This is a genomic window from Flavobacterium rhizophilum (genome assembly GCF_046000485.1).
Lineage (GTDB): Bacteria > Bacteroidota > Bacteroidia > Flavobacteriales > Flavobacteriaceae > Flavobacterium > Flavobacterium rhizophilum.
Genome location: NZ_JBELQB010000004.1, coordinates 1 through 115,343 on the forward strand (window position 1 = coordinate 1; position 115,343 = coordinate 115,343).

Below are 115,343 nucleotides of genomic sequence, written 5' to 3' on the forward strand. Positions count from 1 at the left end.
CCTTTTGGAGAAATGCTGGTTGACGAGCATATCAATTCCTTTAACACGCCGTTTAAGTTTAACGGTAAGGAATATGATGAGGAAACTGGGAATTATTACTATGGAGCCAGATACTATGACCCAAAATGGAGTATGTTTATAGGAGTAGATCCATTGGCGGAGAAGTATTCTGACTGGAGTTCTTATGCTTATTGTGCAAATAATCCAATTAGATATATTGATCCTACTGGAATGGAAGGAGAGGATCCGATAGACCCTAAAAAAGGGAAATTAACTGGTAGCGAAAATTTATTAATTTTTACACTTGATAATAAATCTATTGATTATAAAAAAATGAATGAAGAATCTGGAGAATATGATTGGATTGCTGTTTCAAATCCACAAGAGACCGAAGATATACTAAAAAGCATGTATGGTAATAAAAAAGGTGTTATTAAAATTTAGTATGGAGGTCACATGGAACAACAGGTGAAGCGTTTTTAGATAATACATTTAAAGACAGCACGGTTGACCCTAAAGAAAATAAATCATTACAATATATAAGGGGGTTATTAACAGATGATGCTAATATACTTTTTACAGCTTGTTCAATTGTAGGAGATTCTCTACAGCCTGATAGACCTCTTCATGACGAAGGAAAAAATGCATTGGATAAATTTTCTGATTTTTTTGTTGGGAATTCGAATAGAAATTTATTTTTAAATTATACTCTTTCAAGTTCATGTCCTACACTTGAATATAACAGTTTTATTTTTGATCAAGGCTTACATCGTCAAAAATGGGGTGGGTTTTTATGGATGAATAAGCAGGGAGTAAAAAATTATTTTTATGATGTTACAATTAGTAGTAAGGGAGGTATGATTACACAGAACCTTGGAACAAATGATTATTTTGGAAAGCAAAGAATAGAAGGAACTAAAAAGATAAAATTATGATGAAAATGTTAAGTAGTATTATTACATTATTTGTAATAAGTTGTAATTGTCAGGAAAATGAATGTATGGATAAAGAAATTAAATTGACTACTCTATCAGATATTAACAAACTTATCGATAATGCTTATATATGTGATTCAACATTTAATGATTATTCAAAAGATCGTTTGGAAAGATGTAAAGTAATTTTTTCAGATAGAAATTATAAAGTAGTAACAGATTATAATAAAACAAGAATTTTATTTGACAAAAAGTATAAGCTTATTTTTGCAGTAGTCTCCATTTCACCAGATTTTAAAGCTAGAGATTTTGCACCCTATGCTTTATATGTTTTGGATGATAAAATGATGCCAATTTACTCAATATCCATGTTAGGAGGAAAGGAGTTTCATATTTATAAATACACATATAAAGATAAACAAGTACATATTGAAAAAGCAAAAAAAATAAATGAAATGAATATAAATTTGAATTTAAATAATCTGCGTTATTCAGAACTTTTAACATTAATAGATAACATAAAAAATAAATTTGAATATGAGTATATAAATAAAAGTTTAGATCAATACTTTTATGATGTACCCTATTGGACAGAAGGCATTAGATGATATCTTAGATGATTTATCAGATTAGGTGTTTTGATAAAATTACAATGTAACCATTTGAAAAACAGTGTTAAATTAAAAATTTTGATTAAAAAAGAGACGACTAACAGGTCGTCTCTTTTATTTTTAAGGTTTTAAAGAGCCTTAAAAATGTTTTATAATAACTTAATGTATCAAAATAGGTGGTAAAAATCGAATGTAATTTTTGTAATGGAAAATGTATTAAAAATGGATTTCAAATTAATGGAAGTCAACGCTATAAATGCACTATTTGCAGAAAAGGACAACAAAATAAATACAATTACAATGCTTGTAAACCAAGCACAAATAAAAACATTATCATTTTTACCAAAGAAGGTTTGGGAATAAGAAGTACGGCAAGAATATTGAAAATTTCAACTACAACAGTATTGAAAAGAATTGTTTCAATTGCCAGAAATATTCATCAGCCAGTTATTAGTAGAGGGAAAATTTATGAGGTTGACGAAATGTGTACTTACATCAGGCACAAAAGAAATTTTATATGGTTGGTTTATGCTTTAGATAAGAAGTCTAAAACTGTTGTGAGTTTTAATGTTGGAAAACGAACAAATAAAACGCTGAGTCGTGTCGTGGATACTTTAAAATTATCAGAAGCTAAAAAGGTATTTACTGATAAATTAAAGAACTATAGATATTTGATTGATGGGGATTTACATTCTGTAAAACGGTTTGGTACCAATAATATTGAAAGGAAGAATCTAACTTTAAGAACTCATCTTAAGCGATTAAATCGTCGAACAATTTGTTTTAGTAAAAGCTTGTTGGTGTTAATTTCAGTTTTGAAGATTTACTTTTGGATATGAGAATTAAATTATAGGTTTATACTTTAAAACGTTCTTTGGACAACTTTTCAAATTCTTGTAAGTATAACGGCAAGGAACTGCAAGACGAGCTGAGGCTTAACATGTATGCCTACAGTGCTAGGTATTATGATTCTAAATGGAGTATATACATTGGCAGATAAATAACCTGGCTGGAGTTCTTACGTTTATTGTAAAAATAATCCAATTAAGTATGTTGATCCCGGTGGAAGAGATATATCATTACGATGAAGAGTCAGGAAACTTCATTTTGTATAAAACCACTGGGATAAGACTGATATGATTGGTAAGTTTGATTATAATAAAGAAGCAGGCGAATATATTCTCCAGACAAAAATAATGGTAAATCTAAGGCGCTTGTTGATGGTATTGCAAAAAAATATTTTATCTCATGGTTTTAATTTTATAACGAGGAATGGTTATCTATAAGAAACTGTATAAGTGAGAAAACCAGTAAAAATAAGGTTAATTTGTATGGTAAAAAAGGAGACACTTATTTATAGTCAACCATTATGTTGTAATTTTTACCCTCAAAAACAAGACAGAAATGGAAACATTTGGTTTGGTACAAATCCAGTTGGAGTGTGTCATTACGATGGAAAATCATTCGAATGGATTACAGAAGAAGATGAGACAGAGTTTCGCGATGAAGGAGCAAATGGAGTGCGTTCAATTACTGAAGACAAAAATAGCGACTTTTGGTTCAATACCGAAAAACGTTATAGTGTATACGACAGCACAACTTTAAAAAGCAATAAGTTTTATACAAGACATGAAAGCATAGGTAGTTTAGATGGAAAAAATACAATAGGCCTAAATGAGTATCTTTCAACGGTAAGAGACAACGAGAACAATTTGTGGTTTTTAACTTATCGTGATGGAGTTTGGAAATATGACGGAACTAAAATTACACATTATCCAATTCAAGAAAAGTCCAAACAAATTGCTTTATTCAGCATATACAAAGACAACACAACGGGGAACTTTGGCTGGGCACTCACGAAAATGGCGCATATAAATTTAATGGAACAATATTTGAGAAATATATAAAATGGCGAATAAAAAAAGCTACAGCTAACATTGTATAAACGTTAGCAGCAATTTATGGCTGAAGTTTTCTTAAGAGGAAATTCTAGACAGTCTATCAGGTCTGTATTGCCGGTTCCAGGCTACTTGTTCCCGAAAAAGGCTAGTTGAAGTAGAACGTATGCTTCTTGAACTAGCCCCTACCTTTGCTGTCGGCCATCCACAAACCCAGGGAGTCAAAATAGGTCCGCTCGCCAGTAAAAAGCAATACGATCGTATTCAGAGCTATATTACTATAGGACTGAATGAGGGAGCCAAATTACTTTTTGTCGGTCCCGGAAAACCTGAAGGTCTCCATGAGGGATATTATGTTAAGCCCACAATATTTACAGGGGTTAGCAACCGGATGCGAATCGCTCGCGAGGAAATATTCGGACCTGTATTGAGTGTTATAACATATAGCAGCGAACAGGAAGCCATTGCGATAGCCAATGACTCACCTTACGGGCTAATGGCTTATATTAGTACACAAGATTTGTCACATGCCAGGAAAATTGCAGTGCAATTAAATACGGGGCGTGTACTTATTAATATCTTAAAACACGATCCGCTTGCCCCCTTTGGAGGTTACAAGGATTCTGGAATCGGACGGGAGAACGAAACATACGGCCTTGAGGACTTTTTGGAAGTAAAGACAATTATTCAGCAATAAAATACTTAAAAGGCCGGATTAACCGGCCTTTTTAAATCCTGATAAGGATTAATAACGGATTACTTTTCAGCTAAAATGCAACTCCTTGGTTTACCATGGTAATTCACCTTTCTCGCCAAAGAAGCAATCTGTAGGACCATCATTGTCAAGCATAGCGTAACGAGCCAGTATCAGACAGTTTTCTGCAGGTGTCCTGCCACCACTGAACCATTAAATTCTGTAGCCGTCCACCCGGGGTTACACAGTTAATCTTAAAGTTCAAATCTTTATATTCGTACGCCAGGGCCACCGTATAGGCATTTAGTGCAGTTTTAGATGGCCCGTACGATATTGATTTGGCCTTATAAAGTATCCAGTCGGGATCCTTATGGGATGTCAGTGAGGCCAGGTCGCTGGTGACATTTGCAGTTACAGGTAGCGAGGATTCCCTCAAATACGGTAAAAAAGCTTCGGTAATCATAACCGTCCCAAAGAAGTTGGTTTCAAACACTTCCCGTACGTCATCAATATTGAGCGGTTCATCCTGATTTTGCCTCTTTCCCAGTATACCGGCATTATTTATAAGTATATCTAACTTGTTTCCATTATTGTCAAATAATTCAGCGGCACTCCTAACAGACTCCTGGTTCGAGATATCAATCTCCAGCAGCTCACCGTTATGCAATCCTTCTTTTTGCAGGTCGGATAGTGCCTTCTTTCCCTGTTCAATATTACGGCAACCTAGATACACATAATTGCCTTCTCTCATAAGGTGTCTGGCCAATTCATAGCCCAGGCCTTTATTAGCTCCGGTTATCAGAACGTTTCTCATTTTAATAAAAATTATAGGATTAATTACAAAGCTTTGGTGTATCTAAACCTTACCTACAAAATTACGCTTGTAATAAAACCGAGAGTTGGCTGTACGGCTCAAAATCGCTTTGTTGTACAGCTCGGTAAATGAGTAAAATATAACAGTTAATTTAATGCCGGAAAGAGAATGTCATATAGTTCTCAATGGATTTGTTCTGGTCTTAAATTATTCTTATTAGAGGTGAAAACTGACGAGATTACTAAATTATTTAAACAGCTATTTCTCGTATCATTGTTGCGAGAAAAAAATAATATCAATGCAAGTTTTCTTTCTTAACACATCATAACATTATCTTAAAATATAAATACCATTATGCCGGAAGCCTTGCCAACAGTAGCAAATCTTCTATGAAGGTGTTCGAAAATTGTCCGGGAAAGTCCACAAATGCCTTTTGCTGTTTGCAAAAGGCGATTTTTTGTTATTTATATAACAAAATCGAAGCAAACCTGAATACCATATCTCTCTTCAACATCCCAATAACTCAAAAGTAAACCTAAGCTTTAAAACACAAACTATATTAAATTATGATGCATATCATTAAAAGCGTCAACTACAGTTTTACCATATCCTTTAATTATTTCATATTCTTTGGTATCAATTAAAGAAACAATATATGAATTACTAAGCTTCTCAATTTTTATGAAATGTAATTGATTGATATTTAATTTCATATTTTTTTATTTTTAAGTTGTAATATTACTTCTGGTCCTCAAATTTAATTTTGGCCTCTTCAACCTTTCCTCCTCTCCAAATTTTAAGCACAAATACATTCTGGTCAAAGAAATTTGATTTATCTAGATTATCCTCATCCAGATTTTCAAAAGATTCTCTTGTTAATGGAAAACCATTTACAGAAAGGATAATATCACCTCCGGCAATTAATCGCTCTCCGTTGATATCAATATTTTCAAATCCGCCTTTAATTCCCGCAAAATCTGCCGGTGAAAATCTGACTACAGATTCAACAAGTATTCCTCCATTAATGGGCACATTTAAAATCCATGCTAATTTTTCATCTAAAATGAAACCGCTTATTCCTGTCCATCTTCTATTACCGTCTATTACTAATTTTTTGGCCAAATTAGAGGTAGCTGCAAAACCCAAGCCCTGAAAACCTCCTGATTCTGTAATAATATAGCTTGAAATTCCAATGACTTCACCTTGCAAATTAAACATTGGCCCACCGGAATTTCCTCTATTAATAGAGGCATCTGTTTGAAAATGTTCATTAATGACGAATTCGGAAGTTCTTGTCACTTGTTTGCGCTTACCACTAATATAGCCTACAGAAAGAGAGTGCTCTATACCGTAAGGAGCTCCAAGAATAAGAATTTGTTCTCCTACAGATACCTCATCTGAGTTGCCAATTTTAGCCACTTCATACTCTTTAGGCATCCAATACAGTTCCAATAACGCAATATCCGCAACAGGAGCAGACTTAATAACTTTTGCCCGTATTTCTTCTCCATTCATGAATTTAACAGTAATGTTTTCTGCATTATCCACTACATGAGCAGCAGTTAAAATTTCTCCTTTTTTTGAAATCAGAACACCTGAGCCTATACTCTCATCCTTTACTAATTGTTGATTATCATTAAGGATTCTGGATTCTGTTATTATAGTTACAACAGATTTGTTAACCTGTTTGTAAAGTGCTGTTATTTCCTGAGCATTACTTGCAGTTATTGAGCAAAAAAATGCCATACAAAAGATTAGCCTTTTGATTAGAGTAGCTTGTTTGATTTTATTCATTATATTATAATTTAAAATTTATAGGCTAGAGATAGTCCTAAATTAAATGTCAAAATTTTAGGTTTATAATTTGAAGTTGTAACTGTATTATCATTAGTGGTCTCAACATCAGAAATTTTGACAAAACCACTACTAAAAGTAAAGGTTGGAATTAAACAAAGGTTCTTACCTATATCACGTTTAAATCCGATGCCAAATTCATAACCCAATCCAATTCCCATTTTACTCGAACGATTTACTTCTTTATTGATGTTCCCATTAGTTCCGGTTATTGAGAATTTAGGATTGGAAACGAGCATAGGCCCTAATCCAACGCGTGGATAAAAACTGAATTTTTCACTGATATTTACTTTATATGCTACACCTGTTAAAAGATAATAGGTTTGCCAGGAATCTGAACTACCTGTAAAGCTTGTCCCTTGATTGTTTGTTTCCAAATCTTTAAATAGTGCATCAATATCTGTATCGAAAGTTTGATAACGAAAAGTAAATGTTAAAATCACACTTTCATTTAAAACATTTCCGGCATAGATATCTAACTTCTTACCGTTTTCTGCAAAACCTGCATCTGAATTATGGATGTCATCGTCTTTAAAATTCCCTATCGGAAAACTTTTCCCGTAGGAAATTCCAAAATAGTACTTACTTTCCTGGGCAAGAATAACTTTTGTAGTTATTAAAAAAACAACCAAAAAAATATGTTTTTTCATTTTAGATTAGTTTTGAATACTTCATAAAAACAAATTTAAATCTGTAATCATCATTCAACCCGACTCCACTTCAGATTTGCAGATATTAAACGTGCAGTTATCTCAATAAGCAACTTATCTCCTTTTACCTGACATTGAGCGTCTAATAGCCTTCCTCTCTTTTTAGAATATATTTTACCAACCCATTTACCTTCTTTATACTCCAGGTTAAGTACTTCGATTTGTTGATTTCGCTCTCCTTCTGAGTTTATAGGGTTTCCTATGTATTTTCTATCTTTTTTGTAGATTTCAACCTTTATTTCACCTGTATCCCAAACTGCAACAATTTCATCTTGCTTATTTTGAGCGAAGAGATGTGTTGACATTACTAAAAGAATAATTGTGATTAAATGAATGCTATTTTTCATCATTATATAATTTAATTTCGAGGCAAAACTATTTTCATTACAAATCGACAACAAAAAAAATTTACGAAACTTTCATATAAATGAACTGAATTGATATTGAAGTTAACAAAGACTTTTAATTATCAAAATAGAGCATTCATGCTCTTAAATCTTTATTTCATATATTAGATTATGAATCAATTAAATATGATTTTAATTTTGTGTCATGAGTAAAGCATTATCAAAAACAGAGCAATTTCTCAAAGCCGGACCTTACATCTTTTGGTTTGGGATGCATATAGCTATCAGTTTTGTATTGACCTTTCAGAGAAGTTTTGCAGATACTATATACTATTTGATTACTTATGTTTTTTTTGGTTCACTTACTATATGGCTTTTTGGTTATAAGCTCTTTCCTGAATACTTAGCGAAAGAAGGTAAACTAAACCGAAAATTAGAGCTATTAATTGGTATAAATATCATTCTCTTCGGAATCGGGATTTATTCACATACCTTTATGGCTAAAGCCTTGGGATTAACACAAATCAGTAACCAATATGCACCCAAATCAGTTAGAATAGCATTATGGGTATTAATGGTGATACTTGGAGTATTCTTTATGGCCAGTATCCGTATAGCACGTGTCTATTATCATAATGCTGTTCAAAAAATTGAGCAGAAAGCAGAAAAAGCTGAGGCTGAACTGAAATTATTAAAAAGTCAAATTAGTCCACACTTCCTGTTTAATACTCTGAATAATATTTACGGGCTAGCTTACCTGAGAGATGAAAGAGCTGCCCAAATGATTTCAAAATTGTCAAAGTTATTACGCTATTTGCTATATGATTGTAACCAGCACAAAGTACTACTGACTAAGGAGAAAGAACTGGTAGAACATTATTTGAGTATACAATTACTTAAACACGAAGATTCTCAGAATGTGGATTTTTACCATGCAGGAATTACAAACAGTCATATGATTGCGCCTATGATTCTTATAAACTTTATTGAAAACTGCTTTAAACATTCCGACTTAGAAACTAATACAGAAGGTTGGATAAAAATTAGTCTTGAAGTAGACAATAATGAACTTATTTTTAGAACAGAAAATACCTTTAAAGAAGACCTTGAAGGAATTTCAAAGAATCATATGGGAATCGGACTTACAAATTCACTAAAACTTCTAAAAGCTAATTATCCTGAAAAACATGAAGTTGATATAACCAGGGAAAACCATATTTATCAACTTAATTTAAAGATAAAATTATGAAACTAAAATGTCTTATTGTTGATGATGAACCTATTGCCCGAAAAATCCTTGAGGATTATATTGGTAAAGTACCTGAGCTGGAACTGGTGGCTTCCTGTAATTCTGCTCTGCAGGCGCTCAATCATATTAAGCAATATAATATAGATATTTTATTTCTTGATATTCAAATGCCTGACCTGACAGGTCTTGATTTTCTAAAAATTTTACCTAACAGGCCAGCCACTATTCTTACTACTGCATATTCTGAGTATGCTGTACAGAGCTATGAATTGGATGTTATGGATTACTTATTAAAACCAATAGATTTTGAGCGTTTTTATAAAGCTATTACCAAAGTTATTTCTTTAAAAGATTCTAAAATAAATGATTCCTCTAAAACTTTACCTTCTCAAACTACAGATAAACTTTTTATTAAGGCTGATAGTAAAATCATCAGTATTGCATTTCAAGATATAATTGTAGTAAATGGTCAGGGACCTTATGTGAAAATTATTTCCGTTCAGGGAAAAAAAATTATGTCATTGCAGTCTATGAGCAAATTAGAAGAGTTGCTTCCCTCCAATTTTTATAGAATTCATCGTTCTCACATTGTCAATATTAATCATATAGACAGCATTGAAGGTAATATAATTAAATTAAAAAATCATACAGCCATAATAAGCAAAAATAAACGGGAAGAATTTCTTAAGTTAATTGATCAACTCAATTTGTTAAGCGATTAATATTTAATATTTTCTTAAAAATGTGCAACTTCAATACATCCTAAGATTCTTTAGGCTGATTCAAGCTTTTGAAACCTAAACCATAGAACGACGGAAGTTATACTATGCCCTCCTTAGCACTAATTTTATTATAAAAGAAAAGCATCTAAATCCTTCATGAAAAAGTTCGATAATTGTCCCATCTTCTCCACAAGTTAAAAAATCTTTGTTTAGAATCAGAGTTTTTTTAAAAGCCTTGATCTTTAATCTTTTTTCTGAAATTATTTGCGTAGTTAAATAGCTACATATATATTTGTAGTCAAATAACTACGCAATGAATTTAAGACGTGACGTTTTTCAGGCAATAGCCGACCCTACAAGAAGGTCGATTCTTATGCTGGTGGCTACACAGGCAATGACCGCAGGTACTATAGCCTCAAATTTTGATACCGCAAGACCTACTGTTTCAAAACACTTACAGATACTTACCGAATGCCAGTTGTTAAGGCCTGAGCAAAACGGGAGGGAGATATACTATCACCTAAACCCCGAAAAGATGAAAGAGATTGCTGAGTTTATTGAACCGTTTCGTAAAATGTGGGATGAAAGGTTTAACAGGCTTGAGGATGTAATGAAGAATTATCAATCAAAAAACGAACAATAATGGAATTAAAAACAAAAATTCATGCCGAAGACAACCGGCAGGAGCTTGTAATTACCCGAAAGTTTGATTTACCGGTAGAACTTCTTTTCAAAGCTTATGAAGATGCCGGTTTATTTGCAGAGTGGATGGGAACAAACATAGTAAAGCTGGAAGCTAAAAAACATGGCAGTTACAGGTTTGAAACTACCAGTCCCGAAGGCCATGTGGTATTTAGTGCTAATGGTACCTTTCATGAGTTTGAACCAAATAAAAAGATAGTACGCACCTTCGAAATGGAAAACACTCCTTTTGAGGTGCAGTTGGAGTTTTTGGAGTTTGAAAAACTGACTAATGATACCAGTCAGCTTACTATGCATATCGTGTACAGGTCGGTAGCAATGCGAAACCAAATGCTTCAGCTTCCGTTTGCACAGGGGCTTAATATGGCACATAACCGACTACAGGAAATAACAGAAAAACTAAAATAGGGGAGTTATGACTAAACGTAATCAAATCATTTACTGGATTGCTACCATTTGGCTGGCTTTAGGCATGCTTTCTACAGGGATAGTGCAGCTATTGAAAATAAAAGATGAAGTAGCTAAGATAACCCAGTTAGGCTATCCGGTTTATATTCTCACAATTTTAGGGATATGGAAAATTTTAGGAGTAGTGGTAGTACTCCTTCCTAAAATGCCTGTTGTTAAGGAATGGGCTTATGCGGGGTTCTTTTTTGCCATGACGGGGGCAGTTGTGTCTCATTTTGTATCAGGCAGTCCGGCGGGAGAACTGTTTGGTCCGGTATTATTGATAGTGCTTACCGTGTTATCATGGTATTTCAGGCCTGAATCAAGAAAAACAAACCAACTAAAAACGATAAGTAATGAGCAGTAAAAATCAATTATCACAAGATCAGTCGCAGGAATTATTAAAGGTACTCAAAACCCGTTTTGAGAAAAATATGGCGAGGCATAAGGGTATAAGCTGGGATAAGGTGCAGGAAAAGCTGGAGGCCAATCCTAATAAACTATGGTCGCTAGACGCTATGGAAGAAACTGGAGGCGAGCCTGATGTTGTAGAGTTTGATGCCAAAACAGGCGAGTATGTTTTTTACGATTGTTCTCCCGAAAGCCCAAAACGCAGGAGCCTTTGTTACGACCGTGCCGCACTTGAGTCAAGAAAAGAACATAAGCCTAAAGACAGTGCTCTTGATGTTGCAGCGGCTATGGGCGTAGAGATTTTAACCGAAGAACAGTACAGGGAGTTGCAAACACTGGGTAAGTTTGACACCAAAACATCGAGTTGGGTTAAAACGCCCGATAGTATAAGGCAACTGGGCGGAGCCGTGTTTTGCGACCGTCGTTACGATACGGTTTTTATGTATCATAATGGTGCCGAATCGTATTATGCTGCCAGGGGCTTTAGGGCTTTGTTAAGGGTTTAATAGTTTAGCGTTGGCTTTATACCGTTTTTTTACCGAATTTTGATGCCGGATAATTAACTATTCCGCCAAAAGAAATAATATGCCTACAGATAAAAGCAAACAGCAGAAATCAGAATTACATCCCTGCAATAAAAACAGGGAGCGATATGATTTGGATGCGCTTAAAGTCTGTACCCCTGAACTGGCAGGTTATATTAAACCGAATAAGTTTGGCGATGAATCGGTTGACTTCTCCAATCCAAAAGCGGTAAAGCTATTAAACAAAGCCCTGCTTAACCATTATTATGGTATTGAGTATTGGGACTTTCCTGATGAAAACCTGTGCCCTCCCATACCCGGGAGGGCAGATTATATTCATTATCTGGCCGATTTGCTTGCAGAAGGGAATAACGGTAAAATCCCTGTGGGGGATACTGTTACCTGCCTTGATGTAGGGGTTGGCGCGAGCTGTATTTATCCTATACTTGGGGTAGCCGAATATGGCTGGAAGTTTATAGCCTGTGATGTTAGTGCGGAATCTATAGCATCTTCAAAAAAGATAACCGAATCTAATGATAAACTGAAGGGAAATATAGAGTTTAGGCAACAGCAAAACCCTAAACATATTTTTACAGGTATAATAAACAGCACCGACAGGATAGATGCAACTCTTTGTAACCCTCCTTTTCATGCTTCGGCAGAGGATGCCCAAAAGGGAACCCTAAGGAAACTTAAAAACCTACAGGGAAAAAAAGTAAAGTCAGCGCAACTTAACTTTGCAGGTATAAGCAACGAACTTATTTATGACGGAGGGGAGTATAAGTTTATTGCCACCATGATTGTCGAAAGTAAAAAAGCAGCCAAAAACTGTCGATGGTTTACCACGCTTGTTTCAAAAGAAGCTAATCTAAAAGGGATTTATAAGGCGTTAAGCAATATAGGGGTAACCCAAACCAAAACCATTGCTATGGGTACAGGTAATAAAACTACACGTATTGTAGCCTGGACATTTTTGAGTGAAAGTGAACTGAAAAATTGGTAAAAACTTAACTGGCTTTAGCTTCCTCACTCAAAAACACTTCTTCTTCAGGAGGGAAAATAGATTCGCCTTCAGAGAAGTCTAGTATCTCGGCGGTAATCACATATTTAATAATTTCGTCAATCCCTTTTTGCAGCATTAAAGGGGTAGAATACTTACGGCTGGTAGCCAGTACGAGTCCGCCAATAGAGAGCCTGAAAAAATGTTTGCCCGACGGTGTAGCGTTTTTCCTGAAAGTAAACTTATGGACATCTTCTGTTATGGCTTCTATTATCCTTTGGCAATCAGATTTTTGCTTACAGCCTATGCTGGTAAAAATCGTTTTTCCCTTTCTGGATGTGAAAACAAATTTATAATCTCCGTTGTTTCGTTTACTTATCACGAACATCCCCATATTTCCTGCAATAATTTTTTTCTTAGACTTGTTTTTACGTGGCTCTTAATAGTACAAATCTAACTAAAATAAGGGGTGGTTAAAAGGTGTGTTAACTAATATTTATCAAGAAAATGAGGTGTGAAAACCTAAACAATGGCTAAATATTTTTTAATCAGCAGGGTTATGAAACTAAAAAATCCGCCAATACTATACAGTATAAAGCGGATTTTCCGTTGGACGAAAGTTGTTGTTTTAAAACTATAGTCTTATAATTCCTGTGACGTAAGGAGCTCCTCCGTTAAGAGGTTGGAAAATTTCAACGATAGCTTCCCATACTACCTCTGCAGGTGGCATAGAGGCTGTACATTTAAAACGGTAGTTTGTACCGGCGACAACCTGTGTAGATACGCTTTGTGGAGTGTATTTTACACCTACAAAACCGTGCATTGCTTTGTCAAATACTGCCTGATCTTGTGCAGTTAGCGGATGAAAAGGAGTCCATCCTCCTACTAATGTTGCTTCTACTGAATTTTGAGTTGACATAATTTTAATAATTTTTTAGTTGGTTTTCTTACTCGTTAGGCTTTTCAGAAATAAATACCGCCCGTTTATTTAAGTGGTTATCTGTTCCACGTTTTGTTTTGTAAATCAATTGATTAGCTATGCTAAGTTAGTAAGGTAAAAACATATATATCTGCGTAAAAATTACGGTTTTAAAAAATCCCGTACTTTTACTTAAATATGTTAAAAAGGAAAGGAGTTCTCTAAATCCTTTTTTAACTGCCTAATTTTTAGTATAATTATTAGCCTAAACAGTAATTATGGAAAACTTAACCGCTGTAAGGCACTATTTGCATCAAAATCCTGAAATTTCACAACAGGAATACAATACTCAAAAATACATACTCAGTTTACTGGAGCCCTTAAAGCCCGACAGGCTTGAAAAGATTGCCAATACGGGTATTATTGCCTGTTTTTACGGTACTGCGCCCGGTAAGAATATTTTACTGAGAGCCGATACTGATGCACTGCCCATACTGGAAACCAATACCGATTTATCGTATAACTCCAAAACTGCAGGGGTATCCCACAAATGCGGACACGACGGACATACTACTATAATGTATGGTGTTGCGGGTCATTATGCCAAACAACGCCCTGAGGCAGGCAATGTATACCTGTTATTTCAGCCTGCGGAAGAAAACGGCTGGGGCGCGCGTAATGTAGCCGATGATCCTTTTTTTAAGTCGCTGGATGTTGATATGGTATTTGCCTTACATAACCTTCCGGGGTTCAAAAAGCATAAAATAGTATGTAAAACAGAAAGCTTTACTTCTAGTGTAGTAAGTATTGCAGCCTACTTTAAAGGGTATACCGCACATGCTGCCGAACCGTGGAATGGTAAAAACCCTGCCGCTGCCATGAGTAGCTTTATGCTGCAAACCCTTCAGCTTAATATGGAAAACAAACCCGAATATATAACCATCACTCCGGTATATATGGAAATGGGAGAGAAAGCTTATGGTGTTTCGGCAGGAGAAGGATCTGTACATTTAACCATACGTGCCGATAATAACCAAAGGCTTAACGATACCATTGCCAAAGCCAAAACAATAGCTTCCGGTCTTGCCCGGCAGGAAGGGTTACAGGTAAATTTTGAAATGATTGAGCCGTTTGAATCTAATCAAAACCATCCTGATGCAGTCGCAATAATCCATAAAGCTGCAGATGAGAACCAACTGGAATATGAAAATCTCAATGAAGGTTTCCGTTTTGGTGAAGACTTTGGGGTGTTTACCAACCTGTTTCCGGGGGCAATGTTTGGTGTTGGGTCGGGCGAGAATTGTAAACCACTTCATCATCCCGAATACGATTATCCGGATGAGATAACCCAAACGGGAATTAAAATGTTTATTGAAATACAGAGAAAAGCACAATAATTATGATGAAATCCACCCATGTTAAACTAAGCAAAGATGCTTTAAAGAGTAATTGGGATTTTTTAAGGGAATATTTTAAAGATAAAAAATTAAGTGCCGTTGTAAAGGGTAATGCTTATGGCCACGGAATTGAAGAGTATGTAACTATGGCTGAGCAGTGTGGTGTAAACCATTTTTCGGTATTTAATGCCGAAGAGGCTTTTAGGGTACAACAATCATCAGCTAAAAATACTACCATTATGATAATGGGGGCTATAGAAGATGAAGATCTTGCATGGGCTATTGAGAACGATATACAGTTTTATGTTTTTAATATGGAGCGGCTGCATGCAGCCATAAAAGCAGCGGCTAATACAGATAAAAAGGCTTTGGTACACATTGAGATCGAAACGGGTATGTACCGCACCGGGTTTGAGCAGGCTATGATTCCCGAATTGGCAGATACGTTTAAGAATAATACCGATACACTGGTTTTTCAGGGGCTGTGTATGCATTTTGCAGGAGCTGAGAGTATTACCAACTACTTCCGTGTAAAAAAACAGAAAATCAGTTTCAAAAGAGCTGTAAAGCAGTTTAAAAATTTAGGTCTCGAGCCTAATATGATTCATACCTGTTGCAGTGCTGCGGCCGTTCGCCTGCCCGATATGCATTATGATATGCTACGTATAGGTATTATGCAGTATGGCTTTTGGCCCAGTCCGGAAATTTTAATAGAATACCTTAATAAATATAAAACGGTACAGTCTCCGTTAAGGCGTATTATCAGTTGGGAAAGTAAGATAATGAGTTTAAAGCTCGTGCCTCCGGGAGAGTTTATTGGGTATGGTTCATCTTACTTTGCACATCAGGAAATACATGTGGCTGTGGTACCTGTGGGGTATGCTCATGGTTTTAGCCGAAGCCTCAGCAATACAGGGCATGTACTTATTAATGAAATGAGAGCCCCTGTTGTAGGGACCGTAAACATGAACTGTGTGGTGGTTGATGTAACTAATATCCCCAATGTAAAGATAAACGATAAGGTAACCTTAATAGGTGAACAGGGTGAGCAGGAAATTACAGTAGCCTCGTTTGGGGAATTAAGCAGCCAGTTAAATTATGAGCTGTTAACAAGGCTGCCTATGGATATACCAAGGTTTGTGGTGTAATTTATCTTAGCCAGTTGCTTCCAAAAACAATATAGTAAGCCCATTGTTCATTACCCTTTGCTACGTCTATACCCATACGTAGCTTAAACTTACGGGCAATAAGATAACGAAACCCTGTTCCGTAGCCGTAAGCAAGAGGTTTGTCAAACATCTGGTTATAATTATCAAAGGCACTGCCTAAACCGCCAAAAAGCATAACGCTCCATCGTTTGTAGGCATCCCATCGCAACTCGCCTTCGGTGACTAAAGTGTTCTCGGCCTGATAACGGCCTTTTGCAGTACCTCTTAAATCAACAGAAGGTTTCAGGAAAAAAGCAGGACTGCCAAAAACGTTAGTTCCTTCAATACGTATACCTCCTATCAGTTTTTTGGTTATGGGTTTATAGCCAATAGCAGAATAGTTTATGCGCCATGATTCAAAATCACTACCAATAATATTATCTGACCAGAAAAAGCTGCCTTGTAATCTAACGCCTTTATCAGGAGTAAAGATATTGTCACGGTCATCATACTGAATGATTCCGCCAAGCTGACTGGTTATGCTGTTTATCTCTTTGTTTCGTATAAATTGAGGAAGATTTTCTCCCGGTAGTGATAATTCTGTTTTAAGAAAGAAATATTTTCCGCCCACACTCCATTTGGGATTATTAAGAATTTTAAGGGCCTGAAGATAAACCGGGATAGTGTTGAAATGAAATTTAAATTCCCGTTCACCAAATCCGGGTAGCGTTTCATATAAAGAGATATTAAGGCTCCCATATCCTGCCATTGCCCTGTAGGTGATTCCCTGTTTAGCAAAAGTACCGCTCCTAAAGGCCATTGTCATCCAGCTGTCATTTGCAGTATACATTCCCATTGCTCCGGTTATTTCCGGTCGCACAGGAGTTATCCTCCCGGTTTTAGGATTTACATAAGGTTTTTTTTTATTGATAAAAACGGGTACAAGTGCGCCCCCGAAACTACCTAAGGCAGGCTCGGTAATAATAGTGGGTACGGCAATAAAGCCGTGCGCATATATGAGGTAATCGCTCATGTCAAACGCTCCATCCAGGGAATCGCGCATGCTTACCTTCACTTTTTCTTTTTTGTCCTGAGCATAAATAGCTGCTGAAAGGAGTAATAGTATATAAAGTAAATATCTTTTCATCATAGGCCAAATCTGTAATTAGCGGATAGTAAAATAGATTGTCGACCACCAAAGAAACCAGCCTCAAAGCGAAACTGAAAATTATGGTTAAGCTGGTATTGTCCTCCAACAGACATACTCCAGTGAGAAGTGGCTTCCTTGTTTAGGGAATAATTTATAGAAGTGTCTGATACATCTGCATTTTCCAGCTTGTCTTTTATTTTTTGCGTCAGCTGGTTGACTACTACTTTTTGTGCCGGACTCAGGTTTTGGTACCAATCCGTATTTTCAACATCAAAGTCGATAGGATTACCGCCTATATTAAGATCATTTAAGTTTATAGATCCTTCGGTAGTACGGTTTATAAATAAACCCTGGGCTCCCAGCCATAAGCCCAAATTTCGTTCAGGGTGCCTTTTAGACTGAAAAATATAGCCAAAGCGGGGTGTTACCATGTGAGAGTGTATTGGTCCGTCAATTTCGTCAAAGCTGGTCCAGGTATTGTTATAATCAACAGTTCCAAAAACGTGTTTGTATCCGCCACCCACAGTTATACCTGCTCCAAACATACGGCCGTTAAAATCGACTTCAGTCTTAAAGCGAATAGGGTAAACCAGCTCAACTGAAGTATTGGCCCATGTTTTTCCAAAAATTCCGTAAAAGTTAACAAAGGGGAGTGCCCATACATCTATACGTGTATTAATACTTTGTACTTTTGCCTGTACTTCGCCAAATTTTATGAAGTCAAGCGGTACTTTTTCCAAATCGTTAATGCCTACCTGCAAATCAGATATCTCTACCTTTTGTGAGGCGTTAATGTAGTTTACCATTACTCCAAACGGATATGGAATATCTATTCCTTTTTTGGTTATACGCTGTGCCCATGCGGGTAGTTTATAAGGCCACTGGGAGTTCGCAATACTATCGGTGTACGTTTGCCTGTTGTCCTGAGCGGCAATATGACAGGTAAATAGTAATACGAGCAGGTATAAGTAGTAAGGTTGTCTCATAGGCTACTTTGTTTCGTTATTACCGGTTATAGGGATTCCCACACCAAAATGAAAATACTGGTTCACACCTGTAAAGGGTACATTACTTTTGTAAATGTTGGTTAAGCCTGAACAGAATCTTAAATTGAGGTGTATGCCATTTCCCTCCTTAAGTACATACTGGATATCGGCAGCAAAACCGGCATCAAACCTGTGCAGATAGTCTTTGGTTTTATATTCCACAGTTTCCGTAGACCCGTCATCGCGTTCGTCTATATAAAAGTCCTTTGCACCTATCCGTACTCCAAACTGTGGGCCTAATGCCACACTGAATGATGGTGTAAACTTATACCGTAAAAGCGGGACTATTTCAAAATATACCAGTTTGCGGTGTATGGTAGCATTTGGCGAATAAATTCCGTTAGGGATTATCTCATAGTTTAGCGGAATTTCTTTTAACCCTTTAGGCGACTTGAAAGACATAAAATTGCTTATCATCCAGTTACCTTTAAGCTTAATGTCGGTATAGGCACCAATAGCAAGACCATTTGCATTTTTGCTGTTATTGGTATTGGTTATATATGATGACTGTCCGGCAAAGTATAATCCTACCGATACTTTGTCATTCGATATTTTATCTCCAAAGAAAAGTGCTATTACGGCTTGTCCTGAAGCAAAGTAGGGGCAGGCGATAAATAGTAAAACGAACAGGAACCGACGGGCAGGTTGTAACTTCTGCATAATTATTGGCTGGTTTAGGTTAACCGGTTCTTTGGGGTTAAGGGCTTGTTATTGTTAAAGTTACGTCTTTTTTTTGTTTTAGGGATTATTTATTTACTTATAAGTGATTTACGTTTAGTTAATAATGTTAACATTGATTTATTGTTATAGTCATCTTGACATAATGTAGAGCTAACGCCTACGTTAAATGTGACTTTTAGTTTTGCGCCCAACAAACACAAAGATTAAATCAATGAAACAACTATTACTATTAATCACGGCTTTTGTGCTGAGTGTATCTGCTTATGCCCAAAAGAACGGGGTAATCTCGGGAAAGATTACCGATCAGGATGAAAATTTCTCACTTCCCGGTGCAACAGTTAGACTTAGCGAAGGAAATAAATACACAGTATCTGACCAGATAGGTGATTTTGAATTTCTTAATGTACCTGCTGGTACTTATACTGTAGAGGTATTATATTTAGGATACCAAACCCAGTCACAACAGGTTGTTGTGGAAGAGGGTAAAAATGCAACTGTAAATTTTGTATTAGTTAGCGGATCTGAAACACTTGATGAAATTGTTGTTGTGGGTGACGCTCTAAGAGGTCAGGCAAGAGCAATCAATCAGCAGAAAAACAACAGTAATATTACTAATGTTATTTCAAGTGACCAGGTAGGTCGTTTTCCAGATTCAAACATTGGTGATGCTTTAAAGCGTGTACCTGGTATTACTATGCAAAATGACCAGGGTGAGGCACGAAACATTATTATCCGTGGTTTGGCTCCGTCACTTAACTCGGTAACACTTAACGGTGACAGGATTCCTTCTGCCGAAGGTGATAATCGTAATGTACAGATGGACCTTATACCGTCTGATATGATTTCTACCATTCAGGTAAATAAAACCCTTACGCCCGATATGGATGCCGATGCGATTGGTGGTTCCGTAAACCTTGTTACGCGTGCTACGCCAAATGGTGAAAGAATCTCTGCTACACTTGCAGGTGGTTATGGTCCAATTAGAGATAAAGGTATTTATACTGCCGGACTTGTTTATGGTAACCGTTATTTTGATAACAAACTTGGTGTTGTTCTTAGCGGATCGTACAACAATAATGATTTTGGTAGTGACAACATTGAGGCCGACTGGACTCAGGATGATTTTGGAAACGTATATGTAAAAGAGCAACAAATAAGAAAGTATGATGTACAACGTATACGTCGTAGCGGATCGTTTGCAATAGACTATAAGTTTGACGACTACAATACTATTTTTGCCAGTGGTATTTACAACTGGAGAGATGACCGTGAAAACCGTTTCAGGACCACTTATGATGATATCGATCCGTTATACAACGGTGAGCAAATTGTAGGTTATACAGGGGTGGTTAAAAGAGAAACCAAAGGTGGTATAGACAACAACCGTAACAAAAACAGAAGACTTGAAGACCAGCGTGTGCAAAACTACTCTTTAAGAGGTGAGCACCTTTTAAGTCCTAAGCTTGATTTAGACTGGGGTGTAAACTATGCAACAGCAAAAGAGTTCCGTCCTAACGAGCGTTACATTGAGTTTGAGCAGGAAGATCTTCCTTTTGGTGTAGACCTTTCAAACATGAAAAAACCTTATGTAACAACTACGGGTGAAGATCCTTCACTAATGGAGTTTAGTGAACTTACAGAAAACCGTGACTATACTAAAGAAAGCGAGTTTGGCGCTAAAGTGAACATCCGTTTTCCGTTCTCTGTTATCGAGGGGCAAAAAGGACGTTTAAGAACAGGTTTACGTTTACGTTTAAAAGATAAAACAAGAGAGAATAACTTTTATGCGTACGAGCCACAAGGTGACCTAACTCTTGCAGATGTTCCTACAAGCTACTGGGGTGGTGACGGATTCAATCCGGGGAGCCAGTATGTGCCGGGTATATATGCTTCTGCAGCATATCTTGGTGGGTTAGACCTAAACAATCCTGCACTTTACGACAGCGAGTCAGATCCTTCTGAATTCCTTGCTGTAAACTACGAAGCAAAAGAGAATATTTTTGCAGGTTATGTAAGATGGGATCAGGACTTCAACAACAAACTATCTATGATAATTGGTGCCCGTATCGAAAATACACATATTGACTATACCGGTAACAGGGTGCTTGACGAAGAAGAACTTGAAGGTAAAATAGAGAATACAAACTCTTATACTAACATACTTCCAAGTGTTACATTTAAATATAACGCTACCGAGGATTTTGTAATCAGGGCTGCATTCACTACAGCTTTAGCAAGACCTAATTACTATGCACTTGCGCCATATATTAACAACATCGCTTCAGACACTGAAATCATAGCAGGGAACCCTGATCTTGATGCTACTTACTCGTACAACTTCGACTTAATGGCAGAGAATTACTTTAAATCTGTTGGTTTAATATCAGGAGGTGTTTTCTACAAAAACCTTCAGGATTTCATTTACACGTATAGCAACAACCAGTATACTTCGGTAGATTTTGCTAATGACTTCCCTAATCAGGCAGACAACCCTGTACCTGTGGGAGAACAGTGGACATTTATCCAGTCAAGAAACGGTGATAATGTAGATGTATACGGTTTTGAGGTGGCTTTCCAGAGGCAGCTTGACTTCCTTCCGGGCTTCCTTAGATACTTTGGTGTGTATGTTAACTATACTTACACTGATTCTAAAGCTAAAGGTATTGCTGATGAGGATGGTAACGAAAGAACAGATGTTACACTACCGGGTACTGCACCACACATGTTTAACGGATCGCTTTCATGGGAAAACAGCAGGTTCTCTGCAAGAGCTTCTGCAAACTTCACTTCTGATTATCTTGACGAACTGGGTGCAGATGAGTTTAATGACAGCTACTACGACAAACAGTTCTTCCTTGATATCAACGCTTCATACAAGATTACCAAAAACCTTCGCATCTTTGCTGAGGCTAAAAATCTTACCAATCAGCCGTTACGTTACTACCAAGGCGTATCAAACAGGGTGAAACAGTTAGAGTACTACGAAGGTCGTTACAACCTTGGTCTTAAATTTGACTTCTAATAAAAAATATAATTTTAATGAGCCGGCATTAATTTGCCGGCTCATTAAGACAATGCTTATGAAAAAAATAGTTTTACTTATTGCGTGTTTTGCTTTCCTTAATGCGGGCGCACAGGGATATTTAAAAGAAACCGAATCAGGTTATCAGGGAAAATTTATCCCAAAGCTGCAACAGGAAGATGATGCGCTTCACTTTTTAGTGCTGGGAGATTTTGGCCGCCACGGACAATACCATCAAAAGCCGGTAGCCGAACAAATGGGGGCTGCTGCCATAACGCTGGATATAGATTTTACCATTTCTGTAGGTGATAATTTCTACCCTAACGGAATAGAGAGTACACAGGATTCTCAGCTTCAAAATTCGTTTGAGGATATCTATACCAATACAAAGCTTTATGAAAACTGGTATGTGGCTCTGGGTAACCATGATTACAACGGTAACATCCAGGCACAGATAGATTACACAAAAGTGAGCCGTCGCTGGCAAATGCCCGATACGTATTACAGTGAGACATTCAAACTAAAGGATGGCAGCAAACTGCTTATGGTGGTTATGGATACCAATCCGTTTATAGACGGTTACTATAAAAAGGATAATGATATGTATGAAAATATCATTAAGCAGGATACCACAGCCCAAAGAAAGTGGCTGGCTGAGACACTGGAAAAAACCGATGCCAAATGGAAAATAGTTGTAGGACATCATCCGTTATATAGCGGAGGGAAAAGAAAAAACAGTGACGATACCAAAGCCTTTGAGAAAAAGTTTGCTTCTTTTTTTGATAAGTATAAAGTAGATGCTTACCTGTGCGGGCATGAGCACGACCTGCAGGTTGTAAAACCAAAGGGGCGTTATACTACTCAGTTCCTTTCGGGGGCAGGTAGTGAGGTAAGGCCAAGTGGGGAGCGTGAAGGAACCCTTTTTGCCGACAATCAGGCAGGGTTTATGTGCTTTTCTGTAACTGGTAAAAAATTACTGGTACAGTTAGTTAATGAGCACGGAGATATTATTTACACAACAGAAATGATTAAAAAATGATAAAGAATATAACACTTGCAGCAGCTATCGGATTTACGCTTGTTTCCTGCGGAGATAAGTTGGCCCCGGTAAGGGAAGATGCGGTTAAGCCTGCTGTAGTAACACAACCTACACCACACGATACTGACGATCCTTCTATATGGGTTAATCCGGAAGATGCTTCTAAAAGCTATATAGTAGGTACGGATAAGGATACCGATGGCGGACTGTATATGTATGACCTTGAAGGGAAAATCGTGAAAAAGTCGGTTACCCTTAAAAGACCTAACAATGTTGACATCGCTTACGGACTTATGGTGGCAGGTAAAAAAACAGATGTTGCCGTAACGACCGAAAGGGAGACGAATAAGATAAGGATATTTAGCCTGCCGGAACTTGAACCTATTGATAATGGCGGTATCGAAGTTTTTGTAGGTGAAACAGAACGTGCCTCAATGGGAATTTCGCTTTATACACAAACGAAAGACAGTGTAACGGCTATTTATGCAATAGTTGGCAGAAAAAGCGGTCCTTCGGGAAGTTACCTGTGGCAGTATCAACTGAATGGTAACGATAACGGCACTGTAACGGCAAACGTTGTTAGGAAATTTGGTAACTATAGCGGAAACAAAGAGATTGAAGCTATAGCTGTAGATAACGAACTTGGAGTAGTTTATTACAGTGACGAAGGAAAAGGTATAAGGAAATATAATGCCGGTCCTGATGGCGGAAATGAGGAGCTTGCCTTTTTTGGACAGGAAGGCTTTAAGGAGGATCACGAAGGTATTGCAATATACAAGGCTACCGATTCTACAGGATATATACTTATATCTAATCAGCAGGCAAATACTTTTATGGTGTACCCGCGTGAAGGCGTTAACGGTAATCCTAACGAATACAAACTACTGGCAGAGGTGCCCACCTCAACCATAGAATGTGACGGAGCCGATGCTACCAGTGTTAACCTGGGAGGTAAATTCCCTAAAGGGATGCTGGTTGCCATGAGTAACGGTATGACTTTCCACTATTACGACTGGAACACTATTCAAAAAGTAATAGATGAAAATAAAAAACAGTAAGACAGATAAAATGTGAGACTATCTGAATCTTTCTAAACAAAAAGGCCCATTGTGAGAGGGCCTTTTTTTGTGCCCTGAAGTGAGGGACTGAAAAAACAAATTCTAAGTGAAAGGGCAGGAATACTAAGTCAGCCGTTGGGTTTACTATTCCTTGCTCTTTTCTCATTATGTGGTTTGGTAATTTAGCCTTGTAAGAAGAAAATTATTACAATCTGCAATATGAAAAACAGAAAGATATTAATCATTTCAGGTGTTATTTTACTGGTGCTGGCTGCGGCCTATTACTTCTATTTTGGTTTTTTGTACAAAGAGGCAAGAGATATAACCGCCGAAGCACCAGCTTATACCTTAACAGCCCCCGATATTGTGGATGAGTACCAAACAAATGCTGCCAAGGCAAACTCAATGTACCTTAATAAAACCATTATGGTTATAGGAAACGTAAATGATAGTGATAGCATTTCGGTTTCCCTTGAGCCTGGTGTGTACTGCAGTTTTGATATGCCTGCTAAGAACATCAAGCAAGGCGAAAATATTAAGGTAAAGGGGCGATGTATAGGCTTTGACGAACTTTTTGGTGAGGTAAAGCTGGATCAGTGTACAATTAATCAATAATACAAATGAAGAATTTTTTAGGCTTGCTATTTTGCCTTACAGTAGCGTCTTCTGTTTCAGCACAGGATGATTTACTGGCCGAGATAGACTCGGTTTCCACGCAGGATTATGTCACACCTGCTTTTAAGGGATTACAGATTGTAACCCTACAGTCAACAAAAATACCTGCCGCACAGGAATTTTATTTTGTGGTGTCCCACAGGTTTGGTTCGGTTAAAGGCGGTATTTCCGAATTTTTCGGGATGGATATGGCTACCACAAAAATAGGAGGTGCCTATGGTATTAACGAGTGGCTTTCGGTTAGTGCTTCACGCCATACACTTTTAAAAGTGTATGAGACTGCCGTAAAGTACAGGCTTGCCAATCAGGCAACCGGAGCTCCCGTAACCGTTATTGGCTACAATACTGTAGACATCAATACCTTTTTGGAAAAGGAAGATTATCCTAAAATCGAATTTGGCGACAGGTTAACTTATATAAGCCAGTTGCTGGTTTCACGAAAAATATCCGACAGGCTTTCTCTGGAAATGGTACCTATGTATATCCATAAAAACCTGTACAATCCTGATGTGGAGAACGACGACCAGTTTTCACTTGGAGCAGGGGGAAGGCTTAAGTTAACCAAAAGGTTTTCGCTTAATATGGAATATGTACACAATTTTGATAAGCCTGATTTTTATCAGAATCCATTATCGGTTGGGTTGGATCTGGAAACAGGCGGACACATTTTCCAGTTGTTGTTTACCAACTCGCAGGCCATGACCGAAGGTGGTTATGTAACCACTGCGGCAGGCGATTGGGGTAAGGGAGATTTTTTCTTTGGGTTTAATTTATACAGGGTTTTTTAATATGAAGAATACAATTTTATATACAGGTTTGTTAGCGTTGTTTTTTGTTTCGTGTGATTCCAATACTTATGAGGATATAAGCGAAGAGCAAAACATGGTAGGAACTGTTACCTATACGGCTAATGTGAAAACGATTATAGATAATAACTGTTTATCCTGCCATGCTCCGGGCGGAGTGGCTTCTTTCAGGCCGCTGCTTACCTATGCACAGGTTAAGGATGCGGTACAGAATCACAATTTGCTGGGGCGTATACAGCTACAAAACGGACAGCAGCAACTAATGCCGCAAACCGGTAGGATGCCACAGGCAAATATCGATGTGATACTGCAATGGAATACCGACGGTTTAATGGAAAATTAAAATAATATGAAAATCAGAAATTTACATTTCGTCCTGTTTTTTGTGGCAGCCATGATGCCATTTGTTTCTCATGCGCAAAAGTTTACCACTAAAACAGGAGATATAAAGTTTGAGGCTTCGGTTCCTTCGTTTGAGGAGGTAGCAGCCGAAAACAAAAATGTGTCGGCGATACTTAATACCGATAACGGTGAGCTTGCGGCACTGGCACTTATGAAAGGTTTCCGTTTTAAGGTGGCCCTTATGGAAGAGCATTTTAATGAAAACTATGCCGAAACGGCAAAATACCCTAAGGCGGTTTTTAAAGGAAAGCTGGAAGGGTTTTCGCTGAAAGCACTTTCGGAAAAACCGAAACAGTTTACCTTAACAGGTGAACTTACCCTGCATGGTAAAACCAAAAAAATTAATGATGTTGCCATGGTATTAATTAAAGGGAATGCCATTACTATAAACGGTAATTTTATGGTAAAGCCTGCCGACTTTGACATTGATGTTCCCAAAGTGGTTAGCAAAAAAATAGCCGATGAGGTACAGGTTACTTATACATTCCTATTGGAGCAGTAACCTTTAGCTTTCGGTTAACTGTTTTTAAGAACTGTTTAATTGTTAAAAACCATATCTTTATGCCCTAAAACGATCTTCATGAAAGTATTAGGGCTTTTTTTATGTCTGTTATGTATTGCTCCCGATAAAGAATTGGCTACGGTTAGGCAACAGTATATTGATGCTGCTGTTTCTGCCGAAAGTGCCCTTGCGTTCCATGCTTCGTTTGAAGATTTGGATAACAGTCATCAAAATACGACACTTTTGGCATATAAGGCGGCTTCTATAGTTTTGATGGCTAAATATGAAAAAGGCCTTTTTGCCAAAACCCGTTACTTTAATAAAGGGACTGACTTACTGGAGGAGGTAATTGAAAAGGATGCCAAAAACTATGAGGCACGACTACTACGCTTAAATATTCAGGATAATGTACCGTGGATTACGGGATACACCGGAGATATTAAAAAAGATAAAGCTTTCCTGATTGCTAATTATGCCGCACAGCCTAAAGATCTCAAAGTTTTTACCAAAAACTATGTGGTACAGTGCGATGCTTTTTCTGATAAGGAAAAGGCAGCCTTCAATTAAAAATAAGCCCTTAGCTGTACATTACCCGTATGGATGGCTTTACTGGTTTCGCTTTTACGTCCCTGATAGTTTATGTTTACATCCAGAAACTGTGTAAGGTTTTTTTGCAGCAGCAATCGCCATGTAATATTCTTTCCGGCCTGTAAACCTTCCAGCATTTGGTAGGCTGCTGGTGTAAGTTCGTTACCGGTAAAATCGTTATCATAAAGAGAGAATTCACCGTTTATGGAAAACTGCCTGTCTGAAGCATAGGTAAACGATGTTCCCACACGCTGTTGGTAAAGGGTTTCCATTTCGCCTATTTTATTCTCTTTGCTTCGATATTCATAAAAAAGATCCCAACTGGCATTTTTGGAAAATATGTACGATACTTTAGGTAATAATGCAAATCCGCCTATTTTGTAGTTTCTGCTGCCATAATTTTCAGAATAGGTGTCAGATTGCAGGGTTTGTGCCGAAAAGCCTAATAACCATAGTTTTTGTATTAAATGAGCATACTGTAACTGATGTGAACTGTTTTTACTTTCCTGAGAACCGGCATTAAGCAGAGTGCGAGCCCTGTTTTTTAAATAAGTATAGGTGACTGAGTGATGCTGTTTCCCCCGGTTATAAAACAAACTATTCCTAAAGCTGGAGTTAAGCCCCAGTAGTCCATCTTCACTATTGTCAAAAGGGTTAAGGTCAAAGGCACCCGGCTTGCGTTCTATTTTACGGTCAATTAAAAACGAGGTTTGGTTGTAAAAATAGGAAAGCAGTTTTTTAAATCTCTTTTCGTTTTGCCACTGGTTCGCATTCAGGGTAACCGATTGTGAGAACTTATTTTGATGGGTGCGTATGTATACTTGGTTGGGCAGGTATACCCTAACATATTTCGCCTGATCGGGGAAAGGGGCAATCTCAAACTCTTCCAGTTGTTGTATACCATCGTTATTATAATCATTCCAGGTGTATGTACCCTGCCCGGGTTCAACTTCAAGATAAGTGAATTCCTGTTGTGGTATGGTACCCGATGTGGTTTCATAAGCAGTGGTAACCTGTATTAACTGGTCAAAATACCTGTCGTTATACAAAAGCCTTGAGTTAAGCGACTGCTCATTTTTAATGTCAGGGTCAGTAAACTTAAGGTTCCTGTAATTTACAAAAAGACTCAGGTCGCTTTTTTCGGTTTTCATCAGTCTCGACTTCATATAGTAGGAACGGGAAGTGTTTACCTTGTTCAGAATGCCGTTTACAACACTGTCGTTAGCCCTTTGCAGGTAGCCCAGTTCCACATACACCTTAGTGCTGTCACCACGCCCTACAAAAGCTCCTAGCTCATTAAAACGCTGACTTAATGCTGATAACTGACCTGTTTCCTTAAGACGCTCCCTGTTATCTTCTATCCTCACGGTTCCGCCTACCCAGTTTTTGCCAAAATGATATTTGGCAAGGGCTTCGTTTCGTATAAATTCTGAAGCTGCATAGTCGCTGTCACTGTCCAGCCAGCTGCCCTGATTTTGTATCAGGAAATTATTAAAGATAAAACGCCCGTTAACCACATGGCGTGTTCCGGTAAAACTACCCGAAAAATCCAGTTGTTCCAGTTGGTAGTTAAGCTGCCCCTTTTGCGGTAGCCTGAATGTAGTTCCGGTTGTAAGGTAGCTTTGGTTGCCATCGGTAGTAGTGATGCCGTTAAGGTTCCAGTCGCGGTTAAACTCTATATTGAACAAACGCTCTATGGTACGGAAGTCTTTTTGGATAAATTGATAGTTGGCAAAAGCATCCAGTTCCCACTTACCTGTGTACAGGCGCTGATTGGCATCTATTTTTGCAGCATAACCATTGTTGTCGTCATTATCAAGCGACGAATACATATTGAGGTCGTTATTGCTCATACCGGCCTCAAAATCGATAAGCGTTTTTTCGCTTGGGTTGTATTTACCCAATACGGTAGCAATTTGTATTTTTTGTGGAGCCGTAAGCCGGATAACGGGCTCGTAGTCTCCCTGCGGTATACCGTTAATAGGAGGCACATACTCAAAAATTCGTCCCACAGCTGCCGAACTTGCCAGTATGTAATTACCCATATTGGTACCAAGGTAGCTGAAGCGAACATTGTACAGTTCGTCGTCAGGGTTGTTGGAATATTCAAAAACCTCAACACCGTTAATCAGCGTTTTGCGGTACAATATCTTGTTTTCGGAATAGGTGTCTACATAAGCCGAAGGAGCAATCATCTGGTCGGTATTGTCTCCTGCCTGCTTAAGGATTTCTACCTGTTCTTCGGTAAGGTTTTGTTGCAGGGGTTGGTTTTTAATATCGTTTTCAGAATACACAAAACCGCCTATGCTCCATTTTTCCTCCTCGTGGGTAATACCACCATAGGTAAGTAATCTGGTATAGCTTTGCACGGTATACTGGTATTCCACATTAATACGCATCTCACTGGTGATGGGGAATAGTGAAGTGAATATTATTTCTCCGGCATTATAATCTATAATGTAATCGTTGTTTTCGCCACGTTCCAGTAGGATTCCGTTTACAAAAACCCTTTCCGATCCCGATATTACCAGTATATACAATTCATCGTTAGGTCCTCGTAGTTTATACGGACCCTGATTGCCTTCCTGTCCGGTAAAAGTACTTCGCGCATATTGCCCCCTTACCAGTGCGGCTGCAGCAAAAACGGTAGTTTTTGAATCGTCATCTCCAAAAGAGAAGTTGGTAGATATACCCTGAACCTTTTTATTAAAGTTAAGGAAGCGGGACTGCCTGTTTTCAAGGAAAAGATCCCCGGCACGTATGCTCCAGTTATCACTGAAGAGTTCTATAAAAATCTGGTCAAACTCATCCAGTTTTTGTGAGTAACCGCCTTCCTGTAGCGGGATGTTACTGTCCTGTATGGAAGCGCGCAGGCTTACTTTATTAGATAGTTTTCCTGTAATCTGTAAATCAAGGTTGGAGTTTACCACCGCATTCTGGTTATTACCTACGGTTATACCACGGGTTATACTACCCGATGTGGTGAGTCCGTCAAACGGTTTAAAGGTATTGAGCGGGTCGCGTGTTACACGGTACAGGTTTTGGGTTCCGGTGGCATTATTGTCTACCACACGGGAATCGTCATAAATGCTGTATTTTTTGGTAAGGTATTCCGGGTAGCTCAGGTAGCGCATAAACAGGGTGTCCTGCGGTGTGTACCCATTTTTAAAAACCAGTGTGCTGTGTTTAAAGTCGACACGGTATAAGGTGGTATCTATGTCTTTCCCATTCCTGTCTTTCAGAGTAAAAAAAGCATTGTTGATGCTAACGCTGTCTATCTGTATGGTATCGGTTACGGGAGCTATTTTTCGGTTTTTAAACAGGCCGTTTGTTTCCTGACCGTAAACCGCGGAAACCAAACACAATAACGCCATTAAAAACCTATATCTCAGCATCACAAGAGTATAACTCTAAAAAAGCAAAAGTAGTGTATTTACAGGGAAGATTTAAGTATTGGTTTACAGCTTAAATTTTGTAGGTTTGACAATTACTAAACCATCACCAATATTACAATGAAAAAAGCTGAAATCATTTTAGCAGTATTGACCTTAGTAGGGATTTTATTATCTGTTCTACATATTCCGGGAGGGAATATACTAGCCGTTTTAACGATGACCATTTTAAGTATGGTTTACTTTTGTTTAAGCTTTGCCCTGCTTAACGGCTTAGGCTTTAGGGATATGATTAAAAATGACAATTATAAAGAAATCAGCGCGTTGCGTATGGTAGGTGCTGTATTGTCGGGGATTGTCTTTTCAACAGCAATAATAGGTATACTGTTCAGGTGGATGATGTGGCCGGGAGCTGGTGCAATGCTTCTTGTTAGTATCCCCGGATTTCTGATAATGCTCATAATTGTACTTATAAAGTACTTTACAAAAAAAGAATTGTTTTACAGGAATATGCTAATTCGAATTGTGATTATCGGTATTCCGTTACTTGTATTGTTTGATAATTCCTCCCTTGTCAGAAATATTAGATATAGTGATAATCCTGAACTTTTACGAGCTATAGAGGAAGCAGAACAAAATCCGGAGGACGAATCGCTTTGGAGAAAAGTTGACAGTATTAAAGGTGTTAGAGATAGGACATATCAGGAAAATAGAGAAGAGTAAATATTAAATTTTCCTAAAACTTTGACAATGTTAAAGCTGTAAGTTTTATCTTTAAAGTAAAACTTACAAATTATGACTTCAGGTAAACGAATACTATACACCGGCACTGTTTTCATAGTAGGTATTTATTTTTTAACCGCAGGGCTTATTAAAGCCAAACCCCTGCTGGCTCCCTTGCTTACGGCTGTTATACTGGCACTGCTAATGTTGCCCGTTGCCCGGAAACTGGAATCGTGGAAAATAAACCGTATGCTGTCATCGCTTATCAATACCATTTTGTTGTTTTTGGTAAGTGTGGGGTTTGTAGCGCTTATATCGATACAGATACAAAGTTTTGTGGCCGACTGGGATAAAGCAAGACAAAAAATAATGCCGCAGATTGAAAAACTAGAAGACTACATTTATGAAAAAACACCCATTAGCCCCGAGGATATTGCTAAACAGCAAAACGAAGCCACAGGGAATATGGGTAAACAGGTCATCAGTTTTATAAACGGTTTGTACTCCTTTAGCGGTGATTACCTGCTTACGTTTATTTATGTTTTCTTTTTGCTGAACTACCGCAAAAAGTTCAGGCAGTTTTTTGTAAAGCTCTTTAAAAAGAAAAACAAGGATGATGTGGATGATGTACTTACTCAGGCGGTAAAAATTACCCAGGGATATCTGTATGGTAAATTTATACTCATGATATTTTTAACCATAATATATGCTTTAGGTATGGCTGTCTTCGGGGTTAGTAACTTTATCATAATAAGTGTATTGGCAGCATTATTGTCTATAATTCCTTATATCGGGAATATTATTGGTTTCCTTATTGCTATTGGGTTAGGTTATGTGGCAGACGGTGATACAACAGCCCTTATAGGTATTGTGGTAACCTTTTCAGTTGCGCAGTTTGTAGAGTCATACCTGTTTGAACCTTATGTGGTAGGTGATAATGTAAATCTTGATCCCTTTATTACAATTATTGCAGTTGTGGTAGGGAGTATGATATGGGGAATAATCGGGATGATACTTTCCATACCCATACTGGGAATCATAAATGTTGTATTTATGCATGTAGAACCATTAAAGCCCTATAGTTTTTTACTGGGCAACGGAGATGACAGGCGGAAAAGTAAAATTATAAAGGAGCATAAATAAACTATCCGTAAACTTTTGCATCTTTGTATAAATAACCCGTTAATACTATGCGAATAATCTGTCTTTATCTGTTATTGTTTTTTACTCTTCCATTACTGGCACAAACTAATGAAACAGATAAGGCTGCTGTGCAATCGGATAGCCTGCTAACTCCCGATCCGTTATACAGGGAAGATCAGTTTTATGCTTCCGTTTCCTATAACCTTATTCACGGTAAAGCCGAGCAGTATTCGCAAAACTCATTCTCTACAGGACTTACATTAGGTTTTTTAAGGGATATTCCGCTTAATGAGGCAAGAAACAGGGCGGTGTCCATTGGTTTGGGATACTCCTACACCAATATAAAGCATAACCTGAAAGTGTCTGAAGTTACAGAAAGGGAAATTACCGGTAGAGCATATGAGGTTGTGTCTGATAGTGATTTTTCAAAAAACAAATTGGTACTCCATTACTTAGAGTTGCCTATTGAACTACGATGGAGAAACTCTACAATGACCAGTCATAAATTCTGGAGAATTTATACAGGGTTCAAAGTAAGCTATCTGTTAAACGACCGCTCCCAGTTTGAAAGCAATGAAGGCACAATAAAAATACAGCATAACCCGGATGTTAACAAATGGATTTCTACAGCGTATGTTTCGGCAGGATGGAATACATGGAACTTTTATGCAGCTTATTCCTTTACCCCGATTTATAAAAATGCCTATACCAAACAGGGAGAAGAATTAAAGCTGAGTTCTTTTAATATCGGGCTAATGTTCTATATATTGTAAACATGAAAGAGGTTTTAAGAAAACATATCGAGGAGATAGTTCCTTTAACAGACGATCAGTTTGATATTGTGTTTTCTTATTTTAAACCTAAAAAACTCAAAAAGAAAGACTTTTTGGTAAAGCAGGGTGATAGTGTAAACTGCGAGTATTTTGTGGTAAACGGACTCGTAAAGGCTTTTTATACTGACGATGAGGGTAAAGACCATATTATGCAGTTTGCTATGGAAAACTGGTGGGTAACCGATTATCAGGCATTGCTCCATAAAACTCCGGCACAATTGGATATTGACTGCCTGGAGGATACCAAATTGCTTTGTATTACCCTTGAGGATAAGGATAAACTTTGCGCTTCACTTCATAAAATGGAATACTTTTTCAGAAAGAAATCAAACTCCGGCTATGTGGCTTTACAAAGGCGTATCCTTTCGTTGCTTAATAATGATGCTAAAGAGCGTTATGAGCAGTTTATGAGTTTATACCCGTCGCTGTATCAAAGAGTGTCTAAAACACTTATAGCGGCTTATTTGGGTGTTACGCGCGAAACTTTAAGCAGACTGGCATAATTCTTTTAGCTATAAAAATGTGATGTATGTCCTGTGTATTGCAAATACGGGACTGTAAATTTGCAGTGTTAATTAATTAAATATCACTATGAAAAAAGTACTTTTTAAAGCCGCTTTTCTGGTTTTAGCACTTTCGTTTGCTTCCTGTAAGGAAACAGAGAAAAAAGAGGAGACAGATACTCAGCCGCAGGAAGAAATCAAAACAACAGAGAAAAAGATTTTGTTTGTTGTGACAAGTCATGACAAAAAAGGGGATACCGGTAAACCTACCGGATATTACCTTGCAGAGGTAGCGCATCCGTGGGAGGTACTGCATGAAGCAGGTTATACTATTGATTTTGTTAGTCCGAAAGGAGGAAACCCTCCGGTAGATGGTTTTGATCTTAATGATGAGGTGAATAAGAAGTTTTGGGAGGATGAGGAATATCATGCCAAAATTGAAAATACAATGACACCGTCTCAAGTAAACCCAAAAGACTATGAGGCTATTTATTATGCGGGTGGTCACGGTGCAATGTGGGATTTGCCTGACAACGAAGAACTGGCTAAAATAGCTGCGCAGGTATATGAAGATGGCGGAATTGTAGGCGCTGTATGTCATGGTCCTGCCGGACTGGTAAATATAAAACTGTCAGACGGATCGTATCTGGTAAGCGGTAAAAAAGTAAATGGATTTACTAATGAGGAGGAAAAAGCGGTAGAGCTTGAAAATGTAGTTCCGTTCCTGCTGGAAAGCAAGTTAATTGAACGTGGCGGACAGTTTGAAAAATCAGGAATGTGGGAACCTCATGTAACTGTAGATGGCAGACTTATTACAGGTCAAAATCCTCAATCGGCAAAAGGAGTAGGGGAAGCGATACTAAAAAAGCTGAACTAAATTATATAAAACTGGTTATTCTATAAGGCGGACTAAGGTCCGCTTTTTTTTACAGCCACCAATGCCATAGCGCTACCTGAGGTACAATGCCTATAAGTAAGCCCTGTAATAGTTCATTTGGTGTGTGTGCTTTTAGATACAGCCTTGAAGAGGCTGTAAAGCCGGTGCATAGTATAAAGAAAGCAATAGTATAATTAAGTCTAAGGTGAAAATGTAGGGATAGACTTATAAGGAAAACGGTAAGCGCGCTAACACCCATCATGTGTAGGCTGGATTTTTGGTTAAACAGCACCATTACTATTGCCAGTGCCGTACTGATGAGGTAACCTGCAAAATAATAATACAGTTCGGGGATGGTAGTGTTACCAAATCCCTGATAGAGCATTATGCCTAATAGTAATGCCTGTATAATAAGGGGAATTTTACGCTCCTTCCTGTCCAGCTTCATGGTAGAGTGTACCAGTCCCAGTGAGTGAAGGAGGTAATATATGGATATAGGTAAGAGTACGGTAAGTATAAGTACCTGTACACTTACCAGTATAATTTCATAACTGTAAAAATATTGATGGGCAAATAAAAAATATAGCAGCGCAGCATATACCGATACAAACAACGGGTGGAATATATAGGAGAAAGCCGGCAGTATTTTCTTCATATTAAATCCTCTTTCTCATTCTTGCTACCGGGATATCCAGTTGCTCCCTGTATTTTGCAATAGTCCTTCGGGCTATAGGGTAGCCTTTTTCTTTTAGTATTTCGGCAAGTTTATCGTCCGGTAACGGTTTTCTCTTGTCTTCTTCGTCTATAACGTTTTGAAGTATTTTCTTGATTTCAATGGTAGACACATCTTCTCCCTGATCATTTTTCATAGCTTCAGAGAAGAATTCCTTAATCAGCTTGGTGCCATAAGGTGTTTCTACATACTTACTGTTTGCTACACGGGATACGGTAGAGATGTCCAGTCCTACCATATCGGCAATATCCTTAAGGATCATCGGTTTCAATTTGGTTTCATCACCGTCAAGAAAATATTCTTCCTGATAATGCATAATGGCATTCATGGTGACAAAAAGGGTTTCCTGACGCTGTTTTATAGCGTCTATAAACCATTTTGCCGAATCCAGTTTCTGTTTAATAAACTGTACTGCATCTTTTTGCTGATTGGATCTGTCTTTAGACTCTTTGTAGCTTTGCAGCATTTCCTGATAATCTTTCGATACGTGTAATTCAGGAGCATTTCTTCCGTTAAGGGAAAGTTCCAGCTCGCCGTCTACAATCCTTATGGAAAAATCAGGAACAACATGTTCCACAACTTTTGAGTTGCTGTCGTAAGCTCCCCCCGGTTTTGGGTTTAGCTTTTCTATCTCGTCTATAGCTTTTCTAAGCTGATCCTGACTGATGTCATACTTCTGCAACAGTTTGTCGTAATGCTTTTTGGTAAAGGCATCAAACTGATTTTCCAGTATATCAATAGCCAGGTCAATAGACTCGGTAGGGGTTTTATGTTTTAGCTGTAACAGCAGGCACTCCTGTAGGTCGCGTGCGCCAACTCCTGCCGGTTCCAGCTGGTGTATAATGTGTAGTATGTTTTCTACAGTTTGGCCGTCTGTGTAAATACCCTGTGTAAAGGCCATATCGTCCACAATGTCGTCCACACTTCTGCGGATGTATCCTGTATCGTCAATACTGCCCACTAAAAACTCAGCAATATCCCTCTCATTATCACTTAGTATAAAAGTGTTAAGCTGGTCAATAAGATTTTGATGGAAACTAACAGGCGCGGCATAAGGCATGGTACGCTCTTCGTCGTCGTCACTGTAGTTGTTTGCCTGCAATTTATAATTGGGTATTTCGTCGTCGCTAAGGTATTCGTCAATGTTAATATCATCGGCTTCTATCCTATCATTATCATAGTCGTCATAATCATCGTAATCGTCATTGCCAAACTCATCAGTTTCGTAGTCATCCTCTTTGCCTGTTTCCAATGCAGGGTTTTCCACCATTTCTTCTTTAAGGCGTTGCTCAAATGCCTGCGTTGGCAATTGTATCAGCTTCATCAGCTGAATTTGCTGCGGCGATAATTTCTGTGATAATTTTAATTGTAAATTCTGTTTGAGCATAGTAAAAACATAGAGTTTTATGAATTATAAAAGTACAAAAAAGCCCTTTTAAAACGCTATATTTTTAGAAAAAATTATAATTGAAATAAAAAAAGGTATAATTTTTGATATGGAAGTATATGTCTTACATATCTTATTAATACAATGTATTAAAAAAGCCCTGCATTTTTTGCAGGGCTTTTTCTATAATCTAATATCTCAATTCTCGATACTAATTTCTGGAAATTAAAACTCAGCGTTTTGCGGAGTCCTTGGGAAAGGAATCACGTCACGGATATTGCTCATACCGGTAACAAACAGTACCAAACGCTCAAAACCAAGTCCGAAACCACTGTGTACAGCAGTACCGAAACGGCGTGTGTCAAGATACCACCATAGTTCTTCCTCATCGATGCCAAGTTCGGCAATTTTTTGCTGAAGTACGTCAAGACGCTCTTCCCTTTGTGAACCACCCACAATTTCTCCAATACCAGGGAAAAGGATATCCATAGCGCGAACGGTTTTGTTGTCGTCGTTAAGGCGCATATAGAATGCTTTAATCTTAGCAGGGTAATCAAACAGTATTACCGGAGATTTAAAGTGTTTCTCTACAAGGTAACGCTCGTGCTCACTTTGCAGGTCGGCACCCCATTCCTCAATAATATAGTTGAACTTTTTGTTCTTGTTAGGTTTAGAGTTTTTAAGAATGTCGATAGCTTCTGTGTAGCTAACACGCTTAAAGTTGTTCTCCAGTACAAACTGAAGTTTCTCTAAAAGTCCCATGCCGCTACGCTCATTTTGTGGCTTTTGTTTCTCTTCGGCAGCAAGGCGCTCGTCCAGGAATTTAAGGTCATCCTCACATCTTTCCATAGCATATTTAATAACATACTGGATAAAATCCTCGGCAAGATCCATGTTAGCATCAAGATCGTTAAATGCAACCTCTGGTTCAACCATCCAGAACTCGGCAAGGTGGCGTGATGTGTTAGAGTTTTCAGCACGGAAAGTAGGGCCAAATGTATATACCTGTCCTAAAGACATAGCATAGGTTTCTGCCTCAAGCTGACCTGATACGGTAAGGTTTGTTTCTTTACCAAAGAAATCTTCTTTATAGTCTACTTTGCCCTCCTCTGTACGTGGTGTGTTATCAAACGGTAATGCTGTTACTTTGAACATTTCACCTGCACCCTCGGCATCACTACCGGTAATGATAGGTGTGTTTACATACACAAATCCTTTTTCCTGAAAATACTGGTGGATGGCAAATGATAATACCGAACGTACCCTCATGATAGCTCCAAAAAGGTTAGTGCGTGTTCTAAGGTGAGCGTTTTCCCTTAAAAACTCAAGAGAGTGTTTTTTAGGCTGCATAGGGAATTTCTCAGCGTCGCTGTCTCCTAAAATTTCAACCTGCGAAACTTTTATCTCATATTTCTGTCCTTTACCCTGGCTTTCCACAAGGCTACCCTTAATGGCTACTGCTGCTCCGGTTGTGATACGTTTTAAGGTTTCTTCCGGAGTATTTTCAAAGTCAACAACGCATTGGATATTATGTATAACCGAACCATCGTTCAGTGCTATAAACTGATTATTTCTAAAAGTTCTTACCCATCCTTTTACTGATACTTCATCAATCGTGTTGGTGCTATTCAACAGGTCTTTAACTTTTGTGTGTTTCATTTTTATAATAAATTAAATAGAATAAACTGGAAATCAGCTGTGTTTTGATGTTTTTCAAAATACAAATGCCTGCAAATGTAGTAAAAACAACAAAAAGGTGTAAATATTAAAACCATAATTTGGAAAACTTTACCTTGTCTTAAAGTAGTATCTTTGCCTTTGTTTAAACAATAGTGCCATGAACTGGATTTTACTTGTTATAGCAGGGCTTTTTGAAGTGGGCTTTGCGTCCTGCCTTGGTAAGGCTAAAGAGACTACCGGAACAACCTCTCAATTATGGATGGGTGGTTTTTTTGTATGCCTTGCCATTAGTATGTTTTTATTGTATAAGGCTACCCAAACACTGCCTATTGGTACTGCCTATGCTGTATGGACAGGAGTAGGAGCAGTAGGTACGGTTTTAGTTGGGATTGTTGTGTTTAAGGAGCCGGCAGATTTCTGGAGGCTTTTTTTTATTACTACACTTATTGCCTCTATTATAGGACTAAAATTTGTTTCGCACTAAAACAGGCTAAATACAAAAGACAGCTTAATAGATATGTTACGGTCAAACTCAGGTAAATGATAGGGCCCGTAACGGTAAAAAGCAGTTAACCCTAGTCCTTTAAATATTTCATTAAGTTCCACACCACTTTCATAGAAACCCTTTTCCAGTGTGTTGTATGGCTGTCCTATGTGTTTTTCCGGACTTTCCATATTACCCCAAACGCCACGGGTTACCAGTACCGGACTAAGTTTGATGTCGCCAAAAAGATTTAGCCTCCTAAAGGCGTGCTTTACCTGAAACATGGCATACTGACTGGAGAAAAACTCGTTAAAGTACATGGTTTCAAAACTGTTTTTACCTGCAAAGGTAATACGGGCTATAACGCCATCTTTGTCCAGGTTGTTTGGAGAAGTGCTGTACAGGTGGGTAATAGGGGTGTCGCCCATGGCTAAACCTCCCTGTATAACGAGCGATGTTTTTTGTCCGCTTATATATTTTTTTTCGTATTCTGTTCTGAAATCGAGTTTTCCAAAAGTAAAATCACTTTCAAATAAGCCTGTAACCGCCTGAGTGTACTGGAATGTGAATTTAGGGAATCGCTTTTCTACCTCTATACGCCCTGCGGGAGTCTGCATGAAATCGCTAAATGGGTTCCATTGCAGGGCTGCCTCAAAGGTACTGAGGTTGTATTTTGTGTATAACTGTCCGTTGGTATTAAAAGCATAATCAAAGCGTGGCTCTACACTGGTGCGGCTAAAACCCCATCGGCTTTCGGTTTTCGGGATTATTTTGGTTTCAATATAACCGTGCCATTTACGGTACTTATAAAAAGTGGAAACGTTTATAGGGCGGGGGTCGTATATTTTAAATACCCGTTTATCTGTGGCGAAATTGGTACTACCAATTTCCTGTACATCTTCGGTAAAGGAACCTCCAATCCATGAGTCGGAAAAACGACCAAGTCGTACAGCTCCGCCAAGGTTGTATTTAAACTGTCCGTCTTTAGTACCATAAGCGCCATAAGTGCTAATACGAAATACTTCAGAGAATTTATTGTTGGTTATTCCACCTACACCAAACCTTACACCTTCGTAGTTGTTGTATTTTACAATCTGCCTCAGGTCAAAATCAAAAAAGCCTACAGGCAGGTATCCGGTAATAACCCTTTTACCTAAGTTGATAAACTGTTCTATTCTCTCCTTGGTAAGGATGCTGTCCAGTGCCGGGTAGGTTTTAATACTGCGTTCGTCCAGCGTGTCGGCTCTGTGTTGTGTCCAGTAGCTTTCAGGGCGGGTTATGGCTTCTTCATTTATCTCTATAGCAATTGCCGGTCTTTTAATTGTTAACGGGATGTTGAATTCCTTGTCGGAATTAATGGATTCAGAATATACATACACGAAGTCGGATGGTTCCTTATCCCTGTCGGAATTCGTACTGTTTATAGCATCAAATTTAATGGTCTCACCCAGTATGTTTATGTCTTCGCGGTTGTTTCCCTTTACTATTTTAAGGGTTTTCCTGTCGGGAAACCAAATGCCCTGTTCTTCCTCAAACTTAAACAGGTGGGTAGAGGTTATATCCAGTACGTTTTTTACCCTAAATACGGCTTTTGCTACGCCAAATGTATTGCTGTCTATGTATACAAGGCCGTCTAGCCTTTTTTTCTTGTTAGCTCGTTTTGGGGTAAAATAGATCATGAACGTTTTGCGGTTGTCTATATATACCGTGTCGAGTATTCTGTATTTGTACTCTAAAAGTGCGTTGTATGATAAAGGTCCCCTGTACTTGGTTTCCAATAAATCTACATCATTATAAACTGAGTAAGATTGCAGGCTAAGGCCTATAAACTCGTATACTGGTTGTTTGAACCCGGCCATACGTGCAGCAAGTATATTTTCTTTAAGCCCGTCTTTTTTTGTATAGCTGAACTCTGATATCTTTTCGGTTTGATACAGGTGTTGTTTTTCAATCAGCTTTTTAAATTTATAGTCGGTGGAGTCTATTTTTAATATCCTTCGCCCTGTTTTTTCGTACAGGTAAATTGAATCCAGTTTTGAGCTTATGGAATCGGGATTAGCCGTAACAATAAGTTTGTTGTAGGTTTTGTATCTAAAATTGTTTAGTTTTTGTTGCGGGTCATTATTCTCCTTAATACGAATGGCATGTTTTATTATAGTTGTAGCCTTGTTGGCTTGGTTAATAACCAGTTCTTCAAGTTCGTTTGGTTTGGATTTAAGTACTACGGTGTAAAATTTTTTTGTACTGTGTGTTTTAACAGTTTTGGCTTCATAACCGGTATAGGTAATGGTTATGCTTTGTTGTTTGGTTTTGCTTTCTATTATGAATTTACCGTCAAGGTCGCCAATAATGGTATTGCCTTCCTGTGTTTTTATAGTAGCAAAAGGCAGAGGTGAGTTAGTACTGCCGTCCTTAACTATCCCGGTTATTGTAAACTGGGCGTTGGCAGCCATGCTGAACAAAAAAAGCAGGACGGTAATAACTCTCATAGGGGTTTTTAAAGCTAAACGCGCAATACGTAAAATTGTTACAAAGATAGTATAAACAAAGAGTCCGCTGTTACCAGCGGACCTTAAAACTTATACTTTCATGATCTCGGCTTCTTTGTGAGCCAACAAATCATCTATTTTCTTAATGTAAGCATTGGTAAGCTCCTGTATATCGTCTTCTGCTTTTTTACAAACATCTTCAGATGTACCTTCTTTTTCAAGTTTCTTGATTTCAGTGTTAGCGTCCTTACGGGCATTTCTTACGCCAATTTTAGCATCTTCTGCTTCCGCTTTAGCCTGTTTTACAAGGTCTCTTCTTCTTTCCTCTGTTAATGCCGGAATGTTAATGATAATATTCTCACCATTGTTCATTGGGTTAAAACCAAGGTTAGCAATCATTATTGCTTTTTCAATAGGCTGTAGCATAGCCTTTTCCCAAGGAGTAACCGTTAAGGTTCTTGCATCGGGAGTGTTAACATTTGCAACCTGAGAAAGAGGTGTTTGAGAACCGTAGTAATCTACTTTTACACTACCAAGCATGGCAGGGCTTGCTTTACCCGCACGGATGTTAAGGAATTCTTTTTCAAGGTGGCTAAGAGATCCTTTCATTGACTCCTCGCTGCTATCTAAAATAAAATCTATTTCTTCCATAATGCTGTTTCTTTTCAGTTTTTAGTTAAACGCTTACTGTAGTTCCTACAGTATCACCTTCGCATACTTTTACCAGATTGCCTGCCTTGTTCATATCAAACACTATAATAGGTAGTTCGTTTTCCTGGCTAAGTGTAAAGGCAGTTGTGTCCATTACATTAAGTCCTTTTTGAAGTACATCTTCAAAAGTAAGCGTGTCATATTTAGTGGCAGTAGCGTCTTTTTCAGGGTCGGCAGTATAAATACCGTCAACACGTGTACCTTTTAATATAACATCGGCATGAACTTCCACACCTCTTAGTACTGCAGCTGTATCGGTAGTAAAGTATGGGTTACCTGTACCGGCTCCAAAAATTACAATTCGTCCTTTTTCAAGGTGGCGCACAGCACGTCTTTTAATATAAGGTTCTGCAATAGCCTCAATTTTAAGGGCTGTTTGCAGTCTGGTTTGCATGCCGGCATCTTCAAGGGCCCCCTGTAATGCCATACCGTTAATTACGGTAGCTAGCATTCCCATATAATCTCCCTGAACCCTGTCCATACCGTTGCTGGCTCCGGAAACACCTCTAAAAATGTTACCGCCTCCAATAACGATTGCTATTTCAACACCTTTATCGTGTATTTGTTTTATTTCGTGGGCATATTCGGCAAGTCTCTTAGGATCAATGCCATACTGCCTGTCGCCCATAAGGGCTTCGCCGCTTAGCTTTAACAGGATTCTTTTGTATTTCATAGGGTAATATTTGACTGGTGCAAATATAGTAATTATTGTTTTTCTTAAAACAGAATTTTAACCCCTGCTTATGATAGGTATTTACGCAATGAGGTCCTCATAGGATTTTTTTGCTGATTCGTACCCAATATTGAAAATCTCCTCCATTTTTTGCTTATTGGTTTCAAAGGTACTGTACAGTGCAAGCTCGTCCGGACTGATAACCCAGTCGCATAGAGTAAACTTTTGCATGTTACTGTTTGCTGAAAGTAAATCGTAAGCGCGTGTTGTCACTGATTTGATGGATTTCAGATCATCGGCTCCTATTTTTTGTATAGGGCTTACGTATATTCCAATAAGTGTTTCACAGCGTCCCTGTAATACATCGGTAGGGAAGTGGTTTATAATACCACCATCGCTGTATATTTTACCGTCTATCTCATAAGGTGATATAATACCCGGAAAGGCAGATGACGCCAGTACGGCATCGGCAATTTTTGTTTCAGGACCGAAGATTTTAAGCTTGCCCGAAACCAAATCAGTTGCGGTAATGTGCATGCGGTATTTCATTTCCCCGATAAGGGTTTCGCCAAAGGCCGAATGAAAATAACTTTTAAAAGCTTCCGAATCTATAAAACCTGCCTTACGGAAGGTAAAGTGTTTCCAGTGGAAAAAGTATATGGATTTAAAAAATTCCAATATCTCTTCGGGCGATTTGCCATGAGCATAGAGGGATGACACAATAGCACCCGAACTGGTGCCTGCCAAGTGGGATGGTTTTATCCCTATTTCATCAAAAAATTTAAGTACCCCTGCATGGGCTATACCTTTTGAGCCTCCCCCCGAAAAAATAAGGCCTATAGTGCTGTTGTCAAATTTCATGGTGTGATTAGAATTACCTGACTAAATTACAGTTTTTTATTAGATGGCTTCTTTTTTGCTATTGCAAAAAGTAATTTACTTTTGCACAAATTTATACTATGAGTACACTAATAGAAAAAAGTCTGGATAACAGTTATTCTTATTCAGAGTACCGAAACCATATGGGGTTGCTTCTTCAGGACGGACTGTCTACAGGGGCAACACAATCAGAAGATTTAACCAATTACAGTTCGCTTAATGAAGTAAGGATGAATCGTCTTGATAAAACCATAAAGCTGACAGATGATATTAAGGAAAGACTGAGCAAGCTTAAAAAACAGCATATATTACTTGTAATTTCTGAAGGCTGGTGTGGCGATGCGGCACAGATAGTGCCTGTTATAAACAAGATGGCTAATGAGACCGATAAGCTGGAGCTGGAAATAGTGCTTCGTGATGATAACGACGAACTAATGAACGAATATTTAACTAACGGGGCGAGGTCTATACCAAAGCTGGTATTAGTGGAGAAAGATACCCATATTGCCCGCGGAAGCTGGGGCCCAAGACCTCACGATGCAGCAAAGCTGATAAGGGATTACAAGGAACAGCACGGTGTTATTGACCAGGAGGCTAAAACCCAACTGCAAAAATGGTATTTGCATGATAAAGGTGAAAGCACCATGAAAGAAATAACACTACTGCTTGAAAACGCAGAGAATATGTAAAACAAAGTCCGCTCATTGAGCGGACTTTGTTTTACATCCTTACGGCAGGAAGAATCTCTTATTGCTTTTCCAGTATTTCACCTATTTGCTCATAACTTTGGTTGATTCCTATAATTTTGCCATTAGGGTCAAGAAAAATTTTATGAGGAATAGCTGTAATTCCATAATGTTTTTTTATTTCTGTTTTTAGGTCGCCTGCAATATAGTTGTTCCATATCAGTCCGTCTTTTTCAATAGCTTTTTTCCATTTCTCGTTATTATCATCCAGGGAAATATTTATTATTTCCAGCTTATCTCCATATTTTTTAGCCAGTTCAGGGAGTTCTCTGTTTTCCAGCCTGCATTCGCTACACCATGATGCCCAAAAATCTATTATGGTGAATTTGTTATTTGGGTTATAAAAGTTTTCGATGTTACCTTCGGTGTCTTTAAGGGCGAAATTTTTTACAGTAGTCCCGTTTTGCACGCTTAATTTTGATTTTATAGCCATGTTAATTTCTCTAAGGCTCTCTTTAAAAATAGTAGTTGTATCAATGCTGTTTTTTATTTCCTGGAGTTGGGCAGCATTCAGAAGGTCTTTAATGGCCTGTAAAATTCTCCCGTTCATAGGAGAGTTAGGGAACGAATCTATATTGTTTTTAAGGTTTTGTAATACTAGCTCTGAGTAGTTTTCTTTTTCATGATTTTCCTCCCAGAAAGAACGGTAATTATCCCATGTTTTATGGTTAAAGGAACCTTCTACTTTTCTTGTAAAAAGAAACTTTTCAGGTATAGGTCCTTTACTTTCAATATGTTCAAAGTCTATTTTGATGTCTCCGTTATCTAAGTAAATACGCGGTTCATTACCAAAGGGCTTTATTCTAAAACGACCGCACATTTCTTCAATATTGTCAATTGTGCCCTCAAGTTTAAATGTATTGTTTTTTACTATGGCATAGTCCTTTTTATCACCATGGAGAAAAAATACAGTGTCGTTGTACGGAGTTAGAAAGTTACCTGTTATGGTAAAGTTTTTAGTTTCAGTTTTTTCCTCTTTTTTATTGCAGCTTGTTAGTATTGTAGCGCTTGTAAATAATAGTGCTAAAATTGTTTTTAAGGTGTGTTTCATTATGGCTTTTGATTTGGTTTCTATCTTATAACGCAGAAATCACCTTAATCTTGTTAGAAGTTGATATTCCACCCGGATTACATCCCGGTAACCCTTCGGGTATATCGGCATTAATGCTTTTGTAGTATTCTACCCAGGCAGGGAAATAATCGTTTGTGCCGGGTTCTTTGTAGGTCATGGGTTGTAATTCAAAAAACGGAGTTCCGTTGTTGGCAAACTTAAAGGCATCATAAATGAGTTCGCTGCAATAGTAGGCGCCGTTGTCATATATATACTCATCGTCATAGGGGATACCAATCTGATTAAGGGAGAAGTCAATAGCCTTTGTGATAAGCTTACGGTATTTCCTTTTTAGCCTTCCTACATACATAGGTTTTGAAGTGTTTTTTGAAAATTTTTCCAGTGGAGTAAGCCTAACAGCACTTCCGGCAGCTTCAATAATATAAATGGTATCGTTGCGGTGGTATACCATACCCATGTGGCTAAAGTCATTTCCGTTATAACCTTCGGTTACTGCTTCAATAGCATCACATAACGGACCGCAATCCATATCCTGAAAAATAAGATCGCCGTCTTTTAGTTTTATATTTTGTGCAAAAAGGGAATTTGCAGCTAAGAGTAAAAAGAATATTGCTTTTTTCATGCTGCAAAGATATCTAAAGCTATTCGTTATTCAGCTCTTTAACCATAGTTTCAAAAGCATCGGGTAAAATGGCATCTTCTACTGAGAACTCGCCTATTTTGGTGCGGCGTAGTGCCGTTAGATGCGAACCGCTTTGCATGGCTGCTCCAAAATCGTTAGCGATAGAACGGATATAAGTCCCTTTGCTGCAAACAATCCTGAAATCAACTTCGGGTAATGCTACGCGGGTAATTTCAAACTCATGTACGGTAACCTTGCGTGAGGCAATTTCTACCTCTTCGCCTTTACGGGCGTGTTCATACAGGCGTTTGCCGTCTTTTTTGATAGCCGAAAATACAGGTGGCTTCTGGTCTATCTCACCGGTGAACTGTTTAGTGGTTTCCAGTATCAGTTCTTCAGTTATATGTTCGGTTGGGAAAGTAGCGTTTGCTTCCGTTTCCAAATCATACGAAGGGGTGGTGGCTCCAATATGGAAAGTTCCGGTGTACTCCTTTACCATCCCCTGTAGTTCGGGGATACGTTTGGTGAATTTTCCGGTGCATATAATAAGCAGTCCGGTAGCCAATGGGTCAAGAGTCCCGGCATGGCCTACTTTTATCTTTTTTAAACCTAAGTTTTTTTTAAGGGCCCACTTCACTTTGTTTACTGCCTGAAACGAACTCCATTGCAGTGGTTTATCTATCAATACTACCTGTCCTTCCTGAAAACTTTCTGCCGTCATTAAATAATAGTAAGTGGGTGAATAAAGTAATGTATTATAATTACTGCCAGTCCGGCAATTATCCTATAGTAGCCAAACACTTTAAAACCATGTCGGCTAAGGTAATTAATAAAGGTTTTTATGGCCAGTGTGCCTACAATAAAGGCAACTATATTACCAATGATAAGCAGGTTTACCTGATCTCCGGTAAGTTCAAATCCGGCTTTATAGTAATCAAATGATTTTTTTGCTGTCGCGCCAAACATGGTAGGTACTGCTAGGAAAAAAGAGAATTCGGCAGCTGCCTTACGCGAAAGCTTTTGCGACATACCTCCTACAATACTGGCACCACTTCTGGATACTCCCGGTATCATGGCAATACACTGAAAGAATCCTATTTTTAATGCGGTAGCATAACTGATTTCGGTGTTTTCTGAATCGCCAAAATAGTCGTCAACCTTTAAAAGGATAACCCCGCCTATAACCAGAGATATGGCTACCGTAAGCGGACTTTCCAGCAGGCTGTCTATAAAATCGCTCAACAGCAATCCCAATACTACGGCTGGCATAAAGGCTACAAGCAGTTTTAGGTAAAAATCTACCGTTTGGAAAAAGCGTTTAAAATAAAGTACAATTACCGAAAGTATAGCGCCAAGCTGTATAACTATGGTAAACAGTTTGGTGAAATCGTCGCCTGCAATCCCGAAAAAGGATGAAGCGATAATCATGTGTCCGGTAGATGAAACAGGTAAATACTCGGTTAAGCCTTCAATGATGGCTATAATAATGGCCTGTAAGTAATCCATTAGGGGTAATTATTTTTTGAAGTTTTTAATTTCGGCGTCTTCCGGGAAACTGCTGTCTTTTTTAGCGTTTGGGTTTTTAAGTATAGCATAAATGGTAATACCAAAACCAATAAGTACCACAGTAGGTGCAAGCCTTATTCTCCTAAAGTTGAAAATAGCATCGCTAAAAACTTTAGGATCATCGCTACCGCCACCGGCCATAAGTATAAAGCCCAGTAAAATAACGCCAAGGCCTATTAAAAGTATTTTATAGTTTACCTTTTCAAAAAGGAAATGTGTTTTTATCTCGTTACCCATAATGATTATTTCAGGTTTAAAGTTTCAGGTTTAGTAGTTTACTTAATATAAATCGTCTGTCCTTAGGTTAAGGAAGCGCTGCGTAGCAAAGAACGTACTTATGGCTGCGATTATTATACCAAATCCCAGTACACCGCCCATTACAATGGCTGTAGGAACCCAGTCTTTCCAAATACCAAGGAACGGAAGTTTGCCGTCTACATAGTTAACCAGCCACAATAAGGCTCCTATAGCAAGTAATGCTCCTATAAGTCCCAGCTTGATGCCTCTCCATACAAAAGGCCTCCTGATGAATGATTTTGTTGCACCTACCATCTGCATGGTTTTGATAGTGAAACGGTGTGAGTATATGGATAGCCTTAGCGAGCTGTTTATAAGCAGCATGGCCACAAAGGTAAGTCCGCCACTAATAACCAGTATCCAAAATGTTATTTTCTTAATGTTTTCGTTTGCCATTTCCACTACTACGGCGTCATAGCTTACATCGGCAACCATTTCGTTTTTCCTGAACCTCTCATCAATTTTTTTGATGCTGTCCGGCTGTACATAAGCACTTTTAAGGTGAATGTCGTAAGAATCAAATAACGGATTTTCAATAAGGCTTTCAAAGTCGCCTAGTATATCCTTATTCTTTTCGGCTGCTTCTTTTTTGGAAACGTAGTGAAAGTTTTTAATGTAGTCTGCCGTTTCAAGCTCTTTACCAAAAGCCTTGATGTTTTCGTCTTTGGCCTCCCTCTTAAAATAAATCGTAAGCGGAATATTCTCCTTAACATAGCCCGACAGCTTTTCTGTATTGATAACAAAAAGCCCTAATGCACCCAGAAGGGTAAGTACTATGAAAATGATTAATATAACCGAGAAATATGAAGAAATCAACCGCCTTTTTTGAAATTGTTCAAAAGATGATGCCATACACACATTAATTTTAGGTGTAAAAATAAATAAAGTATTTGTTTATACATAGTTTATAACGGGCAAAGTTTTGACTTTCGTACAATAAGCGTAAATTTGCGTTCCTTAAAGACTTTCAAACTTTTGACTTTAGACTGATACAATGAAATACAATCCTAACGAAATTGAAGCCAGATGGCAAAAGTACTGGGCAGAGAACGGTACTTTTATGGCAGAAGATGTTTCTGATAAGCCGAAATACTATGTGCTTGATATGTTTCCTTACCCATCGGGGGCAGGATTACATGTAGGGCATCCACTGGGTTATATCGCTTCAGATATTTATGCACGTTACAAACGCCATAAAGGTTTTAATGTACTGCATCCACAGGGATATGACAGCTTTGGTCTTCCGGCAGAACAGTATGCTATCCAAACGGGTCAGCACCCTGCTGTAACTACCGAAACCAATATTGCACGTTACAGGGAGCAGCTGGATAAAATAGGCTTTTCTTTTGACTGGGACAGGGAGGTGAGAACATCTAACCCTGAGTATTACAAATGGACACAATGGATATTTATCCAACTGTTCAATTCGTGGTTTAATATAGATGCTAACAAGGCAGAGGATATTCATACCCTTATTGCCGAGTTTGAAGCAAACGGTAATACAAAAGTAAATGCGGTTTGTGATGATAACATCCCGGCGTTTACTGCTGCCGACTGGAAAGGTTATAGCGGACAAGAGCAACAAAAAATATTATTAAAATACCGTCTTACCTATCTTGCTGAGACCGAAGTTAACTGGTGTCCTGCTTTGGGTACTGTGTTGGCAAACGACGAAATTGTGAACGGTGTTTCCGAAAGGGGAGGACACCCTGTAGTGCGTAAAAAAATGACGCAGTGGAGTATGAGAATTTCCGCTTATGCCGAAAGATTACTACAAGGGCTTGATACCATTGACTGGACCGATTCGCTAAAAGACAGTCAGCGTAACTGGATTGGGAAATCTGTTGGTGCTGCTGTTACTTTTAAAGTAAAAGACAATCATAATAAATTCCTTCACCTGCTAACAGGAGATGATACGGGGGAGTTTGCGATAGATGTGTTTACTACGCGCCCTGATACTATTTTTGGGGTTAGTTTTATGACGCTTGCGCCAGAACACGAACTTGTAGCAAAAATCACTACTCCGGAGCAGAAGGAAGCAGTTGAGGCATACATCGAAGCTACTTCAAGAAAGAGTGAGCGCGAGCGTATGGCTGATGTAAAAACCATATCAGGGGTGTTTACAGGTGCGTATGCCGAGCATCCTTTCACTAAGGAGCCTATTCCGGTTTGGATTGGTGACTATGTGCTTGCAGGTTATGGTACGGGGGCTGTTATGGCGGTACCTGCCGGAGACCAGCGTGATTATGATTTTGCGAAGCACTTTAATATCCCGATTAAAAATATTTTTGACGGAGTAGATATTTCCGAAGAGGCTTATGGTTCTAAAGACGGCGTGAAGCTAAAGGATTCTGATTTCCTAAACGGACTTGATTATAAAAAAGCGACCAAAACAGCGATTGAGGCGCTTGAAGATATTGGGCAGGGTAAGGGTAAAACCAATTACCGTCTTCGTGATGCGGTATTCTCTCGCCAGCGTTACTGGGGTGAGCCGTTCCCGGTTTATTATGTAAACGGGTTGCCGCAAATGATAGAAGATAAGTACTTGCCAATAAGCCTTCCGGAAGTAGAGAAATACCTTCCAACCGAAGACGGACAGCCACCGTTAGGGAACTCTAAAGAATGGGCGTGGAGCGTTGCAGAGCACAAAGTGGTTAGCAACGACCTTATTGATAATGTGTCGGTATTCCCGCTTGAACTAAACACTATGCCGGGTTGGGCAGGTAGTTCATGGTACTGGTTAAGGTATATGGACCCGCACAATGATGAGGAATTCGTATCTAAAAAAGCACAGGAATACTGGGAAAGTGTAGATTTATACATTGGCGGTAGCGAGCACGCTACAGGTCACTTACTATACAGTCGTTTTTGGAACAAGTTTTTAAAAGACCGCGGGTTTATTGCTCAGGAAGAGCCGTTTAAAAAGCTGATTAATCAGGGAATGATTTTAGGTACTTCGGCTTTTGCATTCTTGAAAAGAGAAGCTGGTAAACTTACTTTTGTAAGTAAGGAAGAGTTTAAAAAACATGCTGAGACTGAAAATACAGATGGAGCTACATATCAGGCACTTCATGTCGATGTATCGCTTGTAAATGCTTCTGATGAATTAGATATCGAAGGATTTAAAGCCCATCCGTTAAGTCAGGATTATAAGAATGCCGAATTTATTTTAAATGAAAACGGTAAGTATATTGTTGGTCGCGAAGTAGAAAAAATGTCCAAGTCAAAATACAATGTGGTTAACCCGGATGATATTTGTGAGCAGTATGGTGCCGATACTTTAAGGCTGTATGAAATGTTCCTTGGTCCGTTAGAGCAGGCCAAACCGTGGAATACTGCCGGTATAACAGGAGTTTCGGGCTTCCTTAAAAAACTATGGAAACTGTATTTTGATGATAACGGACTTATAGTTAATACCAATCAGCCAAGTAAGGAGGCTTACAAAATACTTCATAAAACCATTAAAAAGGTACAGGAAGATATTGAGAACTTCTCATTCAATACATCGGTAAGTTCATTCATGATTGCCGTTAACGAGCTTTCGGCTATCAAATGTCATGAGCGTACCATATTGGAGCCATTTACAATACTTATCTCGCCTTATGCGCCACACATTGCCGAAGAGCTTTGGCACAGGTTAGGACATCAGGGAAGTATCGCTAAAGTGCCTTTCCCTAAATTCAATCCCGAACACCTTGTGGAAAGTAGTAAGGAATATCCGGTATCATTTAACGGAAAAATGCGCTTTAAGATAGAACTGCCTATGGATATGCCTGTCCCTGAAATAGAGAAAACTATTTTAGCCGACGAGCGTACTGTACAGCAACTTGACGGACGTGCACCTAAAAAGGTAATTGTTGTTCCGGGTAAGATTATTAATATCGTAGGATAATTTTTTTGCAGGGTTTTGTAATCCTGTAAGTATAAATTTATAAAAAACCGCAGCTCTCGCTGCGGTTTTTTATTTTCCATTTCGAGCGAAACATCGTGGAGTCGAGAAATCTCTAAAAAAACTGATCCTTCCTATCGTCAGTATGGGACTAATATGTACTAGGGGCTGCTTTATCATTCTGAACGTAACGAAGTGTAGTGAAGAATCTTTAAGGTATAACAACCTGTGCTAAAAAGCAGTACTTTAGTGTTAACAGGAATTTTGGCACATGGTTTGGTAGTGCTAAAATCAAATAACCAAATAAACAATCATGCTATGAAAAAAGCCTTACTATTTGCAGCTCTTTGCTGCTTTGGAGTTCAATCGTCAATCTTTGCTCAGGAAACTCAGCCTGAAACAACTACAACGGAAAAAGAAAAGCCCGTTTACCTGTATTTTGCATTAGGTGCAAATATTAACAGTGGATTTAAACTTAACGACAAGCTTGCTAATGCCGGTTTCCGCGAAATTGATGAAGCAACTCCAGAATTTGCCCTTGGGTTCCGCATTAACATTCCCGACTCAAAAATGTATACCGATGTTGAGATTTCCGGTAGTTTTTATGACAGGAACGATGGTGGTTTCAGGACACAGTCTATTGGTACAAGCAGTAGGTTAAGGGTGCATTACACGATTTGGGAAAACAAGGATTTTATGTTTTCTGCAGGAGGAGATGTATCATACACCTCTTACTATGTTAACCTGTTTTCTAGAAACAATTATGTCGACCTTGATGATCTTCCTAACACAATGAACAACTCCCATGTTTCACTTAGAAGCGGTTTGTTGAATGTTGGTCCGTCTGTAGCCTTTGGTTTCCTTAGGGATACCAATTTCCCGTTAAGGATTAATGCCGGATATGATATTGGGCTAACAAATGGTAAATGGAAGTCAGATTTTGCCTCTGTAGGTAATACGGTAAAAGAAAACGGTTTGGGTACTTTTTATGTCAGATTAGCACTTTGGGCATGGTAAAAGCCTGATATAGCGTCAAAATAGCAGTTAAAGCCAGTCTTGATTAAGATTGGCTTTAATTTTGCTATATGTTTACCATATAAATCAAAAAACGATGTATTTAGAATATTATATTTTATTAGGTATTATTGGTTTAGCTAGTTTTTATATTAGTTCTAAACTGAAAAGTAAGTTTGCTTTTTATTCAAAAGTACACTTAAGAAATGGTATGAGTGGTGCCGAAATCGCCCAGAAAATGTTGCAGGATAATGGTATCTATGATGTAAAGGTAGTATCGGTAGCCGGTAGGTTGACCGATCATTATAACCCGGCAGATAAAACTGTAAACCTAAGTGAGGCCGTATATAATCAACGCAATGCTGCTGCGGCAGCTGTTGCAGCACACGAGGTAGGGCATGCCGTTCAGCATGCTACAGCATACAGCATGCTTACTTTTAGGTCTAAAATGGTACCTGTGGTAAGCGTTTCTTCTAACCTTGCGCCTATGCTTATATTTTTAGGCTTGATTTTAGGTGCTGCCGCTAAAATAGGTATGGGGTATTATATAGCTGTTTTAGGTGTTGCACTTATGGCTATTGCCACACTGTTTAGCTTTGTAACGCTGCCAGTGGAATATGATGCCAGTAACCGTGCCTTAGCATGGTTAAAAAGTAAGAATATGCTTAGTCAGCAGGAATATGCAGGTGCTGAGGATTCATTAAAATGGGCAGCCCGTACATATGTGGTTGCTGCTCTTGGATCGTTAGCTATGCTGTTGTACTGGGCATTGCAGGTATTTGGAGGTTCCAGGCGATAAGCCTGTCTATATATATCTTGATAAACAGCCGGGTCTTTAAGTCCGGCTGTTTTTTTATTTACGGAGTTTGTTTGTATGCTTCTATGTTTAGAGTGTCAATACTGTTTTTTCTTCTAATTATCATGATTAATTCATCATAGTTAGTATTTGTATTAGGGATGGTGTAGCCGCGTTCCGGTTTTTCTCCCGTATATCCTTTTTTCTTTGAGTTTAACTTTTGGGCAATCTCACTTAATGCCTCGTTGGGATTTCCCTTTTTAAAACCTAAAAATAAAATTTCATCATCACTTCCTTTTTGCCCTTTTTCAATAGAATTGGGGAATAAATTACTGTATGTTGAGTCAGAATAATAAGTGACTGCTAATTTTAAATCTATCTGTGTAGAATCTATTATAAGGACTGTTGCACCTGTTATTGTGTATTTGTTTTTTATGTAACTAGGGTTGTTGCAGCTAAATAAAAGACATGTTATTAATGATAAACTGATTATAGTTGTAGTCTTTTTCATAATCTTGCCTGACTTGCTGTTACAACTGTATCTGCCTTTCAATTTGCTGTTCCAGTGATATAAAGGTTTCGGTTCTTGATACTCCGTTAATGGGCTGTATTTTTTTGTTAAGTAGCTGCATTAGATGTTCGTTGTCACGACAAATCATTTTTATTAGTATGGACCAGTTTCCTGTGGTATAATGACATTCCAGTACTTCGGGTATTTTTCTAAGTTCTTTAACTGCTTCAAAGTTACTGGAGGCTTTTTCCAGATAGATCCCCACAAATGCCATTGTACTGTAGCCCAAAACTTTTGTGTTTACTATAAATTTTGATCCGGCTATCACTCCGGCCTGTTCCAGTTTACGCAAGCGCTGGTGAATAGCTGCACCCGATATGCCTATTTTTGCGGCTATCTGTAATATGGGTTTACGCGCATCTTCCATAAGGTAGCGTAGTATTTCTTTATCAATGCCGTCTATTTCAATCTGTAGTGAGTTTATCTTCATAACCTTTCAGTTTAATGTAAATATACGTTTTTTGGTTACAGATAGAAATAAAAAACCTTTCCCGGGGCGGTGGGAAAGGCTGTAAAAAATATTGAGTTAGTAAAGGAGGTCTAGCTCACTACATTATTGGCGTTATAGCCCATGTAGGGAACTTGTTTTTCGTGAAAAACGACCCCAAAATCTTCAAGCTCTTTTAATATTGGCTCGTATACTTCTTTATTTATAGGTATTTGTACCCCCGGTGTGGTAATGTTACCGTTTAATATTTGTAAGGTTGCCATGGCTACAGGTAATCCTACCGTTTTTGCCATTGCAGTGTAGGTTTGGTCTTCCCCTATGCAAACCATCGTAGAGTCAATCTGTTTACGTTCTCCGTTGAGTTCGTATCCAAACTTGTGATACATAACAATCATGTCTTTATCCTCTGGGCTAAGAGTCCACTTATCACTTAGTATTTTTTCCAGTATCTGAGCTGGAGTAGCATCTATAAGTCCCACTTTTTTATTAGGGTTAAAAATGTCCAGCTCTACCAGTTTATCCCACTGTATATCATCCTGGTCAAGTTTAAGGCTGTGTCTTAATTTCAGTTCAACCGAATCACTGGGATGGTAAGGTAAAAACGAATTCACAAATTCCCTGTAGCTCATGTTCTCTGAGTTTTCCATAATATATGAATCATCGGTCATGCCCAGTTGTACAAACATATTCCATGCTTTAGAGAAGCCTACACGTCTAAGAGTTCCCCTATATAGGGTTAAGGCATCATCCAGTCCGTAAACGCTACGGTACTTAAGGGAGTCTCTGTTGGCGTAGCCTTCAAAACGGCCGTAGCCTTTTACCTCCATAAATTCTGTACGACGGAAAAGTTTATTGTAAGGGATGTACTTGTAAGTTCCTTCCTGAATAAATTTGGCTGTTCCTCCCTGTCCTGCAAGCACCACATTACGCGGATTCCAGGTAAACTTATAGTTCCACAGGTTATTATCGCTTTCCGGTGCTACAAGTCCGCCACAAAACGATTCAAATAAAATTACTTTACCGCCCTGGTCTCGTATTTCATTTATAACTTTCATGGCGCTCATGTGGTCTATACCGGGGTCAAGGCCTATCTCGTTCATGAAAACAAGATTGTTTTCCTTAACCAGAGTATCCAGCTCCTGCATGGCAGGGCTAACGTATGATGCGGTTACCAGATGTTTTTTATGTTTAATACAGTCTTTAGCCACCTCATAATGCAAATGTGCAGGAAGCATGGATATTACTATATCGGCTTTGCTTAACTGTGTATCGCGTTGTTCTGCATTAAAAATATCAAAAGCTATAGCTGTGGCGCGAGGATGGCCTGCGGTTTTCTTTTTAGCAAGTTCAAGAGAAAGGTCTGCAATAGTAAGGTGCAGGTTTTCAGTCTCTGATTTGTCTAAAAGGTATTTAATTAATGATGATGCAGAGCGTCCTGCACCAATTATTAATATATTCCTCATTTGAGTTTGGTTATTTTAATTATAACACGAAAGTAGCAATTTGTTATATTTATAAAAATTATTTGTCAAAATAAATGCGTTAAACTTTTTAAATTTACCCTCACAATAATATAATCATGGATAGAAAAACTATAGCTATTGCAGCAATACTGGGTGCTACGGGTATTATGCTTGGTGCTTTTGGAGCACACGGATTAAAAAAACTGATTGAACCAGAACAGATAGCCACTTTTGACACCGGAGTAAAATATCAAATATATCATGCTTTATTCCTGCTTTTTGTAGGTACAACTTCAATGTTAACACAAAAGGCTAAAAAAACAATTTTGATACTCACAACGATAGGGGTATTTTTCTTTTCGGGATCTATCTATTTTTTATCCTGTAACAGCCTTTTTTCGTTCGATTTCAAAACAATAGGTTTTGTAACACCTGTTGGAGGATTATTACTAATTTGTGCCTGGGTAGTATTATTTTTACATATAATGAGGCAAAAACAATAATTTTGTTTTAATTTTTTATTTTGTAAAGTTTAATTTATACTTTTGTCCCCTGAAACAATGCAACTTAATAACAAAACTTATGAGTAATTTTGGCCTTTTTACGAAAACGATTTCGTTAGAGAAAATGGGAATTAAAAATGCTAATGTAAAGTATCAGTTAACTCCGGATGAGTTACATGATATTACGATAGAGAAAGGCCAGGGTGTCGAAAGTTCTACAGGAGCGCTGGCAATTAATACAGGTGAGTTTACCGGAAGATCTCCTCAGGACCGCTTTATAGTTAAAGACAGTATTACTGAAGATAAAGTATGGTGGGGTAATATCAATATTCCTTTTGATAGTGATAAATTTGAAAAACTGTATAATAAAGTAACCCAATACCTTTCGGATAGAGAAGTTTATGTAAGGGATAGCTATGTATGTGCTGATCCTAATTACAGAATGAACGTAAGGGTGGTTACCGAATGTGCATGGTCAAACCTTTTCTGTTATAATATGTTCCTTCGTCCTGAAGATTCTGAACTGGAGAACTTTGATGCAGAATGGCATGTGGTATGTGCGCCGGGCTTTATGGCCGATCCGGCTGTAGACGGTACACGTCAGCACAATTTTGCAATACTTGACTTTACAAGAAAAATTGCTCTTATTGGCGGTACAGGTTATACAGGAGAGATGAAAAAAGGTATTTTCTCTGCGCTTAACTTTATACTTCCTGTCTTTAAAAACACCTTGCCTATGCACTGTAGTGCCAATGTAGGTGAGAAGGGTGATACAGCTATTTTCTTCGGTCTTTCAGGTACAGGTAAAACTACACTTTCTGCCGATCCTGCACGTAAGCTTATTGGTGACGATGAGCATGGATGGACTAAAGAAAATACTATCTTCAACTTTGAGGGAGGTTGTTATGCTAAGGTTATCAACCTAACAGAAGAAAATGAGCCGGATATATTCAGGGCTATTAAAAAAGGAGCTCTTTTAGAGAACGTAATCTTTAAAGAAGGTACTAAAGAGGTTGATTTTGAAGATATTTCAATCACACCTAATACACGTGTTAGTTACCCAATATATCATATAGATAATATTCAGCCGGGATCTATCGGTGAAAACCCTAAAAACATATTTTTCCTTACTGCCGATGCGTTTGGGGTACTGCCTCCGGTTTCTAAATTGACTCCGGGTCAGGCTGCTTACCACTTCATTTCGGGTTATACAGCTAAGGTAGCAGGTACGGAGGCAGGCATCAATGAGCCGGTGCCTAACTTCTCTGCTTGTTTTGGTGCGCCGTTTATGCCGCTTCACCCAACAAAATATGCCGAGATGCTAAGTGCTAAAATGAAAGAAGCCGGCGTTAACGTATGGCTTATTAATACCGGATGGACCGGTGGTGCTTACGGTACGGGTCAGCGTATGAAATTAAAATATACCAGAGCCATGATTACTGCAGCTCTTAACGGAGAGTTGGATAATGTGGATTACAAAACACATAAAGTATTTGGCTTAGCGATACCGCAAACCTGCCCTAATGTTCCTGATGAGGTTTTAAACCCAAGGACTACATGGGAAGATAAGGATGCTTATGATGCAAAAGCACACGAGCTTGCCGAGTCGTTCAGGAAAAACTTTGCCAAATTTGAAGAATTTGCCAATGACGAAATCATGGCAGGTGCACCAGTGGCATAATCAGGAAATTTTAGAATAATGAAAAAGAGCCGTTTTTACGGCTCTTTTTTTTATTTGTATAGAGTTGGTGTTATAAAATATGTATAAACAAAAAGCCGCTTAAAAAGCGGCTTCTGTATATTGTGTGTGTTTGGTGTAATGTAATATTATTTCCCTTTGTTGGCTTCTATAATGTATTTCTCAAGAGCCATTGTCATCGAAGGGGTTCCTGGTGCAGGTGCCATAATATCTATGCGCAGGTTGCGGTCCAGGGCTTCTTTTTGGGTTGTGCTTCCAAATACAGCAATTCTGGTGTCGTTTTGCTTGAAATCAGGGAAGTTTTTAAATAAAGATTTAATTCCTGTAGGACTGAAAAATACCAGTACATCGTAGTAAACATCTTTAAGGTCAGAAAGGTCACTCATCACTGTTTTATAAAAAGTGCCCGCTGTCCAGTTTACCTTAAGGTTGTCCATTGTTTGAGGGACATCGTCGTTAAGCTGATCTGAAGCCGGTAAAAGGAATTTCTCATCCTTATACTTTTTAATAAGCGGAGAAAGATCGGCAAAATCTTTCTGGCCCACATAGATTTTTCTTTTTCTGTACACCACATACTTCTGCAGGTAGAAGGCTACGGCCTCACTCTGGCAAAAGTATTTCATAGTTTCAGGCACTTTATAACGCATTTCTTCCGCTACACGGAAAAAATTATCAACAGAATTCTTGCTGGTAAGGACTATGGCAGTGAAGTTGTTAAGGTCAATTTTTTGAGCCCTAACATCTTTTGCGCTTACACCCTCTACGTGGATAAATGGCCTAAAGTCTACTTTTACTTTTAGTTTGTTCTGGATTTCGAAGTATGGTGAATTTTCTACTTTAGGTTCCGGCTGCGAAACCAAAATTGTTTTCACTTTCATATTTGACATGTTGTTATAACTAACTTTTTGTAAACCAATAATACATGAAATAATAGGGTGCTATTTCAAGAGTGCAAAGATACAAAATAAAATAGAATAATTTACCGAGCATCAAATTTTGATAAGTCTTTAGCGAAACTATGTATGAATAAAGGCTTCCCATAATTATTAGGGCTAAAATTGTATAAACCACAAAAGGGGACGGGTTACTGTTGTAAAACAGTATTGCATTTAACGGAAGTAACACCAGTCCTATGTAGGTTCTGTAATTTACCTTCATAAGATTAAACTGGTCGTTAAACTCCTCTATGTTAAATGAAGTGGCTATTATTTTCTCGGTAAGGTATTTAGATAGGATAAAAAAGCTTAAAAAAGTAAATATCTGTACGAAGGTAATAAGGTTGTATTTGCTACTGCTGCCAAAATAGCTTAGCAGGAATTGTATGAAAAATGAAAATGATACCAGCTGAACAAAAAAGAAGGAGATAGTGAAGCTGCTGGTCATATTACCACTATCCTTGTATATTTTTATGTATTTGTTTGATAGTGCGAGCTTTGAGAACTCGGCAAAGCGTACCCCGAATACAGAGCGGTTTGCAGCAATTAGCACAAAGCAAAAAACAAACAGGATGGTGGCCCAGTCTTTGCTATCAGTTATTCTTTCATGTAAAACGAAGTCGGTCATACACAGCAAAATTAAACATTTTATGTACAGTTATTTTGCAGAATTATAATTTAATTATGGCATGCACGTTAGAAATACATTATTTTTGCATTCAAAATTCATGCGCACATGAGCGAAGGTATAGTAGTAATACCTACTTATAACGAAATTGAGAACATTGAAACCATTGTAAGGGCTGTTTTTTCTTTAGAGACAAGCTTCGATATACTGGTGGTTGATGATAATTCGCCCGATGGAACTGCTGCTAAGGTAAAAGAGCTTCAGGCGGAGTTTCCTGATAACCTTTTTCTGGAAGTTAGGGCTGGTAAAGAGGGATTAGGTACTGCCTATGTGCACGGATTTAAATGGGCCATTGCCAGAAAATACGAATATATTTTTGAGATGGATGCCGATTTTTCACATAATCCTGCCGATTTGGAAAGGTTGCAGGCAAGTTGTAAAAACGGAGCCGATATGGCAATTGGGTCAAGGTACAGTACTGGGGTAAATGTTGTGAACTGGCCGCTTAGCCGCGTGCTTATGTCATATTATGCCTCGGTATACGTGAAAATGATAACGGGAATGAAAATTCACGATGCTACTGCCGGTTTTATATGTTACACACGCAAGGTACTGGAAACTATAAATCTTGATAAAATTAAGTTTGTGGGGTATGCTTTCCAAATTGAAATGAAATACAGGGCCTGGTCTAACGGGTTTATTATAACAGAAGTGCCTATAATATTTACCGACAGGACAAAAGGACAGTCTAAAATGAGTAATGCCATTATTAAGGAAGCAATTTTTGGTGTTATTTCATTACGAATTAAAAAAATGCTTAACAGATTATAACGGATAAAATGAACAGGGTTTTAATTAAGAACGCTAAAATCGTAAACGAAGGGTCTATTTTTGAAGGCGATCTTTTAATTGAGGATAAATATATTAAGGAGATTGCTGATAGTATCAGTGCAAAATCTTCTGATATTAAAATTATTGATGCCGAAGGGAATTACCTTATTCCGGGAGCGATAGATGATCAGGTGCACTTTAGGGAGCCGGGTCTTACTCATAAGGGGAATATTGAAACCGAATCTCGCGCTGCAGTTGCCGGTGGTATCACATCATTCATTGAGCAGCCTAATACCGTGCCAAATGCGGTAACACAGGAGCTTTTGGAGCAGAAGTACCAAAGAGCAGCCGAAACATCGTATGCTAACTATTCGTTTATGATGGGGGGTACTAACGATAACCTTGAGGAGGTTTTAAAAACCAACCCGAGAAATGTGGCCGGCATAAAACTTTTTTTAGGTTCGTCTACAGGTAATATGCTGGTTGATGATGAGCAGGTGTTGGAAAAAATTTTCTCAAGCACATCAATGCTTATTGCTGCACACTGTGAAGATGAGGCTACTATACGTGCCAATTTTGCAAAATATAAAGAGGAGTTTGGTGATGATATCCCAATGAAATACCATCCGCTTATACGAAGTGCAGAGGCTTGTTACATCTCATCGTCAAGAGCAATAGAACTGGCTAAAAAAACAGGGGCGAGGCTGCACGTTTTCCACGTGTCTACAGCTAAGGAAACCGAACTGTTTACCAATAAAATTCCGCTTGAGGAGAAAAAAATTACTGCCGAGGTGTGTATACATCACCTTTGGTTTACCGATGCCGATTATGAGAAGAAAGGGTCGTTTATCAAATGGAACCCTGCTGTAAAAACGGCTGAAGACAGAAAAGCGCTTTGGGAGGCATTGCTTGACGACAGGATAGATGTTATTGCTACCGACCATGCACCTCATACACTGGAGGAGAAACAAAATCCTTACACCAGTGCTCCATCGGGCGGTCCGCTTGTGCAGCATGCTGTAGTGGCTATGTTTGAGGCGTATCATCAGGGTAAAATATCTATAGAGAAGATAGTGGAGAAAATGGCACACAACCCTGCAAAACTATTCAGGGTAGAGAAGCGCGGTTTTATACGTGAAGGTTACTTTGCCGATCTTGCCATTGTAAACGCAGGACTGCCTTGGAACGTGAAAAAAGAAAACATACTATATAAATGTGGTTGGTCTCCGTTTGAGGGTACTAACTTTAAATCAAGAATTACACACACATTTGTTAACGGACAACTGGTATACAATAACTTTAAGGTAAAAGATATCCGTTGTGGTGAGCGTTTACTTTTTAACAGAGAATAATAATAATCATGAAAAGAATTGCAGTTTTATTATCGGCAGTATGTCTCTTTGCCTGTAATGATAAATTACGGGAGCCGGATAATCTTTTAAGTGAAGATAAGATGGAAGATATACTCTATGATGTAGCGCTGTTACAGTCTATAAGTTCTTTTGCTCCGGCTGTGCTTAGTGCTAACGATATTAAGATTGATACTTATATTTATGATAAATACCAAACGGACAGCTTAACTTTTGCTCAAAGCAATGAGTATTATGCAGCCGATTTTGATCGCTATGAATCAATTTTAGAAAAAGTATCTGAAAGGCTTAAAGCTGAAAAAGTTGAAATTGACAGCATAGTTTCTAAGGAGAATAAAAATGTTGTTAAAGATTTTAAGGCAAAGGTTGTTAAAGATAGTGCTGATGTGATTAGGGATGATATAAAAGTACTTAATGATAGTATTTCAATAGAATAAAAGAGCGGGCTAATTAGCCCGCTCTTTTATTGATGATTATTCCTGAATTTTTCTCCAATTTTTGTGAGGTAGCCTTTTACATCCCTAAAGTTGTAGTTAAGGGTTTCTCTTATTTTTGAATTGTCAAAATTTTGATGCTTATGTGCTGATTTTGCCATTGATTTGGTAAAATGCCTTTTCCTGAAAAGTAGTTTTGAGAAAAACCAGTCCAAGCGATAAGCCATATCGGTCATAAACGGAGTGGCATATATAAACGGATGCTTTTTGTGCATACCATCGGCTATAGCGTTAAAAATGTTCTCATAGGTAATGTTTTCGGCTACTACGGTATAACGTTCGCCAGATATGTTAGATTCCGTTAGCCTAATCATTATCTCGACAACATCTTCAACGGCCACGGCACCACAAGTGCCTTTGGTGTAAAAATATTGTCCTTTGTTAACGGCTTTAAATATTTCGCCGCTGCCCTGATTCCAAAAGCCATAACCGAAAATTAGTCCGGGGTTTATAATAGCAACTTCAAGGCCTTCCTGCCAGCCTCTCCAAACTTCGGTTTCTGCACCGTGTTTGCTAATGGCATAATCGGCATGGAATTTCTCCGGGTTCCATTCGGTTTCTTCTGTAATAACGGTCTCGTTGTATTTCAGGTCACCCAAAGCAGCTACCGAGCTTACATGGCACAGTTTGCGAATACCCAGTGCCAGGCAGCAGTTTACCACATTTGCAGTTCCTTCTATGTTTACTTTTCGCAGTAATTTTTCGTCGGCAGGGTCAAAAGAAATACTGGCAGCACAGTGGTATACTTTTTCTACGCCTGCCAGAGCAAGCTCCAGTGACGGAGTTTCCAGTATATCGCCTTCCAGCCATTCTATTTTTTCAAACAGGTTTTGCTTGCCATAATGAGAAAACAGGTGTTTTGTTTTTCTGGTTGTATCGGCGTTGCGGTACAATGCCCTTACGGGCGTTTCGCCTTCGGCCAAACGCAGCAGCAGGTGTGCACCTACCAGTCCTGTTCCTCCTGTAACTAATATCATATAACAAATATAACCATTGATTGGTCTATTTTATATTGACATAATTATAAATATTCACTTTTTTTAAACAACGGGGGTATGTTTTTATCGCCGTACATTGTATTTTTGCACTTCACTAAATTTTTGATATGAAGAACTTTGTAGAAGAGCTAAGATGGAGAGGTATGATACATGATATCATGCCCGGAACCGAAGAACAACTGAGTAAAGAGGTTACAACGGCGTATATTGGCTTTGATCCAACTTCAGATTCACTACACATTGGTAGCTTAGTGCCTATCATTATTTTGGTGCACCTGCACAAATGCGGACATAAGCCTATTGCGCTTGTGGGTGGTGCTACAGGTATGATAGGTGACCCTTCGGGCAAGAGTGACGAGAGGAACCTGCTTGATGAGGAATCGCTAAACAAAAATGTGGAAGGAATTAAAAGAGTGCTTTCCCGTTTTCTTGACTTTAATGCTAAGGAAGAAAATGCTCCGGTGCTGGTTAATAACTACGACTGGATGAAGGAATTCTCTTTTATCGGGTTTGTGCGTGATGTAGGTAAACGTATTACCGTTAACTACATGATGGCAAAAGACTCGGTTAAAAAGAGGCTTACGGGTGAGGCAGGATCAGGTATGTCGTTTACCGAATTTACCTATCAGTTAATACAGGGTTACGATTTCTATCACCTTCATAAACATTATAACTGTATGCTTCAGCTGGGCGGTAGTGACCAGTGGGGTAATATTACCACGGGTACCGAGCTTGTTAGAAGAATGAACGACGAGGGGGCTAAGGCCTATGCTATGACCACTCCACTTATCACTAAGGCTGACGGTTCTAAATTCGGTAAATCCGAAGGCGGAAACATTTGGCTGGATGCCGATAAGACTTCGGTTTACAAATTCTACCAGTTCTGGTTAAATACCAGTGATGCTGATGCTGAGAAATATATTAAGATATTTACTTTCCTTGAACAGGGTGAAATTGAACAGTTGATTGAAGAGCACAAACAGGCTCCGCACCTAAGAGCTTTACAGAAGAAACTGGCACAGGAGGTAACCGTATTTGTTCATTCGCAGGAAGCATATGAGGATGCAGTTAAGAAAGCTGAGTTTGTTTTCTCTAACTACGACCGTGCTGCTATAGAGGCGGAGAGTGAGGAATTCTTTACTGATATTTTTGGTGAGTTTTTTACAACTCCAATTAAAAAATCAGTACTTACAGAAGGGGAGGATATAGTAGTGGTTTTAAGTGACCTTACCGGTATATTCCCTTCAAGAAAAGAGGCGAGGAAATCATTAGCGGCAAATGCTGTTGCTGTTAATAAAGTTAAGGTTGACGAAAGCTATGGTTTAAGTTCAGCCGATTTGCTTTTTGATAAGTATATCCTTGTTTCTTTTGGTAAGAAAAAGAACTTTGTAGTTCCTGTTGAGGACTAGTTTAAAATACAGATATGAAAAAGCCGCTCATTGAGCGGCTTTTTTAATGATTTATTGTTATTTCGATACGTAATGAAATGAGGTATGAGGTTGCAAGCCGACCTGATGAAATAAATCTTTTTGATATTGAGATTCCTCTATTCCGCTACGCTGCAATCGGAATGACACTCAGGTAACGGAAAATAAAAAAACGGCTCATTGAGCCGTTTTTTTATTTCATTGGAGTACCTCTAAGTTTCCTGAAGTTCTCGTATGTTTTTTCTACTCTTTCCTTTGGAGTTGTTTTAAACTCCTCATCGGTTACTTTGTATTGTTCCTGTAGCTCTTTTAGTCTTTTATGTAGCTGTTTTTGTATGTCGGCATAATTTGGGTCGTCATACAGGTTATGCTGTTCTTCAGGGTCAGTTTTCAGGTCATACATTTCCCATGCATCAATGTCGTCATAAAAATGAATAAGCTTGTAGCGTTTGGTTCTTACGCCATAATGCCTTTTTACCATGTGGAAGGCTGGGAAGTCATAATAATGATAGTATAGTGCATCCCTAAAGTCATCCGGGTTTACTTTATTGTCTAAAATAGGCTTGATGGATTGTCCCTGAAAATCGTCTGGTATAGTTGCTCCGGCATAATCCAAAAGCGTAGCGGCAAAGTCCAGGTTTTGTGTCATAGCAGGCACTACCGAACCTTTCTGGATTTTAGGCGGGTATTGTATAAGCAATGGCTGTTTCATGGAAATGTCGTACATAAAACGTTTGTCAAACCATCCGTTTTCACCCATGTAGAATCCCTGATCTGATGTGTATACTACTATAGTGTTTTCGGTAAGTCCGTTTGCATCCAGATAATCCAGTATTTTCCCCACGCCTTCATCTACCGATGCTATAGTGGCAAGATAATCCTGAACGTAACGCTGGAATTTGTATTCTGCCAGTTCTTTACCATGTAGGTTTGCTTTGTGGAATGCATCATTTTTTGCCTGATAGGCATTATCCCATATTTTGCGCTGTTCGGGAGTCATACGGTCAAAATCAGTAGTCCACGGGTTGTGTGCCAGTTCGGAGCTACCTGCTTTTTTGGTAAGTTTCAGGTCATGACCTTCATACATATCATCATAAATGGTCATTAGCTGCTGTTGTGCGGCAAGCTGACCTTCATGTTTGGAGAAATAAGTATCCGGTAACGGGAAATGAATGCTGTCGTACATATTAAGGTGACGTAAGGCAGGCATCCAGTTGCGGTGTGGTGCCTTGTGGTGTACCATGATAAAAAATGGTTTGTCTCCGTTTTTGTTTTGGTTTATCCACTCGATACTTTTATCGGTAATCAAATCGGTTGCATAACCTTCGGTAACAGTAGTGTCCTGTTGTTTTATGAACTGCGGGTTATAGTAATTTCCCTGATCGTTTAATATATCCCAGTAATCAAACCCTGTAGGAGTGCCTGATAGATGCCATTTGCCTATTATGGCTGTTTTATAGCCTGTCTGTTGTAGGTATTTAGGTAAAGTGGGCTGATCGTTGTCAAACTTATCTCCGTTCATCCTGAAGCCGTTTAAATGGCTGAATTTTCCGGTTAGTATGGTGGCTCGACTGGGGCCGCAAAGGGAGTTGGTACAAAAGTTATTGGTAAACAAAGCGCCGTTTTGAGCCAGGCGGTCAATGTTTGGTGTTTTTGCCAGATGGCTTATAGGGTGACCGTATGCGCTTATTGCCTGTAAGGCATGGTCGTCGGTCATTATGAAAATAATGTTTGGTTTTTGCGGTTGGTTCCGGGCTGTTTCGGCCTCTTTCTTTTTACCGCACGATGTTAATGCCAGCATAGCCAGCGTAGTGTAAAGTACTCTTTTAAACATGTGTATAATAGATTTGCGTAGCGGTAAAGATACGATTATCTGTGTAACGCTATGTTAAAGTACCATAAGGTTGCAGCCTCTTATATCTGAATTATCAAAACGTCCCAGTACCTCAAACGACTGGTTAGGGTATTTTTTGCCTAAGTCCTGTGTGGCAATAAAGGAGCAGGAGTTAATATTGGCAAGGTCTATCACGTTTATGCCTCCGGTTTTTCCTGTATCCACATAGCTAAGTGCATCTTCGGTATCACGGATAAGGATGTCCATCCAGGGCGGACATTCAAAAATACCGTCACCTAAAGAATAGGCTTGTGAAAGGAGTTCGGTCATTCCGTATTCCGAATGGATTTTGCCAACCCCAAAGCCATTGCACAGTATTTCATGGAGTTCTTCACGTATCATTTCACGGCGTTTACCTTTCATACCCCCTGTTTCCATAATAATGGTGTTCTTAAGGTCAAATTGCTGCATCTCGGTAAGGTCGAGCAGGGCATAGGTTACGCCTATAAGTAATACGTTTTGTCCGGCGCTTTCCAGTTCGGCAAGTTTTTTAATAAGCTCATTATAATTGTGCAGGTAAAAGCCGCTGTCGGGATTATTGGAGCGCTCTATGAGGTCTTCCACCATATAGATAAGTGAAGATCCTTCGCGTTCCAGATATGATGGTAATAGTGCCAGTACAGCATAATCTTCTATGTTGCCGTAAAACTGAGAGAAGGCCAGCCTGAAGCTGTCTTCATAATAAGTTAAGTCAGTAACAATGTGCCTGCTGGTAGTCATTCCGGTAGTTCCGCTGCTGGTAAAGGTTATCTGTATATTATCTGTACTGCTAATTACATCATGAGTTTTAAAAAACTGTATAGGTAGGAAGGGAATATCTTTAATCACTTTTACATTTTGCTTGTCTTTCCCCAGTAGTTCGCAAAAGTTACGGTATACGGTATTATTGTCAAACTGGTGCCTGAATACTTTAAGGGTAGTTTTTTCAAACTCCTTTTTTGATGCTATGGTGAATATATCGTTTGGGGTAAGCAATGGGTAAAAGTTTTGTCAAAAATACAAATAAAAAAGCACCGCTGTTGCAGTGCTTTAAATGTTATTAATTTAAATATCGTTATTTAACTATCAGTTTTCTGGTTGCAGTTGCTTCACCTTCTTTGATCTTAATAATATATACACCTGCAGTAAGGTTAGATATATTAAGCTCTTTACCTGTAATGGTTGTGTGAAGTATTTTTTTGCCCAGTATGTCAAAAATCTCTACCTCTTTGCTTTGAGATGACTTAGAGGTAATATAAACCCTGTCTGAACTTACCGGGTTAGGGTAGATGTTCAAACCTTCTATGCTCTCCTGCTGTACTTGTTGTACAGTTAAACTTTCTTTGTTTTCCTGAGCCATTGCGGCATAGGAAAAAAGGAAAAAGAACAATAAAGTAATATAAAAGTAGTTTTTCTTCATTTATGACTTTTGATTGTGTAAAGATATAAAATTAATTTCAAATATCATACCAAAAAAATACCCCTCTTTTTGGAGGGGTATTCTTAATAATATTATTTTCTGAGATTCGATTAGAAAGAATAACCAGTCCAAGTGAATACAGAAGAGTTAGCACCTGTTTGAGTAGCGTTTTCTGTAATTGTAGCGCTATCAGTTGGAGTGTTTTTAACAGTAGCTTCACCAAGACCGTTAGCAGCATCTCTGGTTACTGTAAGAGCAGTACCGTCAGCAGCAGGACCTTTAGAGTCAGTTAAGTCAATAAAGTCACCAGCAGTTACACCAGCACCAAATTTAGCATATCCGTTAAGGATAGTAGCTTTAGCGCCTCTTCTGATTTTGAATACATCCTGCATTGTAGCTTCAGCTCCAGGAGCATTGTTGATGATAGTGATTCCGTTGATAACGAAGTCAGATTGGTTGATATCAGTTGGAGAGTTACCGTCTAGGTTACCGTCGGCTTCAACACCTCTTGGGTCAACAGTTACAGCAGTGTAAGAAGCTTCGCGGATACCGTAAGCGTTAGTGATAGTACCTTTGTAGCCTTGAGTAAAGTCAAACATATCGTCAGTACAGTTAACAACAAGGATGTTGTTTACGTTTACAGTACCACCAAAGAACTCGATAGCGTCATCATCACCGTAAGTAAGGTAAATGTTGCTGATTTGAGTACCGTTACCAACACCGTTAAGTGTTAAGCCATTGTGCTCAGACTCATCATCAATTCTAGCACCAGTGTACTCAATGATTACATAGTCAAGAATACCTGAATTGTCAGCAACGTTGTCACCACCAAATAGGTAAGCGTTGTTTATTTCTGTAGCAGCTTCGCTGTTAGTTCCGTCCTGACGGCTAAGAGGAGCTTTACCGTTAAGGATGATACCACCCCAGTCACCAGCAGCCGGAGTAGCAGCGTCTGAAGTGAAACGGATTGGGTTTTGAGCATCACCGTCAGCGATGATTTTACCACCTCTTTCAACTAGAAGGTAAACGTCTGTACCACCTGCAACAGCGTTGATTGTAGTACCGGCAGGGATTGTTAGAGTAACTCCGTCTTTTACGATAAGAGCACCTGTTAATTTATAATCTACAGAAGCGTCAAGGGTTAAGTCTTGAGTTAGGTTACCGCTTAGGTTAGAATCTACCGGAGGATTAGTGCTTCCAGAATCGTCGTCACTTGAGCAGCTTGCTAAAACTAATGCTGCAACAGCAAGAATTGATAAAAATTTTGATTTCATTTGTCTATTATTAATTGTGTTTACTCGTTTAATTGTACTTAGTTTTTATTTCTGATGCAAAAGAACTAAGTGTACTTAACATGAACATTTAGTTAACATTAAGTTAGTGTTAAAACTTGTAAGTTAGTCCTAAGCTAAAGTCAAGACCAAGCTTGTAAGTAGATAATACAGTATCAGGGTTAGTGTTACCGTTAGATTCTCTTGTTAATCTAAAGTCAGGATTTAAAAGGTTTTTCGCTTTAAGGCTGATACCGAAATGCTCGCCCAGTGATGTTTGTGTTATAAAGTCAAGGGTTGGGATGCCTTTTTCAACTATGTTGGAAAAACCTCTTGTACCTATTGAGTAAATCCTGTCGCTGAAATAGTTCATTACTACAGACGATGTAAGGCTGTAACCTTCATTTTTAAGATTGTAAGTAAGGTCGGCATTTACAAGTAGCGGAGAGGCTCCCTGTAGCTTGTCTTCAGAATTAGTAAACTGTGGAAGAGGGTTCTCTAAGTCCTGTCTTGTATGAAGGTAAGATATGTTTGCTCCTGCAGATAATACAGTTTCTTTACCTGTTTCGTCTGAAGTTACTTTGTAGATATTCTTTTTGGCTTCAAGTTCAACACCCATAGCGTCTGCAGTACCACCTACATTTAGGTAAGTTAACGTGTTACCTCCTGAAGGTATTTCTGATCTTGCGATTGGGTTTTTAATGTGCTTGTAGAAACCTGTAATAGCTATTATTTCATCATCTTTTGGATAGAATTCCCATTTGATGTCTGCGTTATAGTTTTCAGAAGGAATTAATCCAGGATTACCTTGACTAGAGAAACTTACATCCTGATATTTGAACGGAGCCACCTCTTTAAACTGAGGTAATGTATATGACATACTACCTGCTAAACGTAAGATATTTTTGTCGTTAAGGGTGTACTTAAGGTTTAGGTTAGGAAGCACGTAGCTTTTGTCAATTTTAGCCTTACCGTTAGTGTCACTGTTAGAGATGTTAGTGTCATACTCTACTTCCTGTAATACTTTTTCAAAACGACCACCTACTACAAGTACAAGGTCATTGTTTATATTATGAGTGAAAGTAGTTAGTGCAGCATTTATAGTTCTTGTACCATTGTAAGTAAACGGTTCAAATACTCTTGGGTTGTTCATTGTACCTCTACCTGTTTGAAGCTGGAATACTCCGTTGTCAAGATTCTCCTGATTGAATAATCCATCAGCATCGTTTATGTCAACAGATGTAAGTGTTGAGAAACGGTGGTTGAAGATAAGAGCAGAGAAATCTCTTGTAGTATGCCTGAAGTTATAACCAACGTCAAGTTTGCTGTTACCTTCATTTTCAAATTTATATGAAGCTACTGCTTTACCTGCAAAATCATCTTCGTTAAGGTCGGCAAAATAACGCTCGTTATCACCTGCACTGTTTGTAGACGGAGTATAGTTGCCGTTTCTGTATAGGTATTTGTTGCTTCTTCTGTCCGGTTCAGTAGTTCTAATCATATTGTAAGAAGCACCAAGGTCAAGATCGATTTTCTCGTTAAGAGCGATAGTAGATAATAACTGGTTAACCCAAAGGTTGTTGTTGTTCATCTGCTGTCTTCTTAAAAACTCAACGTCACCTTCCTGCTCCGGGTTGTTAGGTCCTAAGTAATCACCAACAGACTGAGAGTTAGAATGGATGTAAAGTGAGTTGTAAGAAATTGTGTTTGAATTTTCAAAACGGTATTTAAAGTTACCCATTAATGTTTGTGAAACATTATAAGTGTACTTTTTGTAATCCTGATCCTGATATACAGTACCAATACTGGTTGTTTGTCTTATTTTACCTTCCCTGTATTTGTAGTCGTTGCTATAAGCGCCTACTAAATACATAGTGAAGCTGTTGTTGTTCTCAAAATCAAATCTTTTACCGTAAGAAGCGTTAGCTCCTGTGTTGATTTGAGTTGACTGTGTGTTTGGATTTAGCTTGTTTGCAAAATCATAAGAGTTAAGGTTTGTGATGCCAGCTTCTTTATCGGCTACGGTACCAAACCAGTTACCTCCGTCAAGTTTAAGGAAATCCTTGCTAACCGTTTGTGTGTTTACGCCGGTAGAGATTCCGATTTCGAATTCTTCGTTTCCTGAAAGTTCTTTAGAAACAATATCAATGTTAGCACCACCTACGTCACCATAGATTTCTGATCCGAAAGTTTTGTTTACACCAATGTTTTTGATAATGTTTGATGTAAAGAAATCTAAAGAGATGTTTTTGTATGATGGATCTTCAGACGGAAGAGGCATACCGTTCATTGTTGTAGAGTTGTAACGGTCTCCAAGTCCCCTTACAAATACGTTTTTAGCACCCTGTTGTTTTGTAACACCTGTCATTTTTGTTACAGCACCTTCGGCATCGCTAACACCTTTTCTTGACATTTCCTGTGCACCGATAGTTTGTTTTATTACAACGGCTTTTTTCTGTTCAGCAAGAAGTGCCGATTCTTTTTCACGGTTAATAGTAGTTTCCATAACAAGGCCTTCAAGTACTACGCTGGTAGATCCTAATGCTTCGTTTATAGTTTTTGTCTCACCTGCTTTAACGGTGAACGGAACTTCTTTAGCTTCATAACCAAGAAAGTCAATAATTAAAGTGTGGCTTCCTGCAGGTACAGAAAGTGTGTACTTTCCGTTTTCGTCTGTGTTTGTTCCAATTTGTGTTCCTTTTATAAGTATTGTTGCAAAAGGAAGGGGTTCATTGTTAAGATCTTTGTCGGCAATTGTACCGGTCACTGTACCTTTGTTTTGAGCAAAGCTCATGGCAAAGGTAAATAGTGTGATAATTAAAAATTTAAGTTTCATTTCGTGTCGTTTAATTTCGCTGCAAAGAAACTTCAGGTGTCCGAACCTATTGTTACAAAAACGTTACGTTTGGATTTACGTTTTATTATTAAATTGTTAACAGATTAAATAATTGTTAACCCGTTTGTTCATTTTGTATTATCTTTACCTTTACAGCCGCAAAACATAATATGTAACACCATTATGAAGAAAAAAGACATTAAGATCTTATTGGTTGACGATGAGCAGGATATACTGGAAATTGTGGGCTACAACCTATCTCAGGAAGGTTACCAGATCATCACTGCAAACAATGGTAAGGATGCCATAGTTAAAGCGAAAAAAGAACTTCCACATCTTATTATTATGGATGTAATGATGCCTGAAATGGATGGTATGGAAGCTGTTGAAACCATTAGGAAAGTGCCTGAACTCAGCAATGTGATTATTACATTTCTTACTGCAAGGAGTGAAGATTATTCGCAGGTGGCCGGGTTTGATGCCGGAGCGGATGACTATATTGCAAAACCTATTAAACCGAAATTACTTGTTAGCAAAGTGAAAGCTTTACTAAGAAGACTTAAGGAAGACGAAAGCAAAGGTGATGTACTTAAAGTAGGTAATATTGAAATTAACCGCGAAGAGTATAAAATCATTATGGAAGATTCTGAAGAGATTGTGCTTCCAAGAAAAGAGTTCGAACTTTTCTATCTGTTAGCTTCAAAACCGGGTAAAGTATTTAAGAGAGAAGAAATTCTTGATAAAGTATGGGGTAACGAAGTGGTAGTAGGAGGGAGAACTATTGATGTTCACATTAGAAAGCTGCGTGAAAAAATAGGTGACGAACTATTTAAAACAATCAAAGGAGTAGGCTATAAGCTGGAGATTTAGTGGCTATAAATTTTAAGAAAACATACAAGTTTGCTGTTAAGTCAGCATTATACATATCTTTATTCTCTGCTGCTATACTGGCAGGAATGAAATTCTATTATACCGAGATAAGCTGGGAGTTTATTTCGGTCTTCACTACGGCACTTTTCATTTTCTCATTTTTTGTACTGCAATACAGGGCAGAGCGTTTTATTTACCGGAGGGTAAAAAAAATATACGACGACGTTTCCCTTTTGGAGTCCAGTTCATTTAGAAATAAGCCTATCACTACAGATATGGCTACTCTTACACGCGAGGTAGAAAAATTTGCCCGCGATAAGAAAATAGAAATTGAGACCTTAAAGGTGCGTGAGGAATACCGCCGTGAATTTATAGGTAATGTTTCTCACGAACTTAAAACACCGCTTTTTACCGTTCAGGGATATTTGCTTACGCTGCTTGATGGCGCTATGAGCGATAAGACTCTGCGTAAAAAGTACCTTCAACGTGCCGAAAAAGGGGTGGAAAGGCTTATCTATATTGTTCAGGATCTTGATATGATTACTAAGCTTGAGGTAGGTGACCTTAACCTTAATTATACCAGGTTTAATATTGTTGAGGTGATACAAAATGTGTTTGACTTACTGGAAATGAAAGCCGATAAAAAAGGTATTATACTAATGTTTGATATGAAGTATATCAAACCGGTTATGGTATATGCCGACAGGGAAAAAATCCAGCAGGTGGTAACCAACCTTGTAGTAAACTCTATTAAGTATGGTAAGGAAAACGGTACTACAGAGGTTAGTATTGAAGATCTTGTGAACAATAAGATTATTGTGCGTATAAAAGATAACGGCGAGGGTATAGAGAAGAAAAATATATCCAGGCTGTTTGAACGCTTTTATCGTGTGGATAAGAGTGGAGCCCGTACCGAAGGCGGTTCGGGATTAGGGCTTTCCATAGTGAAGCACATCATAGAAGGTCATGATGAGAAAATATATGTAGAGAGTAAATACGGAGAAGGTTCAGAATTCTCATTCACCCTCGAAAAGACTAAATAAATCTTTCCAGGTTACCTCCTCAGTATCCATATTTTTTAATCCTTTATACTCGTTTACCTGCTCCAGGTCTTTTATGGTAAACTCATCTTGTGTGGCATAAGGTACCAGTCCTGATTTTTTAAGTTTTTGTGCCAGGTACTCCTGTTCATATTGTCCCGGTGTTGGGATAAAGAAAGCTTTTTTACCCAGTTTGGCCAAGTCCATTATGGTAGTATAGCCCGAACGGCACAGTATAAGTTCACTTTCGTTAAAAGCCTGTTCCAGTTCTTCACGCCCCATAAAATTGTAGTAGGTAATATTGTTTTCGGTAACAGATGTCTGTTCCCCGTCTATCACACCGCGTACAAAAAGTGTTTTGCCTTCGTAGCTTTTCAGTTCTTCTTTCAGTCGTTCCTCAAGCATGGTGCGTTGTGGTTCGGGTCCCGAAAGAATAACCATAAGGTCGTGTTTTTTAGGTATGCATTTTTTATTTAGCCTGCTTAAAGGGCCTATGTATTTTACCTTTAGCGAACAGTTTTCAGGATGTCCCAGTTTTCCGGTAAGGTTAGGTGAAGTGGCTACATCAGGTACCCAGCATTGTTTGTGTTTATTGATAAATATGCGGTGTATTTGTGTGGTAAACCATGTGGTGTTGCCGGTAAGTACATTAAGCTGGTGTGTCATAAAAGCCGATGGTACCTTACGGGAATATACTCCCATACGGTTGTCTGATATGATGCCGCTTATGCCATATTCCTTAATCCATTTTTTTACGGTTTTGTTTTCATTTCTAACCGCTTTTATCATGTTAGGAATCTGGAAAAACATTTTCAGCTTGAACAGGCTGCCGTTTTTTGCATATTCTATTTTGTATGACGGGAGTTCCAGTATCTTTTTTTCGGGAAACTCTTTTTTAAGTAATTCAAGAGCTACGCCGTCAGATGCGATAACAGGTTCAAAACCATGATATTCTAAAGCTTCAATAACAGGTATACATCGGGTGGCATGGCCTAGCCCCCAGTTTAAAGGGGTTACCAGTATTTTTTTGTTTTGCAAAACTGTGAGTTTTTAATAACTATTTAATAAGTGCAAGCTAAAACTATTCTCAGTTTCGTATATTTCCCTAATTTTACCAAAATTTTAAATTTAACCGTGGGAAGTAAAAATAAACTGAAGCGTTTTAGGGAAAACGAAACCTTTGGCAATGTGATTCAGCCAACAAGGGAAGAGGCATTGGAGGGTAATTTTCCGTTAAAAGGTAAATGGGGAAGCGAGTTTTTCAAAAATGATAATCCTATTGTTTTAGAGCTGGGTTGTGGTAAGGGCGAATACTCTGTTGGCCTTGCCCGTTATTATCAGGATAAAAATTTTATTGGTATAGATATTAAAGGTGCCCGTTTTTGGAGAGGAGCTAAAACTGCTGTTGATGAAGGGATACATAACGTAGGTTTTTTACGTACCCAAATCGAACTTATTGAACAGTTTTTTGCCGAAGGCGAAATCTCTGAAATATGGATTACTTTCCCTGATCCGCAAATTAAATACAAGCGTACTAAGCACAGGTTAACCAATACTGAATTCCTGCAGCGTTACAAAAGGATACTTACACCGGACGGTATAATGAACCTTAAAACCGATAGTGAATTTATGCACGGTTATACGCTGGGACTACTTCATGGTGAAGGACACGAGGTGATATATGCTAACCATAACATATATGAAAACCACGGTGCTCCAAAAGAGGTAACTTCTATACAAACATTTTACGAGCAACAGTATCTTGAAAAAGGTAAACCAATAACTTATATTCAGTTTAAAATAAAGTAAATATGGATATAATTTTCCCTGTGCTAATAGGTATACTTGTCGCAACACCGGGCATCCTGCTTCCGGGTTTGATAAATATGACAGCTGCCAAAATTAGCCTGAGGGATGGTAAATCGTGTGCTGTGGTTTTTGCTGCAGGAGCTACGTTTATTGTTTTAATCCAGTCGTACATAGCTGTATCATTTGCAAAGTTTATTAGCCGAAGGCCCGATATTATTAACCTTCTTGAAGAAGTGGGGCTCGGTATATTTGTACTGCTTACCATCTATTTTATATTTATAGCAAAAAAGCCTCAGCCAAAGGAAGATGAAGATGAACCTGTAAAACTAAGGTCGCGTACCAGTTGTTTTTTCTTGGGAGTACTGCTTTCGGTACTTAACTTTTTTCCAATTCCATATTATGTGGTAATGAGTGTAACGCTCTCGGCTTATAAGTATTTCTCTTTTGATAACCTTTTTGTGTTTCTATTTGTAATGGGGGCGGTGAGTAGTACTTTCGGGGTGTTTTACCTGTATATTGTTTTCTTTAAAAAGCTGGAAAACAGGTCAGGCTTTTTCATGAAAAACGTTAACTACTTTATTGGTGGTGTAACAGGAATAGTATCTGTAATTACCTTAATCAAACTGCTTAGAAATATGTAGCCATGCCCGAAAGCAAAAATGATAATTTTTTTGAAAGGGTATATGATGTGGCCCGCCTTATTCCAAACGGAAGGGTAACATCTTATGGGGCTATTGCAAAATACCTTGGTGCGGCACGTTCGGCAAGAATGGTGGGCTGGGCTATGAATGCCTGTCATGGCAGGGACGATGTTCCGGCACACAGGGTGGTTAACAGGCAGGGACTGCTTTCGGGCAAGCATCATTTTCCCGGTAGCAACCTTATGCAACAACTACTGGAAAGTGAAGGTGTCGAAATAGAAGACAATAAAGTGGTTCATTTCGATACACATTTTTGGAATCCTTCGGTCGAATTGGATTTTTAACTCTCATAATTACGCTTTTACTGCTTTAAAACTTTATTGTATAAAGTTTTCATACTATCTTTGCAATTTGAAATCAGTCTTAATAAGAGGCTGAAACAGAAAGGTATAAATATTATGAAATTAGATAGAAAAGAGATATTAAAAGCTCTTGAAACCATAACCATAGCCGGAGAGGGGCAAAATATGGTAGAGAGCGGTGCAGTGAGAAATGTACTTACTTTTGGTGATGAGGCTGTTGTAGAACTTGTACTTGCTAATCCGGCAATGCACATCAGGAAACGCGCCGAAGCCGATATTATAAAAACCATACAGGAAAAGGTAAATGCCGATGCTAAGGTTAAGGTAAATGTAAAGGTGGAAGCACCTGAAAAACCTGAAATTAAAGGTAAAGGTATACCGGGTATAAGCAATATCATTGCGGTATCTTCGGGTAAAGGCGGTGTAGGTAAATCTACCATTACAGCAAACTTAGCGGTTACCCTTGCTAAAATGGGCTTTAAGGTTGGTGTTCTTGATGCCGATATTTACGGTCCGTCCATGCCAATTATGTTTGATGTGGAAAGGGAAAAACCAATCTCGGTAGAGGTAGACGGCAAATCTAAAATGAAACCGATACAAAGCTACGGCGTGGAACTGCTTTCTATAGGCTTTTTTACAACGCCTGAGCAGGCTATTATATGGAGAGGTCCTATGGCTTCAAAAGCGCTTAATCAAATGCTTTTTGATGCCGACTGGGGTGAGCTTGACTTTATGCTTATCGACCTTCCTCCGGGAACGGGAGATATTCACTTGTCTATAATGCAGTCACTTCCTTTAACAGGTGCGGTAGTGGTTAGTACGCCACAGGCTGTTGCTCTTGCTGATGCCAAAAAAGGTGTGGCAATGTTCCAGCAGGAAAGCATCAATGTACCTGTATTGGGTATTATTGAGAACATGGCTTACTTTACTCCTGATGAACTTCCTGATAACAAATACTACATCTTTGGTAAAGAAGGTGCTAAAAACCTGGCGGCAGATCTTGATGTTCCTTTCCTTGGAGAGGTGCCAATTGTACAAAGCATACGTGAGGCCGGAGATTACGGTCGTCCTGCTGCCCTGCAAACGGCAACACCACTTGAGGCTTCGTTTGAAGAACTGGCACGATCTGTAGTACAGGAAACCGTAAACAGAAATGACAACCTTCCGCCTACAGAGGCAATTAAAATAACTACCATGGCTGGCTGTTCAGCAGTTAAAAAGAAATAACCCATGACAACAGAAGAAATTAAATTTAATGTGGAAAAGGCGCTGGATGAGATCCGCCCGTTCCTGGAGTCTGACGGAGGCAACATAAGTCTTATTGAAATTGAAGACGATAAGCATGTAAAAGTTAGGCTTGAAGGTGCGTGTGTAGGGTGCAGCGTTAACCAGATGACATTAAAAGCCGGAGTGGAAACTACTATTAAAAAGTATGCTCCGCAAATAGAAACTGTAGTAAATATAGCATAATGATAATTATGGCCTGAAGGCTGATAATTATCATAAAAAGAAAAAACAGTTTTAAAGAATTTTGCTTTAAAACTGTTTTATTATGTCAAGTAAGAAAATGATTAGTACCGATATATTAATAATAGGCGCTGGACCAACCGGTCTTTTTGCCGTATTTGAAGCAGGACTGCTAAAGCTGAAATGCCATATTATCGATGCGCTTCCGCAACCGGGCGGACAGCTGGCCGAACTGTATCCGAAAAAACCAATTTTTGATATTCCGGGATTTCCGTCAGTTTTAGCGGGAGATCTTGTAACTAACCTAATGGAACAAATTAAGCAGTTCCAGCCGGGCTTTACCCTTAACGAAAAAGCCGAAACCATAGAAAAGCAGGAAGACGGTACCTTTATTGTAACTACAAACAAAGGGACTAAACACCATGCTAAGGCAGTTGCCATTGCCGGTGGTTTGGGTAGCTTTGAGCCAAGAAAACCAATAATCGAAGATTTGGAATTCTATGAGGATAAAGGGGTAGAGTATTTTGTAAAAGATCCTGAACTTTTCCGTGATAAACGTATCGTTATTGCCGGTGGTGGTGACTCTGCACTGGACTGGAGTATTTTCCTTGCCGATGTGGCAAAAGAGGTTACACTGGTACACAGAAGGAATGAGTTTAGAGGAGCTTTAGACTCTGTAGAAAAAGTGCAGGAATTAAAGAAACAGGGTAAAATTAACCTGATAACTCCGGCGGAGGTAACCGGTATTCGAGGTGCAGAGCACATTGAGGAACTGGATATTGATCACGATGGCGGACACAGGACTATTAAAACCGATTACTTTATTCCGCTTTTCGGACTTTCTCCAAAACTGGGAGCTATTGCCAATTGGGGACTTGAAATTGAGAAAAATGCTATTAAGGTTAATAATGCACTGGATTATCAAACCAACATAGAGGGCATTTACGCTATAGGTGATGTTAATACCTATCCCGGTAAGCTAAAGCTTATTCTTTGTGGTTTCCACGAGGCTACGCTTATGTGCCAAAGTGTATACAATAAACTTAACCCGGGCAAAAAATTTGTTCTTAAATATACAACCGTAAGCGGTGTTGACGGTTTTGACGGAACCCGTAAAGAGGCTGAAAAGCAGGTTGTAAAAGCAATAGAATAGTATGGCAGATGTTACCATAAAAATAACAGACAGAGATGGTGTGATGCACGAAGTGCAGGCACCTACTGATATGTCTATGAATATAATGGAAGTGGTTAGGGCCTATGAACTTGCTCCCGAAGGTACCATTGGTGTATGTGGGGGTATGGCAATGTGTGCTTCCTGCCAGTGTTATGTGCTTAATGATGTGGAGCTGCCTGAAATGGGACCTGATGAGGATGCCATGCTGGCTGAAGCTTTTTACGTAAAGCCAAACAGCAGGCTGGGCTGCCAGATACCGGTTACAGAGGGCCTGGAGGGACTTGAAATTGAACTCGCTCCCGAATCATAAAATAAAAAAGCGTTCCAATTTGGAGCGCTTTTTTTATTTGAATGTTTTTGTTTTTTGGTAAATAAAAATATCTTTGGGCAAAACTATGCCCGGCCTTACTAATGACAAACACCGAATATTCACCCGGATTACATAAGCTGCTTACACTTAGGGTGTATAATATTGATATGCTAACCAACTTAAAGGGATTTAGAAATTTTTCTGAAAGTATTTTAATGAAATACGGATTGGAAGAGGTAGGCTTTTCTTCTCATGTTTTTGATAATGGCAGTTACACCGCGGCTTACTGTTTAAAGGAATCTCATTTATGTATACATACCTGGCCGGAATTTAACCAGCTTACTATGGATGTTTACCTATGTAATTATCTAAAAGATAATAGTGATAAGGTTAGACAGATTGCACAGGAGTATGTGGGCTATTTTGAGGCAGAGGTAATAAAAGACTTTGAAATTAATCGTTAAACCGATGACTGTTAGCTGCACTGAATGTAAAACCGTTACAGAAGCTGAGATAGAACTTAAGGTGGTTAATTTTGCCTGCCCTGAATGTGGTTCTCTTTTTGGTTATACTGCCGATGGCTCCAAAAAACGGTTAAAGACTTTTGAATATACCTTTAAGGATGTAATTTTAAAGGTAGGACAACGCGGAAAACTTAATGATACAAAATATATAGTTACAGGAGCTTTAGTGAAAAAAGTTGCTGCCGGTTATATGTGGCGCGAATATATTTTGACATCTCCTGATGATGAACAGCTGTATCTTTCAGAATCTGATGGTCACTGGATTGCGCTCCACGAAGCTAAAGAGGAGGCAGAAGATGGTCGTTCTGTTGGAACGGTTACTTATGATGAGATGACGCTGGATATTTTTAGTAAAAGCAGTGCCAAAATTATTTCTGCCGAAGGATTTTTTGATTTTAATATTCCGGAGAAAAATGTAAAGATGGTTGAGTATATCAATCCTCCTTATTTGTATTCTATAGAGAAAATAGGTAAAACCGAAACAGGATATTTTGGTGAGCACATAGCTGCATCAAAAATAAAAAAAGCTTTTGGGATTGAGAGTATGCCGTCGAGAATAGGGGTTGGAATGGTACAGCCCTTTAGGTTTGGCGCCAGGAAAATGGGGATTATATTCTCGTGTTTTGCAATCCTTATCCTGATTAGCCATCTTCTTATATACAGTGGAAGGACAGAACAGGTGGTGTTGAGAAAAAAGATGGAATTCAGTGAATTTAATAATAAAGATTTTGTAAGTGATCCGTTCGAACTGAAGGGAGGAGCAGCGCCTCTTACGATTTCAGTTCAGTCAGATGTAGATAATTCGTGGGCTTCACTACAGGTAGCTCTGGTTAATGAGCTTACCAATGAAGAAGTTTATGCAACTAAGGATGTAGAATACTATCACGGCTACAGTGAAGGGGAAAGGTGGACTGAGGGCAATGGTACCGAAAAGTTTAATCTTTGTGGTGTGAGTGCAGGTAAATACCATTTAACAATAACCCCTACCAAACCGGCAGAAGATTCATCTAACAGGCAAATAAGTGTAACTGCAATTTGGAATGTGCCTACACTCTGGAATGTATTTATGTTTATAGGTATTATGCTGGGAATAGTTGTTGTGGCTTATATTGCCCAAACGTTTTTTGAACAGAGAAGATGGTCTGAAAGTGATTATTCACCTTACAATAGTTAAGTAGTAATGAGGAAAGACAGGATAAAACCGTTTATAAAAAACAATATAGCAGCATTGCTGATAGGTCTTGCAGTTTTTGCTTTATTCCTTAAATATACTTTTGAAGGAAATAAGCTTTGTGACTGCCAGAAGACAGAAAAATACAATTCTGCATCAGGTGGTACACATTCACGTGCTGCAGGAGTGAATCATTTTTATCATAAATAAAAGTAAATACTATGGATATTTTTTTAAAACCCGTTTTAAGTTCGTTACTGTTTTCCTTTTTAGGACTTGCCATTTTATTAATCTCCTACTTTATAGTTGAGAAATTAACACCCGAAAACACATGGAAAGAAATAGTACAAAATAAAAACATTGCGCTGGCCATAGTTTTTGCCGCCTTTATAATAGGCATTGCTATTATTATTAGCGGAGCTATACATGGGTAATAAAAAGAACGGTTTTGAAGTACTGCTTTTCCTGGCAGTTTTTACCATAGCCACATGCGGACTGGTGTATGAGCTTGTTGCAGGTACACTGGCCAGTTACCTTTTGGGCGATTCGGTAAAGCAGTTTTCTTTCATAATAGGGGTATACCTGTTCTCTATGGGGGTAGGATCCTATTTCTCAAAATTCATAAACCGTAACCTTTTAAATACTTTTGTAGATATAGAGATACTGGTAGGGCTTATAGGAGGCCTAAGTTCGGTAATACTTTTTATATTGTTTGAGAGTGTCTATTATTTCCAGTTTATATTGTATTTGCTGGTATTTGTAACCGGATGTTTGGTGGGCCTGGAAATCCCGCTGCTTATGAATATACTTAAGGACAGGATTGAATTTAAGGATCTTGTCTCTAATGTTTTTACTTTTGATTATATAGGGGCTCTGCTGGCTTCTATTTTATTTCCGTTAGTATTAGTACCGCAACTAGGTATAATGAAAACATCCCTTTTCTTTGGGATGATTAATATGAGTATTGCCATAATACTAAGCTTTGTTCTTAAAAATGAGCTTAAAAGGGCAGGGCTTTTAAAACTGAAAGCTATACTTTCTTTTTTGGTTCTGTTGACGGTTTTTATTTTTTCGGAACAGATACTTTCATATTCTGAAGGCAAACTGTATGGTGAAAATATTATTTATACACACACTACTTCTTATCAACGTATTGTTTTAACCCATAATAAAAGCGATTATAGACTTTATCTTAATAATAACTTACAGTTTAGTTCTAAAGACGAATATCGTTACCATGAGGCTTTAGTACATCCGGTAATGAGTATGGCAAATAAGGTTAATAATGTTTTGGTTTTGGGTGGCGGTGATGGGCTCGCAGTGCGTGAGATATTAAAATACAAGGATGTTAACCATGTTACACTGGTGGATCTTGATGAGGGAATGACAAAACTTTTTAAAACCAACTCTGTACTGGCAGGTTTTAATAAGCATTCATTAACCAATCCTAAAGTAACAGTAATAAACAGTGACGCCTATATTTGGCTTAAGGAGTGTACACAAAAGTTTGATGTTGTGATTGTAGATTTTCCCGATCCGTCTAACTATAGCCTGGGTAAACTGTATTCTCTTAATTTTTATAAAACCCTTAATAAATCGCTAACACAGGACGCTATGCTGGTTATACAAACCACTTCGCCATATTTTGCACCAAAATCGTTTTGGTGTATCAATAAAACAGTAGCGCAGATATTCCCTGTGACCGATGCTTATCATGTATATGTGCCGTCGTTTGGAGAATGGGGATATACCATAGCAGCAAACAGTCTGTCAGAACCGTTAGGCAATGTTAAGCGTAAAGCAGACAGCCTGAGGTTTTATGATTATGACTACAGTAGGTTAAACGACTTTTCTAAAGACATGTTAGCTAAGGATGTAGAGATAAACCGATTGGATAACCAGATATTAGTACGTTATTTTGATGAGGAATGGGGAAGGTTATAAAAGTTCGAGGAGGACATTCTTAAAAACTTTAGGAGCTCTAACTGTTGGGATCGCCTTTATGCAATCGTGTGCAAAAAAAATAAAATCACTTGCTGTAAAGCTTACCGGTACATCCCATATTTTAGGACATCGTTTATGGGCTAAGGACTTCCCTAAACCAACCCGTACTATTGCTATACCATACCTTATTGCGGGAGGAGGTATAACCGGACTTAGCGCTGCACGGCAGTTTCGTAAAAAGGGGATTCACGATTTTTTACTTTTAGAATTGGAGGGTCACCTTGGTGGTAATTCATCTAACGGAAAGAATTCCTATTCTAAATATCCTTTAGGTGCACACTACCTACCTTTGCCAAACTTTCACGATAAGGAACTGATTACGTTTCTTGAAGATGAAAAAATAATTACCGGATATGACGAATTGGGACTTCCGGTTTTTGATGAGGAACAGTTAACCTTTTCACCTCAGGAAAGGCTTTTTTATAAAAATACCTGGCAGGACGGACTGGTGCCGCGTTATGGTATCTCGGAAAAAGGAGAAAAAGAGTTTGATCATTTTTTTAAGCTCATGAATGCTTTTAAAAATGAAAAGGGCTTTGACGGGAAATATTTTTTTGATATTCCGGTATCGGCATGTACGGCAGATACTAAATTAAGCTACCTTGATACAATGAGTATGGAACAATGGCTCACACGCGAAGGTTTTACTACTGAAGAAGTTTTTGAGTATATTGATTATTGCTGTCGGGATGATTTTGGGTTGGGTGTAAAGTATGTTTCGGCTTGGGCAGGGATACACTATTTTGCTTCCAGAAAGCACAATTACGGAAACGATAAGGAGAATGTATTAACCTGGCCGGAAGGAAATGCCAGATTAGCATCTCACTTAAAGAAATATTGTGAAGGGAGAGTTCTCAATAACTGTATTGTTTTTGATGTACGGGTTCAAAATAACAAGGTTTTGGCTAAGGCTTATGATGCAGTTGCTAAAGAAACCTTATTAATAGAGGCTGATAAAGTTATTATAGCTACGCCTCAGTTTGTGAACGGTTATATTTTTAAAGACCGTAAACAGTTATCAAAACAGTTTACCTATGCGCCATGGTTACTGGCTACTATTACGCTTAGTTATTTGCCTGATGATTACAGTCGTCCGCTATCTTGGGATAATGTGATTTATAAGGGTAACGGTTTGGGATATATATACGACCAGCACCAATCGTTAAAACAGGTACAGGATAAAAAAGTGATTACTTATTATCATGCTTTCTCCTGTGATAATGTTGCTAAAAAGCGAAAGGAAATATATAAACAGCCACAGGAATATTGGAAAACATTTGTTTTTAATGACCTGAAAAAGGCTCATCCTGATATTGAGTTCCTGGCAGAAGATATAACTGTTCATATATTGGGGCATGGTATGGTTAGCCCCGTTGTAGGGTTTATGTTTAATCCTGCTAAGAAAAAGGCAGCACAGCCAGTGGATAATAAAATTTATTTTGCCCATAGTGACCTTTCGGGTATATCTATATTTGAGGAAGCTTTTCATCAGGGTATTAATGGAGTAAATCAGTTGTTACATGACTCAGCCCTGGATACATAAAGCTAAAACCGACAGTATGTTTATACTAATGCCTCCTTTTTTGGTGCTGGCAATAGTGTTTTTTTGTCAGGACTGGCTTATCTGCTTAGAGAATAGGTATTCGTTTTATACCTGGTTGTTTCTTGTGGTTTTTATAGATGTTGCCCATGTGTATGCCACATTGTTTAAAACCTATTTTGTTCCTAAGGCTTTTAACCAGTACAAAAAACTTTTGATTTGGCTCCCTATAATCTGTTTTACCATAGGTTTAGCCCTTTTTATGATGGGGAGTAAGGTGTTTTGGGTTACATTGGCTTATGTAGCTGTATTTCATTTTATACGCCAGCAGTATGGCTTTATGAGGCTTTATTCGCGTTATGAGCCTAAAACAAAGCTCAATGTTTTTTTGGACAACCTTACCATATATGCTGCAACAGGTTATCCTATGGTGTATTGGTTTATGAGCCCGCCGAGAAACTATACATGGTTTATGGAGAACGAGTTTTTTACTTACAGAAATGATGTTCTTCTGGAGCTTTTTGGATACCTGTACTTGTTGATTTTACTTACTTATGTATTCAAAACAGGATATGCTTTACTAAAGACAGGTTATTTTAATGTTCCAAAAAATGCTGTTATTATTGGCACTGCAGCTTCGTGGTACTTTGGTATAGTATATTATAATAACGATTTGGTTTTTACCATGCTTAATATAGTATCTCATGGTATCCCATATATGGCACTTATTTATTTGAAAGAAGTGGAGCAGAAACAATTTAAAAAAGGAGAAGTGTCTTTTTTAAAGTTTATAGGTGGTTATAAGGCGATACTGGCATATGTATGTATTTTACTGTTACTGGCCTTTTTTGAGGAATACCTTTGGGAGATAACCGTTTGGAATGAACAGTTTTCGTTTTCAGGAAGTACAGTTTTTCACAATTGGCATTTCCTTCTGGTACCTTTGCTTGTTGTACCACAATTTACACACTACATACTGGACGGGTTTATATGGAAAACGCCCAAAAAAGCTGCATAGCTACAAACTGAAATAGTATTCCTGCCCACTCTAAGTTTTTGTAGGGGAATGTAGTTTTACTGGACTGAAATTTTAACAGGTAGCATAACATAAATTATGAATACAAAAAAAGCCCCTTTAAGGGGCTTTTAAGAGATATGTTTTAAAACATTATTGCTTTACGAATTTAAGCGTAGTGCTTTGTCCGTTCTTCTCAACTTTTACAAAGTAGATACCATTGCTGTATGAACTTGCATCAATACTTAGGTTAGACTGAGAACTAACTTTAGCCTGAGCAACTATTTGTCCAAGGTTATTGAATATAGTATAGCTTTCCGGCAGCTCGTTGTTTGGCATTGCAATATTTACAATGTTGTTAACCGGGTTAGGGTAAAGTTTTATTTGCTGTAATGTAGCGTCAAACTCAACGTTGTCTAAAGTGATGCCAATACCAAAGTATGCCATATCAATCAAAGCAAAATTACCATCTCCTTCAGCCAGTATATCACCGCCTGATGTGGTTACAGTGTACCCTCCTGTTTCAAGCCCGTCACCAGCCATATCAAGCATAACGAAAGTGTAACACTGGTTAGGATCAAGACTAACAGTTGTGGTATAAGTTTGATTATCGTCATATTCACCCTGAGCACCTATGTAATAAGGGTCGTTATTTAAATCAGGCATTCCCTGATAAATAGCCCAGCCTGTTTCGTCTCCGTCATCATCTGTAGTGATGGTTACAATAACCTCCTCAGTATCTGCATTTGGTATATTTTCAATAACTATAGGTGTACTTGTTTCGTTATTTACGTTGTTATTGTCTTCGTTGTTGTTAACAGCAGTAAGTGTTGCAGTTAAGTCGTATAAACCAATAGCCGGTTGGAAAGAATCCTCGCTTGTAATGGTAACTGTTTCTCCAGTAGGAATATTACCTGTCCATTCTATGGTTTGTATAGCGGTTCCGTTAAGTGCTACATTAATAGTTGCAGATGTAATTGCTTCTGTACCGCTGTTATATACTAAGAACGAAGGAGTCATAGTTCCGTCACAATCTAAGTTTGGAGTTAGCAGGTTAAGTGAACCATCTATATCATAACTTATACCTGGCTGACATCCGTCGGAAGTTATTAGCGATGCTCTTCTTGGAGAGTTGGTTAATACAGCCTGCATTCTGTCTTTTTGGTTTTGAGTGAAAACGTTTTGACATGAGTCATTAGTGTAGTCCATATAGTTTTCAATCATATCAAGTCCGGGAGAGCTTGGGCATGAATCCTGATCTTCAGGGCATCCGCTGTTAGCATATCCGGTTACAGGTGTATCTTCGCAAAAGTCGTCTACGCTACAACCGCCATCTCCCCAAATATGTCTAAGACCAAAGAAGTGACCTGTTTCGTGAGTTGCAGTTCTACCTTTATCTCTTCCGCCAAACTGATCGTAAGTGCCTTCAGGGTATATGTCAGATGAGCCACAGTATAAGTGGCCTAATACAACACCATCAGTTTCTGCAAGAAATTCTTCTTCTCCTTCTATACCTTCCAGTCCTGATTCTGTTGGGAATTGTGCATAGCCTGCAAGTTCACCTACAGGTATTCCCATATAGCCTATATAGATATTGCTTACTACCCAAATGTTAAGGTATTTTGTAGGATCCCACTGAGTTTGTGGTTTGATGTTTTCTTCAACCGCATTCATTTCCCAGCCAAACACATCATCTGTAGGGATGTAGTGTCTTGTAATACCAGATGTTGCAAAGCCGTTAGGGTCACGCTGTGCTAAGCAGAATTCAATTTCCATATCAGCTCCTACCGGATTTTCATTATATCCTGGAGTGTCTGCCATTCTTCTGTAATCCTGATTTAAAACAGTGATTTGAGAAAGTATCTGTTCGTCAGAAATGTTTTCTTCAGAACCTATTGGTGAACCATTGTGTATAACGTGGAACACAACTGGGATAGTTACAACCTGATTGGTTGTTTGCCCGTTCTTTAAAAAGCCTGAAGTTTTGTTTTCCTGAATTTTTGGAGCAATCCATGCTTCAAATTCCGGAGTACTAAACCTGTTTGCTGATTTTTGCTGTAAATAACTTTCGTATTCAGTTGTAGCACATTTTACGACGGGTAATTTCGGACCAAATTTTTTTACCGGATTATTTTGGCCAAAAGCAGTAATAGAGAATAAACCTGCAGCCAGTAATAGCGCGGTTTTTAGGTGTGTAATTTTTCTAATCATTGTAAGGGCTTAAAATTTTTGCCGAAAATACATTAATATTTTATAGAAGAGCCTGTTAAAAGAGGTTTTAACAAAAAAAAATCCCGAATTGAAGTCCGGGATTTGAAGTGTTTTTTAAATTTTTAAATAGATGCCATATCGTGGTGCATAATGTTTTCCTCAATGGCATTCCATAGTTCAATACGTTTGTCAAGAGCCTGTTTTGAAGCCTCTTCAACCTCTTTCCATTTTTGTTCGTCTTCGCCACATAGTTCGCTTATCATCTGCATTGCCATTGGGCCGTGCTCATCGGCATCCAGTTCTATGTGTCTTTCGAAATAATAGATAAGCTTTTCCAGATTGGTTTCTGGGAAATTTTTCTGGAAGTTTCTAAGTATTTCTGTAAACATAGCCGGAATAAGATCCTCACGTCCAAAGGTAAATGCAGCGGCAATTTCATGTGGTTTGCCCTGTTCTATAATTCTGAAAGTGAAGTCGATAAACTCTTTAATCTTTTCGTGCAGGTGACTTTGTTTAATAGAAACAAAAATATTTTGAGTACTAACCACATCCTGTAAAAAAGCTTTTACTTCGCTGGTATTAGCACCACATTCTTCCATTGCATCCACATACATTTCGTAATGGCTTTGTCTTTTACCCTCTAAGGTGATGTCGGTTTCTTCTGCCAGTACAATCTCGTTAATAAGATATCTTATCTCGGCATTTCCTACCGGTAACCACGGGGTAGTGGTACAGGTAAGTTTTGACTGTAATGCTTTTAGCAGCGACATAAAATCCCAAACGGCATAAACGTGTCCTTCAAGGAAACACTTTAAATCGTCTATCGTTTTTACTTTGCTGTATAAAGAATGTTTTAACAGAAGGTCTTTTTGGGGTTGGATACTTTTGTTAACTGTATCTGTATTCATAGCATAGTTTTTTACAAAATTAAAAAAGCTTCTTTAGACAAAGAAGCTTTTAACAATTGAATTTATAAATAAACGTATAATTTTTACTTATATTTTATTTAAATGCTGCGTGACCGGTTATGTCAAGTCCTGTTATAAGCAGGTGAATATCATGAGTACCTTCATAAGTAATAACACTCTCAAGGTTCATCATGTGGCGCATAATAGAATACTCTCCTGTAATTCCCATACCACCTAAAATTTGGCGGGCTTCGCGGGCAATATGCAGTGCCATATCCACATTGTTTCTTTTTGCCATAGATATTTGTGCCGATGTAGCCTTACCTTCATTCCTTAAAACACCAAGTCTCCATGTTAAAAGTTGGGCTTTAGTGATTTCGGTAATCATTTCAGCAAGTTTTTTCTGTTGCAGCTGGGTAGCAGCAATAGGTTTGTCAAACTGTACACGCTCTTTTGCATAGCGAAGTGCAGTGTCGTAGCAATCCATGGCAGCACCTATGGCGCCCCATGCAATTCCGTAACGGGCAGAGTCAAGACATCCAAGCGGACCGCCTAACCCTGATTTATTTGGTAAAAGGTTTTCTTTAGGGACTTTTACATTGTCAAAAATAAGTTCACCGGTAGCCGATGCCCTTAGTGACCATTTGTTGTGTGTTTCGGGAGTAGAGAAGCCTTCCATACCGCGCTCTACTATAAGGCCGTGAATTCTTCCTTCTTCATTTTTAGCCCATACCACAGCGATATCGGCAAACGGAGCGTTAGATATCCACATTTTGGCACCGTTAAGCAGGTAATGGTCTCCCATATCCTTGAAGTTGGTAATCATACCAGCCGGGTTAGAACCATAATCCGGTTCTGTTAAACCGAAACAACCCATAAACTCGCCTGAAGCCAGTTTAGGAAGGTATTTTTTACGTTGCTCTTCGTTACCGTATTTCCATATAGGATACATAACAAGAGATGACTGTACTGATGCCGTTGAGCGCACGCCACTGTCACCTCTTTCAATTTCCTGCATTATAAGCCCGTAAGAGATTTGGTCTAAACCGGCACCTCCGTACTCTTCAGGAATGTATGGGCCAAATGCGCCAATATCGGCAAGGCCGTTAATAATTTGTTTTGGAAATTCTGCCTTTTGGGCATAATCTTCAATTATTGGAGATACTTCGCGTTTTACCCACTCGCGTGCAGCATCGCGAACCATTTTATGTTCGTCTGACAATAGTTCGTCAAGAAGATAGTAATCAGGAGCTTGAAATAAATCTGGTTTCATTTATAACGTTTTAGTTGATGGCAAAAGTAAAGAAGAATTGTAACAATTCCATAAAAAAATGTTGTATTTTTTATAGAAGAGTAAAAATGAAAGTGCTCTTGCCGTAGTAATAGGAGGAATTGTAAAACCTAATAAGCCGTGAAAGGAAAGGAGGCTTACAGTTTTAAATAAAAATCTTTAGTAAGTTCAGTGTATTCCGGGGTGTATTGATGGCGTGAGGTTTCTATAACCAGTTCGTCAATCGTAGTTTCGGTTTGCTCTCGTGTAAAGGCTAAAAGGCTTCTCTTGATCTCAGTTTCAGGGGTGCCTTTTACCCTGGTGATTTTAGCAGGGTACAGGTTAAATTCGGTAGCTATGGCTATGAATTTTTCTTCTTCTTTAAAAGGAATAATAACTGAAAAGATACCGTTTTCTGATAGTAGTATAGCAGCGGCTTCAATAAGATGTTCAAAAGGCAGTGATTCGGTAAAGCGTGCTTTGTCCCTTTGTTCGTTACCAGAAGAGTAGTTCTCGGTGTAAAAAGGAGGATTGGAAACGATAATGTCATATTCCTCATCATGCATTTCCTCAACAAACTCATCCAGCCCTGCATGATAGCAAAACAGGCGGTCGCCCCATTTGCTTTCTTCAAAATTCTCTACAGCCTGTTCGTAAGCGTCATCGTCAATTTCTATAGCATCAATCTGTTCGGCAGTGCTGCGTTGCGCCATCATTAAAGCTATTAGTCCGGTTCCGGCTCCAATATCAAGAATACTAAACGGATTGTTGCTCACCGGTGTCCATGCTCCAAGTAATACGCCATCGGTACCTACTTTCATTGCACATCGATCCTGCTGGATAGTAAATTGCTTAAACTGGAACATTTCTTAAAAGTGAGATGTTAGAATTTAGATTTGTAAGATTAAAGGTTGGGTAGTGCGTAACCTGAAACAAATTATATGTCAAGGTACAGGTCTACCAGTCCTTCGGGAGTGTCAAGTATAATTTTTTTGTTCTCGCGATCTACCTTCACAATGAAATCATCTATCATAGGGACAAGTATTTCAATATCACCTTTAAGTATTTCAAAAAGAGGTTGGGCAGAAGTATCGTTGACACCGGTTATTTTACCAATGTTGCCCAGTCGCAGGTCTTCGGCATCAAAGCCTATTATTTCGTGGAAGTAAAATTTATCACCTTCCAGTTTAGGCAGCATGGATAACGGTAGGTATACCTCACAGCCTAAAATCTTTTCGGCTTCTTCCTCGCTGTCTATATCTTCAAAACGGGTTCTTAAAAAGTCGCCCTTATGGATTGAGGATGATTCAATAAAAAATGGAACCAGGTGTTTGTTGAATTCAACAAACACTGATTCCATGTTTTCATACAAACCCGGCTCGTCTGTATCAAGATAGATAAGGACTTCGCCTTTATAGCTGAATTTTTTGGCGATCTTGCCTAAATAGAAACAATCTTCTTTACGCATAAATCGCAGTCAAATTAAGCTTGGGTTTCTTCTGTGTTTTCTTCTGAAGTTGTGTTTTCTTCAGCTTCAGCTGTAGTTTCCTCAGCAACAGCAGCAGCTTCAGCTTCTTTCTTCGCAGCAATACGATCTTCGTTAACTTTTTTCTCTGCTTCAAGAGCTTTAGCTTTCGCATCAGCTTTCTCAGTAGAAAGTCCGTCTTTCTTAGCGTTTACTTTCGAATCTTTTTCTTCTAACCAAGCAGCAAACTTAGCATCAGCCTGCTCCTGAGTAAGAGCACCTTTACGAACACCTCCGTCAAGGTGGTGTTTAAGTAAAGCACCTTTGTAAGAAAGGATAGCTCTTGCAGTGTCAGTTGGCTGAGCACCGTTGTGTAACCACTGTACAGCACTGTCAACATTGATGTCGATGGTTGCAGGGTTAGTGTTTGGGTCGTAAGTTCCTATTTTTTCAAGGAATTTACCATCTCTTTTTGAGCGGGAATCTGCCGCTACTACCCAGTAAAAAGGTTTTCCTTTTTTACCGTGTCTTTGTAATCTGATTTTTACAGGCATAATCTTTAGATTAAGTTTGAGGTACCCGACCTCTGTTAATTAAGGGTGCAAATATATAAAACTTTAGCTTACAAACTTTTTTTGCGTTAATTTTTATGATTTTTTGCGTTCAAAAAGTTCAAAATACATACTTTTATTGTGATTTATTATAATTTAATTAGGATATATGTCATAAAAAACTATTTTTGTCGTTGTAAAATTTGATACACCATTTCTTTAAGATATATTAATAATGAAAAAGATTTTATCACTACTAGTGCTGATGGTTACTTTTGCCTCATGTGAAGAAGACATCCAATTCAATAATCCGGCCGTACAGGCAATGAGAGATGATGAATTGTGGAGGGCAGTAGAGTACACCGCAACAAGAGAAACAGATAATTCACTTACCATACAGGCAACAAATGGTTTTGAAACTCTTATATTAAGGACTGCTTCTGTAGATCCGGGAGTTTACGAACTGGGTCTGAATGAGCAAAATAAGGCCTCTTACTCAGTTTCTGTTGACGGGATAGAGATGAATTATCAGACAGGTACTGATTTAGGTGATGGAAAAATTGAAATACTTGCTGAGGATACCGACTTAACCCAAGGCTTTATAACGGGTACCTTCCGTTTTAATGCAGTTGAAGACGACGGAACAGTAGTTAACTTCAGGAGCGGTGTTTTTTACAGAGTGCCAATACAGCCGGTAGGCCAATAATATAGAAAAAGAAAGCCATCCCAAACGGATGGCTTTCTTTTTTACAAATTATATGTATTAACAATGTATTAAATATTATAAATCATATTTTTTTAAGGGAAATAAAAGTACATTTGTACAAGGCCTTATTGGTAAACAAATAATTAATTATATGAATATTTTTGTTGGTAGTCTTCCTTTTTCTGCTAAAGAGGTTGATTTAAGAGAGTCTTTTGAGGCTTATGGTTCGGTTGATTCTGTAAAAATTATTACAGATAGAGAAACCGGAAGAAGTAAAGGTTTTGGTTTTGTAGAAATGCCGGACGACGAAGAAGGTATGGCGGCAATTGAAGGACTTAATGGTTCTGATTTTGGAGGCCGTAACATTGTTGTGAATAAATCAGAAGCGAAGCCTCAGGGAGATCGCAGAGGTTTTAATAACAATCGTGGCGGAGGTTATAATCGTGGCGGAGGAGACCGAGGAGGTTATAATCGCGGAGGTTATTAAAGTATGCTTTCTTTTGCATAAAAAAGTCCTGGTATGTAACATGCCGGGATTTTTTTATTATATGGTTACATATTGACTCTTGTTAAGCAATAAAACAAAGGTTTTTGTGAGTTAATAACCGTTTGTTGAAAACATATTGGTATGATGTGTTAACGGGGTTGTAGTTGAAAGTTAAATATCTTAATTTTGAAAAGTTGCTCCAAGGCATTTCTTTTCTTTTAACTTCCAAATAATTAACCGGTTATGTACCTGATTTTTGATACCGAAACCACCGGATTACCTAAACGATGGGACGCTCCCGTTAGCGATACCGATAACTGGCCACGCTGTATACAAATAGCATGGCAGCTGCATGATGAGATGGGGCAGCTTATAGAGCATCAGGATTATTTAATTAAACCTGACGGCTTTAATATTCCCTATGATGCCGAACGTATTCACGGTATATCTACAGAGCTTGCTATGGAGCAGGGTGTAGAGCTTGAGGGTGTATTGGAGAAGTTTAACGAAGCAATGGCGAAGGCCAAATTTATAGTAGGGCAAAATGTTGGCTTCGACGTTAATATTATGGGTAGTGAATACTACAGGTTTGGTGTAGATACCCCGCTTGGGGATATGAAGATACTGGATACCTGTACCGAGGTTACTGCCGAACTGCTAAAGATTCCCGGAGGTCGTGGGGGTAAATTTAAACTGCCTACGCTAACCGAACTTCACGAATATTTATTTGGCGAACCTTTTGCCGAAGCTCACAATGCAACTGCCGATGTTGAGGCTACCACACGTTGTTTTCTGGAACTGGTTAAAAGGGAAATATTTACTATTGAGGAGCTGGATGTTCCGCCTACTTACTATCGTGAGTTTAAGGAAGCGAATCCGCAAACCATACAGCTAATAGGGTTAAAACACATTAACCTTAAAGCAGCTTCAGATGAGGTAAGGAAACGCCTTGATAAGTTAAAAGGTGCTCAGGAAGTAAGTCATGTTACCGAAGAGCTTAAGCAGGACTTAAAAGAGGTAGAATTTGTGCATCTGCATAACCATACCCAGTTTTCGGTGCTGCAGTCTACCATAGCGGTGCCTAACCTGGTTAAGGCAGCTGCAAAACATAAAATGCCGGCTGTTGCCATGACCGATCATGCCAACATGATGGGAGCATTTCACTTTGTGAGCAATGTACTCAACCATAATAAGGCTGCCGAAGCAAAAAACAAGGAACTTATAGAGAATGGTGAAGAACCCACCGAGGTGACCATGAAACCTATTGTAGGTTGCGAGTTTTTTGTTTGTGAAGACCATAAAGACAAATCAAGGAAAGACAACGGTTACCAGATTGTAATGTTGGCCAAAAATAAAAAAGGCTACCACAATTTGGCAAAAATGGCATCTATAGCCTATACTGCAGGTTTTTATTATGTACCGAGGATTGATAAAAAAGTTATAGAGCAGTATAAAGAAGATATAATTGTACTTTCAGGTAACCTGTATGGTGAGATTCCTAATAAGGTTTTAAATATAGGTGAGAACCAGGCAGAGGAAGCTTTGCTGTGGTGGAAAGAACAGTTTGCAGATGATTTCTATATAGAGCTTATGCGTCACGGACAGGAAGATGAAAACCGTGTGAACGATTCGCTTATCAGGCTGGCCAAAAAACACGAGGTTAAGCTTATTGCTACAAACAATACCTATTATGTAGATAAGGAAGACGCCCATGCCCACGATATTTTACTGTGTGTAAAGGATGGTGAGAAGCTGGCTACGCCAAAAGGCCGCGGCCGTGGTTTCCGTTACGGGCTTCCTAATAACGAATACTACTTCAAATCAGGGGAGGAGATGAAAAAACTCTTTGCCGATTTGCCCGAGGCTATTATTAATGTTCAGGACATAGTAGATAAAATAGAAGTATACTCGCTTTACCGTGACGTACTGCTTCCTAAATTTGATATTCCGGAAGAATTTCAGGTAGCAGAAGATAATGAGGACGGCGGTAAACGCGGTGAGAATAAATTTTTAAGACACCTTACTTATGAAGGTGCCAAAAGAAGGTATGAGGAAATTACCGATGATATAAGGGAAAGGCTTGACTTTGAGCTTAAAACCATAGAGAATACGGGTTATCCGGGTTACTTCCTTATTGTACAGGATTTTATTGCCGAGGCGCGAAATCTTGGGGTTTCCGTAGGGCCGGGCCGTGGTTCGGCAGCAGGATCGGCGGTAGCCTACTGTTTGGGGATTACCAATATCGACCCTATTGCTTACGATCTCCTTTTTGAGCGTTTCCTTAATCCCGATCGTGTATCGATGCCCGATATTGATATCGACTTTGATGATGAGGGTCGTGGCCGTGTAATGGATTATGTAATCAATAAATATGGGGCGAGCCAGGTAGCGCAGATTATTACCTACGGTACCATGGCAGCAAAATCGTCCATACGTGATACGGCAAGGGTGCTTGACCTGCCTCTTTTTGAGGCTGATAAGATTGCCAAGCTTATCCCGAACATGAAACTGGCCAAGATATTTAATCTTGACCCTAATGCGCTTAAGGGTGCATTACGTTCGGAAGAGTTTGAAAAGGTACAGGAGCTTATAGGTATGGCAGATGCCGGAGACCTAGCCGGGGAAACCATACAGCAGGCTAAGGTGCTGGAAGGATCACTGCGTAATACGGGTATCCACGCCTGTGGTGTTATTATTACACCTGATGATATTACGAACTTCGTTCCGGTATCACTGGCTAAGGATTCCGATTTGTATGTTACTCAGTTTGATAACTCAGTAGTTGAGAGTGCCGGGCTCCTTAAAATGGACTTCCTGGGGTTAAAGACCCTAACCCTTATAAAAGATACAGTAAAGCTGGTGAAATACCGCTTTGATATAGATCTCGATCCGGATAAATTCCCGATAGATGATAAAAAGACGTATGAGCTTTTCCAGCGCGGTGAAACCGTAGGTGTATTCCAATACGAGTCGCCGGGGATGCAAAAATACATGAAGGATCTAAAGCCTACTGTATTTGCCGATCTTATTGCGATGAATGCATTATATCGTCCGGGACCGCTGGAATATATTCCGAGTTTCGTTAGGAGGAAAAACGGGGAGGAAGAAATCAAATACGATCTTGAAGCCTGTGAGGAGTACCTAAAGGAAACCTATGGTATTACAGTATACCAGGAGCAGGTAATGCTACTGTCGCAAAAGTTGGCGGGCTTTACTAAAGGTGAGGCCGACGTACTGCGTAAGGCGATGGGTAAAAAGCAAAAGGACGTACTGGATAAAATGAAACCCAAGTTTGTGGAGCAGGCTGCCGCAAAAGGGCATGATGCCACAGTACTGGAGAAAATATGGAAAGACTGGGAGGCTTTCGCGAGTTATGCCTTCAACAAGTCGCACTCTACCTGTTATGCCTGGGTTGCCTATCAAACGGCTTACCTAAAGGCGCATTATCCGGCAGAGTATATGGCGGCAGTACTTTCCAATAACATGAATGATATTAAGCAGGTATCTTTCTTTATGGAAGAATGTAAGCGAATGGGCTTGCAGGTACTTGGGCCCGATGTGAACGAATCGTTCTATAAGTTTACGGTTAACGATCAGGGTGCGGTACGTTTTGGTATGGGCGCAATTAAAGGTGTGGGGGCCGGTGCTGTTGATACCATTGTTGAGAGCCGTAAAGACGGAAAATACCGATCTATATTTGACTTGGCTAAACGTATTGATTTACGTGCCGCCAATAAAAAAGCATTTGAAAATTTAGCACTGGCAGGAGGGTTTGACTGTTTTACCGATACTCAAAGAGCACAGTATTTCCACCATGAGGAGGGGGATAATATTACTTTCCTTGAAAAGGCAATACGTTATGGGGCCAAGTATCAGGAAAATGAGAATTCCTCTCAGGTGAGTCTTTTTGGTGAGTCGAGCGATGTACAGATACCCGAACCGGTAATTCCGGCATGTGAGGAGTGGAGTACTATGGAAAAACTTGCTAAAGAGAAAGAGGTAGTAGGGATTTATATATCCGGTCACCCGCTGGACGATTACAAGTTTGAGATGAAATACTTTTGTAATGCCAGGCTTGATGCTTTAAAAAACCTGGAGCAACACGTGAGTAAGAACCTTAGTTTCGGAGGGATTATTTCAAACGTACAGCATCGTATAGCTAAAAACGGTAAGGGTTGGGCATCATTCATGCTGGAAGGATATGACGAGAGTTATGAATTCCGTATTTATGGTGAGGAGTATTTGAAGTTCAGGCACTTCCTTATTCCGAATAACTTTACTTATATGAAGATACTGGTGCGTGAAGGCTGGGTAAATGCCGAAGGGAAACGTGGTGAACCAAGAATACAGTTTATCGCTATACAGTACCTTCAGGATGTGCTTACCACTTTTGCTAAAAAACTGATTATACAGTTTAATATTACCGAACTAGAGGAACAACTAATTATTCATTTAAATGAGTTGTTTATGCATAACAAGGGAGATCATTCGGTACAGTTTGAGGTAATGGAGCTGGAACGCATTAAGCGTAAAGTTGAGGTAGCTGCCGTAGCCGATGAGCAACTTGATGGTGAGGCGGAAGCCGAGCTTGATGGCGAAATGCCTGAAAGCGTTATGACAGATGTAGAAGATATACAGGTAGTAACTAAGGTAACCATGCCAAGCCGCAAACTGAAGGTTAAAATTTCAAACGAGCTTTTGCATGAACTTGAAAAGTTACAACTTAATTTTAAGCTAAATTAAATTTTTGATAGGTTACGTCTATTTATTCATAATTAAAACTAATAAACGTTTCACTTTTCAATTAAATATTTATACCTATTTTTGTTCTTTATAAACTTAACTATTTATATATAATAATATGGCAAAGGAAATCACAGATGCTACATTTGACGAAGTAGTATTAAAATCAGATAAACCGGTTTTGGTAGATTTTTGGGCTGCATGGTGTGGTCCTTGTAGAATGGTAGGTCCTATCATCGAAGAGATTAGCTCAGAGTATGACGGAAAAGCTGTTGTAGGTAAAGTAGACGTAGATGCTAACCAGGAGTTTGCTGCTAAATATGGTGTTAGAAACATCCCAACTGTATTAGTATTCCAAAACGGAGAAGTTGTTGGAAGACAGGTAGGTGTTGCTCCAAAGCAAACTTATACTGATGCTATTGATGCGTTACTATAATCAGTTTTTGTAACAATATACATGAATCCCGGGCCATGCCCGGGATTTTTGTTTTATAGGGTTAAGAGATTTTTTCCAGTTTCTCCCTTTTTTCTTCATAATGTTCGTTATCCCATTTTGCCAGTTGTATGATAATAGGGATAAGTGTACGCCCTTTATCGGTGAGGTTGTATTCTACCCTTGGAGGTAGTTCCTTGTATTCGGTACGGTTCAAAATACCGTCTTCTTCCAGTTCCTTTAATGTGGTGGTGAGTACTTTTTTTGATATACTGCCTATAATGGCGTGTATTTGTCCAAAACGTGCTGTGCGCTCTCTTAATGCATAAATCACTATAGGCTTCCATTTAGAGCCCAGTATCGCCATAGAACGGTGCATAGGGCAGTCGCTGTATTTAAAAATATTTCTTGCCATAATGGTTACTTATTGGTTACCACTTTAAATCCTTAATAGTTACAAAAGTAAACTATTATCAGTTACTTTGTGTAACTATTTAGATAATAGTGCTATTCGCATAGCTAAATAATTTAAGAACCTTAAAAAATTAAAAACAGGAAAATGAATTTAGATGCCCTTTTTAATCCGTTTCAATATAAAGGACTTACCCTTAAAAACCGTTTTGTAATGGCACCGATGACCCGTGCTTTTGCCACAGATGGTGTGCCTAACGAACAGATAGCCGACTACTACTCGCGCCGTGCTGCTGCCGGTGTGGGACTTATACTTACCGAGGGTACGGTTATAAACAGGCCTGCCTCTAAGAATATGAAAGATATTCCTAATTTCTACGGGGAGGAGGCTTTGGCAAACTGGGGTAAGGTAGCAAAGGCTGTTCATAATAACGGAGGGTTAATTGCTCCGCAAATATGGCATGTGGGTAATACACAGGCTGGACCATGGTTGCCGGAAGCTCCGCTTGAGAGTCCTGATACCATGACGCTTCAGGATATACAAGCTACGATTAATGCCTTTGCCGAGGCTGCAAAAAATGCAAAAGCCTTAGGCTTTGATGCATTAGAAATTCACGGAGCACACGGTTATTTGATAGATCAGTTCTTTTGGGCTGAAACCAATCACAGGACCGATGAGTATGGAGGTAAAACATTAAAAGAGCGCAGCCGCTTTGCACTAGATGTGGTTAAGGCTATCCGGGAGGCTGTTGGCTCTGATTTTGTGATCATCCTTCGTCTTTCACAATGGAAACAACAGGATTATACTGTGAAATTAGCGCATACTCCTGCCGAACTGGAAGAATGGCTGGTGCCGCTTGTTGAAGCCGGAGTGGATATTTTTCACGGTTCACAAAGAAGGTATTGGGAACCTGAGTTTGATGGTAGTGACCTGAACTTTGCCGGATGGATTAAAAAAGTAACCGGTCAGCCTACTATTACGGTTGGCTCTGTAGGGCTTTCAGATGATTTCATGGGTGTATGGACAGGTCAGGGTGCCGAAACTAGTAAAATAGATGAGCTGCTACGTCGATTTGAGCGCGGTGATTTTGATTTGGTTGCTGTAGGCCGTTCCCTGTTGCAGGATCCGCAATGGGTGCAAAAAGTAAAAGCGGGAAGCTTTGATGATATAAAGCCTTTTGAGGCTGCTAGTGTGCAAAAGCTTTATTAATTGTTTTTATCTTATCAGGCTAAGTGAGTCCGGGGCAACGTTGCTTCGGACTTTTTTATTTTCAGTATTTTTAAAAAAATTTTTATTCATCAGGCAACCTGATGAATAAAAATTCCGTCTTTCAGATATAAACCAATTAAACAAAGCTTGAAAATTATCCGGTTACATACTTCTGATGAAGCTGTTATTAAAAAGGTACTGCATGGAGACAGCAGGGCCGAAAAACAGCTTTATGACCGCTATGCAGCAAAAATGCTTGGTGTTTGCAGGATGTATATTAAAGATATGCATTATGCCGAAGATGTAATGATACAGGGGTTTACCCGTGCGCTCGATAATTTGGGCAGGTTTAGGTTTGAAGGGAGTTTTGAGGGCTGGTTAAGGCGTATAATGGTTAGAGAGGCTATTGACTTTTTGAGGCAACGTACCCAGCTTTATTTTGAAGATATATCAGAAGTTGAAGTGTCGCCTTTTATAACCGATAATCAGGATATGGATGCCGAACTGCTGCAGTTACTGATTGATAAACTTCCTGAAGGCTACCGCACAGTACTTGTGATGTTTGCGGTAGAGGGCTACAGCCATAAGGAGATAGCAGAGATGCTGAACATTAGCGAAAACACATCAAAATCACAATTGTTCAAGGCGAGGAAACAACTACAGGAACAATTTGGAAAAATAAGGAGGATTGAAAATGAAAGATAGGAACCTGGAACAACAACTGGCCAATAAACTGGGCAACAGAAGCATTACACCTTCGGCAAAAGCCTGGGAGCGTATTGCACATAACAGGCAACAGGGTAAAACCCAAAAGAAAAAGAAAAGGGTATTTGTGTATTATATGGCAGGGGCAGTGCTTTTCCTGTTGGCTTCAGGTTATATTTTCATTATGCAAAATAAAACCGATGTCATTATAACCGAACCACAGGTTGTAGGTAGTGATGAGGTTACTGCTCCGGTATTACCATCAGAAGAGCCTGTTGTCACTAAATCTGTAGAAATAAAACAGCCCGAGGTAGTTGCTTATAAAGAGCTTGAGATTAAAAAACAAAGTTATGAGGTTGTTGCTGAAAAACAGGAAGTGGTTTCAGTAGCTGATTCAGAGGCTTTGATAGAGGGAAAACAACCCGAATTCAATTTACATGTTGAACCGATAGAGGAACTTGTGGCTATAGATGAAGCCGAGTTTTATGAGCAGGAAACCGATATGCTTTTAAAAGAGGCTGTAAAAGATGTTGCAGCTAATAAAAATCTATCTAATACTACAAACGATACCGCTCTGCTGAAAGAAGTGGAAGCTGAAATGGATGAATACTACCGTGAAAAGGCTATGAGTATATTTTCACTTAAACATAAAACCATACGCATAGCTGTAAAAGACAAACAATAACCTCAATTTTTTAAATTATGAAACGCACCTTATTGTGTATCGCCTTTTTGGTGACAGGGATTTTTTTGCCTAAAGTTAAGGCTCAAACAGGTAATGATACTATAAAAGAATTATCCGCAAAGGAGAAAAAACAGGCCGAACTGGATGAACGTGAAAAAAAATATTATGCAAGGGTAAAACAAAACAAGCTGGATGATCTTAAGGAAGAAAAACAGAATATTATTGAGAACGAAAAGTTTGAGCTTAAAAAGCAAATTGCTGAAATAGACAAGAGGTTTGAGAAGGGAGAAATAAATCAGGAAAAGGCTACAGCCCTTAAAAAGGAAGCGGCAAAACGATCGGCATTAAATATAGATAACAGGATAGCTATTATAGATAACCAAATAGCACTTACCGAAAGGGATATGGCTATGTATAGTTACAAACCCAATACAGGGGCTTATATCGCTTTAGGGTTTGGTAATGTAGTTGACGAGAAAGGAAGTTTTTTACTGGGGTTGGATTTTAAAGGACTTGACAGGAAAACAAAATATGATAAACGTACTACCAGAGATGTAGTATTGAAATGGGGTTTTGTAAATGCTGTAGGTGACGGGCAAACCATAGGTGACAGTTATAAATTTTGGAGAAGTAGCGGGTTTGAGTTAGGCCTGGCTTTTAAAACAAGACTTTTAAAAGATTCAAATTATTTCAGGCTGTCTTATGGTTTGTCGTACCAAATTAGTATGTACTCTCCGGGGAAGGACAAGTATTTTGTAAATGATAATGGTAAAACAATGGTACAGCAGTTTCCGTATGAACTTAAAAACAGTTTCCTACGAACAGAAAACCTTGTTGTGCCGGTACATCTTGAGTTTGGTCCGTCTAAGAAAAAAGAATACAAGGATTATTTCAGGTACGATACCTCTACCAGTTTTAAAGTAGGTTTGGGAGGTTATGTTGGTCTAAATACAGGAGCTGTACAGCGACTACAGTATGAAGTGGACGATAAAAGGGTAGTAGACAAAAATAGGGCAGACTATAACTTAAACAAATTTGTTTACGGAATTGATGGATACATAGGCTTTGGGGCAGTTAGTTTTTTTGCACGATATGAGCTTAATCCTATTTTTGAGAATTCCACTTATAAGGAACATGCTGTGTCTTTTGGAATGAGACTCGATTTGTAAAGGCTCCGCTTTTTTCGTTACATTTGGGATATGAAGCTAGAATCGCAATTAGAGAAAATATCATCATTTGGGCATCTGGAGCTTTTGGCTAATCAGATTGTGGAAGGATTTATTTCCGGTATGCATAAGAGCCCGTTTCACGGGTTCTCGTCAGAGTTTGCTGAACACAAAGTGTACAACCCCGGGGAAAGTACCCGACATATAGACTGGAAGCTGTTTGCGAAAACCGACAGGCTGTATACTAAGCGCTATGAGGAGGAAACTAATTTGAGGTGTCATATCATACTGGATAACTCTTCGTCCATGCATTATCCTGCCTTAAAGGACGTACAGCCGTTTTATGAGAATAAGATAGGTTTTTCAGTATTGGCTTCGGCTGTGCTTATAGATTTGCTAAAAAGACAGCGTGATGCGGTAGGATTAAGTGTGTATTCTGATTCATACGAGTTTTATGCGCCCGAGAAAGGTAGTGGAAGGCATCACAGGATGCTTTTAAATAAACTTGAGGATGTGTTGCAAAAACCGGGAGAAGCCAAAAACACCGATACAATTACCTATTTGCATCAAATAGCACAGAAGATGCACAGGAGGTCTATGATTATATTGTTTACCGATATGTTCCAGGCCGAGGATAACGAAGCATTGTTTAATGCGCTAAGGCATTTAAAGCACAACAAGCATAAGGTGGTGCTTTTCCATGTAATGGATAAGAAAACTGAATTCAGTTTTGATTTTGACAATGCTCCACGCAAATTCGTAGACCTTGAAACAGGGGAACAGGTAAATTTGTTTGCCGAAAATATAAAAGAAGAGTACGAAAAAAGGATAGCCGACTATTTTAGGAAAATAGAGGAGACCTGTATGCAGTACCGTATTAAGTATGTTCCGGTTTCGGTGGACGAAAAATTTGAAAAAATTTTACTTACATACTTGGTTGAAAAACAAAAGTTTGGCTAAAAACGGAAATATTTTTTTAAAAATTTCTTTCAAAAGGCTTGCAAATGTCAAAAAGCGCCGTATATTTGCACCCGTAATAATGAAACAAACAACGGCACTCACAGAGCGCCGGTTTTATTAAAAACGCTGGTTTGGTAGTTCAGTTGGTTAGAATACATGCCTGTCACGCATGGGGTCGCGGGTTCGAGTCCCGTCCAGACCGCCAGTAAAGGAGAAGTAGCCTCGCAATTGCGGGGCTTTTTTCGCCTCAAAGCATTTAAGATTAGTTGTGTTGTTTGCCCTAACGGGCTGGTTTAGTAGTTAAACCGAATGAAAGGCTTTCCATTAAATTGGAGGGCTTTTTTGATTTATAGGCTTTTCGTTTTTAAAAAAGGGACACAAAATATTGCTTTTTGTTGCTTTGGTTTGCTTCTTTTTTTACCCCTACTACTTCCCCTGTTTTTTTATGTAAACCCTTTGTTTATGGGCTTTGATAAGTTTTGTTTACTTCTATTGTCTTTTGTTGCCTAAAGTAGTGTTTTAAATGTAACAATTAGGACGTGATTTGTTATTGGTTAAGATTGAGAGTTTTTTATTTGTTGTATATATAACTTAATATTTCGGTTATTTTTTTGTTAGTTGTCACTAAATCAGTGTGTTGAATTTTATTTTGTAAGAAAATATTTATAAATTAGCGTTGTAAAACAGGGCTTGAAATTTTGCTTTCCGGAGTTACTGGAAGTATTAATTATAAATTTTTTCAAAATGAAACATGATTATTATACTGTAAAAGCTGGCTTAAGAAAAGATAAAATTAGAAAAGACGGCTTGACTCCGATTTACTTATTTGTTTATAGCGGAGGGCTTACTCAAAAGCTTTCGTTATCGGAATATATACCAGAAAAGCTATGGGACAAGGAAAAAGAGCGTGTTACTGCTAAGGGTTATGGTAATGTAAATAGTATAATTCTTCAAAAGAAAAATGATATTCTAAATTTTATTAGAAAGGAGTTAGCGGACGGAAATGAGTTAAGTCAAAAAGCTATTTCTAACTTTTGGAATGGTAAGGCTGATCGTGAGGTTGATTTTTATAAATTCTACGCTTCCTTCTGTCAAAGCCACTTTAAGACGATTAGAAAGTCTACTCAATCTAAGTATCTGACTTTAGAAAAAAAATTGAGAATGTATAGTCCAAAGTTAAGGTTTAAAGAGATAGATTACGCTTTTATGGAAGGATTTAAAGACTTTCTGGATGATACTGGCAGTGGTACCTATAATATGATAAAGTTCTTAAAAGTTGCGCTTGGTAAAGCTATGAAGCTTAAGTTACTTAGGGATGACTCATGGAGGGATGTTACGGCTAGATGTCCTGAAGGTAAAAAGGTTTTTCTGACCCCTGCTGAGGTGAAGCGAATTGCAAAACTGGATTTATCTGCGTATGATGAGCGCTTACGTGAGTCAAGAAACTTCTTTTTATTTTGTTGTTACACAGGTTTACGATATAGCGATGCTTATGATTTAACAATTGATAATTATAAAAATAAAATGCTTTGTTTTAATCATAGAAAGACCGGAAATAGGCAGGAGACCCCTATGAATCAAGATGCTAAGCTGATTTTTTATCCTTACTTGAGGAGAGCTAAGTTAAATTCGGTTAAAAAAATCTTACCTGATATTTGTAACCAAGATTTGAACGTTGATTTGAAAGTTTTGGCTAAAGAGGCTAGGATTGAAAAGAACTTAACGTCCCACGTTGGGCGTCACACCTTTGGCGCTACATTGTTGGCTAATAATGTTAATGTATTTTATATAGCTTATTTAATGGGGCATAAGAAGATAAGTCAATCGTTTAGCTATAGTCATGCTACACCTGAAAATTTAAAAGATATTTTGAAGGATATATCCTTTAACTAAAGACCTTTGAAAAACTCTTCTAAAGATAGATTGTGTATAGCTAAAATTTTTAGAAGAGTTTTTAAAGTAATATTCTGCCCTTTTTCAACTCTCCAGTAATAAGTTCTATTAAAATCGTACTCGTAAGCAAAGGTTTCATGACTAGTGAAACCTTTTTCTATTCTGAGAGTCTTTATCTTTTCTGCTATCTGTGACGTCTTTATCTCAATCTGTTGATCTAGTTTATCCATCGGATGAAATTCGCTAGAAATTGCTTGAAAATGAACCTCTTTTAAGAGTACAACTTTTAAGTATGATTATTTTTATATCTTAGCTAAAAATTATGAATAACCTTACAACTTAAAATTTATGGAACGAGCTCAATTATCTTTAGGAGGTCTTTTGCTGTTATTGTTTATTATAACTATTGTGGTAGTCTTGTTGGTTGTGCCTGTAAAAATGGCTAACCGTAGGGGTAGAAGTGCTATCGGGTGGTTTTTATTTTCCTTAATTTTTTCGCCTTTTTTAGCGATGTTGTTTTTACTTCTTTTGGGAGAAACGAATGCTAAACGTCACGAACGTATCATTGAAGAAGAAGAGCTTAGAAACCGTTATAGAGTTAATTGATATGAAACGTTTTATAATACTAGCGATTTCAATGCTTTTTTTCTCGTGTAATGGTGTTTCTAGAAACGAAGATGATAGAGGAGGTTTAGTAGAAGAAGATGCTTCTACAAGCAGCGTAATTGATTTGGATACTTTGACTGAAACTAAATTTGCTGATAGAAGCGAAGAGCTTATTTATATAAGGGAATATTTAGAATTAAAATTGCCTGAAATTATACTAAAGGAAAATCCTGAATATTTTAGGGATGCCCAGTATACATTTATTTCCTATGGTAAAGATTATACCCTTCTTGAGTTAGCTAGAAAGAGTGATAAATTTGATTTTAGGTATCACGAATATATGAGATATATTATTAAAAATAACTTGCATTTTCCTTTTGTAAAGTCTGAATTAGAAAATAATGGTGAGTTGTCGGTTTGGGGTAATTATACTCCGGTTAATCTAAAAGAAAGAGATATTTCTTCTGATGTAAATAATGAAGAAATTGAGCTACCTCCGGTAGTTGAAGAAAAGTATAATCCTGAAGAGCAAAAAATTAATGGAGACTTTAATGGAGATGGTAAGTATGAGTATGCTTATCGAGTTTTAGTAAATCAAGGCGAAGGCAATCCTATTGATAAGGGTACACCCGATGAGTATGAGATACAATTTTCAGATAAAAATATGCTTCCTGTAAAAGTAGGATGCTGTAATTTTAAATTAATCAATGAGGGGGATTTGAATAATGATGGTGCCGACGAATTGACTATACTACAGTATCCTATGAATGGATGTATTGGGAACGTTAAAACTTATACTGTTAAGAATAACAGGGGGAAGTTATTGATTAGCCCTTTTACTTTCTATATCTGTGCAGAGTTAACTTCTACTGAGCTTTCTGAAATCATCGTGAAAGAAAACGGGACTGTTTATTATCATGAAGCTGATCCTAATGATGAATACCTGCTTAATGATGAAGGCGATAAAATTCGCTTTGAACGATTAATTAAAAAGAAGGCAATTTTAAAATAAAAACTTTGTTTTATGGAAAATATAAAGCACCTCTTTAGGGTGCTTTTTTTTGTGTTTTTAAATATTTGATTTTGTGTTTGTTATGTGTTTTTTGTAGAAATATCACAAAATAGTTGCCTTTTTGCCGAACAAAATTTCGCTTGGACTGGTATTAATGTAAATAGTAACGGGTAATTCCGCCCGTTTTAAATTTTAATATCATGCAAAAAATTAACGACGAAAAGATTGAAGTTAGCGCCAAAGTTCTAGGTGCTTTGTTAAAGTCACACCTAAGACTAGAAAAATTAGTTGCTGAATTGTTAGAACTACCAGAGTATAACAAAGACTGGCTTACTCCTAAAGATTTAGAAGAAGAGTTTAAGATAGGTGAAAAGCAACTTAGAAAATTTAGAGGTATGGGACTTCCTGTTGTCCAAAAAGGAGTGAATTGCGCAAGGCGTATTAAAAGGAGTGAAATTGAGAAATTTTTAATGAAGAAGTAGTATGTACGATAATATTACATTTTATATCGATTACTTTGAGCCCTCCCGAAATAAAATTCGGGAGTGGCTTCAATATTACCCTAAGCCGAAAGAAGGTAAAAAGCCGTTGCCTAAAAAGTATCATTATTTTAAAAGGAAAATTTATAATGGAAGACCGGGGAAGGATAAATTTTTCTTAACCCTAAGTCTACGCTATGATGATACGGCTGATATTTTTAGGCTTCGTGTTAGTGGTAGTATAAGAAAATGGTTTATTGGTGATAATAATCGTCAGAATTTGCGACCTGATGATTTTAAAAAGAGCCTGAAACTTTTAGCGCAAAGTTTAGGTGTGGAGGAATACGAGATATTGCTTGGGAGAGTTACTAAACTGGAAACAGGACTCACGGTACTGCTAAAGAATAATTTTCGTGATATACATAGTTGTTTTGTATGGTATCGTAGTTTTGAACGTAGAGAAGAGCATGGGACGACGTTGTACTTTGAAGGCACGAACTATAAGTTTGTTTTCTATGACAAATATATTGAAATGACTTCCGGTAAAAGACGTGTTAATGGAAGAACAGTTCCAATTAGGATAAAGGATAGGGTTAAAAACGAGCTATATTTTTTAAGGTTTGAGGTTAATGTTAATAAGGTTTCAGGTGTAGCTTTTTATAAAAAAAATGCTTCTACCGTAGGACAATTGATTGAAAACTGGAACTTAATTTTAAGCCAGGTGATAAAATACCTAAAAGCGATAAAGTTTGTAGACATGCTGTCGGCGGAAAAACTTGTAAAAGAAATGACCTGTTCTGAATTAAAAGAATACCTGAAGTATAAATACACGCGCGAAATAGGTATGTATGAAGCTATCAAGTTAATGAAAGAAACCTATGTAGGGACTAATGAAACTTACCGGATGAATAAAATGATTAAGACTTTTATGAAGTATGTTGAAGATGAAATAAATCGTCGTGAGTGCTTGTTAATAGGGTTTGAAAATAAAGCTGACAGTCTACGTCATTATAATAATAAGAGTAATATTAATTAAATAGCTAAATAGTAATAATAGCTATAAACTCTATAGTAGGTATAAAAGAGTATAAGTAATTTTAAGCGCGTTGGTACAAGCCCGGCTATGAAAAAGTATAAATAACCGGGCTTAGTACAAATGCAATAAGACTTATTATTTTAATTTGTCTAAAAGTGCTTGGTGATGTTGTTTTTGGTTGATTTCCTGCCTTTAAATTCTATTTAAGTATATAATTGAGCTTTGTGTTTTTAAAGTTGCTTAAATCGTTGCTTAGAGATGTTGCTGTTTTTCTATCTGCAACCTTCAACTAATTTTTGTGACCTTCTAAACGGTAAAATGTATATTTACTTAAATATATTTATGAGGAAGATTAATAAAAAAATAATTGTAGAATTTACGAAAGGAGATGTTCTTTATGGTAGAAAAAATAGTGATGCCTTTCATCCTATACTTTTTCTTGAAAATAAGGACGAGAATTTTTTTGTTGGTGTCATGTTGACTAAATCTAGTGGTTATGGAAATATAAAACTACTGGAGGAACATGTTGTTAAATATAGCCTTGAAGGGGAAAAGTATAGTTTTGAGTATAATAATACTCACTTTGTTAAGGCTAAATTATTGAAAAGAAATGAATGGTCTCCTTTTACTAAGGTAGGACAAATTAATAAAGAAGGTCTTTCTTTTGTTGAAAAAAATATAATGGTTGATAAGGCTATTCTATGGGAAGAGTATTTGGAGGGGAAAAAATAGAATAATTAATTTATAAATCTTTTTTTTGTTAAAATAATTTAAAAATTGTAATTTTCTCGTTCTAAAATTAACCACCCTTACAATGGCGAGAAATCCTAAAATTGAATTTTTTAAGATCATTCTTAATAGTACTAAGTCTGATGAAAAAATAACCTTCAAAGAAATATTTACTGAACTATATTTCGCTAAAAATCCTGATGAAGAAGAAGTTCCGACTAACCAGGTTTTAATGAATACCTTTTATGAATCCATATTGTCAAAACTGGATAATAGGTTTAGAGTAAATAATAGTAAGAAGAAAGCGTTTTACGTGAAAAGTGATAAACAGGACGCTGAGAAAACTATAAAATTTGGGAGAGAAAGCTCTATCATTCATGGCAGAGTTAAAGGCGGTGCGTATGATACTGGTAAAGAAGAAGGCGATTTAAATAACCCTTCAGGCGATAATAAAAAGCTTGATAGTAATAATATATTGCTTGATGATTTCTATTTTTTATTGTATACTCCTTTAAACCAAAATGTTGGAGTTTTGATACTACAGAACTATACTTCTGACCAAATTGCGGATGTATTTAAGCCGTTTGTTCAAGGTGTATTTAAAGTTGAAAAAGTATCCTTGAAGGCTTCTTTGTTTGAGTTTATGCCTGATGTAATGCAAAAAGAATTTAAGGAAAATAGCTCGATAAAAAAGTTTGTCTTCTCTAACCAATATTTAATTTCTGATTTAGATGATGATGTTAAATCTACGGGTAAATTTACTGTTCAGTTAATTATTTCCTCTTCTGATAATAATCTGGGGATACAAAGTTTGCCTTTGTGGAAAAAGGCTCTTAGGAAGATTAAAATAAACGTTCCTGGAAATGAACCGAGAGTAGTAGAAAGCTTTGCTAAACAAAATGCTTATATTAAAGATGATAGTGGAGTAAAGGCAAATCCAACTATGTTTAGTTTGGATGACGAAACTTTATCTATTAGAGCTACTATATATTTGCAAAATCATATTACCCTTAAAGAAAATGGTATTCCTGTGTGGAAAGAGTTAGAAAATTTTGCCCAAAGAGCTCTAAAGGAAAATGTAATTCCTGAAATATATCCTGAAACTGATTTAGATGAAAATTAGTTCCTATATAAGGAAGAATATTGTAAAGATTTTAAATGAGAGTTATAAGTGGAGAAATAATGAATTATTATCTAAAAAGATAGAGTCTCCGCCTGTATCAATTGCTCAAATATTAAAATCTAATTTTTTCTTTTTTCTTTTTGGACTAGGTATATCCGTTTTTGTTCCTAGCTTTTTTAGGGAAAATATTACGACGTTTATTATGACATCTTTGTCAATTTTTATTGGTCTTTTTGTTTCAATATTAATTTTAGTATTTGATAAGTTTATACAATATAAGCAGAGGTTTGATGATGAAGTAAAAACTAATGAAGATAAACTTAATTTAAAACCTAATTTTATACGTACTAGGAATTTTAGTAGAAGATTTGTTTTTGTTCTTCTTGAAACTTTAATTATAGCTTTTGTCGCTATAATTTTTTTGTCAATAACTTTAATTTTTGATGAAAGTTATTTAAAGGATGTTAAACAGTATGATTTTGTTCTTTGGAAAGATATTGATTTAAAAAGTGTTTGGTATTGTATTAGAAACCTTTTGATTTTATTTTCTAAGAGTGTAATAATAGTACTATTGTTAAGATTTTGTATTTACCTGTTCTTTCTGTTCAGTTCTTTAGGCGAGTATATGAAAGGGGTTTTGTATGATAAAATTGAAATCTAAATATTTGTTTTTTACTTAAAAATTATGGCAAGAGTGTTTAAAATTTTATCGATAGACGGTGGAGGTATAAAGGGGCTATATTCTTCTACGATATTAGAACATTTTGAAGAAGAATACGGTTGTAGTGTTTCAGATTATTTTGATATGATTTGTGGAACATCTACAGGGGGGATATTAGCTTTAGCGCTCTCTTTGAAAATACCAGCATCTGAGATTAGTAATTTATATATTGAGAAAGGAGGGCGAATTTTTCCAAATCAAAATAAAATCGTGGGTTTATTTAAGCAATTGGTATGGAGAGGGAAGTATTCTGATATAGAATTAAAGAAAGCCCTTGAAGAGACTTTTGGAAGTACAAAAATTGAAGAGTCTAATAATCTTCTATGTATACCTAGCTATTCTTTAACCGATGCCCGTCCCTATATCTTTAAGTATGATCATAAGGAAGGTAATCTTTCTAGAGATAATAAAGCTTTATACGTTGATGTAGCTCTTGCAACTTCTGCTGCGCCAACGTACTTTCCTCTAGCGGAAATAGAATATTATAATAATAAACAGTTTGTAGATGGGGGAATTTGGGGTAATAATCCCAGTTTGGTAGGCTTTATAGAGGCTTTAACTTATTTTGTTGGCGAAGATGAGGATAAAGAATTTGATGAGGTAAAAATGCTTTCTATTAGTAGCTTAACTAATACTGCTGGTCGTAAACCGGGATTGACTCGTTTTCGCTCTTTTAGGCATTGGAAAAATGATTTATTTGAGTCTATGATGACTGGACAAGCGAAGTTTAATGAATATTTTATGTCTAAAGTTGATGAGATTAATTCTATTCCTGTAAGCCATGTAAGAGTTCCTAGTGAATATTTATCGCCTGAACAACAAAGTATTGTTCACCTTGATAAGGCTACTAAAAAGTCTTTAGACTTGTTGAAAGGTAAGGGTAATGATATGGGTATAATTTGGCGAAAGAAACAAGAAATAGCTGAGTTCTTTAAAGATGTTAAACTATATAAAACAAATTAATTATGGCTGATTTAAGTAAAACGTTTATTGAGTTTAATGATATTATTTACTTAACAAACGATAAAAAAACTGATTTAAGAAAATCTCGAGCTGTAATTAGGGAAGATATTGTAAAATATTTTAATGAAAAAAGAGATAAGCACACGGTTAAGTTTAAAGGGCAGGGTTCATTATCGATGAATACTTGTATTTTACCTCTAAGTGGAGAATATGATGTAGATGATGGAGTTTATATCTTTGGAAAAGAGGAAGATAAACCAACTGTGGCGACTGCTCATTCTTGGATATGTGATGCTTTAAATGGAAAAAAAATTATTGATAAAAATACTTGTATTAGAGTAATTTGTGATAATGAATACCATGTTGATTTGCCTATTTATTACAAAACAGATAAAAAAGAGAATGAGTTTTTTTGGGATGATAAAGATGTTCCGGAGCTAGCTCATAAAAGTAAAGGCTGGATTGAAAGTGACCCTTATGAGTTTAAAAAATGGTTTGAAGGTAAAGCTAAAGATAAACCGCAATTAAAAAGGATAGTACGTTATTTAAAAGCTTGGAGTGATAATAAAAGTCACTTGAATTTACCTAGTGGTATGGTGTTTACAATTTTAGCTGCTAATAATTATGTTGTTAAAGATAGAGATGATGAAGCTTTATTGGAAACTTTGAAGGCAATTCAACAAAATATTGATGATACTAGATTTATTTTGGCTAGCTATGTATGCAAGAGACCTACAGTCGATAAAAGAGAAAACTTATTAGCTAAGTATTCAGCCGATACTAGAAAAAAGAATTTCTTGGATGAATTAAATGGCTTTATAGAGTCCGGGAAAAAAGCTCTAGAGCTTAAAAGTAAAAAGGATGCCTGTGCGAAATGGCAAAAACATTTAGGAGAGAGAAGATTTCCTTGTTCTAATGTAGTAGAAGATGACGAGACTTTAGCTAAAGCATTTAGCCATCAGGATGTATTAAGATATGATAATAAGTCCGCTTAATGATAGACTATGTTAATTTAGTAGATAAGATTAATAAAACTGATGATTCAAGGCGCTTGTCTAGTGATGAAGTTAAAGAGCTAAATTATGAGTTTTCAGAGGGAGAGGTAATTGAAATAAATACTGAAATTACCTATAAAAATAAATATTTTGAGCTTGTATTTTATTTGAATTTCCCTGTGAATTTCCCTGTGAATTTCCCAAAAATATTTTTAAAGAAAGAAATTTATGATGGAATTAAATATATTCCTCATGTTAATAAAGATTATAGTATTTGTCTTTTTGATGAAGGGTTAAGTCCTTTGGAACCTAAGAATTTGGAAGTTTTTATTGAATTACTTATTGCCAAATCAAAGAAAATTATTAGAGCTTCTGAAGATGAAGGTGATACTGTTTTGGAATTCAAAAGAGAGTTTAGAGCTTATTGGGAAATAACTTATTCTGAAAAAGATAGAGTTAATAATTTAGGCTTTCACTCTATAGACTCTGAAACTGAGTCAAATGTTAAAGCCTTACGGTTTATTAAAGGAGATGTGTCTGGCTATGAATATTATTTATATACTAATGAAAAAGATGCTGAGAAGATTAAAAACTACTGTAAGAGTATTGGTATTTATTTTGTAGAGGCTTCAGTCTTAGTTATAAAAAATGTATTTGGTCGTCCTCCTTTTGAAATTTCTAATAAAGAGTCAATTGATATTATAAAAGGAGATGACAAATACGAGTCATTTAAGGCAATATGTAATAATAATGATTTTGAAGATATTGTTGTAGTCTTTTTTAATAACATTAATGATACTCTTGAATGCTATGGATGGACTTATAAAGGATTAACCAAAATACCGAGAAAAAAAGGTGGGTTTAGGAATAATAAAACAATTTCTTATTTAACTGATCCTAACTTTGGGGCGAGGAGTGTTCAAAGAATAAGTTTTAATAATTTATCTTTAAGTAGATTAGAAATAAGGACTTCTGGTTATGTTGAAAATCAAAAAAGTGTTACTGTTAGTGGCTTAGGAAGTATAGGGAGTAATTTAATTTTCTTTCTTAAGAATTTACCTATTATACAATTTAATTTAATAGATATAGAAGCCTTGTCAGTTGATAATATAAAAAGGCACTTGTTAGGTTTTGGTTCCGTAAGTTACTCTAAAACTACCGGAGTGGAGTTTGAACTAAAGAAGTTAAATCCGTTGTATAATATATTAACTCGTGAAGAATCTATAGCAACAATTATAGATAAAGAACCGGAGCTAATTAATTCCTGTAATCTTCATATTGTAGCTGTAGGAAAATCTATTATTGAAAAATATATTCTTAA

At 37.9% G+C, this 115,343-nt stretch carries 118 protein-coding genes and 1 tRNA gene (1 of these 119 running past the window's edge); 76 read left to right on the forward strand and 43 right to left on the reverse strand.

Annotated features, from left to right (window positions below; all coding sequences use genetic code 11):
- The 6 genes from ABS768_RS05735 to ABS768_RS05760 form a co-directional block, all read left to right on the forward strand.
- A partial coding sequence (locus ABS768_RS05735) for an RHS repeat domain-containing protein (RefSeq protein WP_408074017.1) occupies positions 1-444 on the forward strand: 444 nt, incomplete at its 5' end.
- A gap of 203 nt (positions 445-647) precedes the next feature.
- Entirely contained in the window at positions 648-935 is a 288-nt protein-coding gene (locus tag ABS768_RS05740; RefSeq protein WP_408074018.1) for a hypothetical protein, read from the forward strand.
- A gap of 65 nt (positions 936-1,000) precedes the next feature.
- Positions 1,001-1,543 carry a hypothetical protein gene (locus ABS768_RS05745; RefSeq protein ID WP_408074019.1) on the forward strand — a complete coding sequence of 181 codons (543 nt, stop codon included), beginning with the start codon at positions 1,001-1,003 and terminating at the stop codon, positions 1,541-1,543.
- Between the two features lie 188 nt (positions 1,544-1,731).
- Entirely contained in the window at positions 1,732-2,385 is a 654-nt protein-coding gene (locus ABS768_RS05750) for an IS1 family transposase (RefSeq protein ID WP_408074297.1), read from the forward strand.
- Between the two features lie 459 nt (positions 2,386-2,844).
- Positions 2,845-3,453, forward strand: a complete 609-nt coding sequence (locus ABS768_RS05755) for a hypothetical protein (protein ID WP_408074020.1) — start codon at positions 2,845-2,847, stop codon at positions 3,451-3,453.
- A 157-nt stretch (positions 3,454-3,610) separates the two neighbouring features.
- The gene (locus tag ABS768_RS05760) at positions 3,611-4,141 is read left to right on the forward strand and encodes an aldehyde dehydrogenase family protein (RefSeq protein WP_408074021.1); all 531 of its coding nucleotides are present in this window, start codon (positions 3,611-3,613) and stop codon (positions 4,139-4,141) included.
- Positions 4,142-4,286: 145 nt separating this feature from the next.
- On the opposite strand, the gene ABS768_RS05765 is transcribed toward ABS768_RS05760, so the two are convergent.
- From ABS768_RS05765 to ABS768_RS05780, 4 genes are all read right to left on the reverse strand, one after another.
- Complete coding sequence (locus ABS768_RS05765) at positions 4,287-4,952, reverse strand: SDR family NAD(P)-dependent oxidoreductase (protein WP_408074022.1); 666 nt, start codon at positions 4,950-4,952, stop codon at positions 4,287-4,289.
- 738 nt (positions 4,953-5,690) lie between these two features.
- Positions 5,691-6,746, reverse strand: coding sequence for a S1C family serine protease (locus ABS768_RS05770; protein ID WP_408074023.1), 1,056 nt, complete (start codon positions 6,744-6,746; stop codon positions 5,691-5,693).
- Positions 6,747-6,757: 11 nt separating this feature from the next.
- On the reverse strand, positions 6,758-7,456 hold the full coding sequence (locus tag ABS768_RS05775) for a hypothetical protein (protein ID WP_408074024.1): 699 nt from the start codon (positions 7,454-7,456) through the stop codon (positions 6,758-6,760).
- A gap of 50 nt (positions 7,457-7,506) precedes the next feature.
- Positions 7,507-7,866, reverse strand: a complete 360-nt coding sequence (locus tag ABS768_RS05780; RefSeq protein WP_408074025.1) for a hypothetical protein — start codon at positions 7,864-7,866, stop codon at positions 7,507-7,509.
- A 202-nt stretch (positions 7,867-8,068) separates the two neighbouring features.
- Here ABS768_RS05780 and ABS768_RS05785 point away from each other — a divergent pair, with 202 nt between their 5' ends.
- The 7 genes from ABS768_RS05785 to rlmF all read left to right on the forward strand — a co-directional run bounded on the left by ABS768_RS05785 (position 8,069) and on the right by rlmF (position 12,921).
- Complete coding sequence (locus tag ABS768_RS05785; protein ID WP_408074026.1) at positions 8,069-9,112, forward strand: sensor histidine kinase; 1,044 nt, start codon at positions 8,069-8,071, stop codon at positions 9,110-9,112.
- On the forward strand, positions 9,109-9,834 hold the full coding sequence (locus tag ABS768_RS05790; RefSeq protein WP_408074027.1) for a LytR/AlgR family response regulator transcription factor: 726 nt from the start codon (positions 9,109-9,111) through the stop codon (positions 9,832-9,834). Before ABS768_RS05785 ends, ABS768_RS05790 begins: the two co-directional genes overlap by 4 nt.
- A gap of 313 nt (positions 9,835-10,147) precedes the next feature.
- Positions 10,148-10,477 (forward strand): ArsR/SmtB family transcription factor, encoded by a 330-nt coding sequence (locus ABS768_RS05795; protein ID WP_035134557.1) that lies wholly within the window; start codon positions 10,148-10,150, stop codon positions 10,475-10,477.
- Positions 10,477-10,944: an SRPBCC family protein gene (locus ABS768_RS05800; RefSeq protein ID WP_408074028.1), complete on the forward strand. Its 468-nt coding sequence runs from the start codon at positions 10,477-10,479 to the stop codon at positions 10,942-10,944. The genes ABS768_RS05795 and ABS768_RS05800 overlap by 1 nt, the downstream gene beginning before the upstream one ends.
- A gap of 7 nt (positions 10,945-10,951) precedes the next feature.
- Entirely contained in the window at positions 10,952-11,350 is a 399-nt protein-coding gene (locus ABS768_RS05805; RefSeq protein WP_408074029.1) for a DoxX family protein, read from the forward strand.
- Positions 11,340-11,900 (forward strand): DUF4256 domain-containing protein, encoded by a 561-nt coding sequence (locus tag ABS768_RS05810; RefSeq protein ID WP_408074030.1) that lies wholly within the window; start codon positions 11,340-11,342, stop codon positions 11,898-11,900. The genes ABS768_RS05805 and ABS768_RS05810 overlap by 11 nt, the downstream gene beginning before the upstream one ends.
- 79 nt (positions 11,901-11,979) lie before the next feature.
- Positions 11,980-12,921, forward strand: a complete 942-nt coding sequence (gene rlmF / locus ABS768_RS05815) for a 23S rRNA (adenine(1618)-N(6))-methyltransferase RlmF (protein WP_408074031.1) — start codon at positions 11,980-11,982, stop codon at positions 12,919-12,921.
- Between the two features lie 4 nt (positions 12,922-12,925).
- On the opposite strand, the gene ABS768_RS05820 is transcribed toward rlmF, so the two are convergent.
- A complete protein-coding gene (locus tag ABS768_RS05820; RefSeq protein WP_408074032.1) occupies positions 12,926-13,306 on the reverse strand; it encodes a YegP family protein in 381 nt (126 codons plus the stop codon).
- 246 nt (positions 13,307-13,552) lie between these two features.
- On the reverse strand, positions 13,553-13,837 hold the full coding sequence (locus ABS768_RS05825) for a cystatin family protein (protein ID WP_408074033.1): 285 nt from the start codon (positions 13,835-13,837) through the stop codon (positions 13,553-13,555).
- 278 nt (positions 13,838-14,115) lie between these two features.
- Here ABS768_RS05825 and ABS768_RS05830 point away from each other — a divergent pair, with 278 nt between their 5' ends.
- Both ABS768_RS05830 and alr read left to right on the forward strand, forming a co-directional pair.
- Positions 14,116-15,234, forward strand: coding sequence for an amidohydrolase (locus ABS768_RS05830; RefSeq protein WP_408074034.1), 1,119 nt, complete (start codon positions 14,116-14,118; stop codon positions 15,232-15,234).
- Between the two features lie 2 nt (positions 15,235-15,236).
- Positions 15,237-16,382 carry an alanine racemase gene (gene alr, locus ABS768_RS05835; protein ID WP_408074035.1) on the forward strand — a complete coding sequence of 382 codons (1,146 nt, stop codon included), beginning with the start codon at positions 15,237-15,239 and terminating at the stop codon, positions 16,380-16,382.
- A gap of 1 nt (position 16,383) precedes the next feature.
- On the opposite strand, the gene ABS768_RS05840 is transcribed toward alr, so the two are convergent.
- Genes ABS768_RS05840 through ABS768_RS05850 form a run of 3 tightly spaced genes read right to left on the reverse strand, consistent with a single transcriptional unit; the run spans position 16,384 to position 19,238 of the window.
- Positions 16,384-17,532: a BamA/TamA family outer membrane protein gene (locus ABS768_RS05840; protein ID WP_408074037.1), complete on the reverse strand. Its 1,149-nt coding sequence runs from the start codon at positions 17,530-17,532 to the stop codon at positions 16,384-16,386.
- Positions 17,529-18,518 carry a hypothetical protein gene (locus tag ABS768_RS05845; RefSeq protein WP_408074039.1) on the reverse strand — a complete coding sequence of 330 codons (990 nt, stop codon included), beginning with the start codon at positions 18,516-18,518 and terminating at the stop codon, positions 17,529-17,531. Before ABS768_RS05845 ends, ABS768_RS05840 begins: the two co-directional genes overlap by 4 nt.
- A gap of 3 nt (positions 18,519-18,521) precedes the next feature.
- Complete coding sequence (locus tag ABS768_RS05850) at positions 18,522-19,238, reverse strand: outer membrane beta-barrel protein (protein ID WP_408074040.1); 717 nt, start codon at positions 19,236-19,238, stop codon at positions 18,522-18,524.
- Between the two features lie 232 nt (positions 19,239-19,470).
- Here ABS768_RS05850 and ABS768_RS05855 point away from each other — a divergent pair, with 232 nt between their 5' ends.
- The 8 genes from ABS768_RS05855 (at position 19,471) to ABS768_RS05890 (ending at position 27,330) form a co-directional block, all read left to right on the forward strand.
- The gene (locus ABS768_RS05855) at positions 19,471-22,281 is read left to right on the forward strand and encodes a TonB-dependent receptor (protein WP_408074041.1); all 2,811 of its coding nucleotides are present in this window, start codon (positions 19,471-19,473) and stop codon (positions 22,279-22,281) included.
- Positions 22,282-22,339: 58 nt separating this feature from the next.
- On the forward strand, positions 22,340-23,320 hold the full coding sequence (locus ABS768_RS05860) for a metallophosphoesterase (RefSeq protein ID WP_408074042.1): 981 nt from the start codon (positions 22,340-22,342) through the stop codon (positions 23,318-23,320).
- Complete coding sequence (locus ABS768_RS05865) at positions 23,317-24,378, forward strand: phytase (RefSeq protein ID WP_408074044.1); 1,062 nt, start codon at positions 23,317-23,319, stop codon at positions 24,376-24,378. Before ABS768_RS05860 ends, ABS768_RS05865 begins: the two co-directional genes overlap by 4 nt.
- 219 nt (positions 24,379-24,597) lie before the next feature.
- A complete protein-coding gene (locus ABS768_RS05870) occupies positions 24,598-24,993 on the forward strand; it encodes an OB-fold protein (RefSeq protein WP_408074046.1) in 396 nt (131 codons plus the stop codon).
- 5 nt (positions 24,994-24,998) lie between these two features.
- Positions 24,999-25,841 (forward strand): DUF5777 family beta-barrel protein, encoded by an 843-nt coding sequence (locus ABS768_RS05875; RefSeq protein ID WP_408074048.1) that lies wholly within the window; start codon positions 24,999-25,001, stop codon positions 25,839-25,841.
- Position 25,842: 1 nt separating this feature from the next.
- On the forward strand, positions 25,843-26,202 hold the full coding sequence (locus ABS768_RS05880) for a cytochrome c (protein ID WP_408074049.1): 360 nt from the start codon (positions 25,843-25,845) through the stop codon (positions 26,200-26,202).
- Between the two features lie 6 nt (positions 26,203-26,208).
- Entirely contained in the window at positions 26,209-26,763 is a 555-nt protein-coding gene (locus tag ABS768_RS05885) for a YceI family protein (RefSeq protein ID WP_408074050.1), read from the forward strand.
- Between the two features lie 78 nt (positions 26,764-26,841).
- On the forward strand, positions 26,842-27,330 hold the full coding sequence (locus ABS768_RS05890) for a hypothetical protein (protein WP_408074052.1): 489 nt from the start codon (positions 26,842-26,844) through the stop codon (positions 27,328-27,330).
- Here ABS768_RS05890 and ABS768_RS05895 read toward each other — a convergent pair.
- Positions 27,327-30,746 (reverse strand): hypothetical protein, encoded by a 3,420-nt coding sequence (locus tag ABS768_RS05895; protein ID WP_408074053.1) that lies wholly within the window; start codon positions 30,744-30,746, stop codon positions 27,327-27,329. The genes ABS768_RS05890 and ABS768_RS05895 overlap by 4 nt on opposite strands.
- A 117-nt stretch (positions 30,747-30,863) precedes the next feature.
- On the opposite strand from ABS768_RS05895, the gene ABS768_RS05900 reads away from it, so the two are divergent.
- The 5 genes from ABS768_RS05900 (at position 30,864) to ABS768_RS05920 (ending at position 34,822) form a co-directional block, all read left to right on the forward strand.
- Positions 30,864-31,466, forward strand: coding sequence for an MFS transporter (locus ABS768_RS05900; protein WP_408074054.1), 603 nt, complete (start codon positions 30,864-30,866; stop codon positions 31,464-31,466).
- Positions 31,467-31,538: 72 nt separating this feature from the next.
- The gene (locus ABS768_RS05905) at positions 31,539-32,609 is read left to right on the forward strand and encodes an AI-2E family transporter (protein ID WP_408074055.1); all 1,071 of its coding nucleotides are present in this window, start codon (positions 31,539-31,541) and stop codon (positions 32,607-32,609) included.
- 47 nt (positions 32,610-32,656) lie between these two features.
- Positions 32,657-33,382, forward strand: a complete 726-nt coding sequence (locus ABS768_RS05910) for a porin family protein (protein ID WP_408074056.1) — start codon at positions 32,657-32,659, stop codon at positions 33,380-33,382.
- 2 nt (positions 33,383-33,384) lie between these two features.
- A complete protein-coding gene (locus ABS768_RS05915; RefSeq protein WP_408074057.1) occupies positions 33,385-33,945 on the forward strand; it encodes a Crp/Fnr family transcriptional regulator in 561 nt (186 codons plus the stop codon).
- Between the two features lie 88 nt (positions 33,946-34,033).
- Positions 34,034-34,822, forward strand: a complete 789-nt coding sequence (locus ABS768_RS05920; protein WP_408074058.1) for a type 1 glutamine amidotransferase domain-containing protein — start codon at positions 34,034-34,036, stop codon at positions 34,820-34,822.
- A gap of 49 nt (positions 34,823-34,871) precedes the next feature.
- Here the strand turns inward: ABS768_RS05920 and ABS768_RS05925 are convergent, their stop codons facing one another.
- The 3 genes from ABS768_RS05925 to asnS form a co-directional block, all read right to left on the reverse strand.
- Positions 34,872-35,477: a hypothetical protein gene (locus ABS768_RS05925; protein ID WP_408074059.1), complete on the reverse strand. Its 606-nt coding sequence runs from the start codon at positions 35,475-35,477 to the stop codon at positions 34,872-34,874.
- A 1-nt stretch (position 35,478) separates the two neighbouring features.
- Entirely contained in the window at positions 35,479-36,942 is a 1,464-nt protein-coding gene (gene rpoN, locus ABS768_RS05930; protein WP_408074060.1) for an RNA polymerase factor sigma-54, read from the reverse strand.
- A 225-nt stretch (positions 36,943-37,167) separates the two neighbouring features.
- Entirely contained in the window at positions 37,168-38,601 is a 1,434-nt protein-coding gene (asnS, locus tag ABS768_RS05935) for an asparagine--tRNA ligase (RefSeq protein ID WP_157483095.1), read from the reverse strand.
- Positions 38,602-38,779: 178 nt separating this feature from the next.
- Here asnS and ABS768_RS05940 point away from each other — a divergent pair, with 178 nt between their 5' ends.
- Positions 38,780-39,106 carry a DMT family transporter gene (locus ABS768_RS05940; RefSeq protein ID WP_408074061.1) on the forward strand — a complete coding sequence of 109 codons (327 nt, stop codon included), beginning with the start codon at positions 38,780-38,782 and terminating at the stop codon, positions 39,104-39,106.
- Here ABS768_RS05940 and ABS768_RS05945 read toward each other — a convergent pair.
- The 4 genes from ABS768_RS05945 to ABS768_RS05960 all read right to left on the reverse strand — a co-directional run bounded on the left by ABS768_RS05945 (position 39,103) and on the right by ABS768_RS05960 (position 43,840).
- On the reverse strand, positions 39,103-41,595 hold the full coding sequence (locus ABS768_RS05945; protein ID WP_408074062.1) for a DUF5686 family protein: 2,493 nt from the start codon (positions 41,593-41,595) through the stop codon (positions 39,103-39,105). The two genes, ABS768_RS05940 and ABS768_RS05945, sit on opposite strands and share 4 nt — an antisense overlap.
- A 90-nt stretch (positions 41,596-41,685) precedes the next feature.
- Positions 41,686-42,249, reverse strand: a complete 564-nt coding sequence (frr, locus tag ABS768_RS05950; protein WP_408074299.1) for a ribosome recycling factor — start codon at positions 42,247-42,249, stop codon at positions 41,686-41,688.
- 22 nt (positions 42,250-42,271) lie between these two features.
- The gene (pyrH, locus tag ABS768_RS05955; RefSeq protein ID WP_408074063.1) at positions 42,272-42,979 is read right to left on the reverse strand and encodes a UMP kinase; all 708 of its coding nucleotides are present in this window, start codon (positions 42,977-42,979) and stop codon (positions 42,272-42,274) included.
- Between the two features lie 81 nt (positions 42,980-43,060).
- Positions 43,061-43,840 carry a patatin-like phospholipase family protein gene (locus ABS768_RS05960; RefSeq protein WP_408074064.1) on the reverse strand — a complete coding sequence of 260 codons (780 nt, stop codon included), beginning with the start codon at positions 43,838-43,840 and terminating at the stop codon, positions 43,061-43,063.
- A gap of 98 nt (positions 43,841-43,938) precedes the next feature.
- Here ABS768_RS05960 and ABS768_RS05965 point away from each other — a divergent pair, with 98 nt between their 5' ends.
- Entirely contained in the window at positions 43,939-44,547 is a 609-nt protein-coding gene (locus ABS768_RS05965) for a thioredoxin family protein (protein WP_408074065.1), read from the forward strand.
- 58 nt (positions 44,548-44,605) lie between these two features.
- Here ABS768_RS05965 and ABS768_RS05970 read toward each other — a convergent pair whose 3' ends face one another.
- The 6 genes from ABS768_RS05970 to ABS768_RS05995 are packed head-to-tail and all read right to left on the reverse strand — an operon-like array spanning position 44,606 to position 49,013.
- Positions 44,606-45,655 (reverse strand): thioredoxin-like domain-containing protein, encoded by a 1,050-nt coding sequence (locus ABS768_RS05970; RefSeq protein WP_408074066.1) that lies wholly within the window; start codon positions 45,653-45,655, stop codon positions 44,606-44,608.
- A 25-nt stretch (positions 45,656-45,680) separates the two neighbouring features.
- The gene (locus tag ABS768_RS05975; RefSeq protein ID WP_408074067.1) at positions 45,681-46,298 is read right to left on the reverse strand and encodes a YiiX/YebB-like N1pC/P60 family cysteine hydrolase; all 618 of its coding nucleotides are present in this window, start codon (positions 46,296-46,298) and stop codon (positions 45,681-45,683) included.
- A gap of 19 nt (positions 46,299-46,317) precedes the next feature.
- Entirely contained in the window at positions 46,318-47,019 is a 702-nt protein-coding gene (truB, locus tag ABS768_RS05980; protein ID WP_408074068.1) for a tRNA pseudouridine(55) synthase TruB, read from the reverse strand.
- Positions 47,019-47,804: an undecaprenyl-diphosphate phosphatase gene (locus ABS768_RS05985; RefSeq protein ID WP_157483104.1), complete on the reverse strand. Its 786-nt coding sequence runs from the start codon at positions 47,802-47,804 to the stop codon at positions 47,019-47,021. The genes truB and ABS768_RS05985 overlap by 1 nt, the downstream gene beginning before the upstream one ends.
- A 9-nt stretch (positions 47,805-47,813) precedes the next feature.
- A complete protein-coding gene (locus ABS768_RS05990; protein WP_408074069.1) occupies positions 47,814-48,101 on the reverse strand; it encodes a DUF3098 domain-containing protein in 288 nt (95 codons plus the stop codon).
- Between the two features lie 42 nt (positions 48,102-48,143).
- Positions 48,144-49,013, reverse strand: coding sequence for a cell division protein FtsX (locus tag ABS768_RS05995; protein ID WP_408074070.1), 870 nt, complete (start codon positions 49,011-49,013; stop codon positions 48,144-48,146).
- Positions 49,014-49,155: 142 nt separating this feature from the next.
- On the opposite strand from ABS768_RS05995, the gene leuS reads away from it, so the two are divergent.
- The 3 genes from leuS to ABS768_RS06010 all read left to right on the forward strand — a co-directional run bounded on the left by leuS (position 49,156) and on the right by ABS768_RS06010 (position 53,863).
- Positions 49,156-52,053 carry a leucine--tRNA ligase gene (gene leuS / locus ABS768_RS06000; RefSeq protein ID WP_408074071.1) on the forward strand — a complete coding sequence of 966 codons (2,898 nt, stop codon included), beginning with the start codon at positions 49,156-49,158 and terminating at the stop codon, positions 52,051-52,053.
- Between the two features lie 315 nt (positions 52,054-52,368).
- Positions 52,369-53,067 carry a hypothetical protein gene (locus tag ABS768_RS06005; protein ID WP_408074072.1) on the forward strand — a complete coding sequence of 233 codons (699 nt, stop codon included), beginning with the start codon at positions 52,369-52,371 and terminating at the stop codon, positions 53,065-53,067.
- 94 nt (positions 53,068-53,161) lie between these two features.
- Positions 53,162-53,863 carry a zinc metallopeptidase gene (locus ABS768_RS06010; RefSeq protein ID WP_408074073.1) on the forward strand — a complete coding sequence of 234 codons (702 nt, stop codon included), beginning with the start codon at positions 53,162-53,164 and terminating at the stop codon, positions 53,861-53,863.
- 58 nt (positions 53,864-53,921) lie between these two features.
- Here ABS768_RS06010 and ABS768_RS06015 read toward each other — a convergent pair whose 3' ends face one another.
- The 3 genes from ABS768_RS06015 to ABS768_RS06025 form a co-directional block, all read right to left on the reverse strand.
- Entirely contained in the window at positions 53,922-54,371 is a 450-nt protein-coding gene (locus ABS768_RS06015) for a hypothetical protein (protein ID WP_408074074.1), read from the reverse strand.
- A gap of 19 nt (positions 54,372-54,390) precedes the next feature.
- Positions 54,391-54,861: an Lrp/AsnC family transcriptional regulator gene (locus ABS768_RS06020; RefSeq protein WP_408074075.1), complete on the reverse strand. Its 471-nt coding sequence runs from the start codon at positions 54,859-54,861 to the stop codon at positions 54,391-54,393.
- Positions 54,862-54,971: 110 nt separating this feature from the next.
- Positions 54,972-56,342 (reverse strand): saccharopine dehydrogenase family protein, encoded by a 1,371-nt coding sequence (locus tag ABS768_RS06025; RefSeq protein ID WP_408074076.1) that lies wholly within the window; start codon positions 56,340-56,342, stop codon positions 54,972-54,974.
- A gap of 116 nt (positions 56,343-56,458) precedes the next feature.
- Between ABS768_RS06025 and ABS768_RS06030 the strand changes: the two genes are divergently transcribed.
- Positions 56,459-56,845, forward strand: coding sequence for a DUF423 domain-containing protein (locus ABS768_RS06030; protein WP_408074077.1), 387 nt, complete (start codon positions 56,459-56,461; stop codon positions 56,843-56,845).
- 79 nt (positions 56,846-56,924) lie between these two features.
- A complete protein-coding gene (gene pckA / locus ABS768_RS06035; RefSeq protein WP_408074078.1) occupies positions 56,925-58,526 on the forward strand; it encodes a phosphoenolpyruvate carboxykinase (ATP) in 1,602 nt (533 codons plus the stop codon).
- 146 nt (positions 58,527-58,672) lie between these two features.
- Here pckA and ABS768_RS06040 read toward each other — a convergent pair whose 3' ends face one another.
- Together ABS768_RS06040 and ABS768_RS06045 are read right to left on the reverse strand one after the other, a co-directional pair.
- Entirely contained in the window at positions 58,673-59,422 is a 750-nt protein-coding gene (locus ABS768_RS06040; RefSeq protein ID WP_035134472.1) for a uroporphyrinogen-III synthase, read from the reverse strand.
- Between the two features lie 19 nt (positions 59,423-59,441).
- Positions 59,442-60,107, reverse strand: a complete 666-nt coding sequence (locus ABS768_RS06045; protein WP_408074079.1) for a DUF4271 domain-containing protein — start codon at positions 60,105-60,107, stop codon at positions 59,442-59,444.
- A 108-nt stretch (positions 60,108-60,215) separates the two neighbouring features.
- Here ABS768_RS06045 and ABS768_RS06050 point away from each other — a divergent pair, with 108 nt between their 5' ends.
- From ABS768_RS06050 to ABS768_RS06060, 3 genes are read left to right on the forward strand one after another with little or no spacing between them, the layout of a single operon-like run.
- A complete protein-coding gene (locus ABS768_RS06050) occupies positions 60,216-60,938 on the forward strand; it encodes a polyprenol monophosphomannose synthase (RefSeq protein WP_408074080.1) in 723 nt (240 codons plus the stop codon).
- 8 nt (positions 60,939-60,946) lie between these two features.
- Positions 60,947-62,290 carry a dihydroorotase gene (locus tag ABS768_RS06055; RefSeq protein ID WP_408074081.1) on the forward strand — a complete coding sequence of 448 codons (1,344 nt, stop codon included), beginning with the start codon at positions 60,947-60,949 and terminating at the stop codon, positions 62,288-62,290.
- Between the two features lie 8 nt (positions 62,291-62,298).
- Positions 62,299-62,745: a DUF4296 domain-containing protein gene (locus ABS768_RS06060; RefSeq protein ID WP_408074082.1), complete on the forward strand. Its 447-nt coding sequence runs from the start codon at positions 62,299-62,301 to the stop codon at positions 62,743-62,745.
- Between the two features lie 26 nt (positions 62,746-62,771).
- Here the strand turns inward: ABS768_RS06060 and ABS768_RS06065 are convergent, their stop codons facing one another.
- Positions 62,772-63,779 carry an NAD-dependent epimerase/dehydratase family protein gene (locus ABS768_RS06065; protein WP_408074083.1) on the reverse strand — a complete coding sequence of 336 codons (1,008 nt, stop codon included), beginning with the start codon at positions 63,777-63,779 and terminating at the stop codon, positions 62,772-62,774.
- A gap of 128 nt (positions 63,780-63,907) precedes the next feature.
- Between ABS768_RS06065 and tyrS the strand changes: the two genes are divergently transcribed.
- On the forward strand, positions 63,908-65,209 hold the full coding sequence (tyrS, locus tag ABS768_RS06070; protein WP_408074084.1) for a tyrosine--tRNA ligase: 1,302 nt from the start codon (positions 63,908-63,910) through the stop codon (positions 65,207-65,209).
- 211 nt (positions 65,210-65,420) lie between these two features.
- On the opposite strand, the gene ABS768_RS06075 is transcribed toward tyrS, so the two are convergent.
- The 5 genes from ABS768_RS06075 to ABS768_RS06095 form a co-directional block, all read right to left on the reverse strand.
- Positions 65,421-67,061: a sulfatase family protein gene (locus ABS768_RS06075; protein ID WP_408074085.1), complete on the reverse strand. Its 1,641-nt coding sequence runs from the start codon at positions 67,059-67,061 to the stop codon at positions 65,421-65,423.
- A 54-nt stretch (positions 67,062-67,115) separates the two neighbouring features.
- The gene (locus tag ABS768_RS06080) at positions 67,116-68,096 is read right to left on the reverse strand and encodes a LuxE/PaaK family acyltransferase (RefSeq protein ID WP_408074086.1); all 981 of its coding nucleotides are present in this window, start codon (positions 68,094-68,096) and stop codon (positions 67,116-67,118) included.
- Positions 68,097-68,175: 79 nt separating this feature from the next.
- A complete protein-coding gene (locus ABS768_RS06085) occupies positions 68,176-68,520 on the reverse strand; it encodes a T9SS type A sorting domain-containing protein (RefSeq protein ID WP_408074087.1) in 345 nt (114 codons plus the stop codon).
- Positions 68,521-68,630: 110 nt separating this feature from the next.
- The gene (locus ABS768_RS06090) at positions 68,631-69,794 is read right to left on the reverse strand and encodes a hypothetical protein (RefSeq protein WP_408074088.1); all 1,164 of its coding nucleotides are present in this window, start codon (positions 69,792-69,794) and stop codon (positions 68,631-68,633) included.
- Between the two features lie 109 nt (positions 69,795-69,903).
- On the reverse strand, positions 69,904-72,627 hold the full coding sequence (locus tag ABS768_RS06095; RefSeq protein WP_408074089.1) for a TonB-dependent receptor: 2,724 nt from the start codon (positions 72,625-72,627) through the stop codon (positions 69,904-69,906).
- Between the two features lie 183 nt (positions 72,628-72,810).
- Here ABS768_RS06095 and ABS768_RS06100 point away from each other — a divergent pair, with 183 nt between their 5' ends.
- Positions 72,811-73,497, forward strand: a complete 687-nt coding sequence (locus tag ABS768_RS06100; protein WP_408074090.1) for a response regulator transcription factor — start codon at positions 72,811-72,813, stop codon at positions 73,495-73,497.
- A complete protein-coding gene (locus ABS768_RS06105; protein WP_408074091.1) occupies positions 73,497-74,540 on the forward strand; it encodes a sensor histidine kinase in 1,044 nt (347 codons plus the stop codon). The genes ABS768_RS06100 and ABS768_RS06105 overlap by 1 nt, the downstream gene beginning before the upstream one ends.
- On the opposite strand, the gene ABS768_RS06110 is transcribed toward ABS768_RS06105, so the two are convergent.
- Complete coding sequence (locus ABS768_RS06110; RefSeq protein WP_408074092.1) at positions 74,514-75,575, reverse strand: glycosyltransferase; 1,062 nt, start codon at positions 75,573-75,575, stop codon at positions 74,514-74,516. The two genes, ABS768_RS06105 and ABS768_RS06110, sit on opposite strands and share 27 nt — an antisense overlap.
- Before the next feature lie 96 nt (positions 75,576-75,671).
- Here ABS768_RS06110 and trmB point away from each other — a divergent pair, with 96 nt between their 5' ends.
- The 14 genes from trmB to ABS768_RS06180 all read left to right on the forward strand — a co-directional run bounded on the left by trmB (position 75,672) and on the right by ABS768_RS06180 (position 86,557).
- Positions 75,672-76,346, forward strand: coding sequence for a tRNA (guanosine(46)-N7)-methyltransferase TrmB (gene trmB, locus ABS768_RS06115; protein WP_408074093.1), 675 nt, complete (start codon positions 75,672-75,674; stop codon positions 76,344-76,346).
- A gap of 2 nt (positions 76,347-76,348) precedes the next feature.
- Positions 76,349-76,987 (forward strand): lysine transporter LysE, encoded by a 639-nt coding sequence (locus tag ABS768_RS06120; protein WP_408074094.1) that lies wholly within the window; start codon positions 76,349-76,351, stop codon positions 76,985-76,987.
- 2 nt (positions 76,988-76,989) lie between these two features.
- On the forward strand, positions 76,990-77,331 hold the full coding sequence (locus ABS768_RS06125; protein ID WP_408074095.1) for an MGMT family protein: 342 nt from the start codon (positions 76,990-76,992) through the stop codon (positions 77,329-77,331).
- Between the two features lie 114 nt (positions 77,332-77,445).
- Positions 77,446-78,576 (forward strand): Mrp/NBP35 family ATP-binding protein, encoded by a 1,131-nt coding sequence (locus ABS768_RS06130; protein WP_408074096.1) that lies wholly within the window; start codon positions 77,446-77,448, stop codon positions 78,574-78,576.
- 3 nt (positions 78,577-78,579) lie between these two features.
- Complete coding sequence (locus tag ABS768_RS06135) at positions 78,580-78,819, forward strand: NifU family protein (RefSeq protein WP_035134441.1); 240 nt, start codon at positions 78,580-78,582, stop codon at positions 78,817-78,819.
- A 97-nt stretch (positions 78,820-78,916) separates the two neighbouring features.
- On the forward strand, positions 78,917-79,969 hold the full coding sequence (locus tag ABS768_RS06140) for an NAD(P)/FAD-dependent oxidoreductase (protein ID WP_408074300.1): 1,053 nt from the start codon (positions 78,917-78,919) through the stop codon (positions 79,967-79,969).
- 1 nt (position 79,970) lies between these two features.
- Positions 79,971-80,300 (forward strand): 2Fe-2S iron-sulfur cluster-binding family protein, encoded by a 330-nt coding sequence (locus ABS768_RS06145; RefSeq protein WP_408074097.1) that lies wholly within the window; start codon positions 79,971-79,973, stop codon positions 80,298-80,300.
- A gap of 101 nt (positions 80,301-80,401) precedes the next feature.
- Positions 80,402-80,764 carry an S-adenosylmethionine decarboxylase family protein gene (locus ABS768_RS06150; protein ID WP_408074098.1) on the forward strand — a complete coding sequence of 121 codons (363 nt, stop codon included), beginning with the start codon at positions 80,402-80,404 and terminating at the stop codon, positions 80,762-80,764.
- Positions 80,765-80,768: 4 nt separating this feature from the next.
- Complete coding sequence (locus tag ABS768_RS06155; RefSeq protein WP_408074099.1) at positions 80,769-81,998, forward strand: DUF4178 domain-containing protein; 1,230 nt, start codon at positions 80,769-80,771, stop codon at positions 81,996-81,998.
- Between the two features lie 6 nt (positions 81,999-82,004).
- A complete protein-coding gene (locus ABS768_RS06160) occupies positions 82,005-82,205 on the forward strand; it encodes a hypothetical protein (RefSeq protein ID WP_408074100.1) in 201 nt (66 codons plus the stop codon).
- A gap of 11 nt (positions 82,206-82,216) precedes the next feature.
- Positions 82,217-82,429 (forward strand): DUF350 domain-containing protein, encoded by a 213-nt coding sequence (locus ABS768_RS06165; protein ID WP_129750729.1) that lies wholly within the window; start codon positions 82,217-82,219, stop codon positions 82,427-82,429.
- A complete protein-coding gene (locus ABS768_RS06170; protein ID WP_408074101.1) occupies positions 82,422-83,939 on the forward strand; it encodes a polyamine aminopropyltransferase in 1,518 nt (505 codons plus the stop codon). Before ABS768_RS06165 ends, ABS768_RS06170 begins: the two co-directional genes overlap by 8 nt.
- Positions 83,917-85,542 carry an NAD(P)-binding protein gene (locus tag ABS768_RS06175; RefSeq protein ID WP_408074102.1) on the forward strand — a complete coding sequence of 542 codons (1,626 nt, stop codon included), beginning with the start codon at positions 83,917-83,919 and terminating at the stop codon, positions 85,540-85,542. The genes ABS768_RS06170 and ABS768_RS06175 overlap by 23 nt, the downstream gene beginning before the upstream one ends.
- On the forward strand, positions 85,520-86,557 hold the full coding sequence (locus ABS768_RS06180) for a hypothetical protein (protein ID WP_408074103.1): 1,038 nt from the start codon (positions 85,520-85,522) through the stop codon (positions 86,555-86,557). The genes ABS768_RS06175 and ABS768_RS06180 overlap by 23 nt, the downstream gene beginning before the upstream one ends.
- Before the next feature lie 150 nt (positions 86,558-86,707).
- Here ABS768_RS06180 and ABS768_RS06185 read toward each other — a convergent pair whose 3' ends face one another.
- The 6 genes from ABS768_RS06185 to ABS768_RS06210 all read right to left on the reverse strand — a co-directional run bounded on the left by ABS768_RS06185 (position 86,708) and on the right by ABS768_RS06210 (position 92,962).
- A complete protein-coding gene (locus tag ABS768_RS06185; protein WP_408074104.1) occupies positions 86,708-88,765 on the reverse strand; it encodes a M43 family zinc metalloprotease in 2,058 nt (685 codons plus the stop codon).
- A 122-nt stretch (positions 88,766-88,887) separates the two neighbouring features.
- On the reverse strand, positions 88,888-89,673 hold the full coding sequence (locus ABS768_RS06190; protein ID WP_408074105.1) for a DUF3050 domain-containing protein: 786 nt from the start codon (positions 89,671-89,673) through the stop codon (positions 88,888-88,890).
- Between the two features lie 94 nt (positions 89,674-89,767).
- Positions 89,768-90,946 carry an acyl-CoA dehydrogenase family protein gene (locus ABS768_RS06195; RefSeq protein ID WP_408074106.1) on the reverse strand — a complete coding sequence of 393 codons (1,179 nt, stop codon included), beginning with the start codon at positions 90,944-90,946 and terminating at the stop codon, positions 89,768-89,770.
- 155 nt (positions 90,947-91,101) lie between these two features.
- Positions 91,102-91,809 carry a tRNA1(Val) (adenine(37)-N6)-methyltransferase gene (locus ABS768_RS06200; RefSeq protein WP_408074107.1) on the reverse strand — a complete coding sequence of 236 codons (708 nt, stop codon included), beginning with the start codon at positions 91,807-91,809 and terminating at the stop codon, positions 91,102-91,104.
- Between the two features lie 71 nt (positions 91,810-91,880).
- Positions 91,881-92,411 carry a ribosome maturation factor RimM gene (gene rimM / locus ABS768_RS06205; RefSeq protein ID WP_035134429.1) on the reverse strand — a complete coding sequence of 177 codons (531 nt, stop codon included), beginning with the start codon at positions 92,409-92,411 and terminating at the stop codon, positions 91,881-91,883.
- A 14-nt stretch (positions 92,412-92,425) separates the two neighbouring features.
- On the reverse strand, positions 92,426-92,962 hold the full coding sequence (locus ABS768_RS06210; protein WP_408074108.1) for a 30S ribosomal protein S16: 537 nt from the start codon (positions 92,960-92,962) through the stop codon (positions 92,426-92,428).
- A 232-nt stretch (positions 92,963-93,194) separates the two neighbouring features.
- Here ABS768_RS06210 and ABS768_RS06215 point away from each other — a divergent pair, with 232 nt between their 5' ends.
- From ABS768_RS06215 to trxA, 4 genes are all read left to right on the forward strand, one after another.
- Positions 93,195-93,665, forward strand: a complete 471-nt coding sequence (locus ABS768_RS06215; RefSeq protein ID WP_035134425.1) for a DUF6252 family protein — start codon at positions 93,195-93,197, stop codon at positions 93,663-93,665.
- A 151-nt stretch (positions 93,666-93,816) separates the two neighbouring features.
- Positions 93,817-94,152: an RNA recognition motif domain-containing protein gene (locus tag ABS768_RS06220; protein WP_408074109.1), complete on the forward strand. Its 336-nt coding sequence runs from the start codon at positions 93,817-93,819 to the stop codon at positions 94,150-94,152.
- A gap of 243 nt (positions 94,153-94,395) precedes the next feature.
- Complete coding sequence (dnaE, locus tag ABS768_RS06225; RefSeq protein ID WP_408074110.1) at positions 94,396-98,895, forward strand: DNA polymerase III subunit alpha; 4,500 nt, start codon at positions 94,396-94,398, stop codon at positions 98,893-98,895.
- A gap of 118 nt (positions 98,896-99,013) precedes the next feature.
- Positions 99,014-99,331: a thioredoxin gene (gene trxA / locus ABS768_RS06230; protein ID WP_035134421.1), complete on the forward strand. Its 318-nt coding sequence runs from the start codon at positions 99,014-99,016 to the stop codon at positions 99,329-99,331.
- A 61-nt stretch (positions 99,332-99,392) separates the two neighbouring features.
- On the opposite strand, the gene ABS768_RS06235 is transcribed toward trxA, so the two are convergent.
- Positions 99,393-99,743, reverse strand: a complete 351-nt coding sequence (locus ABS768_RS06235; protein WP_408074111.1) for a winged helix-turn-helix transcriptional regulator — start codon at positions 99,741-99,743, stop codon at positions 99,393-99,395.
- A 144-nt stretch (positions 99,744-99,887) separates the two neighbouring features.
- Here ABS768_RS06235 and ABS768_RS06240 point away from each other — a divergent pair, with 144 nt between their 5' ends.
- The 7 genes from ABS768_RS06240 (at position 99,888) to ABS768_RS06270 (ending at position 106,358) form a co-directional block, all read left to right on the forward strand.
- On the forward strand, positions 99,888-100,949 hold the full coding sequence (locus ABS768_RS06240; RefSeq protein ID WP_408074112.1) for an NADH:flavin oxidoreductase: 1,062 nt from the start codon (positions 99,888-99,890) through the stop codon (positions 100,947-100,949).
- A gap of 147 nt (positions 100,950-101,096) precedes the next feature.
- Positions 101,097-101,654, forward strand: coding sequence for an RNA polymerase sigma factor (locus tag ABS768_RS06245; protein WP_408074113.1), 558 nt, complete (start codon positions 101,097-101,099; stop codon positions 101,652-101,654).
- Positions 101,644-102,339: a hypothetical protein gene (locus ABS768_RS06250; protein WP_408074114.1), complete on the forward strand. Its 696-nt coding sequence runs from the start codon at positions 101,644-101,646 to the stop codon at positions 102,337-102,339. The genes ABS768_RS06245 and ABS768_RS06250 overlap by 11 nt, the downstream gene beginning before the upstream one ends.
- A 17-nt stretch (positions 102,340-102,356) precedes the next feature.
- Positions 102,357-103,508, forward strand: a complete 1,152-nt coding sequence (locus ABS768_RS06255) for a hypothetical protein (protein WP_408074115.1) — start codon at positions 102,357-102,359, stop codon at positions 103,506-103,508.
- Positions 103,509-103,538: 30 nt separating this feature from the next.
- Positions 103,539-104,465 carry a DUF58 domain-containing protein gene (locus tag ABS768_RS06260; RefSeq protein ID WP_408074116.1) on the forward strand — a complete coding sequence of 309 codons (927 nt, stop codon included), beginning with the start codon at positions 103,539-103,541 and terminating at the stop codon, positions 104,463-104,465.
- Between the two features lie 128 nt (positions 104,466-104,593).
- Positions 104,594-104,670: transfer RNA gene (locus tag ABS768_RS06265), tRNA-Asp, on the forward strand.
- 539 nt (positions 104,671-105,209) lie between these two features.
- On the forward strand, positions 105,210-106,358 hold the full coding sequence (locus ABS768_RS06270) for a site-specific integrase (RefSeq protein ID WP_408074117.1): 1,149 nt from the start codon (positions 105,210-105,212) through the stop codon (positions 106,356-106,358).
- On the opposite strand, the gene ABS768_RS06275 is transcribed toward ABS768_RS06270, so the two are convergent.
- Positions 106,355-106,588 carry a helix-turn-helix transcriptional regulator gene (locus tag ABS768_RS06275; RefSeq protein ID WP_408074118.1) on the reverse strand — a complete coding sequence of 78 codons (234 nt, stop codon included), beginning with the start codon at positions 106,586-106,588 and terminating at the stop codon, positions 106,355-106,357. The genes ABS768_RS06270 and ABS768_RS06275 overlap by 4 nt on opposite strands.
- Positions 106,589-106,706: 118 nt before the next feature.
- Here ABS768_RS06275 and ABS768_RS06280 point away from each other — a divergent pair, with 118 nt between their 5' ends.
- From ABS768_RS06280 to ABS768_RS06325, 10 genes are all read left to right on the forward strand, one after another.
- Complete coding sequence (locus tag ABS768_RS06280; RefSeq protein WP_408074119.1) at positions 106,707-106,964, forward strand: hypothetical protein; 258 nt, start codon at positions 106,707-106,709, stop codon at positions 106,962-106,964.
- Positions 106,924-107,976, forward strand: coding sequence for a hypothetical protein (locus tag ABS768_RS06285; RefSeq protein WP_408074120.1), 1,053 nt, complete (start codon positions 106,924-106,926; stop codon positions 107,974-107,976). The genes ABS768_RS06280 and ABS768_RS06285 overlap by 41 nt, the downstream gene beginning before the upstream one ends.
- A gap of 200 nt (positions 107,977-108,176) precedes the next feature.
- Positions 108,177-108,458, forward strand: coding sequence for a hypothetical protein (locus tag ABS768_RS06290; protein WP_408074121.1), 282 nt, complete (start codon positions 108,177-108,179; stop codon positions 108,456-108,458).
- Position 108,459: 1 nt separating this feature from the next.
- The gene (locus ABS768_RS06295) at positions 108,460-109,491 is read left to right on the forward strand and encodes a hypothetical protein (protein ID WP_408074122.1); all 1,032 of its coding nucleotides are present in this window, start codon (positions 108,460-108,462) and stop codon (positions 109,489-109,491) included.
- Positions 109,492-109,833: 342 nt separating this feature from the next.
- Positions 109,834-110,223, forward strand: coding sequence for a hypothetical protein (locus ABS768_RS06300; RefSeq protein WP_408074123.1), 390 nt, complete (start codon positions 109,834-109,836; stop codon positions 110,221-110,223).
- Positions 110,224-110,305: 82 nt separating this feature from the next.
- Positions 110,306-111,343 (forward strand): hypothetical protein, encoded by a 1,038-nt coding sequence (locus ABS768_RS06305; protein WP_408074124.1) that lies wholly within the window; start codon positions 110,306-110,308, stop codon positions 111,341-111,343.
- Positions 111,333-112,004, forward strand: a complete 672-nt coding sequence (locus ABS768_RS06310; RefSeq protein ID WP_408074125.1) for a hypothetical protein — start codon at positions 111,333-111,335, stop codon at positions 112,002-112,004. Before ABS768_RS06305 ends, ABS768_RS06310 begins: the two co-directional genes overlap by 11 nt.
- Before the next feature lie 24 nt (positions 112,005-112,028).
- Positions 112,029-113,027, forward strand: coding sequence for a CBASS cGAMP-activated phospholipase (locus ABS768_RS06315; protein ID WP_408074126.1), 999 nt, complete (start codon positions 112,029-112,031; stop codon positions 113,025-113,027).
- A gap of 2 nt (positions 113,028-113,029) precedes the next feature.
- On the forward strand, positions 113,030-114,022 hold the full coding sequence (locus ABS768_RS06320; protein ID WP_408074127.1) for a CBASS cGAMP synthase: 993 nt from the start codon (positions 113,030-113,032) through the stop codon (positions 114,020-114,022).
- On the forward strand, positions 114,022-115,343 hold the 5' portion of the coding sequence (locus ABS768_RS06325) for an E2/UBC family protein (RefSeq protein ID WP_408074128.1). Its footprint extends 409 nt past the window's final position; only the first 1,322 of its 1,731 coding nucleotides appear in the window; the start codon lies at positions 114,022-114,024; the stop codon falls past the right edge of the window. Before ABS768_RS06320 ends, ABS768_RS06325 begins: the two co-directional genes overlap by 1 nt.

Bases quoted from the DNA above. Each gene is read 5' to 3' on its own strand.
- dnaE (WP_408074110.1), top strand. From the start codon at position 94,396: ATGTACCTGATTTTTGATACCGAAACCACCGGATTACCTAAACGATGG.
- ABS768_RS05920 (WP_408074058.1), top strand. From the start codon at position 34,034: ATGAAAAAAGTACTTTTTAAAGCCGCTTTTCTGGTTTTAGCACTTTCG.
- ABS768_RS05900 (WP_408074054.1), top strand. From the start codon at position 30,864: ATGAAAAAAGCTGAAATCATTTTAGCAGTATTGACCTTAGTAGGGATT.
- ABS768_RS05780 (WP_408074025.1), bottom strand. From the start codon at position 7,866: ATGATGAAAAATAGCATTCATTTAATCACAATTATTCTTTTAGTAATG.
- rpoN (WP_408074060.1), bottom strand. From the start codon at position 36,942: ATGCTCAAACAGAATTTACAATTAAAATTATCACAGAAATTATCGCCG.
- ABS768_RS05775 (WP_408074024.1), bottom strand. From the start codon at position 7,456: ATGAAAAAACATATTTTTTTGGTTGTTTTTTTAATAACTACAAAAGTT.
- ABS768_RS05860 (WP_408074042.1), top strand. From the start codon at position 22,340: ATGAAAAAAATAGTTTTACTTATTGCGTGTTTTGCTTTCCTTAATGCG.
- ABS768_RS06310 (WP_408074125.1), top strand. From the start codon at position 111,333: ATGAAAATTAGTTCCTATATAAGGAAGAATATTGTAAAGATTTTAAAT.
- ABS768_RS06010 (WP_408074073.1), top strand. From the start codon at position 53,162: ATGTATTTAGAATATTATATTTTATTAGGTATTATTGGTTTAGCTAGT.
- ABS768_RS06255 (WP_408074115.1), top strand. From the start codon at position 102,357: ATGAAACGCACCTTATTGTGTATCGCCTTTTTGGTGACAGGGATTTTT.
- ABS768_RS05870 (WP_408074046.1), top strand. From the start codon at position 24,598: ATGAAAAACAGAAAGATATTAATCATTTCAGGTGTTATTTTACTGGTG.
- ABS768_RS05795 (WP_035134557.1), top strand. From the start codon at position 10,148: ATGAATTTAAGACGTGACGTTTTTCAGGCAATAGCCGACCCTACAAGA.
- ABS768_RS05785 (WP_408074026.1), top strand. From the start codon at position 8,069: ATGAGTAAAGCATTATCAAAAACAGAGCAATTTCTCAAAGCCGGACCT.
- ABS768_RS06015 (WP_408074074.1), bottom strand. From the start codon at position 54,371: ATGAAAAAGACTACAACTATAATCAGTTTATCATTAATAACATGTCTT.
- ABS768_RS06250 (WP_408074114.1), top strand. From the start codon at position 101,644: ATGAAAGATAGGAACCTGGAACAACAACTGGCCAATAAACTGGGCAAC.
- ABS768_RS06090 (WP_408074088.1), bottom strand. From the start codon at position 69,794: ATGAAATCAAAATTTTTATCAATTCTTGCTGTTGCAGCATTAGTTTTA.
- ABS768_RS05805 (WP_408074029.1), top strand. From the start codon at position 10,952: ATGACTAAACGTAATCAAATCATTTACTGGATTGCTACCATTTGGCTG.
- alr (WP_408074035.1), top strand. From the start codon at position 15,237: ATGATGAAATCCACCCATGTTAAACTAAGCAAAGATGCTTTAAAGAGT.
- ABS768_RS06200 (WP_408074107.1), bottom strand. From the start codon at position 91,809: ATGTTCCAGTTTAAGCAATTTACTATCCAGCAGGATCGATGTGCAATG.
- ABS768_RS05895 (WP_408074053.1), bottom strand. From the start codon at position 30,746: ATGCTGAGATATAGGTTTTTAATGGCGTTATTGTGTTTGGTTTCCGCG.
- ABS768_RS05745 (WP_408074019.1), top strand. From the start codon at position 1,001: ATGGATAAAGAAATTAAATTGACTACTCTATCAGATATTAACAAACTT.
- ABS768_RS05915 (WP_408074057.1), top strand. From the start codon at position 33,385: ATGAAAGAGGTTTTAAGAAAACATATCGAGGAGATAGTTCCTTTAACA.
- ABS768_RS06050 (WP_408074080.1), top strand. From the start codon at position 60,216: ATGAGCGAAGGTATAGTAGTAATACCTACTTATAACGAAATTGAGAAC.
- ABS768_RS05830 (WP_408074034.1), top strand. From the start codon at position 14,116: ATGGAAAACTTAACCGCTGTAAGGCACTATTTGCATCAAAATCCTGAA.
- trxA (WP_035134421.1), top strand. From the start codon at position 99,014: ATGGCAAAGGAAATCACAGATGCTACATTTGACGAAGTAGTATTAAAA.
- rimM (WP_035134429.1), bottom strand. From the start codon at position 92,411: ATGCGTAAAGAAGATTGTTTCTATTTAGGCAAGATCGCCAAAAAATTC.
- ABS768_RS05810 (WP_408074030.1), top strand. From the start codon at position 11,340: ATGAGCAGTAAAAATCAATTATCACAAGATCAGTCGCAGGAATTATTA.
- ABS768_RS06155 (WP_408074099.1), top strand. From the start codon at position 80,769: ATGACTGTTAGCTGCACTGAATGTAAAACCGTTACAGAAGCTGAGATA.
- ABS768_RS06295 (WP_408074122.1), top strand. From the start codon at position 108,460: ATGTACGATAATATTACATTTTATATCGATTACTTTGAGCCCTCCCGA.
- asnS (WP_157483095.1), bottom strand. From the start codon at position 38,601: ATGAAACACACAAAAGTTAAAGACCTGTTGAATAGCACCAACACGATT.
- ABS768_RS06280 (WP_408074119.1), top strand. From the start codon at position 106,707: ATGGAACGAGCTCAATTATCTTTAGGAGGTCTTTTGCTGTTATTGTTT.
- ABS768_RS06125 (WP_408074095.1), top strand. From the start codon at position 76,990: ATGCCCGAAAGCAAAAATGATAATTTTTTTGAAAGGGTATATGATGTG.
- ABS768_RS05825 (WP_408074033.1), bottom strand. From the start codon at position 13,837: ATGTCAACTCAAAATTCAGTAGAAGCAACATTAGTAGGAGGATGGACT.
- ABS768_RS06300 (WP_408074123.1), top strand. From the start codon at position 109,834: ATGAGGAAGATTAATAAAAAAATAATTGTAGAATTTACGAAAGGAGAT.
- ABS768_RS05970 (WP_408074066.1), bottom strand. From the start codon at position 45,655: ATGAAACACACCTTAAAAACAATTTTAGCACTATTATTTACAAGCGCT.
- ABS768_RS05975 (WP_408074067.1), bottom strand. From the start codon at position 46,298: ATGAAAAAAGCAATATTCTTTTTACTCTTAGCTGCAAATTCCCTTTTT.
- ABS768_RS06210 (WP_408074108.1), bottom strand. From the start codon at position 92,962: ATGCCTGTAAAAATCAGATTACAAAGACACGGTAAAAAAGGAAAACCT.
- ABS768_RS05910 (WP_408074056.1), top strand. From the start codon at position 32,657: ATGCGAATAATCTGTCTTTATCTGTTATTGTTTTTTACTCTTCCATTA.
- ABS768_RS06005 (WP_408074072.1), top strand. From the start codon at position 52,369: ATGAAAAAAGCCTTACTATTTGCAGCTCTTTGCTGCTTTGGAGTTCAA.
- ABS768_RS06095 (WP_408074089.1), bottom strand. From the start codon at position 72,627: ATGAAACTTAAATTTTTAATTATCACACTATTTACCTTTGCCATGAGC.
- ABS768_RS06020 (WP_408074075.1), bottom strand. From the start codon at position 54,861: ATGAAGATAAACTCACTACAGATTGAAATAGACGGCATTGATAAAGAA.
- ABS768_RS05940 (WP_408074061.1), top strand. From the start codon at position 38,780: ATGAACTGGATTTTACTTGTTATAGCAGGGCTTTTTGAAGTGGGCTTT.
- ABS768_RS06130 (WP_408074096.1), top strand. From the start codon at position 77,446: ATGAAATTAGATAGAAAAGAGATATTAAAAGCTCTTGAAACCATAACC.
- ABS768_RS05800 (WP_408074028.1), top strand. From the start codon at position 10,477: ATGGAATTAAAAACAAAAATTCATGCCGAAGACAACCGGCAGGAGCTT.
- ABS768_RS05850 (WP_408074040.1), bottom strand. From the start codon at position 19,238: ATGCAGAAGTTACAACCTGCCCGTCGGTTCCTGTTCGTTTTACTATTT.
- ABS768_RS06085 (WP_408074087.1), bottom strand. From the start codon at position 68,520: ATGAAGAAAAACTACTTTTATATTACTTTATTGTTCTTTTTCCTTTTT.
- ABS768_RS06120 (WP_408074094.1), top strand. From the start codon at position 76,349: ATGGATATAATTTTCCCTGTGCTAATAGGTATACTTGTCGCAACACCG.
- ABS768_RS06025 (WP_408074076.1), bottom strand. From the start codon at position 56,342: ATGAGGAATATATTAATAATTGGTGCAGGACGCTCTGCATCATCATTA.
- tyrS (WP_408074084.1), top strand. From the start codon at position 63,908: ATGAAGAACTTTGTAGAAGAGCTAAGATGGAGAGGTATGATACATGAT.
- ABS768_RS05960 (WP_408074064.1), bottom strand. From the start codon at position 43,840: ATGAAATTTGACAACAGCACTATAGGCCTTATTTTTTCGGGGGGAGGC.
- ABS768_RS06190 (WP_408074105.1), bottom strand. From the start codon at position 89,673: ATGAATACAGATACAGTTAACAAAAGTATCCAACCCCAAAAAGACCTT.
- ABS768_RS05760 (WP_408074021.1), top strand. From the start codon at position 3,611: ATGCTTCTTGAACTAGCCCCTACCTTTGCTGTCGGCCATCCACAAACC.
- ABS768_RS05790 (WP_408074027.1), top strand. From the start codon at position 9,109: ATGAAACTAAAATGTCTTATTGTTGATGATGAACCTATTGCCCGAAAA.
- ABS768_RS05770 (WP_408074023.1), bottom strand. From the start codon at position 6,746: ATGAATAAAATCAAACAAGCTACTCTAATCAAAAGGCTAATCTTTTGT.
- pyrH (WP_408074063.1), bottom strand. From the start codon at position 42,979: ATGAAATACAAAAGAATCCTGTTAAAGCTAAGCGGCGAAGCCCTTATG.
- ABS768_RS06185 (WP_408074104.1), bottom strand. From the start codon at position 88,765: ATGATTAGAAAAATTACACACCTAAAAACCGCGCTATTACTGGCTGCA.
- ABS768_RS06305 (WP_408074124.1), top strand. From the start codon at position 110,306: ATGGCGAGAAATCCTAAAATTGAATTTTTTAAGATCATTCTTAATAGT.
- ABS768_RS05990 (WP_408074069.1), bottom strand. From the start codon at position 48,101: ATGGGTAACGAGATAAAAACACATTTCCTTTTTGAAAAGGTAAACTAT.
- ABS768_RS06260 (WP_408074116.1), top strand. From the start codon at position 103,539: ATGAAGCTAGAATCGCAATTAGAGAAAATATCATCATTTGGGCATCTG.
- truB (WP_408074068.1), bottom strand. From the start codon at position 47,019: ATGACGGCAGAAAGTTTTCAGGAAGGACAGGTAGTATTGATAGATAAA.
- ABS768_RS06135 (WP_035134441.1), top strand. From the start codon at position 78,580: ATGACAACAGAAGAAATTAAATTTAATGTGGAAAAGGCGCTGGATGAG.
- ABS768_RS05905 (WP_408074055.1), top strand. From the start codon at position 31,539: ATGACTTCAGGTAAACGAATACTATACACCGGCACTGTTTTCATAGTA.
- ABS768_RS06030 (WP_408074077.1), top strand. From the start codon at position 56,459: ATGGATAGAAAAACTATAGCTATTGCAGCAATACTGGGTGCTACGGGT.
- ABS768_RS06140 (WP_408074300.1), top strand. From the start codon at position 78,917: ATGATTAGTACCGATATATTAATAATAGGCGCTGGACCAACCGGTCTT.
- ABS768_RS05880 (WP_408074049.1), top strand. From the start codon at position 25,843: ATGAAGAATACAATTTTATATACAGGTTTGTTAGCGTTGTTTTTTGTT.
- ABS768_RS06220 (WP_408074109.1), top strand. From the start codon at position 93,817: ATGAATATTTTTGTTGGTAGTCTTCCTTTTTCTGCTAAAGAGGTTGAT.
- ABS768_RS06165 (WP_129750729.1), top strand. From the start codon at position 82,217: ATGGATATTTTTTTAAAACCCGTTTTAAGTTCGTTACTGTTTTCCTTT.
- leuS (WP_408074071.1), top strand. From the start codon at position 49,156: ATGAAATACAATCCTAACGAAATTGAAGCCAGATGGCAAAAGTACTGG.
- ABS768_RS06170 (WP_408074101.1), top strand. From the start codon at position 82,422: ATGGGTAATAAAAAGAACGGTTTTGAAGTACTGCTTTTCCTGGCAGTT.
- ABS768_RS05995 (WP_408074070.1), bottom strand. From the start codon at position 49,013: ATGGCATCATCTTTTGAACAATTTCAAAAAAGGCGGTTGATTTCTTCA.
- ABS768_RS06045 (WP_408074079.1), bottom strand. From the start codon at position 60,107: ATGACCGACTTCGTTTTACATGAAAGAATAACTGATAGCAAAGACTGG.
- ABS768_RS05885 (WP_408074050.1), top strand. From the start codon at position 26,209: ATGAAAATCAGAAATTTACATTTCGTCCTGTTTTTTGTGGCAGCCATG.
- ABS768_RS06240 (WP_408074112.1), top strand. From the start codon at position 99,888: ATGAATTTAGATGCCCTTTTTAATCCGTTTCAATATAAAGGACTTACC.
- ABS768_RS06065 (WP_408074083.1), bottom strand. From the start codon at position 63,779: ATGATATTAGTTACAGGAGGAACAGGACTGGTAGGTGCACACCTGCTG.
- ABS768_RS06235 (WP_408074111.1), bottom strand. From the start codon at position 99,743: ATGGCAAGAAATATTTTTAAATACAGCGACTGCCCTATGCACCGTTCT.
- ABS768_RS06195 (WP_408074106.1), bottom strand. From the start codon at position 90,946: ATGAAACCAGATTTATTTCAAGCTCCTGATTACTATCTTCTTGACGAA.
- ABS768_RS06320 (WP_408074127.1), top strand. From the start codon at position 113,030: ATGGCTGATTTAAGTAAAACGTTTATTGAGTTTAATGATATTATTTAC.
- ABS768_RS06160 (WP_408074100.1), top strand. From the start codon at position 82,005: ATGAGGAAAGACAGGATAAAACCGTTTATAAAAAACAATATAGCAGCA.
- ABS768_RS05855 (WP_408074041.1), top strand. From the start codon at position 19,471: ATGAAACAACTATTACTATTAATCACGGCTTTTGTGCTGAGTGTATCT.
- ABS768_RS06040 (WP_035134472.1), bottom strand. From the start codon at position 59,422: ATGAAAGTGAAAACAATTTTGGTTTCGCAGCCGGAACCTAAAGTAGAA.
- ABS768_RS05820 (WP_408074032.1), bottom strand. From the start codon at position 13,306: ATGTTCGTGATAAGTAAACGAAACAACGGAGATTATAAATTTGTTTTC.
- ABS768_RS06270 (WP_408074117.1), top strand. From the start codon at position 105,210: ATGAAACATGATTATTATACTGTAAAAGCTGGCTTAAGAAAAGATAAA.
- ABS768_RS06290 (WP_408074121.1), top strand. From the start codon at position 108,177: ATGCAAAAAATTAACGACGAAAAGATTGAAGTTAGCGCCAAAGTTCTA.
- ABS768_RS05965 (WP_408074065.1), top strand. From the start codon at position 43,939: ATGAGTACACTAATAGAAAAAAGTCTGGATAACAGTTATTCTTATTCA.
- ABS768_RS05865 (WP_408074044.1), top strand. From the start codon at position 23,317: ATGATAAAGAATATAACACTTGCAGCAGCTATCGGATTTACGCTTGTT.
- ABS768_RS05890 (WP_408074052.1), top strand. From the start codon at position 26,842: ATGAAAGTATTAGGGCTTTTTTTATGTCTGTTATGTATTGCTCCCGAT.
- pckA (WP_408074078.1), top strand. From the start codon at position 56,925: ATGAGTAATTTTGGCCTTTTTACGAAAACGATTTCGTTAGAGAAAATG.
- ABS768_RS05765 (WP_408074022.1), bottom strand. From the start codon at position 4,952: ATGAGAAACGTTCTGATAACCGGAGCTAATAAAGGCCTGGGCTATGAA.
- ABS768_RS06180 (WP_408074103.1), top strand. From the start codon at position 85,520: ATGACTCAGCCCTGGATACATAAAGCTAAAACCGACAGTATGTTTATA.
- ABS768_RS05840 (WP_408074037.1), bottom strand. From the start codon at position 17,532: ATGATGAAAAGATATTTACTTTATATACTATTACTCCTTTCAGCAGCT.
- ABS768_RS06055 (WP_408074081.1), top strand. From the start codon at position 60,947: ATGAACAGGGTTTTAATTAAGAACGCTAAAATCGTAAACGAAGGGTCT.
- ABS768_RS05845 (WP_408074039.1), bottom strand. From the start codon at position 18,518: ATGAGACAACCTTACTACTTATACCTGCTCGTATTACTATTTACCTGT.
- ABS768_RS05985 (WP_157483104.1), bottom strand. From the start codon at position 47,804: ATGGATTACTTACAGGCCATTATTATAGCCATCATTGAAGGCTTAACC.
- ABS768_RS06315 (WP_408074126.1), top strand. From the start codon at position 112,029: ATGGCAAGAGTGTTTAAAATTTTATCGATAGACGGTGGAGGTATAAAG.
- ABS768_RS06175 (WP_408074102.1), top strand. From the start codon at position 83,917: ATGAGGAATGGGGAAGGTTATAAAAGTTCGAGGAGGACATTCTTAAAA.
- ABS768_RS06100 (WP_408074090.1), top strand. From the start codon at position 72,811: ATGAAGAAAAAAGACATTAAGATCTTATTGGTTGACGATGAGCAGGAT.
- ABS768_RS06145 (WP_408074097.1), top strand. From the start codon at position 79,971: ATGGCAGATGTTACCATAAAAATAACAGACAGAGATGGTGTGATGCAC.
- rlmF (WP_408074031.1), top strand. From the start codon at position 11,980: ATGCCTACAGATAAAAGCAAACAGCAGAAATCAGAATTACATCCCTGC.
- ABS768_RS06215 (WP_035134425.1), top strand. From the start codon at position 93,195: ATGAAAAAGATTTTATCACTACTAGTGCTGATGGTTACTTTTGCCTCA.
- ABS768_RS06075 (WP_408074085.1), bottom strand. From the start codon at position 67,061: ATGTTTAAAAGAGTACTTTACACTACGCTGGCTATGCTGGCATTAACA.
- ABS768_RS05925 (WP_408074059.1), bottom strand. From the start codon at position 35,477: ATGAAGAAAATACTGCCGGCTTTCTCCTATATATTCCACCCGTTGTTT.
- ABS768_RS05945 (WP_408074062.1), bottom strand. From the start codon at position 41,595: ATGAGAGTTATTACCGTCCTGCTTTTTTTGTTCAGCATGGCTGCCAAC.
- ABS768_RS06275 (WP_408074118.1), bottom strand. From the start codon at position 106,588: ATGGATAAACTAGATCAACAGATTGAGATAAAGACGTCACAGATAGCA.
- ABS768_RS06150 (WP_408074098.1), top strand. From the start codon at position 80,402: ATGACAAACACCGAATATTCACCCGGATTACATAAGCTGCTTACACTT.
- ABS768_RS06060 (WP_408074082.1), top strand. From the start codon at position 62,299: ATGAAAAGAATTGCAGTTTTATTATCGGCAGTATGTCTCTTTGCCTGT.
- ABS768_RS05875 (WP_408074048.1), top strand. From the start codon at position 24,999: ATGAAGAATTTTTTAGGCTTGCTATTTTGCCTTACAGTAGCGTCTTCT.